The sequence below is a fragment of the Xanthobacter pollutisoli genome (assembly GCF_040044995.1).
Lineage (GTDB): Bacteria > Pseudomonadota > Alphaproteobacteria > Rhizobiales > Xanthobacteraceae > Xanthobacter.
This window is the reverse complement of record NZ_JBDZDP010000002.1, coordinates 556,946-669,719: the sequence shown is the minus strand read 5'-3', so window position 1 is coordinate 669,719 and position 112,774 is coordinate 556,946. Positions and strand designations below refer to the sequence as shown.

Below are 112,774 nucleotides of genomic sequence, written 5' to 3'. Positions count from 1 at the left end.
CTCGCAGCGGTCGCGGATGAACGGGTCGTCGGCGAATTCCAGCAGCTGATGCTCGACGAAGTCGTAGCGGCCGAACAGTGGGATCAGCAGCGACACCTCGGGCTCGGCCGGCACCCGGCCGGCGCGGCGCACCATGGGCGGGGGGGAGCCGTGCTCGTGGGCGCGGGTGATGAGGGTGCGCAGAACCGCGCCGTCATGGCGGCTGAAGCGCTCCACCATCTGCTCCGCCGGCACCGGCAGGCCGAAGGACCAGCGGGCATAGCCCACGGGATCGAGCGGCGCGGCCTCCACCACCCGCTCGTGCAGCAGCACCAGGTCGTCGCCGTCACGGGCGAGGAGGCGCACCATGTGGCCGGGCCCGAGCGGAGTGGGCAGCGCCTGGAGAAAGCCGGCGTCAGCGCAGGCTGCGCCGTAATCGCCGGCGAAGCCGTCGAAGATGTCGCCGCGGTTCCAGCGCATGGCGGAGGCGAGGGACTGCCAGTTGCCCGCCTCGTCCACGAGGTGGAGGTCGGCCTGCCCGAGACTCCAGCCGATGCACAAACCGCCGGCCCCGGGCACGGCCTTCACGATGTCCATGTGCCCGAGCGGTGCCCCGGGGCGCGACGCGGGCGCGGCGGCCCGCGCCACGGCGGCGAGATAGGCGGGGGTGCTGCGCAGGGCATCGAACAGCGGACCGCGGGCGGCGGCATATTCGGCGAGGATGCGGCCGAGGTCCGGCTCAAGCCGGTCCGCCGGGAACTGGGCGATCTCGCTCCGGCGCATCCGCTCCGCCCCGGCGCGGGCGACGAGACAGGCGCTCGCAGGCGGGTCGCGGAAGGCGAGGAGGAAGCCGTGGACCGGCCCGGCGAAGGCATAGGCGGCGCTGACGTCGGGCCGCGGCACGTTCACCCGCACGTCCGGCGCGATGGGGCCAACTGGCCCCTCAAGCGCCAGCGTGGCTGCACCGGCGGACCAGCCCGTCACCACGACCAGGTCGGGGGCGTAGAAAATCCGGTCGAGGCCGAGTCCGCTGAGAAAACGTCCGGCAGCATCGGGTTCGACCAAGGGGAGCCAGACCGGACCGCCTAGGGGACCATCGGAGGCAGGGGTGTCGAATGCCTGGGCGGTAGCGGGAGCTTGGCCGGACAAGGCGGGGCTCGTCTCGGGCGCAAGCCGGGCCTGACCGTCTGGTCGCAGCAGATTCGTGAGCCAGCTCATGCCCTTACCAGTCAATCCCCGATTCTGCGGACGCACGCCCTAGTGTACCTTCCCCAAACATTCAATTAAAGGATCAGCAAGTTTGATGTCAAACGCTTCGCTGCGGTGCAACTATCGGATGGGATGTAGGTTGTTACCACTGTTCGAGGGGATTGCAATTGACTCCCGGTGCTTGTCCGAGCGTAAGGCAGCGCGCATGCGGCACTTTTGCCGCACCCGTTCTAACAAGAGAAAACAGGCCGACCCGGTTCCCGGCGCCAGACAGGATGGCCGCCCGGAGGATCGTGGGCCAGCGCGTCGCGCAAAATGCATGGAGCCAGATTGCCCGAATGGCTCCAATGCCGAACCTAGGCGAGCGAGCCGAGCGTCACCGGCGAAGGGTCGTAAGGTTCGAGCGAGCCGGCCTCTACGGCACGCTCCAGGGCGTCGAGGCATTCGGGCAGCGCGGTGACTGGAAAGCGGGCAAGGTCCACCAGCGCAAACCGCCACCACGCGAGGCGCTCGAGGCGAATGATCGTCTCATGGTCGAACCGGTAGCGGATGAGCCGCGCGGGATTTCCTGCGACGATGGCGTAGGGGGGCACGTCGCGCGTGACGCACGAAAGGGCGCCGACGACCGCCCCGTTTCCGATGGTGACACCCGATGCCACAAAGGCCCCTTGCCCGATCCACACATCGTTGCCGATCCGCACCGGGGCGACGCTCTTCTCGAAGGGGTGGAAATCCTGCGAGGCGGCACCCGAGGTCAGCACGTCCCAGCCGTACAGCCCCGGATTCTCGAAGCTCGAACTGGTGGAGAGGCGCCGCATGTCGTGCTCGTTGGCGCCCAACGTGACGAAGGGCGCAAAGGAGCCGTAGCGCCCGATTTCCACCCAGGTGACGTGGCCGGGGCCGTGGATTTTCGTGAACGCGCCGAAGCGGGAGGGAAATTCGAGGCGAATCTCCTTGGTGACGAGCGTCGGGGGCTCAAACGAGAGCTCAGGGTGCGCCGCGGGCGAGAGATTGTGACCAACATCGATGCCGCGCTGCCGCAAGGTTTCTGAGACGTAAGTGGACAAAGAAGCCGACATGGAGAAGTACCGGTTGAGTCGCTAGGCGACCGATGCGCTGGTCCCTATTTGGGCGAGGCGAGATACGGATCGTGGCGGTTGTTCTAAGCGCGAGCCAGCTCGCGGATATAAGCCTCGATCTCGGGGACCCCTACAGGCACTTTTCGCAGCATCGGCGCACCGTGGGTTTCGGCGGCCGCTATTTCTGCGACCGACTGAAAGACATAGGGCTGCGGATACCGCCCAAAATCAGTGTAAACCAGCGGGCGCGCGTCAGGGAGATTGCCGAGAACCGTATGTAAATACTGCTCCTCAGGGATGGCGCTAAACTCGAAGCTCTCGCGAAGATGCTCATCCTGCTCGTAGCGCGAGATGAATTTATCGATGGAGGCTCGTGTTAAGCCCCACCATGTACCTCCGGTAAACATCTGATGGATTGGGGCTTTGCCGCGCTTCATCAATGAGTCCAGCCGCCCAACTGCGGTCACCATGTCGGGCGTCCACTCGCGTTGATTGATTTCACAGTGACGGGGGGTAGTAGCGAAGGAGTCGTAGAAAAAATACCGGGTATACCTGGTGAGGCACTCGATCCGGTCCGACGGATAGATTTGGATCCATTCGGTAGAGCTACTCATCCTCTCGCAGAACGTGCTGCGCCCCAGTAGGGGAATGGTATCCTCCGTTATGAACAGGATCCGCTCATAATCTTTTGTTGCCACAGCCTGTTTGATCGTCGAGACGCAGGCCTTGACCGTGTTGAAGCCACCCCAAAAGATTGGATGGCGCTCTGCTGCAAGCACAACATTCGGATGCAGAGATTGGACATCCACGTAGGGAGAAATGTCTGATTTTGCATCGACATGCAGATACAGATCGGCCGCGTCCCGAAAATATTCCGCCAGAACAGCTGCCCCTGCTGGGTTCTTCATGTACGCAAGACATGCAACCGCGATTTTCATCTCCACCCTTCCTTATTCTTTTGATTCACACCACTTTTCGCACAATGGGGATGAATATCATACCTACGGCCAGCAGGACTAAAATAGAAACATACAGAATATACGGATCGAAAAACGAGCTAGAATATTCAGAGTAATACGCAACGCGTAGACAGTCGATTATCTGACATAATGGGTTATAAGAAAGTATCGTTCTGACAACGTCGGGCAGGCTATCGGGAAGAAAAAATATACCTGAAATTGCCCAAAGTAGAGGGCCGATTATATTTCCAAACAAAAAGGCAACCGGTGCGAACGCTCCGAGGGCGCCGAATGCCAGTCCCGTCGCAATTCCCAAAATCCAGGATAGAATGAGGGCGAAGACGAAGCCACGCCAGCTATAAATCAATAGGTCATGGCCGAGAATGGAAAGCGTAGCCAGAACGATAATGACGACTAGAGTTCCTGTCACGACCTCAAGAATTATTCGAGCTGCGAAAAGGTCGAATACATCCACGCCCGGAAAGTAGAGCAGAGGCCTATTTTGTGCGAGGGTGAGCATAATCTGACGATGGCTGTAGAGCCAGAGGATAAAAGGCAGGACGCCGGTCATGAGGAACACGGCATTGTCTGACCCGAGAGGCGCTGGGCGCCCCAGGAGGAGGGTGACTCCGATCGCTACAGTCAAATGCCCTAGCGGCATCACCAGCCCCAGCAGGAACCCGAAATAGCCGGTGCCGAATCGGGTCTGGAGGTCGCGCATGATGACGGCGCCCACCACCCGCGCATGCATGGATGAGGCGGCGGACCAGCTTTCGGCGGCGTGGCGCGAGGGGCGGTCGGCGGGGCGCACGTGCGACATGGGGCGGGACATGGCTCAGGCCTCCATCATCTGGCGGTGGACCTCGATGGCGTCGTTGATGTCCTCGAACACCATCAGCCGGCCTTTCTGCAGCACCATCCCGGCCGTGCAGTAGTCCTTGATCGTCCCGGTGGAATGCGACGCCATGATGAGCCCGGCGCGCGCCCGCCGCTCGGCGAAGGCGCGGGCGCACTTCAGCTGGAAGCGCGAGTCGCCCACGGCGGTGATCTCGTCCACCAGGTAGAAATCGAACTCGATGGCCATGGACACCGCGAAGGCGAGGCGCGAGGTCATGCCCGAGGAATAGGTCTTCACCGGCATGTCGAGGTCGCGCCCGAGCTCCGAGAAGTCTTCCACGAACTCGGTCACCTCGGCGATGTCGGCATCATAGACGCGGGCGAGGAAGCGCACGTTCTCGCGCCCCGTCATCAGCGGATGGAAGCCGCCGGCGAAGCCCAGCGGCCACGACAGGCGCACCGAGCGGTAGATGCGGCCGGAGGTCGGCGCCTCGGTGCCGGCGATGAGCTTGAGGAAGGTGGACTTGCCGGCGCCGTTCTGCCCCAGAAGGCCGTAGCTGGTGCGCGGGTCGAGGTTCACCGACACGTTGGAGAGCACCACCTTGCGCCGGAAATGGGTCCAGTAGGTCTTGGTGAGGTGGTCGATGACGATCATGCGCTCACGCCTTCAGGTGCCGCATGAGTTCGAAGGCCGACACCAGAAGCAGCCAGGCGAGGGCGAACACCAGCGCCGCCGCCATGGGCATCCAGAAGCGGTGGGGCCAGTCCGCCTCCTGCGCCAGCACCGGCTTCACGAAGGTCGCGAGATACATGCCCTGCCGCTCGGCGGCGATGCGCGCCTGCTCCAGCGCGGCGGCAGCGGCAGTGTACTGGCGCTCGGCGATCTGGCGTTCCAGGTCCAGCGTGTCGTAGCGCGTCATCACCGCCGAGAGGGTGTCCTTGTCGGAACCCGGCCCGGTGGTGAGGCGGGCCTTGAGGATGGCGATGTTCTCGCGGATCGCCTGCCGCCGCGCCTCCAGCAGGGCGAATTGCGGGGCGTCCGGGCTCAGCATGCGGCGGGCGGTGGACAGCTCCTGGTCGATCAGCACCTGGTCGCTCTCCAGCTCGCCGATGAGCTTGCCGATGCCCTCGTTGGTGCGGGAGGGGTCGATGACGCCCACCTCGTTGCGCAGGTCGCGCACCGCGGACCGCGCCTTGCGCAGGCGCTCCTCGGCCCGCGCCACCTCCTTCTCGCTCTGGGCGATGGCGTCGGTGCGGGTGCGCTCGCCGAGGCGGTTCACCATGTCCTCCGACAGGCCGACGATGGCCTGCGCGATCTTCAGCGAATCCTGCGGCGAGAAGGCCCAGACCCGCACCGTGATGATGCCCGACGGCGCCTCGATGGCGGTCTCGATCTGCTGGCGCCAGCTCTTCTCCAGCCGCTCGATGGGCTTGTTGGGGTTGAAACGGGAGAAGAAGTCGATGTCCGGCCGCGAGAACAGCTCGCGCAGGTGGATCCGCTCGTCGAGCGCCGACACCACGGCAAGGCTCTTGACGTAATTGGCGATGATGAGGCTGTCCTGCACCTCGGCGAGGCCCTGGAGCCCGGCGGCGCCGGCGAGGCCCTCCAGTCCGGCATGCTCGGAGGCGCGCACCGCGAACCGCGCCTCGGAGAGATACTGGCTGGACGCGAAGAAGACGAAATAGATCGCCACCAGCAGCGAGGGCACCACCGCCACGGCGATGAAGCTCGCCATCAAAGGCAGGCGGAACTCGGCGATGGCGCGGACCTCGGCGCCCCAGAAGGCGGCGGCGGAAGGCCGCACCACCGACTGGCGCATGCGCGCCGCGCGCGCCTGCCGGCGCAGCTCCTCGCGCAGCCGCGCGTTCCGGCGGATAAGGCCGTCGCGGGAGCCATCATGCGCCGGCAGCCGCCGGGCCGATGACGCGACCTCCTGATTCACCTTCAAATCCTCCCGCCGCCAAGCTGTCCCCGATCGCCGGCGCGCCTTCAACCCATGGACGCAAGTCCATGGCGGTACTAGCAGCCGGCGACGTTGTGTGTCTATCCTAGCCCATGGCCGCGCCGGACGCCGCCGGCCCGCGCCGGGGCCGTCCGGTCGTCGGCCGCCGCATCGTCCGCGACGAATCCGTCCGAACCGAGACGCCTTGACCGAGACGCCCGCGCCCACCCATGAGTTTCACCCCATGAGTTTCGCGCCAACCCCCGCGCCGGGCCTGCCTGTTGCCGCGCCGGCCCCTCAGGCGGCGCCCGAATCCCCCGTGTCCGCATCGCTTGAGCCGGCGGCCGAGCGCGGCCTTGCGGAAGGCGAGGGGCATGCCCTGCGCGAACAGCTTGACCGCATGGAAGCCCTGCTCGCCGCGCTCGTCGCCCGGCAGGACGACCTCGCCGCCCGGCTCGAGGCCCTGCAGGACCATGCCAACCTCGTCGGCTACAAGGTGGAGCAGCTCGCCGCCGGGCCCCCGCCGCGTCCGCCCCTCGCCTTGCCGCTGCCGCTGTCCCGCCTGCGCGATCTCGTGGTGAGTCCCGGCCCAGCGCTGGCCCATCTGCGCGCTATGGCGGAAGCCGCCGTCCTCACTGGCACCGCCAGCGTGCGCGACGCCTCCGGCGCGCTGCATGCCCGGGTGCGGCCGGGGCGGGTGGCGCGGGTCTTCGGGCGGGACTTCGCGACCTTGATGTTCGGCACGAGGGGGGTGGTCTACCGCGTCCGTCCCCATCATCCGCCGGTGCCGGCGCGGCCGAGGGTGCTGCACGTCATCCCCAACGTTTTCGTCGGCGGGTCGACGCAATTGGTGGTGGACCTGCACGAGCGCCTCGGCCACCGCTACGACATGCAGGTGGTCACCGCCGCCTTGCCGCCGGGCGGGCGCCATGAGGGCATGGTGATCCACCAACTGCCCCTCGGCAGCCCGGCCTCGGCGTTCGCGCTGGTGCTCGCCGCCGTCGCACCCGATCTCATCCACTTCCATTACTGGGGCGGCAGCGACCGGCCGTGGTACGAGGCGGCGCTCGAGGCCGCGCGGGCCAGCCCCGCCACGCTGGTGGAGAATGTAAACACGCCGGTGGAGCCGCTGCGTGACGCGCGGCTGCACACCTACGTCTTCGTTTCCGACCACATCCGGCAGGTCTTCGCGCCGGACGTGACCAACGGCCGGGTGATCCACCCCGGCATCGACCTCGACCTGTTCGCGCCGCGTCCGTTCGCCGCAGATTCCGGCGACACCATCGGGATGGTCTACCGCCTCGATCGCGACAAGCTGGACGATGCCTCCATCGAGCCGCTGATCGCCGTGGCCCGGCGGCGGCCGAAAACGCGGGTGCTCGTGGTCGGCGACGGCGACTTGCGGCCGGTCTTCCTCGCCCGCACCGTCGCGGCGGGCGTGCGGGACAATTTCGAGTTCACCGGCACCGTGCCCTTCGCGGCTCTGCCCGAGCTCTACAGCCGTTTCCGCCTGTTCGCGGCGCCGGTGGTGCAAGAGAGCTTCGGCCAGGTGACGCCCTTTGCCATGGCCATGGGGCAGGCGGTGGCGGGCTATCGCGTGGGTGCCTTGCCGGAGATCCTCGGGGGCAGCGAGACGCTGGCGGACAACGCCGATGGCCTCGCAACCCTCATCACCGACCTGCTGGATGCGCCGGACCGGCTGGACGAACTCGGCGCCGCCAACCGCGCCCGTGCCCGCCTCTTCGGGCTCGAGGGGATGATCGCCGGCTATGCCGACGTGTACGCCCAAGCTCTCGGTCGTCCGTGCGATCTGATGCCGGGATTCCCCCCGGCCGAGCTGTACGCCGAAGTGTGACCCGCAAGACACGAGGCCGATTTTCCCCGCAGCTTGGCAATGCCGCAGTGCAAAATGTCGTATGGCGGTTGTAGGCGTTTCTCGCTACGGTAGCAGGGAAGGGCAGGAAAATCGGCCGCACCGCCGCCTCTTGAGGGCGTCCTGGGGGCTTTTGGATCTGCTGTTCGCGGGGCTTCACCCGGTGGCGGATTCATACCCCGTCGCCTCAGAGGAGAGGTGCGGGGGCGGCCCCGTATCTCCGGGTTCTGAATGACTTCACTGGTAGTTGGCGGCAGCGGCGTCATCGGCCGTCGCCTGTGCGAGCGCCTGTCGCGCAGCGCGGTCGGAACCATCGCGACGGCCCGGACCCTCGTGGACCTGCCGGCCGTGCCCGGCCTGCGGTGGCGCAGCGTCGACCTCGCGACCTTCGAGGACTGGGACGAACTCCTCGACGGCGTCGACACCATCTACCATCTCGCGTGGTCCAGCATCCCCTCCAGCGCCAGCCTCGATCCCTCCCGCGATATCCTGGAGAATGTGGTCGGCAGCGTGCGGATGATGGAAGCTGCCCGGCGCGCGCCGGGCGTGCGCATCGTGTTCGCGTCGTCCGGCGGCAGCGTCTACGGCCCGGCGGATCATTTGCCCGTCAGCGAGCTGCATCCCACGCGTCCACTCAGCGCCTACGGCATCTCCAAGCTCACGGTGGAGCACTATCTGGAGAAGTTCCGCCTGCTGTACGGCGTGGACGGCATTGCTCTTCGCGTCGGCAATTGCTACGGCGCCCGCCAGCACGAAACGCGCGGCCTCGGCGCCGTGACCCTGTTCGCCCGTGCCGCACTGAGGGGCGAGCCGCTCAAGGTGTTCGGCAGCGGCGCGGTGGTGCGCGACTTCGTGCATGTGGACGACGTGGTCTCGGCCATGATCGCCGCCGGCACCCGCCACAATGTCGCCGGCCCCATCAATATAGGGTCAGGCGTGGGCCATTCGCTCATGGACGTGATCGCAAAGCTTGAGCGCGTCGTGGGCCGTCGCCTGCCCATCGAGCGGGTCGCGCCGCGCCAGTTCGACGTCTCGGCTTCGGTGCTGGACATTCGGCGCGCCGACGAACGCCTCGGGTGGACGCCGGCCATCGACCTCGATCTCGGAATCGAGATGCTGCTCAGCGAGCTGAGGACCGAGCTGGACGTGCAATGCGGATCGCTCTTTTCGTCCACTGCTATTATCCCGAGCACTTCTACGGCACTGAAAGTTACACAAGAACCCTAGCGCGCGAGCTGGCCGCGCTGGGTCACGAGCCGGTGGTGGTGGCGGCGACCTTTCCCGGCGAGCCAGCCCAAGACAGCCTCGTCGAGCGCTACAGCTTCGATGGCGTGCCGGTGATCCGCATCGACCGCAACGTCCATCCCAATACCGGCGTGCGCGATACCTACGACCTGCCGGCGCTGCGCTTCGTGCACGAGCGGATCCTGCGCCATATCCAGCCGGACATGGTCCATGTCTGCCACCTCATCAACCACACCACGGCCCTGCTGGAGGTCACGCAGCGGCTCGGCCTCACCACGGTCGCGTCGTTCACCGACTTCTTCGGCTTTTGCTACAACAACAAGCTGAACGCCGCCGATGGCAGCCTCTGCCGCGGCCCGGACCGGTTGCGCGCCAATTGCGTCGCCTGCGCCTTCTATCCGGCCGAGACGAGGGGGGCCTCCAGTGCGCTGATGCGCGCCGTCGTGCCTCGCGTCGTCGCGCGGGCGCCGGGTCTCGCGCCGGCCGAATGGCGTCCCACCATCGCCGCCCTCGCCGCGCGCCCCGGCCACCTCGCCGCGGCCTATGGGGCGTATGCGGGCGCGCTGGTGCCCACCCGCTTCATGCGGGAGAGCTATGCCCGCAGCGGCATCGACGTGCCCACGGAGCTGTGCCGCTTCGGCATCGACATCGACCGCGCGGCGAAGCCCGTGCGGGACGGCGGGCCGATCCGCCTCGGCTTCATCGGCCAGCTGGCGCCCCACAAGGGCCTCCACCTCCTGCTCGATGCCCTGCGGCAGGCGCAGGCGGGCGCCTTCGCCCTCGACGTCTATGGCGACGAGCGCATGGACCCCGTCTATGCGGCGCGGGTGCGCGGGCTTGCCTCCGGGCTAGACGTAACGTTCCGCGGCACCTTCGCTATCGAGCGCATTGCCGAGGTTCTGGCCGGGCTCGACGTGCTGGTCATTCCCTCCACATGGGTGGAGAACAGCCCGCTGATCCTGCTCCAGGCGCTTGCGACCCACACACCCGTTCTGGTGGCCGACGTGGAGGGCATGAGCGAGTTCGTGGAAGAGGGGCGCAACGGCTTCACCTTCGAGAAGGGGTCGGTGCCGGCCCTTGCGGCACGCCTGGCGCGCCTTGCTGCCGAGCCGCAGCTGGCCGGCGCATTGGCGGCCACGACGTCCTATGAGCGTACATCGCGTCATATGGTCGACGATGTGGTCGCCTTCTATGATCGCGCCCGCGCCGGCGGAGCCGGGCGGGACCATGCAACGCAGACAAGGTGAGCAGATGGCGGATGCGGCGGGAAGCGACGACGTGCTGGCACGGGCGCCCATCGGCATTGCCGGGGATTTCGACGGCTGGCTGGCGCTGAACCTTGCTGCCGAAGCGCCCGAAGGCGCCCTCGCGCCGTTCCCGCCGGTGGAGCTGATGCACAACACCACCGGGCTGACCGAGCCGCGCGACTTCGCCAGCCATGGCGTCGATTTCATGCGCGCCCTCCAGGCCCTGAGCCCGGCCCCGCTGCGCGACTATGCCGCCGTGCTGGACTTCGGCGTGGGCGTCGGGCGCGTGGCGCGCCTGTTCCACGGCTTTCGCGGGCGCTACGTGGGAATGGACGTGGACACCCGCCATATCGCCTGGGTGGGGGAGAACCTGGACCATGTGGAGGCGGTGGCCAACACCCCCCGCGCGCCGCTTCCCGCCCCGGCGGCGAGCTTCGATGCGGTCATCTCCATTTCGGTCTTCAGCCATCTCAATGAAGAGGATCAGCTGTTCTATCTCGCCGAGCTCAAGCGCGTGACGCGGCCGGGGGCGCATCTCTTCCTCTCGATCCACGGGGACCGCGCCTTCGAGCGGGCCTGCGGCGAGCCGCGCATCTTCGACATGCTGGCCATTCCGCAGGACCGGCTCGACGCCGCCGCCCGCGAGATGACCGAGGGCCGGGGCTACGCCTTCATCCGCCAGGACGGCCATCTCACCAGCGACGCTTACGAATACGGCATCACCTTCATCTCGAGCGCTTATGTGCGCGCGGTGTGGAGCGGCTTCTTCGAAGTGGTGGGCATCGGCGCGGGGGCGCTGCACGATTTCCAGGACGTCGTGGTCCTGAAGGCGAGGTGAGGATGGCCCTGCCCACGGCGCCGCCGATCCGGGTCCTGATCGAGCGCAGCCGCGCCCTCGCCGTGCTGCCGTTCGTTCGCCCCGCATTGCGCTGGCGGCGCCTGCCGCGCACGCGGGAGGAGGCGGCGACCAGCTCGGCGCGCTGGTTCGCAATGCTGCGGCTCAGCTTCGTGATCGTGGTCCTGCTGCCGGCGGCGGTGTGCGCCTTCTATGCGGGGGTTGTGGCAAGTCCCGTCTATGTTTCCGAGGCGCGCCTCGCGGTGCGCGAATCCCTCGGCGAGCGGGCCAGTCCCGATGGCGACGAAGAGGGCGGCACGCGCGGCGTCGTCTCCGGCGTGGTGCGCGGCCTGTCCAGCCTGTTCGGCGGGCTCGGCGGCGCCAACCAGAGCCAGGCGCCATTCGTCCTGACCAACTACATCGCCAGCCGCTCCTATGTGGCGAAGCTGGATGCCGACGGCTGGCTGCGCGCCTTCTTCTTCCGCCCCGGCCTCGACCCGCTGTCGCGCCTCAGCCCGGATGCGAGCCAGGAGGCGCTCTGGCGCTACTGGAACAGCCACGTCACCGCCGCAGTGGACCGCCGGTCGGAGATCGTGCTGCTCCGGGTGCGGGCCTTCTCGCCGCAGGATGCGCGCATCCTCGCCGAGCGGGTCGTGCGCGACGGCGAGGTGCTGCTGAACGACATCGTCGCGCGCTCCCGCGCCGACAGCGTCGGCCGCGCGGCGGAGCAGCTCGACCGCGCCCGCGCCCGCTACATGCAGGCCCTGATCCGCCAGCAGGAGTGGCGTGCGCGCCAGCGCGCGGTGGATCCGGTGCAGGCCGCCGAGGCGCTCGGCGCCAGCCTCATGCGGCTGGAGCAGGAGCGCATCACCGCCGACCGCGAGATGCGCGCGCTGGAGAAGCTCTCCGCCCCCGACGGGCCCATGCTCGGCGTGCTGCGCGACCGGGTGGCCGCCATCGATTCCGAGATGGCGGCGTTCCGCAAGCGCTTCGGCAGTACCGGGGGTGCTGGCACCACCGCCGTCGCGGGCCTCGCGGCCTATGAGGAATCCGAGCTGGAGGTGCGCTTCGCCGAGACCATGCAGTCCATTGCCGTCTCCGGCCTGCAGGAAGCGGAGCGGCGGGCGCGGGCGCAGAGCGCCTTCGTCAACGTGTTCGTGCCGCCGAGCCTGCCCACCACCGCCGCCGAGCCGGTGTGGTGGCAGACCGGCCTGTTCGTGCTGGTGCTCGCCGGCATCTTCTGGGTCAACGCCATGGTGCTGGTGGCGGTGATCCGCGACCATCGCCGCTGAGGAGCCTCATGATCGCGATCGTCCGGGCGGCAGGCGGAAGGGAGGGCGGGCGTGCTCTTTAGCATCGACGAGGATGCCGGCGCGCGCATCGTCGGCTGGATCATGCCGGACAATCCGGCGGCGACGCCCCACGTGTCCATCCTGATCGGCGGCGAATTGCGCAAGGTCATTCCGGCCACGGTGCTGCGGCCCCTGCTGCGCGAGCAGGGTCTGCACGAGACCGGCATCTGCGGCTTCGTGGTGGACGAGCACGTGGTGCCCGGCCTGCCCGAGGTGCGCGACATCGAGCTCTACGACGAGACCACCAACATCCGCATCTACCGCCGCCGCCCGGATACGGCGCGGGCGGACCAGAAGCTGTTCCGGCTGGAGACGCGGGTGGTGGCGCAGGCGGCGCTGAACCTGCCGATCCAGGACCTCTTCCACATGACCTTCACCCGGCTGGAGCGCATCCCCGAGGAGGCGGTGAAGTCCATCCTCGGCATCGCCTTCACCCCCTCCATCTACTGCACCGGCCGGATCTTCTTCCGCACCTACGAGCCGCTGCTGCAGGACCGCGGGTTCAAGTCCACCGTCCTGCTGCGCGATCCGCTGGAGGAACTGGCCGAGCAGCTGCTGGTGCTGCGCTGGGCGGTGAAGACGCCCAACCTCGCCTATTCGGTGCTGAACGAGACGTTCCGCCCGCTGGTGGACAGCCTCGGCAAGGCAGAGCTGGCCGAGATGGCGGACCTCGAGGCGTGGCTCGCCGGCCTGCCGCCGTTCGAGCGCAGCCTTTTGGCCGACCCGCTTTCCCGGCTGCTCACCTGCCGCGGCTCCGACGATGCGCTGGAGGCGACGGCGGTGGAGAACGCCCTCGACACCCTCTCGGAGATGGACGTGCTGGGCCTCGCCGGCGCCGAGGACGATTATTGGGCAACCCTGCGCGCCGTGCTGGAGCTGGACCTGCCGCCGCTTCCCGACCTGTCGTGGTCCCGCCAGGTGGGCGAACTGCGTGACCAGGTGGCTGAGTGGCCGGCGGTGCAGGACCTGCTGGCGGCGGACCTCCAGGTCTTTGCCGACGTGACGGCGGTGTTCTCCCGCGTCGACGAGGCGACCGAGGAGGCGGTGGAACCGCCCGCCCAGCCGGCGCCTGCGGGCTGATCCTACCGGTTCGGCCGGGTGGCGATGAACACCGCGAGCAGGATGAAGACCACACCGAGCAGCGCCAGCACCGGCGTCGGCGCGCCGAAATACCAGCTGCCGGTGAAGGTGCCGACGAAGCTCGACAAGGCGAACAGCTTCACCAGCGGCGGGATGGCGCCGGTGGCGCGCCAGCGGGCGACGCCCGGTCCGAGATAGCGATGGGTCAGGAGCCACGTCTCGAACCGCGGCGAGGAGCGGGCGAAGCACCAGGCGGCGAGGATGAGGAACACCGTGCCCGGCAGCATGGGCACCACCATGCCGATGGCGCCGATGACGAGGAAGACCATGCCGGCCGCGAACAGCAGCCTGCGGTAGATAGCGGCCCGGCTCCAGCGCGCCGACGCCATCCGCTCGCTGGGCGCCGGCGGCGCGGCGGGCGGGGGAGGCGCGGGGGCTGGAGGCGGGACGGGCGACGGGCTGGCGGCGTCGGGGCCGGGACCGGAACCGGGACTCATAGGGCGACGATGGCCCCTCACCCGGCGGAGAGCAAGCGCACCGCCGCATCGCGCTCATGCAGGTGCAGCAGGACATGGAGCGGCTGCGCCTCGGGTGCCGCTAGGTCAGGATCAGTGCGCACGCGGGCTGCGGCCGCGCTGCGCGCCGCCTCCACCTCGCCGGCGTGCCATTCCATGCGGGCGAGGCGGAAGCCGGGCAGGCCGCTCTGGCGGGTGCCGAGCACGTCGCCCTCGCCGCGCAGCCTCAGGTCCTCCTCGGCGAGGCGGAAGCCGTCCTGGCTTTCGCGCAGGATGGCGAGGCGCGCCTTGGCGGTTTCGCCCAGCGGTGCGCGATAGAGCAGGAGGCAGGTGGACGGCTTGTCGCCGCGCCCCACCCGCCCCCTCAGTTGGTGCAACTGGGCGAGCCCGAAGCGCTCGGCGTGCTCGATGACCATCACCGTGGCCTCGGGCACGTTCACCCCGACCTCCACCACGGTGGTGGCGACGAGGAGGCGGGTGTCGCCGCGGGCGAAGCGCGCCATGGCCTCGTCCTTGGCGCTGCCGGACATGCGGCCGTGAATGAGCCCCACGGTCTCGCCGAAGACGGATTTCAGCGCCTCGAACCGTTCGGTGGCCGCGGCAAGGTCCGAGGTGTCGGTCTCCTCCACCAATGGACAGATCCAATAGGCGCGCGCACCGGCTGCCAAAGCGCGGCCGACGCCCGCCACCACCTCGTCCAGCCGGTCGAGGGGGAGGGCACGGGTATCGATGGCCTGCCGGCCCGGCGGCTTCTCGCGCAGCTCGCTGGCGTCCATGTCGCCGAACAGGGTGAGCACCAGGGTGCGCGGAATGGGGGTCGCGGTCATCACCAGCATGTCCACCGCTTCCCCCTTGCGGGCGAGGGCGAGACGCTGCTCGACGCCGAACCGGTGCTGCTCGTCCACCACGGCGAGCGCCAGATCGCGAAAGGCCACGTCGTCCTGAATCAGCGCATGGGTGCCGACGACGAGGTCGGTCGTGCCGCCCGCCAGCCCGCCGAGCACCGCCTCGCGAGCGCGGCCTTTCTCCCGGCCGGTGAGCACGGCGGTGGAAAGCCCCGCCGCCGCGGCAAGCGGGGCGATGGTCTCATGATGCTGGCGGGCGAGGATCTCGGTGGGCGCCATCAGGGCCGTCTGCCGCCCGGCCTCGGCGGCGATGGCGGCGGCCATGAGCGCCACCACGGTCTTGCCCGAGCCCACGTCGCCCTGCAGCAGGCGGAGCATGCGCGTCTCGGCGGCAAGGTCGGCACGGATGGCGACGAGCGCCGTCTCCTGCGCCCCGGTCAGGCGGAAGGGCAGGGCGGCCATCAGGCGCTCGATGACCCGCCCGTCGCCCCGCGTGGCGCGGCCGCCGGCCTTCTCCTCCTGCGCCCGCACCAGCGCGAGGGTGATCTGGTGGGCCAGCAGCTCGTCGAAGGCGAGCCGCCGCCAGGGCGCTCCGGCCGGCGTCGCCTCGTGCGGCGAGGAGGGTCGGTGGAGCCGCGCCAGCGCCTCGCGGAAGGAGGGCCAGCCGCGCGCCGCCCTGAGATCCGCGGCGATCCACTCGGGCAGTTCCGGCACCCGCTGGAGCGCTGCCTCCATGGCCCGCCTGAGGTGGCCGGAGGCGAGCCCTTCCACCAGCGGATAGGTCTGCTCCACCGCCGGCAGCCGCTCGACGCCGGCCGCGTCGAGGATGCGGTCGGGATGGGTCATCTGGCGCATGCCGTCGTAGAGCGAGATGCGCCCGCACAGCCAGCGCCGCGCGCCCACCGGCAGCATGTGCTCGATGCGGGCCGGCTCGATCTTGAAATGCACTACCACGAGGTCGCCGCTGGCGTCGGACAGGAAGGTGCGGTGCGGCGCGCGGCTCCCGGGGGGCGGCGGCTGGTGGCCGTCCACCTGGACCTCGATTGTCACGTCGGTCTCGGGCACCGCCTCGGCGATGAGCGGGCGGGCGCGGCGGTCGACGAAGCCGGACGGCATGTGGAACAGCAGGTTGATCACCCGCGGCATCTCGCGGCCGAGCAGCCGCGCATAGGGCTTCATCAGCTTGGGACCGATGCCGGGGAGGCTGTCGAGGGGCGCAAAAAGCGGGAGAAGGGCGTCCGGGCGCATGGCGGCGCGAGGGTGTCCGATCGGCCGTCGCCGCGCAAGCCGCCGGCCGTGCTCCCCCGCGGGAGACCGGCTGGAGGTGCCTTTCGTTCTGCTATAGGTTTCAAGGGCCAGAGGGTGCGGGCCACAGGTTTCAGGGAACTGGGGGCGGACGGCGGCATGACCACCGGGGACAGCGACGGCGAACAGGCAGAACGCGCAGCCTTCATCCTCGGCCTGCGCCAGCGCGGCATCCGCGACGTCGCCGTGCTGCGGGCCATGGAACTGGTGCCCCGGCCGCTCTTCGTCGATCCCATGCTGCGGCGCCATGCCTATGACGACGTGGCGCTGCCCATCGCCTGCGGCCAGACCATGTCCCAGCCGAGCCTCGTCGCCGCCATGACGGAAGCCCTCGGCGTGACCGCAGACCATACGGTGCTGGAGGTGGGCACCGGCTCCGGCTATCAGGCCGCGGTGCTGTCGCATCTCGCCGCGCGGGTGGTGACGGTGGATCGCTATCGCTCGCTGGTGGGCGAGGCGCAGACCCGCTTCGAGGTGCTGGGCCTGCGCAACTGCACGGCTTATGTGGGCGACGGCACCTTGGGCATGCCCGCCCGCGCGCCCTTCGACCGCATCCTCGTGACGGCGGCCGCGCCGGACATCCCCATGGCGCTGGTGGACCAGCTGAAGTTCGGCGGCGTCATCGTCATGCCCGTGGGCGCGCCGGAGGAGGTCCAGACCCTGGTGCGCTACGTCAAGGAACAGTCCGGGCGCACCCGCACCGACCTGATGAAGGTGAGGTTCGTTCCCCTGGTGCCGGGCGCCGCTGCCACACTGTGAACCAAACCGGAAAGCGCTTGGTATCTTGGTAGCGCCCAAGGTTGCGGCCCTCCATGGGGTCGGCTATCGCATGGATCCAGCTTCATGCGGGGAACGTGAATTGCAGTCGGTTTTCGGCCGGGGACAGCGGATCGTCGCGTGCGCGCTGCTTTTCGGCGCGCTGGCCGGCTGCGCCGGGCGTCCGCCGGGTGCGCTCATTCCTGTTGCCGACACCGTTCCCGGGACCTCGCGCGTGAACATGGTGGTGGCGACGGTGCGCGAGCGCACCGACGGGCCGGACGTGTTCAACGGCGAGCGCGCCCGCACCCCGAGCTATGCGGAGATCGAGGTCTCGATCCCGCCCGACGGCGCCCGCAAGGCCGGCGACGTGCAATGGCCGCGCAGCATTCCCGGCAATCCCGCGACGGACTTCGTCACCACGAAGCTCGATGCCATGACCCAGGAGCAGGCGGTCAGCTGGTTCCACGATCGCATCCGGCGCACCCCCGGCCGGCAGGCGCTGGTGTTCGTGCACGGCTACAATCAGCGCTTCGACGACGCGGTGTTCCGCTTCGCCCAGATCATCCACGATTCCGGCGCGCCGGTGACGCCCGTGCTCTTCACCTGGCCGTCGCGCGGCAGCCTGCTGGCCTATGGCTATGACCGGGAGAGCACGTCCTTCTCGCGCGACTCGCTGGAGCGGCTGCTCACCTTCATGGCGAAGGATCCCAATGTGGGGGAGATCTCCATCCTCGCCCATTCCATGGGCAATGTGGTGACGCTGGAAGCGCTGCGGCAGATGGCGATCCGCAACGGCCGCATCCTGCCCAAGATCAAATATGTGATGCTGGCCGCACCGGACGTGGACGTGGACGTGTTCTACACCTTCTTCCACGAGATCGGGAAACCGCAGGACCGCCCCGCCTTCACCCTGTTCGTGTCGCAGGACGACCGGGCCCTCGCGGTGTCCAAGCGGGTGTGGGGCGACGTTCCGCGCGTCGGCATGGTGAACCCGGAGCAGGAGCCGTTCCGCACCGAGTTCGAGAAGAACCAGATCAACGTCATCGACCTGACCAAGCTCCGGACCAACGATCCCCTCGCCCACGGCAAGTTCGCCGCAAGCCCGCAGGTGGTTCAGGCCATCGGCGCCCGCCTCGCCGAGGGCCAGACCATGACGGACTCCCGCGTGGGCGTGGGCGAGCACATCATCAAGATGACCACCGACGCCGCTTCCACCGTGGGCACGGCCGCGGGTCTCGTCATCGCCGCGCCGGTCGCGGTGGTCGACGAGAATACGCGGGCCCACTACGGGCAGCACGTGAACCAGCTGGGCCATGCGGTGACGGATACCGCCGAAAGCGGTGCCGCCGCGGTCAAGCCGCCGCCTGCGAACTGACGATTTGTCAACAGGTTGGGTGGATCTGTTGCCATCCTGCCACGGGTGGGGCGAAAGTTGGTCCCACGCGTGCCAAGGCCGGGCGACTTAAGCCGCCGTTTACGCATCGGACGCTTAACTGCCAGCCGTACTTTTGTTGCGTGCGAGTTGGGCCACATGCGTAATTCCAGCGAGACTCACGGGCGTAACGTCTTCGCGCGACTGGCGCTGATCGGGCTCGTGTCCGGGGCGGTGGCGGGCTGCAGCTCGGATACCACGCGCTTTGTGGCCGACTCTCCCGTGCCGCCTCCCGCAGGCGGCGCTTATGCCGGCGGATACCAGGGCCAGGGCCAGGTCGGCTATGGCGGAGGCGGCGACGTCACCGGATCGCTCGGCGCTGCGCCGTCGAGCCGGGTGGAGTCCGCACCCTTGCCGCCGCCCGGCCAGGCGCCCGGCTCGGCGCCGGGATACGGCGCTGCGCCCGCCTATGGCGCCCCGCGGGCGTCCGCGCCGCCCAGCGGCTCGTCCGGCCCCGGCTTCCAGCCGTCCTCTTATGCCTCGGCCGGCGGCACCCAGCCGCTCTATGGCGCGCCGGGCTATGCCGCCGCCACTCCCGCCGGCCGCCCCGCCGCTGCCGGCACCCATGTGGTGGTGGAAGGCGAGACGCTGGGCTCCATCTCGCGCATGTACAATGTGTCGGTGGCCTCGCTGACCATCGCCAACAACATTCCCGCCGGCGGCACGGTGCGCACCGGCCAGAGCCTCATCATTCCTCCCGGCGGCAATGGCACGAGCCAGGCCCGCGCCGCCCAGGCCGCTCCGGCGGCCAAGCCGCCCCAGGCCGCCGCCGCCCAGCAGACCCTCGCGCCCCCCGCTGCTGGCAAGCCGGCCCCCGCGCCGGCCGCGACCGCCGCCGCCAAGCCCGCGCCCACCGCGCCGGTGACCGCCCAGGCCGCGCCCCCTGTGGCTCCGGCCTCCGGCAAGACCGTTGCCGCCGCTCCCACCCAGGCGGTGGCGAAGTCCAACGCGCCGGAGCCGAAGGTGGAGACGGCCGCCAAGGTCACCCCCGCCGACGATGCCGACGATGCCCCCCGCGCCTCCGGCTCGGGTCCCCAGTTCCGGGCGCCGGTGCGCGGCCGCGTCATCGCCTCCTTCGGCCCGAAGCCGGGCGGCACCCACAACGACGGCGTGAACTTCGCCGTGCCGGAGGGCACCGCCGTCCGCGCCGCCGAAGATGGCACCGTCGCCTATGCCGGCAACGAGCTGAAGGGGTACGGAAACCTGGTGCTCATCAAGCATGCCGACGGTTATGTCACCGCTTATGCCCACAACAGCGAGCTGAGCGTGAAGCGCGGCGACACCGTGCGGCGCGGTCAGATCGTGGCCAAGGCCGGCCAGAGCGGAAACGTCAACTCGCCCCAGCTGCACTTCGAAATCCGCAAGGGCTCCACCGCCGTCGACCCGAGCAGCTATGTGGCCGGTCTCTGAGACCGTCGCCAATCTGCTTGCATTCCCAACCCCTTGCAGGCCCGCGCGAATCCCTCGCGCGGGCCTGCTGCTTTAGAGCGGGCGCCCTTTCGCCCGGACGGCGAAGGGCGTAAACCCGAGCGCGGGGATTGCAGCGCGATACCGCACGGGGCCTGCGGCCTTGCTTCGGCCGCCTGCCTCGTGTATGTGCCCCACCCATTCCGCACGCGGACACAAGGCCCTTTCGGCCATCCGGTGCCCCCTCCAATCGGCGGGGGTACGTCCGCGGAGGCTCAACCGGAGAATACCAAAGTGGCGCTTCCCGACTATTCCATGCGTCAGCTTCTCGAAGCTGGCGTGCACTTCGGACATCAGTCCCACCGTTGGAACCCCAAGATGGCTCCGTACATCTTCGGCGTTCGCAACAACATCCATATTCTCGACCTGTCGCAGACCGTGCCGGCGCTGCATCGCGCGCTGCAGGCGGTGTCCGACACCGTGGCCCAGGGCGGCCGCGTGCTGTTCGTCGGCACCAAGCGTCAGGCCCAGGAGCAGGTGGCGGACGCCGCCCGCCGCTCGGCCCAGTATTATGTGAACTCCCGCTGGCTCGGCGGCATGCTCACCAACTGGAAGACCATCTCCAACTCCATCGCCCGGCTGAAGAAGCTGGAGGAGATGCTGGCCGCCCCCGAGGCGTCGTCCGGCTACACCAAGAAGGAGCGCCTGACGCTCTCCCGTGAAAAGGAGAAGCTGGACAAGGCCCTCGGCGGCATCCGCGACATGGGCGGCCTGCCGGACCTGCTGTTCGTGATCGACACGAACAAGGAAGACATCGCCGTGAAGGAGGCGCAGCGCCTCGGCATCCCGGTGGCGGCCATCCTCGACACCAATTGCGATCCCGACGGCATCGCCTTCCCGGTGCCGGGCAACGATGACGCCGGCCGCGCCATCCAGCTCTATTGCGACCTCGTCGCCCGCGCCGCCATCGACGGTATCGGCCGCGGCCACACCGACCTCGGCATCGACGTCGGCGCCGAGGAGGCCCCGCTGGTGGAGGATCTGCCGGCCGAGACCAGCGCCTGGTCGACCTTCGAGCCCCTGTCGGGTCCGCGCGGCGTCGCCGACGACCTGAAGAAGCTCACCGGCGTCAGCCCCGAGATCGAGCAGAAGCTCAACGACCTCGGCGTGTTCCACTTCGGCCAGATCGCCGGGCTCGACGCGGTCGACGCCCACCGCATCGGCGAGGAAGTGGGCCTGCCCGGCCGCGTCGACGGCTGGATCGCCCAGGCCAAGGAAATGTCTGCCGAGGTGGAGTGACCGCGCGTCACCCGGACCTGTCGCAGATCTGATAGCGAATCGAGAGTAATGGGGCGCCCGGGGCGCCCCCACGGCCGGCTCGGGCGAACCGTGGCCGGCCGTGGCGCGAGAAGAAGGGATTTAACATGGCAGCGATCACCGCCGGGCTCGTGAAGGAACTGCGCGACAAGACCGGCGCAGGCATGATGGACTGCAAGTCCGCGCTCACCGAGACGAACGGCGACATCGAGGCCGCGATCGACTGGCTGCGCAAGAAGGGCCTCGCCAAGGCCGCTAAGAAGGCCGGCCGCGTGGCCGCCGAGGGCCTCGTCGCGGTCGAATCGTCGGGCCACTACGCCGCCGCGGTGGAAGTGAATGCGGAGACCGACTTCGTCGCCCGCAACCCCGATTTCCAGGCCTTCGTGCGCGAGGTGGCCAAGGTCGCCCTGATGACGGACGGCTCCACCGAGGCCGTCGCCGCCGCCCACTTCCCAGGCGAGAGCGTGACCGTGGCAGAGCGCCTGACCGCGCTCATCGCCACCATCGGCGAGAACATGACCCTGCGCCGCTCGGTCAAGCTCACCGTCTCCAAGGGCGTCATCGCCAGCTACGTGCACGGCGCCGTGGTCGAGGGCCAGGGCCGCATCGGCGTGCTGGTGGCGCTGGAATCCGAGGGCGACGTGGAGAAGCTCTCCACCCTCGGCCGCCAGATCGCCATGCACGTCGCGGCGCTCAACCCGCTCGCCCTCGATTCCTCCGGCATCTCCGAGGAGACCATCGCCCGCGAGAAGGCGATCCTGCTGGAGAAGCACCAGGGCAAGCCGGCCAACGTGCAGGACAAGATCGCCGAGAGCGGCATGAAGAGCTTCTTCAAGGAGAACACCCTCCTCGACCAGGCTTTCGTGCACGATGGCTCCAAGTCGGTCTCGCAGGTGCTGAAGGAGGCCGAAGGCCAGGTCGGCGCTCCGGTCAAGCTCACCGGCTTCGTGCGCTATGCGCTCGGCGAAGGCATCGAGAAGGAAGAGACCGACTTCGCGGCCGAGGTGGCCGCCGCCGCCGGCCAGTCCTGATCGCAGCGGGGAGGGGGCTCCCATGACCGCTGCCGTCAGCGACGATTCGGACTATCCAGAGCCCCCGGCGCCGTTCGCGGCGCCGGGCCTGCCCTATCCCCGCATTCTGGTGAAGGTCTCCGGCGAGGCCCTGATGGGCGCCGAGCCGTTCGGCCTTCACCCGCCTACCGTCGCCCGCATCGCCCGCGACCTCGTGGCCGCGCGCGCCGCGGGGTGCGAAGTGGCGGTGGTGGTGGGGGGCGGCAACATCCTGCGCGGTGCGCGGGTGGCGGACGAAAATCTCGATCGCGCCACTGCCGACCACATGGGAATGCTCGCCACGGTGATGAACGGCCTCGCCCTCGAGCGGGCCATCGAGGCGGCCGGCGCCCCGGCACGCACGCTCTCCGCCATTCCCATGCCCACGGTATGCGAGCCCTACGCCCGCCAGCCGGCCATGCGACATCTGCGGCGCGGGCGCATCGTCGTCCTGACCGGCGGGACCGGCAATCCCTACTTCACCACGGATACGGGTGCGGTTCTGCGCGCCGCGGAGCTCGATTGCGACGCGGTGCTGAAGGCCACCAATGTGGACGGCGTCTACACCGCCGATCCCAAGCTGGATCCCTCTGCTACCCGCTATGAGCGCATCACCCACGACGAGGCGCTGGCCCGCGATCTCAAGGTGATGGATGCGGCAGCGTTCGCGCTTGCCCGCGAGGCGGCGTTGCCGATAATCGTGTTCTCCATTCGCGAGCCGGGTGCCATCGCCACGGCGGCCAAGGGTGAAGGCCGCGTCACCGTGGTGGCTCCGTAAGGCAGGCGCGCAGGGTCCTCGCCGGCCCCTCCCGCAAGGGATGGGATGGGGGAGGGCCGCATGCCCCTGGGGCGGGGCACGGCAGCGACGGCATCTTCCGTCGGGCACGGGTGAGGGGCGATGGGGCAGGGGCGTTTCCGCTTGAGCCGGGAGAGGGCGCGCGGCCATGGCCGCGGTCGGTATCCTGTCCGCGAACCGATTTCCGGTGTGCCGGCATGGAACCCCTGCGCCGATGCAGCCGCGCCCGTCTCTCCCGCCACCGAAAAGCCGCGCCGCCTTGCCATTGCGGAAGCTGCGGCGCAGCGCGCGATCCCCGAAGCCGGCCGCGCCCGCGCATGGAATCTGAAACGTTTCCGTGCGAAGGAAGCGTGCCCGAGATCTGAAGACAGAGGATAGCCATGACCACCGGGACCTTCGACATGGCCGATATCAAGCGCCGCATGCAGGGCGCCATCGGCGTGCTCGGAAACGAGCTGGGCGGACTGCGCACCGGTCGTGCCTCCGCGAGCCTGCTCGACCCCATCACCGTCGAGGCCTATGGCGCGCGCATGCCGCTGAACCAGGTGGCCACCGTCTCGGTGCCCGAGGCCCGGCTGCTCTCGGTGCAGGTGTGGGACCGCGGCATGGTTGGCGCCGTCGAGAAGGCGATCCGCGACTCGAACCTCGGACTCAATCCGGCGACGGAAGGTCAGGTCCTGCGCCTTCGCATTCCCGAGCTCAACCAGGAGCGGCGCCAGGAGCTGGTGAAGGTCGCGCACAAATATGCCGAGGCGGCCCGGGTTGCCGTTCGTCACGTCCGCCGCGACGGAATGGACCTTCTGAAGAAGCTGGAAAAGGACAGCGAGATGGGTTCCGATGAACTCGATCGCCTGTCCAAGGATGTCCAGAAGGCGACCGACGAGGCCATCGCCGAGATCGACCAGACGCTGGCCCACAAGGAAAAGGAAATCATGGCGGTCTGAGCGCAGCGGCGGGCGGCGACCTGCGAGACGAGGCCGGTACGCGCTTCTCCAACGAGTTCAGGACGCGGTTGAGGAACAAGGTGTGAGCCCCGAGCAAGCCATGACCCTGCGCGCCGCGAGCGAGGCCGCCGTCCCTGATCGGACGGTCGCGCCTGCCGTGGCGCCGCGCGTTCCCGTGCACGTGGGCGTCATCATGGACGGAAACGGGCGCTGGGCCACCTCGCGCAAGCTGCCGCGGGTGGAGGGCCACCGCCGCGGGGTCGAGGCCCTGCGCCGCTGCGTTCGTGCGGCCCGCGAGATCGGCATCCGCTTCCTCACCATCTACAGCTTCTCCTCGGAAAACTGGTCCCGCCCCCCGGGCGAGGTCACCGAGCTGATGCGCCTCCTCAAGCTGTTCCTGCGCCACGACCTCGCCGAGCTCAACAGTGCCCATGTGCGGGTGAAGGTGATCGGCGAGCGGCAAGGGCTTGCCCCCGACATCCGCGCCCTGCTCGACGATGCGGAGGCCCTCACCTGCGGCAACGGAGGCCTGACCCTGGTGGTCGCCTTCAACTACGGTTCGCGCCAGGAGATCGCCGCCGCCGTGTCGCGCATCGCGGCGGATGTGGCCGCCGGCCGGCTCAAGCCGCAGGACGTGGACGTGGAGATGATCTCCCAGCGGCTCGAGACGGCGGGCATCCCCGATCCCGACCTCATCGTGCGCACCTCCGGCGAGCAGCGCCTGTCCAATTTCCTGCTGTGGCAGGCAGCGTATTCGGAATTCGTCTTCCTGCCCATCTATTGGCCCGACTTCGACAAGGCGGCCCTGCTCTCCGCCATCGACGAATATGCCCGGCGGGACCGAAGGTTCGGCGGCGTGACCGCCCGCCCCGGACCCTGATGCCCGTGCATTTCGGCGCCGATCTCAAGTCCCGCACCCTCTCCGCCCTCGTCCTGGTGCCGGTGGTGCTGGCCGCCGCGTGGCTCGGTGGTATCGCCTTCGCCATCCTGTGGGTCGTGGCCGGCGGGCTCATCCTCAACGAATGGGCGGGGCTCGCCCGGCTGGACAATCACGCGGTCTACGTGGGCATCGGCGGCGCGGTGCTGGCCGGCGCGGGTCTGCTCGCGGTGCTGGCGGAGCCGTCCTGGGCCTTCAGCCTCGCGGCGCTGGGCGCTGCGGCCTGCACCCTCGCCGTGCCGCGCCAGAGCGTTTGGGCCATGACCGGCATGCTGGTGGCGGCGAGCGCGGCTTTGCCGGTGGTGGTGCTGCGGGGCACGTCCTCCCTCGGCCTCGTGGCGGTGCTCTTCCTGTGCGCCATCGTGTGGGCCACGGACATCTTCGCCTATTTTACCGGCCGCGCGCTGGGCGGACACAAGCTCTGGCCCCGCGTTTCCCCCAACAAGACCTGGTCGGGCGCGGCCGGTGGAACGCTCGCCGGCACCCTCGCCGGCGTGCTGGTTGGCCTCGCCGCCGGGCTGCCGGCGCTCTTGCCCCTCGCGGGGCTGGCTCTGGTGCTCAGCGTCGTCAGCCAGGGGGGCGACCTGGCCGAATCCGCCGCGAAGCGGCTGTTCGGCGTGAAGGACGCGAGCCAGCTCATTCCCGGCCACGGTGGCCTGCTCGACCGTCTGGATGGATTTGCCGCCGCCGCCGCCGCCGCCGCCGTGGTGGCGGTGCTGCGGGGGCCGAGCGATCCGGCGGCGGCGCTGCTTTTGTGGTAGGACGCTTTTCATGAAACGTCTCTCCGTGCTCGGGGCCACCGGCTCCATCGGCCACAGCGTCCGCAAGGTTCTGGCGGATGCGCCCGAGCTCTATCAGGTGGAGGCGGTGGCCGGCGGTCGCGATGCGGCGGCGCTCGCCGAGACCGCGCGGGCGCTGGGCGCGCGCTTCGCCGCACTCTCGGATCCGGCCGGGGGCGCCGCGCTGAAGGCGGCGCTGGAGGGCTCCGGCATCGCCAGCGGCGCCGGGCCCGAGGCGGTGATGGAGGCGGCGCGGCGCGACGCCGACATGGTGGTCAGCGCCATCGTCGGTTGCGCCGGCCTCGCCCCGACCGTTGCGGCCTTCGCGCCGGGACGCCGGGTAGCCCTCGCCAACAAGGAGTGCCTGGTCGCCGCCGGCGCATTCTTCATGGCCGAGGCGGCGCGGCTCGGCACCGAGATCCTGCCGGTGGACAGCGAGCACAACGCCATCTTCCAGGCGCTCGCCTCGGGCCCCGCCAAGGCGGTGGAGAAGATCACGCTGACCGCCTCGGGCGGTCCCTTCCGCCAGAAGAGCCGCGACGAGATCGCCCGGGCGAAACCCCAGGACGCGCTGAAGCATCCCAACTGGTCGATGGGCGCGAAGATCACCATCGATTCCGCGACGCTGATGAACAAGGGGCTGGAGCTCATCGAGGCCCAGCACCTGTTCGCCGTGCCGGCGGAGAGGCTGGAGGCGGTGGTGCATCCCGAATCGGTGGTGCACGGCCTCGTTTCCTTCATCGACGGGTCGGTCGCCGCGGGCCTTGCCCTGCCGGATATGTGCGTGCCCATCGCCCATTGCCTCGCGTGGCCGGACCGCGTTGCCACGTCCTGCCGCCGTCTGGATCTGGTGGCCCTCGGCCGCCTGACCTTCGAGGCGCCGGACGAGGCGCGGTTCCCCGCGCTGTCGCTCGCGCGCTCTGTGCTGGGGCAGGGTGGCGTCTGTGCCACCATCCTCAACGCGGCCAACGAAATCGCCGTAGCCGCCTTCCTCGAAGGGCGGATCGGCTTTTATGGAATCACTGAGATCGTGGAGGCGACGCTGGACCGCATCAACGGCGGCCCGGCGCCGGCCAGCGTCGGCGAGGCGCTGGAGGCGGACCAGCTGGCGCGTCGCACTGCCGCCGCGCTCTTGCCTAAGTTTGCCGCAAAGGCATCCTAAGAGCAGCATACCCCTCAACCCCGGAGCAAGCTTCGGGAAGTGCTGGCGAGCCAGAATGGCTTTCGGGGCGGTGGGGCAGGACGAGTGAGGACGTGGGCCGGCATCGCCGGATGTGAAACGTGCCCGCGGTGAATGAAGTGCGTGAGGGCGCCGAAGCGCGGGGGATCGCCCCGTCACGGCCGACCCGCAGATGAGGAACGAAAGATGGATGTGATTTCCGGTCTCGGCGCGCACCTGGGTTCACTTTCATCCTCGCTTCTCGGTTATGTCATCCCCTTCCTGTTCGTCCTGACGCTGGTGGTGTTCTTCCACGAGCTCGGGCATTTCTGGGTCGCCCGGCGGGCGGGCGTCCGGGTGCTGACCTTCTCGCTGGGCTTCGGGCCCGAGATCGTCGGCTTCACCGACCGCCACGGCACCCGCTGGCGCCTCGCCGCAGTGCCCCTCGGGGGCTACGTACGCTTCTTCGGCGACGAGGACGCCGCCTCCACGCCCGACGCGACGCGACTCGCTCAGATGACGCCGGCCGAGCGGCGCGAGAGCTTCTTCTTTCAGCCTGTGGGCTGGCGCGCCGCCATCGTCGCCGCCGGGCCGATCGCCAACTTCCTTCTTGCCATCGTGATCTTCGCCTTCGTCTTCATGGCGTTCGGCAAGCAGGTGACCGCCCCCCGGGTCGATCAGGTCGCCCCGGGCAGCGCCGCCGAGATCGCGGGCTTCAAGCCGGGCGACCTGGTGCTTGAGATCGACGGCGCGAAGGTGGAGAGCTTCTCCGACATGCAGCGCATCGTCGGCGGCCATGCCGGCCAGCCTCTGGCCTTCACCGTGTCGCGCGCCGACAGCCAGCTCACCCTTACTGCCACGCCCGAGCTGAAGGAGGTTAAGGACCCCTTCGGCAACACCCACCGGACCGGCCTGCTCGGAATCTCCCGCTCGCTCGCCTCCGGCGACGTGACGACCCAGCGCTATGGGCCGGTCGAGGCGCTCGGCATGGGCGTCAAGGAAACCTGGTTCGTGGTGGCCCGCACCTTCGATTACCTTGGCGGTCTCGTGGCCGGGCGCGAATCCGCCGACCAGCTCGGCGGGCCCATCCGCATCGCCCAGGTTTCGGGTCAGGTCGCGACATTTGGTATCGGGGCACTCCTATCTCTGGCAGCAGTGCTGTCCGTTTCTATCGGACTGCTTAACCTCTTTCCCATCCCGTTGTTGGATGGCGGCCACCTTCTGTTCTACGCTTTCGAGGCGATCCGCGGCCGTCCGCTGAGCGCCCGCACGCAGGACATCGGCTTTCGTATCGGCCTCGCGCTGGTGTTGATGCTGATGATCTTCGCCACCTGGAATGATGTCCTGCATATTGCTGCGATGTAAGGGTTTTTGATTTGCCGCCCCGGGGTCGTGTCGAGCGGGCAACGGTCTCCGGAAAAGGGCAGGCTTCGGCCGCGGTTCGGTTTGCACCTGCGGTAAAAGCCTGTACAAGCGGCATCGCAGGGTGAGAATCCGTCCCTGTGCCCGGGCAGTTGTCCGGCAAGGGCGACGGGTTCGAGAACAACGAAATTTCAAGGTTGCGCACCATATGACTGCTCCGCTTCGAGTGCTGAGAAATCTGGCCGCCGCCCTGGGTCTCGCCGTGTGCGTCACCGGCGCGACGGTGGCCGGGTCCCTCATTGTGGCGGCTCCGGCCGCGGCGCAGTCCAGTTCCATCGTGGTGGAAGGCAACCGTCGCGTGGATTCGGATACCATCCGGTCCTATTTCGGCTCCGGTCCCTACACGCCCGGCAAGATCGACGAAGCCTGGAAGGCGCTCTACGGCACCGGTCTCTTCTCCGACGTGCAGATCTCCCAGTCCGGCGGCCGCATCGTGGTGCGCGTGGCCGAGAATGAGGTCATCACCCGCGTCGTCTTCGAGGGCAATCGCAAGCTCAAGGACGAGGTGCTGGAGGGCGAGGTTCAGTCCAAGCCGCGCGCCCCGCTCAACAGGTCTACCGTTCAGGCCGACACCCAGCGCATCATCGAGGTCTACCGGCGCTCCGGCCGCAGTGACGTGCGGGTCAATCCGGTCACCATCGACCGTGGCAATGGCCGCGTGGATCTGGTGTTCGAGATCACCGAGGGCGACAAGACCGGCATCAAGGACATCAAGTTCGTCGGCAACAAGGCCTTCGGCGACTGGAAGCTGCGCGATGTCATTTCGACCACGCAGACCAACTGGCTGTCGTTCCTCAAGTCCACGGACGTCTATGACCCGGACCGGGTCAATTCGGACCAGGAATTGCTGCGCCGCTTCTATCTGAAGAACGGCTACGCCGACTTCCGCATCATCGCGGCCACAGCAGAGGTGGATCCGGCGGGCGGCGGCTACATCCTAACCTTCACTCTGGATGAGGGCGAGCAGTACCGCTTCGGCAAGGTCGACGTGGTGTCCAACATCCGCGACGTGTCGGGTGACTCCCTGCGGCGCGGATTGCGGGCCCAGGAAGGCCAGATCTACAACGCCGAGCTCGTGGAGAAGTCGGTCGAGAACCTCACCATCGAGGTGTCGAAGAGCGGCTATGCCTTCGCTCAGGTCCGTCCCCGCGGTGACCGCGACTTCGAGCAGAAGCGCATCAACGTGGTGTTCATGGTCGAAGAAGGCCCGCGGGTTTACATCGAGCGCATCGACATCCGTGGCAACACCCGCACCCGCGACTTCGTCATCCGCCGTGAGTTCGATATCGGCGAAGGCGATGCCTACAACCGCGTGCTGGTGGACCGCGCCGAGCGCCGTCTGCGCAATCTCGGCTACTTCAAGACCGTCAAGATTGCCACCGAGCCGGGCTCCGCTCCGGATCGCGTGATCCTGGTGGTGGACGTGGAAGATCAGCCCACGGGCGAGTTCGCCGTCTCCGGCGGCTACTCGACCTCGGACGGCGTCATCGGTGAAATCTCGCTGGGTGAGAAGAACTTCTTGGGCCGCGGCCAGTATGTGAAGGTCTCCGGCACCCTCGGCCAGAACTCGCAGGGCGCGGAATTCTCCTTCACCGAGCCCTACTTCCTCGGCTATCGCCTCGCGGCCGGCTTCGACCTGTACTGGAAGGAGACGCAGACCACGAGCTACACGCCCTACGGCACCAACACGATTGGCGGTGGCCTGCGCTTCGGCCTGCCCATCACCGACGAGGTGACGCTGGCGCTGCGCTACAACCTCTACCAGCGCGAAATTGAGCTGTGTGACGACTACACCGCCACGGCGGCTTATTACTCCTACTGCCTCGACTCCATCTCTTGGGCTATCCGCGACGCTGCTTTCCAGGGCGCGACGGTGACCTCGGCGCTTGGTTACACGTTGTCGTTCAACTCGCTCGACAACAACCTGAACCCCACCCAGGGCTTCTATGCTGAGCTGAAGCAGGACTTCGCGGGCGTAGGCGGTGACGTCAACTTCATTCGCACCACCGGTGACATCCGCCACTACACGCCCCTCTACGGCGACAGCGTCCTCATCCTGCGCGGCCAAGCCGGCTACGTGTCCTCATGGGGCGGCGATCAACTGGACGTGCTCGACAATTTCTATATGGGCCCGAACCTCGTGCGCGGCTTCGCCCCGTCCGGTATTGGCCCTCGCGACATTGCCCCTTGCGCAGCGTCGAACAAGGGCACGCCGATCTGGTACAATTGCGTTGAAGGCGAGACCAACGCGCTCGGTGGCACCACCTACTGGGGCGTCTCGGCCGAAATCCAGTTCCCCTTCACCTTCCTGCCCAAGGACATCGGCATGAAGGGCGCGATCTTTGCGGACGCCGGCTCGCTGTTCGATTACGGCGGACCGACGAAGTTTCCGGCCGTGCCCAAGTGGGACAAGGACAACTATTATGGCAATCCGAACCTGGTAAATTGCTCGGGTGTCCAATCGTCCAAGACGTGGGGTTACAACAACGTCTGCGTCTTTGACGACAACGCCATCCGCTCCTCGGTCGGCGTCAGCCTGATCTGGCAGTCGCCCTTCGGTCCTCTGCGGTTCGACTACGCGTGGGTCCTCTCGCAGGCGACCTACGACCAGACCCAGGCGTTCCGCTTCTCCGGCGGCACCCGCTTCTGATCCTGCGCGGGCATTAGTCCGCGGCCGCGACCTTCCGAATGCCTTCCCGGCGCATTGCGTCGGGAAGGCATTCTGGTTAATGGCTGGGGTGCGTTTCACGCCGCGAGCCGGCTTTCCCCTCGCTCGAAAGCGCTCCTGCTGACCCCTCCGGCGCCCGAGCATCGTCTTCCATGAGCCACGACCTCTTCTTTCCGCTGCCCGAGCCGATGACCCTCGCGGAAATCGCCAGCGTTTCCGGCGCGCGGATCGCCGCGGCCTCCGCCGAGGAGGAGGCGCTTTTCGGTGCCCGACGCATCCGCGGCCTCGGAACGCTCGAGACCGCCGGTCCGGACGAGCTCGCCTTCTGCGACACCTTTCTCTTCGCCGAAAAGCTCGGCTCGGTCCGAGCCGGCGCGGTCATCACCTCGGAGCGCTTCGCCGCCAAGGCGCCCGCCGGGCTGCCGCTGCTCATCGCTGGCCGTCCGGCCGCGGCCTTCCTCGCCGTGTCCCGGCGCATGTTCCCGGCGGCGCTCCGGCCCCTCCCCATCTTCGGCCATGAGGGCGTCGCGCCGGGTGCGCAGGTCCATCCCAAGGCGCGGCTGGAGGATGGGGTGACGGTGGATCCCGGCGCGGTCATCGGTCCGGGTGCGGAGATCGGCGCGGGTAGCGTCATCTGTGCCGGCGCCATCATCGGTCCCCATGTGCGCATCGGGCGCGGGTCGACGGTTGGTCCCGGCGCCAGCATCGTGCACGCTTATGTCGGGAACGGCGTCATCATCCACGCCGGCACGCGCATCGGGTGCGACGGCTTCGGCTATCAGCCAAGCCCGGCGGGTCATGTGAAGGTGCCGCAGCTCGGTCGCGTCGTGATCCAGGATCAGGTCGAGATCGGCGCGAATACCACCATCGACCGGGGCGCACTCACGGATACGGTGATCGGCGAAGGGACCAAGATCGACAATCTGGTGCAGATCGCCCACAACGTCGTGCTCGGGCGCCATTGCATCATCGTTTCCCAGACTGGAATCTCCGGCTCCACCACGCTCGGCGACTTCGTGATGCTTGGCGGGCAGGTGGGCGTGGTGGGCCACGTCACCATCGGCGCCGGCACGCAGATTGCCGCGTCGAGCAACGTGAAGGGTGACGTTCCTCCCGGCGTGCGCTGGGGCGGATCGCCGGCGAAGCCGGTGCGCGAGTGGTTCCGCGAGGTGACGACGCTGAAGCGCCTCGCCGCCGCCAGCGCCCGCCGCGGCAGGGATGACGACGAGGAAGGGGAAGGATCGCAGGAATGACGCAAACCACGCTCGAGGGTGGGGCCGCAACCATCGCGGCCGGTGACGCCGAGACGCCCAAGGCGCTCGGTAGCGCGGACATCCTGAAGGTGCTCGCCTGCCTGCCCCACCGCTATCCGATGCTGATGGTCGACCGGGTCGAGCAGATCGACGCCGACCTCTCCTGCGTCGGCATCAAGAACGTCACGGCCAATGAGCCCCACTTCCTCGGCCACTTCCCGGGCAATCCGGTGATGCCGGGCGTCCTCATCATCGAGGGCATGGCGCAGACCGCGGGCGTGGTCTGCGTGCTGGGCAAGGAAAACAAGGAGAAGCCGTCGCTGGTCTATTTCATGACCATCGACGAGGCCAAGTTCCGCCGCCCGGTGATGCCCGGCGATGTGCTCGAATACCATATGACCCGCATCAGCCGCCGCCGCAACATGTGGTGGTATCGCGGCGAGGCCAAGGTGCGCGGCGAATTGGTGGCCGAGGCCAAGGTCGGCGCCATGATCGTGGAGAACAGCTAGTGGCGAAGATCGACCCCACCGCCCGGGTGGAGAACCCGGCGGGGCTCGCGGATGATGTGGAGATCGGTCCCTACGCCATCATCGGTCCGGACGTGGTGCTCGAAGGCGGGGTGAAGATCCACGGTCTGGTCAACATCCAGGGTGCCACCACCATCGGTGCGCGCACGGAAGTGTTTTCCTTCGCCTCCCTCGGCACGCCGCCCCAGTCGGTGCATTACAAGGGCGAGCGCACGGAGCTGAAGATCGGCGCCGGATGTGTCATCCGGGAACACGCCACGGCGAGCACGGGCACGGCGGGCGGCGGCGGCATCACCCGCATCGGCAACGGTGTGATGATGATGACCGGATCCCACGTGGGCCACGACTGCACCGTGGGCGACCAGGTGGTGTTCGCCAACAATGCCGTGCTTGGCGGGCATGTGAGCGTGGGGGACTTCACCTTCCTCGGCGGCCAATGCGCCGTGCATCAGTTCACCCGCATCGGCGCCCAATGCATGATCTCCGGCCTCACCGGCGTGCGCGAGGACGTGATCCCCTTCGCCAACGTGCTTGGCCAGGCCGGCAAGCTTGTGGGCCTCAATGTGGTGGGCATGAAGCGGCGCGGCTACAGCAAGTCGGACCTGCACGCCGCCCGCGCCGTCTATCGCGACCTGTTCTTCGGCGAGGGCACGTTTGACGCGCGGCTCGACAAGGTTCGGGACATGGCCGGCCAGTCTTCCTTCGCTGCCGCCGTGATCGACTTCATCGACGCCGACCGCAAGCGCCCGATCTGCCAGCCGGCGCGAGGCGTCATCAAGGAGGATTGAGCCTTGGGCCTTCCGGGGGATGACGGGCAAGGGCGGACGAAGGGTCCGGTCCCCAGTCCGTGCGACGCCCCGGCCGCCCGTGGTCCGCGGGGACCGCTCGGCATCGTCGCCGGCAGCGGCGCGTTTCCTGCGGCCGTGGCCGAGGCCGCAGCGGCCGAGGGGCGGGAGGTGATCTTCTTCCTGATCCGAGGCTTCGCTGATCCGGCGCTGGAGCGCTTTCCCCACCAGTGGTTTCGCCTCGGCTCGCTCGGGCGGGTTACCAGCTGGGCGCGGGCGCTCGGTGTGCGCGAGGTGGTGATGGTTGGCGGCCTCACGCGGCCACGGCTGTCCGACCTTGGTCTCGACTGGACCATGCTGCGCCTGCTGCCGCGTATCGCGCGGCTGTTCCGTGGCGGCGACAATCATCTGCTTTCTGGCGTTCTGGGGCTCGTGGCCGAACAGGGGTTTACCCTCGTTGGCGCCCACGAAGTGGCGCCCCGTCTGCTGCTGCCCGAGGGGGTGCTCGGCGCCCGGCTCCCATCGGCCCAGGACCGCGTCGACCTGGCGCGGGGGCTCGATCTGATCCGGACGCTCGGTCCATTCGACGTGGGGCAGGGGGTGATCGTGGTGGACGGCCTCGTCGCCGCGGTGGAGGCGGCGGAGGGCACCGACCAGATGCTCGCCCGATACGGCGAGATGCGCCGTTCCGGCCGGCTGCGGTTCCCGGCGCGCCGCGGCGTGCTGGTGAAGGCGCCGAAGCCCGGCCAGGATCGGCGGGTGGATTTGCCGTCCCTCGGTCCGAAGACCGTGGAGCGAGCGGCCGAGGTAGGGCTCGCCGGTATCGCCTTCGAGGCGGGCGGCGCGATCGTGCCGGATGCGCAGGCCCTTGTGGCCGCTGCGGATGCCGCCGGCCTGTTCGTTATCGGCATCGCGGAGACGACAGCGTGAGCGACGTGGCAGCCACGCACCCGCCGCGGGTGTTCATCGTCGCGGGCGAGGAATCCGGCGATCAGCTGGGCGGAGCCTTGATGGAAGCGCTCGCGGCCAGGGCGCCGGGCGCGACCTTCCGCGGGGTCGGGGGCGGTCGCATGGCGGGTGCGGGGCTGCACAGCCTCTATCCCATGGAGGACCTCACCGCCATCGGCATCGCCGCCGTACTCGGAAAGCTGCCCACCATCCTGCGCCGTCTGCGGGAGACGGTGGAGGCGGTGCTGGCCGACCCGCCAGACGTACTGGTGCTGGTGGATGCGCCGGATTTCACTCACCGGGTGGCGGCGCGGGTACGGGCGCGCAACCGCGACATTCCCATCGTGAAATACGTCTCGCCCACCGTTTGGGTATGGCGGCCGGGCCGTGCGCCGGCCATGCGGCCTTATGTGGATGCGCTTTTGGCGCTGCTGCCGTTCGAGCCCGAGGTGCACCGTCGGCTGGGAGGTCCGCCGACCTTCTATGTGGGCCATCCCCTGCTGGAGCGCCTCGACGCGTTGCGGCCTGATGCCAATGAGGCGGCGCGACGGCGGGCAGATCCGCCGCTGGTTCTGGTGCTGCCCGGCAGCAGGCGGCGCGAGATCGTGCGTCTCGGGGTGGACTTCGGCGCCGCCCTCGCCGCCGTGGGCCGCCGTCACGAAATGGAACTGGTGCTGCCCACGCTGCCCCGGCTGGAGGGGCTGGTGCGCGAGACCATCGCCGATTGGCCGCTGAAGCCGCGTGTCGTTACCTCGGAGCGCGAGAAGCTCGCCGCCTTCCGCTCTGCGCGCGCGGCGCTGGCTGCATCCGGCACCGTGACGCTTGAACTTGCCCTTGCGGGCATTCCCCATGTGGCCGCCTATCGCATCGGCTGGCTTGAGGCGCAGATCGGGCGGCGGGTGCTGAAGGGGACCACGGTGATCCTCGCCAATCTGGTGGCGGGGGAGAATGTGGTGCCGGAGTTCCTGCAGGAATACTGCACTGTGCCGGCGCTGACCGACGCCCTCGGCAAGCTCCTGTCGGATACGCCTGAGCGGGCGCGGCAGGAGGCAGCCTTTGCCAGCTTCGATGGCATCTTCGGGATCGCGGGGCCAAGCCCGAGCGAGCGGGCAGCCGAGGTCGTGCTGCGCCTTGCCCGGGACGGCCGCGCCGCCGCCCTGCCGCCGCCCGTCTGAGCGTACCGCCTCTTCTGAACGACGCCGAAACGAAAAACGCGGCCCGAAGGCCGCGTTCTCGTCAATCGTCTTTGGTGGTCAGACGCTCACTTGCGCTTGGACATGGCGATGTAGTCGCGCTGGGCGGCGCCGGTGTAGAGCTGGCGGGGACGGCCAATGCGCTGGCCCGGATCCTCGATCATTTCCTTCCACTGGCCGATCCAGCCCACGGTGCGGGCGAGGGCGAACAGCACGGTGAACATGGTGGTGGGGAAGCCCATCGCCTTCAGCGTGATGCCCGAGTAGAAGTCGATGTTGGGATAGAGCTTCTTCTCGATGAAATAGTCGTCCGAGAGGGCGATGCGCTCCAGCTCCACGGCGACGTCGAGCAGCGGATCGTCCTTGATGCCGAGCTCGTTGAGAACCTCGTGGCAGGTCTGCTGCATGATCTTGGCGCGCGGATCGTAATTCTTGTAGACCCGGTGGCCGAAGCCCATGAGGCGGAACGGATCGTTCTTGTCCTTGGAGCGCTTGATGTACTCCGGGATGCGATCCACCGAGCCGATCTCGGCCAGCATCTTGAGGGCCGCCTCGTTGGCGCCGCCATGGGCGGGGCCCCACAGGCAGGCAATGCCGGCGGCGATGCAGGCGAAGGGATTGGCGCCGGAGGAGCCGGCGAGGCGCACCGTGGAGGTGGACGCATTCTGCTCGTGGTCGGCATGGAGGATGAAGATCCGGTCCATCGCCTTCGAGAGGATCGGATTGACCTTGTATTCCTCGCACGGCACCGCAAAGCACATGCGCAGGAAGTTCGACGTATAGTCGATATCGTTCTTGGGATAAACGAACGGCTGGCCGATCGAATACTTATAGGCCATTGCCGCCAGCGTCGGCATCTTCGCGATCATGCGGATGGATGCGATCAGGCGCTGGGTCGGGTCAGAAATATCGGTCGAGTCGTGATAGAAGGCGCTGAGCGCTCCCACCGACGCAACCATGATGGCCATGGGATGAGCGTCACGGCGGAAACCCTGGAAGAACCGGGTCATCTGCTCGTGAACCATCGTATGGCGGGTGACGGAATCGTCGAACTCCGCCTTCTGCGCGGCGGTCGGCAGCTCGCCGTACAGCAGCAGATAGCAGGTCTCGAGGAAGTCGCCGTGCTCGGCCAGCTGCTCGATGGGATAGCCGCGATAGAGCAGGACGCCTTCGTCACCGTCGATATAGGTGATCTTGCTCTCGCAGGAGGCCGTGGAAGTGAAGCCGGGGTCGAAGGTGAACATCCCGGTCTGGCCATAGAGCTTGGAGATGTCGACCACGTCGGGGCCAATGCTGCCCTCGTGGATCGGCAGATCCCAGCTCTTCTCCCCCAAGCTAAGCTTGGCGGCTTTCGCGCCGGTGTTGGTGGTGGCGTCCATGGATCCCTCATCCTTGTGCGCGGACAGACCCGGATGTCGGCGGGTGCCCGGAGGTGGCGGTCCGGTTGCCCGAGCGGCAAGTCTCCGAGCGGCAAGTCCGTCTCCGCTCCGGCATCTTCGCGAATGCGAAGCCGCCGTCGTGCAGTCCTAAACCCTCCCCATTCCTGCCGCAAGCATGACCATGCTTCATTGCCGGGCAGAGAGGCGAATCTCTGCAATGGCAAGGTCTTCCGGCGTGTTCACGTTAAAGAACGGGTCGTTTAGGTTACTGTCCCAGACCACTGTTACGGCGTTTAGGGCGTCGAGGAAAAGCCCGACTTTAAGCCGTCCCTCCTTCAGGCTCTCTTGCAGCGCGGCGAGAACCGTGGCCGGCCAGACGGCGATGACCGGATGGCGCTGGCCGCCGGATCCGGCGCAGACCACGCCGCCCGTCTCGCTGTGTCTGTCGGCCAGCCGCCGCACGAGGTCCATGGGGAGGAAGGGTGTATCGGCGGCGACGCTGACGAGGAAGGCGGCAGGGGCTGTGCGCGCCAGATACTCCAGCCCCGCGGCGACCCCGGCGAGCGGTCCCGGATGGCCGGGAACGGGATCGGGGATCAAAGGGAGTCCAAAGGCGGCGTAGTCATCGGATGGGCCGTTGACGTTGAGCAGGAGCTGGCCCGCCTGCGGCCGCATGCGGTCGATCACATGGGAGAGCAGCGGCTGGCCGCCGAGATGAACCAGCGGCTTCTGAGGCGCGCCCTGGGCGGGGGAGTCCATGCGCCGGCCGAGACCGCCGGCAAGGATGAGGACGGGGGGCGGAGCAGGGATGATCATGCCCCTGTTTTAGGTCGGCGCAGCCGGCGGGGAAATCTCCGTCTGAGACGTCAGAGGCCGCGAGGGAGCGGACAAGAAAACGCCCGGCACGGGCCGGGCGCTTTTATCGGGATGGGTTTGGTTCAGTCGGCCACGGCCGGGGGAGGGCTGAGGCCGAGCCGGCGGGGCAACGCGGCGAGCCGGGCGCTGACCGCCCGCCACAGGGCGAAGTCATTGAAGCGTGAGGGCTCGAAGGCGCCGATCAGGGCTGCCGCCACGAACGGCAGGCTCTGCACCATCAGCGCAACGCCATAGAGGTTGATCTCGCGGATGTGGCGCCAGTCGTTCTTGGTCAGCGCCACGCCGGGCATATTATTCAGCACCAGCAGTCCAATGCCGGCGAGCAGCAACAGGATGCCGATGCTGGCTTCCGGCAGCGCCGGGAAGGAGCGCGCCGCGCCGGCGAGCCAGTTGTTGCCCTTGGCCGTGCGGGCGAAGGCGAGATCCTTGTAGCGGAAGCCGTCAAGCACCGCCTTCGCCACCGTGAACTGTACCGCGCTCGCCGCCACCGCAGCTCCCACCATGCGCATGGGCGTGGTGGCCACTCGCAGACGGTAGAGGCTGATGAAATGCAGCACGTAGACGACGAAGGTGGCGATGATCGGCAACGTCAGCACGTGCGCCGGAACGGACACGCCGAACAGAAGCACGAAGGGCACGAAGGCGAGGGAGGCCGCCGCAACCAATGCGCCCACCGATTCCGACCCGAGCCATGAGATCCAGCCGAGCACGAAATGGCGCTTCTGGGCGGTGGTCAGGCGCGAGCGGCCGGGCAGAAAGCGGCGCCAGTGCTTCTTGATGATCTGGAACCCGCCGTAGGCCCACCGATGGCGCTGCTTCTTGAACGCCTCGAACGAGTCGGGCAGCAGGCCATAGCCGTAGCGCTTGCGGGTGTAATGGGTCTTCCAGCCGTTCTCGGCGATGGAGAGGCCGAGGTCGGTATCCTCGCAGATGGTGTCGGACGACCAGTTTCCGGCCTCCATCATCGCCGCGCGGCGGATGAGGCACATGGTGCCGTGCACGACGATCGCGTCGTCCTCATTGCGCTGCACCATGCCGATGTCGAAGAAGCCGGCATATTCGGCGTTCATGGCTTCGTGCAGCGGGCTGCGGACGGCGTCGCGATGGTCCTGCGGTGCCTGGACGAGGCCGACGGTCGGGTCTTCGAACACCGGCACGAGATCCTTCAGCCAGTCGGGCGTGACCACATAGTCGGCGTCGATCACGCCAATGATCTCGGCGTCGGGGGCGGTCGCCTCAAGCGCGATGCGCAGGGCGCCGGCCTTGAAGCCCGAGACCTTCTCCGCATTGATGAACTTGAAGCGCTCGCCCAAGAGCTCGCAATGGGCGCGCACCGGCTCCACCATCGCCGGGTCCGGCGTGTTGTTGACGATGATGATGGCCTCGAAGTTCGGATACTCAAGGCGCGCCAGGGCATCGATGGTCTGCTTCAGCATCTCCGGCGGCTCGCGATAGGCGGGCACGTGGATGGACACCTTGGGGAAGCGCGAGGGTGCAGCGGGCTTCTGCGCCTCCACCAGACGGCGCGGGCCGCGGCCGAACGCGACCGCCGCCAGCTCCTCGATGCGGTAGAGCAGCACGAAGACGAGGGGCACGAGCATGACCACGCTCAACGTGAGGGTGACATAGTCGCCGCCCGTGACGTAGTGGTTGAGCCAGTAGTCGACAACCAGAGCGAGCCACGCGGCAACCCCGCTCGCGGAGGCGGCGAGCACGAAGCCCTGCGAAACCGAGAGGTCGCGCATGCGCAGCAGCGGCAGGGTCAGTAATACGCCGAGCAGGAGCGCGAGAGTGGCGGTCTGGTTGTAGGTCTTCTCGAAGATCGGTCCGGTCAGGGGGAATTTCAGCGTACGGTCGGCGTCGAACATGCCCCAATACTGGCCGACCGAGCCTTCGTTCTGCTTCTTCGGCAGGTCGAAAGCTTCGATGATATTGTACTCAATTCCAAGAGCGTCGGCGCGGGCGACGAAGTCGCGGATGATCTTCGCCTGCTCCATCGGTCCGGGGACGGCGGCGCCGCGGTTATATCCGTGCGAGGGCCAGCCGAACTCGCCGATCACGATGCGCTTGCCGGGGTAGGCGGCGCGCAAGCGGTTGTAGGCATTGATGGTGTAGTCCACCACCTGGTCGGCCGGCACGTCCTCCCAGTAGGGCAGGATATGAGCGAGGATGAAGTCCACCGACGAGGCAAGCTCGGGGGTGGCGAGCCAGGTGTTCCAGATTTCACCCGTGGTTACCGGCACGTTCACCTGCCGCTTCACCTTCCGGATCAGCGCTGCCAGTTCGGATTCCTGCATGTCGCCGCGCAACATGGTCTCGTTGCCGACCACCACGGCCTCGACGTTGCGGTTCTGCTTGGCAACCTGCACCACGTTCTCGAGCTCGCGCTCATTGCCGGCCTTCGCCTTCGGGATCACGACGCCCGAGGAATCGGTTTCCTTGTTCAGCCAGGCGCCGGCGGTGACGCGGATGCCCTGCTCGCCCGCGATGGGGGCGATCAGCTCCTTGCCGTTGGTCGAAGAGTAGGTGCGCACGCCGCGGGTGTAGGGGGCGACGGTTGCCATGTCCGAGCGCACCTGCGCCGCATTGGTCGGGGCTTCGCCCTCGGGGCTCATGTGCCGGCCGAAGGGGGCGAAGGACAGGCTCTGGAAGCGGTCCGTGATGTTCGGAGCGCTGGCCTCGGGACGCAAGGATAGCCACATCGCGGCGTGGAACGAGGTCACAACCGCAATGACCGCTGCCGCAGCAGCAAGACCGGGACGCATGGCGATGCCCACCCAATGAGGGGAAGTCGAAACTCGAACGCTGGCTTAGGGCGAGGAGTTCCAGAAGACTTTACGAGGGCACGCTTTCGACCTGCCCCAAGGTCGGCACCGCGGCGTTAACCATATGTTTACGCTGCAATGCATCGAGAGACTAACACTCTCGGGAACGGAGATAAATCCCGATCGTGGCGCCTCTTCGACGCCGCTGCGTCATGCCCGTGTTCCGGCCATGATCTTATTGTTGCGCTGCGCCCTGGGCGGCCGGCTGGGCCGGCGCGAGAACGTAGTCGGGATTGACCCAGCACTGCTGAACGCGCCCGCCCAGACGCTCCTGGGTCTTGGGGTCGATGTTGCCCTGCCGGACGAGGCAGCGGAAAGCCAGCTTCAGATGCTCAGTCGGGCAGCCGAACCGCTCGTACATGTCGAGGTGCCGGCGGGCGGTGTCGATGTCGTCGCGCCACAGGAGTGCGGCGATCCGCCGCCCGGTCCATACGCATTCGGGCAGACCGGCGGTGCCGGGCAGCTTCGCCGCCTCGTTGAACTCCTCCACCGACCGACGCTGCGCCTCCTGCGCGGCCTTCTGCTCCGGGGTCAGCTGCTCCGCCGGCGGGGTCTGACCCTGCGGCTGGGATTGGGCTGCAGCCGGCGCGGCGCAGGCGAGGGCGATGGCGGCCGCGAGGAGCGGAAGTCGGAAGCGTTTCATGAGGGTCATGATCTCGAGAGTGGGCGGCGGGCGACGCGGCGACACGTTAGGAGAAGGCAGCGAATTTGTCAGCATGACGGCACCGGCGCGCCGTAAAAGACGTGACGGCATGATCCGATAGCGCGGCGCGCGAATGCCGTCCACACTCCCTCGCGGCCGCGCGCTTCCCCTGATGCGCCGAGGCTTCACACCGCCCGTCCAAGGCTCTATGTGGCGCGGGGGTTCTCTTCTGGCATCTGGAGCTTCGATGTCTTCCTTCGTGCGGCTGCCGCTGCTGCTCGCGATCCTGGTCTGCGGTCTCATCGCCGCCTTGTGGACCGTCGTCGGGCAACCGGTGGCCATGCCGCCCTCGCCGCTCGCGCCGGGGGAGAAGCTGCCCTGTGTGTCCTATGCGCCGTTCCGCGACGGGCAGTCCCCGTTCCAGAAGGGACTGACGATTCCGCCGGCGCAGATCGAGGAGGATTTCGCCCGCCTCGCCCCTCTCACGGCCTGCGTGCGCACCTATTCCATCGAGATGGGGCTCGACAAGGCGCCCGAGATCGCCCGCCGCCATGGCCTCTCCATGTTGCTCGGCATTTGGCTCGGTCCGGATGCCGATCGCAACCGCGTGGAGCTGGAGACCGGCATCCGCCTCGCGCGGGAAAATCCGGACGTGGTTAAGGCGGTGGTGGTGGGCAACGAGGTGCTGCTGCGGGGCGAGATGTCCGCCGCCGAGCTGGCCGGGGTCCTCGCTTCCGTGAAGCGTCAGGTGGGCGCGGTGCCCGTCACCTATGCCGACGTGTGGGAGTTCTGGGAGCGCAACAAGGGCCTCACCGAGAACGTGGACTTCGTCACCATCCACATCCTGCCTTATTGGGAGGACCTGCCGGTCTCGGCCGAAAAGGCCGGTCCCCACGTGGATGAGATCCGCCAGCGCATGGCCGAGGCCTTTCCCGGCAAGGAAATCCTGATCGGCGAGACCGGCTGGCCCAGCGCCGGCCGCATGCGCGAGGAAGCGCTGCCCTCGCCCTCCAACCAGGCGCTGGTGATGCACGACGTGGTCGCGCTGGCCAAGCGGCAGGGCTATCGCGTCAATGTCATCGAGGCCTTCGATCAGTCGTGGAAGCGGCGCAGCGAGGGCACGGTGGGCGGCCACTGGGGCCTGATCGATTCCGGCGACCGGGCGCCCAAGTTCGCCTGGGGCCAGCCGGTGGCCGACTATCCCCACTGGCTCATGCATATCGCGATGGGCATCGTAACCGTCGCAGTCGCCTTCGGCGCGGCCTTCGCGGCGGGACGCGGACGCGAGGGCGGGGTGACGCCCCGCGACTGGTATGCGGTCGCCGCCATCGCCCTGTTCGGAGGAGCGACCCTCGGCGCGGCCCTGTCGGCGCTGCCGCTGGAGAGCCTCGGTCCCGTGGGATGGTTGCGCAACGGCCTCATCTTCGCCGCCGCCGCCGCCAGCATGGTGGTGATGCCGGCGGTGATCGCCCGCGGGCAGGGCCTCGCGCCGGTGTCGGTGGCGCTCGATGCCCGGCGCTGGCCGGTGGCGACCCCCGCTGCCATTGCCGCCGCCGCGATGCTCGCCCTTGCCACGGCCGCGGTGGGCGCCGTGGCATTCGAGCTGGTGTTCGACCCGCGCTACAAGGATTTCCCGGTGTTCCCGCTCACGGCTCTCGTGGCGGCGGTGGCCGCGCCACTCCTGGTGCGGCGTGCCGACCGGGACGGCGCGAGCCTCGCCGAGCTCATCGCCATGTGGGGCTTGCTGGTGGCTGGAATTTACGTGCCGCTCAACGAGACGCTGGCCAATTGGCAGGCGGGGTGGTTCGGCGCGCTTTGCCTCGTGCTGGCCTTTACGCTGTGGCGGGTCCAGGCCGTGCAAAGGAGAGGATGAGCATCATCGCCGCCAGCGCACCGGCGATCTCGTTGTGGAACACCAGCGCGAAGCCGGCAAATACCGTTCCGACCGCGAAGGTCGCGACGCCCGGCGCCAGCAGCTGGATGAGCGCCACAACGAGGGCGACAGCGCCGAACACGTTCCACAGCGAGAGCGCGAGCACCGCCGCCCGTCCGTAGCAGCCGGCGCTCTCCAGCCCGGCCTCGCAGGCGAGCGCCACAAGGGTCGGCTCCACCACCATGTAACGCATGTAGAGCGCCCAACCCACGGCGCCCATGCCGAGGGGTATGAGCCAGTTGAGCGTGCGCGGGCCGGGACGGAAGAGCGGGCGCTCGGAATAGGGCAGGTTCGGCATCTGGCGTCGGTCTCCGGCGTCTCGGCACTGGCTCCTTAGGAGATGGCGCCGGCCGGGTCCAGAGGCAAGGCCGGGACCGGGCGGGGGAGGGGCAGCCGGGTCGACCCCCCTTCTTTTGTCGGGACCCCCATGCCTGCCCCCCAGCCGGGAAAAGACTCGGTCGCCGACGGCGAGGCTATTCCTCGGCGCCGAGGCCGCGCCGGGCTTTGTCCAGCTCCTCGGCATAGCGCTTCAGCGCATGCGCCTCGCCGAGCAGCCCGACGAACCGGCGGGTCGCGCGGTCCTCGACAACGGCAAGGTCCTCGGCGCGGGCGGCATCGAAGGCACCGGCCGCATCCTTCACCGTCATGGCGGGCAGGAGCATGTCGTCGGCGTGCGATGCGAGGTCGCCGGCCGGGGCGTCCGGCGGGGCTTCGGTGGCGTAGGCCTCGGCGAGCCGCACGAGCCCGCGATAGCCGCCTCCGTCATCCACCAGCACGATAATGCGTCGCGCGCCCAGAGGAAAAGCGGAGCGCAGCGCTCTCAGCGAGCCGGCGCTGGGAAAGGTCGCCGCGTCGGTGCGCATCATGGCGGCGACGGTGAGGTCGCGCATCCAGCCCACATCCTGCGCGCTACGGATGGTCTCGCCGCGCAGGTGCAACCTCCAGGTGGAGAAGGAATAGCCGAAGGTCTCGCGCACCGTGAGCGAGGTGACCACCGCCGCGGCCAGGACGTAGCCGGAGAGGGAGAGGTCGCGGGTCATCTCCAGCACCAGGAAGCTCATGGTCAGCGGCCCGCCGATGACTCCCACCGCCAGCGCGCCCATGCCCACCACCGCTACGACGGCGGGATCGAGATCGAGGGCGGGAAATGCGAAGGCGAGGGCGCCGCCATAGAGCTTGCCCATGAGCGCGCCGAGAAAGAGCGAGGCGAAGAACAGGCCGCCGCGGAAGCCCGAGCCGATGGAGAGGGCGGAGGCGAGGATTTTCAACACGAAGACGATGGCGACGGAAAGCGTCACCGCGCTTCCCACCTGCGCATGCAGGGCGCCGTGGCCGTCGGAGAGCACTTGCGGGCTGTAGAGCGCCAGTGCGCCGACGCCGAGGCCCGCCACCACCGGCCGGAGCGGGCCGGGGATGCCGCTCTTGCCGAACGCCCACTCCACCGACGTGACCAGCCGCATGATGACGATGGCAACGGCCGCCGCCACGAGGCCGAGGCCGAGCACGGGGAGGATGTCGAGCGGCGCGAGGTCGGCATGGAGGGGGAGGTGCAGCGGCTCCACGTGGGCGCCGAGGAGGCGGGCCGTCATGACCGCCGCCACCGTCGCGGCAAGCACCGGCGCCGCGGCGGGGATGGAATAGGTGCCGATGACGATCTCGAAGCCGTAGAAGGCGCCCATCAGCGGCGCGTCAAAGGCCGCCCCGATGCCCGCCGCTGCGCCGGCACCCACGAGGATGCGCAGGTCGTTGCGCCGCAGCTCAAACATGCGGCCGAGCCGCGAGCCGATGCCGGAGCCAATCTGGGAATAGCCGGCCTCGAGCCCCAGCGAGGCGCCGAAGCCGTTGGAGACCATGGTCTGGCCGGCAACGATGATGCTGTCGGTGAGCGACATGCGGCCGCCGTGCAGCGCATTGGCCTCGATGGGATCAACGAAGGCCCGCCGCCGCCAGCGGCGCAACGCCAGCGCGATCAGCCCCATCGCTGCGCCACCCGCCGCCGGCACCAGAATCAGCCAGGGGGAGGCGAGGGCGGCCGAGGAGGACAGGCGTTGGCCCTCCGGCAGTCCGAACAGCACCTCGTGCATCCATTGGGTGGTGAGGCTCATGACGCTCGCCGCGAGGCCCGCGAGGACGCCCATGACGGCGGCGATGAGCACGAGGCCGGTCTCACGCGTGCGCAGCGCGTCCCGCACCCGCGTCGCCAGGCTCACCCGCGCCGGCCCTGCGGGCGGCGGCCCGCCTCCGTCATTTGCGGTGGCGGGCATCGCCATAGCTCAGCCGAACGTGTTGGTCCGCGGGAACCCCTTGGGGGGCAGACGGCCCGCCGAGGCGCGCTCGCCCTGCCACTCCAGAAGGTCGGTGACTGTCCAGGTGCGGCCGGAGGTGTCCTCCCACGTCAGGCCCGAGGCCATGGGGAAGACCTTGAGGTCGGACAGGCCGCCCTCCTTGTAGCGCTGGAGGCGCACGCCGCGCCCGCGCGACATTTCCGGGACCTGATTGAGCGGGAACAGCAGGAGCTTGCGATTCTCGCCGATCACCGCCACCCAGTCGCCGTCCACGAAGCGCACCGCCAGGGCCGCGTCCGGCGGATCGGTGACGAGCACCTGCTTGCCCTTGCGGGTGTTGGCGAGGCATTCGTCCTCCGGCACCACGAAGCCGCGCGCCTGCTTCGACGCCACCAGCAGCTTGCGCCCGGCCTGATAGGCGAAGACGGAGACGATCTCCGCCTCCTGCTCCACGTCGATCATCAGGCGAAGCGGCTCGCCATGGCCGCGCCCGCCGGGGAGCTTGGCCGCATCCAGCGTGTAGAATCGCCCATTGGAGGCGAACACCATGACCTTGGAGGTGGTCTCGGCGAAGAAGGCGTGGCCGTGGCTGTCGTCGCCCTTGAACTGCAGGTTCGAGACATCCGCCACATGGCCCTTCAGCGTGCGGATCCAGCCCTTGGCGGAGACAACGACGGTGATGGGCTCGCGCTCCACCAGGGCCTCGGTGAAGGCGTCCTCGTGCACGGTGGGGGCGGCCGCGAAGGTGGTCCGGCGGCGGCCAAGGGCGGTGTCGGGGCCGTAGGTCTTGCGGGTGTCGCGGATTTCCTTGGCGATGGCCTTCCACTGTGCCGTCTCGGAGGCGACGAGGCGGTTGAGGCCGTCCTGTTCCTTGGTGAGGGCATCGTGCTCCTTGCGGATCTCCATCTCCTCAAGCCGGCGCAACGAGCGCAGCCGCATGTTGAGGATGGCTTCCGCCTGCACGTCGGTGAGCTCGAAGGTCGCCATGAGCGACACCTTCGGCTCGTCCTCCTCGCGGATGATGCGGATCACCTCGTCGAGGTTGAGATAGGCGACGAGGTAGCCGCCGAGCACCTCCAGCCGGTGGGCGATCTGGCTCAGCCGGTAGCGTGAGCGGCGCAGCAGCACGTCGCGGCGGTGGTCGAGCCATTCGCGCAGCGCCTCGGCCAGCGACAGCACCTTGGGGATCTGGCCCTTGACCAGCACGTTCAGGTTGAGCGGGATGCGCGCCTCAAGCTCGGTGAGCTTGAAGAGGCTCTCCATGAGCACCTCGGCATCCACCGTGCGGGCGCGCGGCTCCAGCACCAGGCGGATGTCCTCGGCGCTCTCGTCGCGGACGTCGGCGAGGAGCGGCAGCTTCTTGTCGGTGAGCAGCTCGGCGATCTTCTCCACGAGGCGCGATTTCGCGACGCCGTAGGGGATCTCGGTGACGACCACCACATAGGTGCCGCGCCCGGTCTCCTCCTTCTCCCAGCGCGCCCGCACGCGGAACGATCCGCGGCCGGTGGCATAGGCCTCCGCGACGCCGACCGGGTCCTCCACCAGCACGCCGCCGGTGGGGAAGTCTGGGCCGGGGACGAATTTCAGGAGGTCGAAGGCGAGGGCGTCCGGATGGTCGATGAGGTGGAGGGCGGCGTCGAGCAGCTCCGCCGCATTGTGAGGCGGGATGGAGGTGGCCATGCCCACCGCGATGCCCTGCGAGCCGTTGGCCAGCAGGTTGGGGAAGGCGGCCGGCAGCACCGCCGGCTCCTCCTCCGACCCGTCATAGGTCGGGCGGAAGTCCACCGCGTCCTCGTCGATACCGTCGAGCAGCAGGCGCGCCGTCTCGGTGAGGCGGGCCTCGGTATATCGCATGGCGGCGGCGTTATCGCCGTCCACATTGCCGAAATTGCCCTGGCCGTCGACGAGGGGATAGCGCTGGGCGAAATCCTGGGCGAGGCGCACCAGCGCGTCATAGACCGACTGGTCGCCGTGCGGGTGGAACTTGCCGATCACGTCGCCCACCACGCGCGCCGACTTCTTGAAGCCCTGGCCGGGATCGAGCCGCAGCTGGCGCATGGCGTGGAGGATGCGCCGATGCACCGGCTTCAGCCCGTCGCGGGCGTCCGGCAGGGCGCGGTGCATGATGGTCGAGAGGGCGTAGGCGAGGTAGCGCTCTTCCAGCGCATCCTTCAGCGTGACTTTCTCGATATGCCCGTCGCCGGGCGGCAAGGTGCGGGTCGCCATGCCCCCGCAGTAGCGCGCGCGTGGCCGGGCCACAAGTCGGAACGACGCCGCCCCGCCGGCTGCCCGCGCGGACGAGGCATTCATCAACCGGCCCGCAATAAGTCATGCCAATGCCGCGCGCATGAATGAACTGTTAACTGTGGAGCATTTCCTAGCGGAAATGCGGGTATCAATACCAGAATAAGCCACAATCTATGGTCGCAAAAGCACGCAGAATTTCCTCCGTGGAACAAAATCCCGCCCTGTCACCGTTTAAGCATCACAAGGCGGGGCGTGATTACGTTCACGTCAAGAGGAGAGGCAGCATGACGACGTTGGGTATTACGAAAGGCCTTGCGGCAGGTGGTATCATTGCAGTGGCGCTTCTTGGCGCCGTGCCGTCCGCTTCGGCCGGCTCGCTCGCCGGCTCCGCCGCCACCTTCGCCGGGCAGGCCCATGAGCAGGCCAAGGTGGAAGACGTGCGGTGGATCCGCCGCTGCGTGCAGGTGCGCCGCTGGTGGAACGGTCGCCCCCATTGGGTGACCCGGTGCAATCGGGTGTGGGTCGGTCCGCGCCGCTGGTGATCAGGCGCTTCTTCGGCGCCAGCTGGATAGAAACGCCGCGCGGGCTTCGGAAAATCCGAGCCCGCGCGGTTCCAGTGCACGGGTCAACAGGAAATGCCCCGTCATGGTGAGCGCGGCCTCCACGTCGGCGTCGCTCGATTCGCCGTACCCGACGAGGAAGGCGGGCAGCACGAAGAGCCTGTCGGCATAGGGCAGGCCCGCCTCGCGCGAGACCGCACGGCCGCTGCGCGGCGAGACATAGGCGAGATCGTCCCGCCGACCGGTGGCGGCACAGCTTTCCAGCTCCAGGCGAAATCCCAGCTCGGACAACACGGCGAGTTCGAACCGCGCCAGCAGCATGCCGGCTGTGGCCGGCGCCTCGAACGCGTCCAGGATCGCGCCCAGCGTCTCGAACAGGCCTTCGTGGGGATCGCGCTCGGGCAGGAGGTGCAGCAGTTGCGCCATGTGGGTGAAGCCGAAGGCGGCGTGGGGCGCGCGCATGAGTATGTCGGTGCGCACGACGGCCGGCTCCAGGGCATAATTGCCCATGTGCTCGTCGAGCCGTGCGCGCCACGTGGCGCTCACCGTGTTGCCGGGCTGGATCAACGGCGCCTGACGCCGCGAGGCACCGCCCCGCACCATGCCGAGATGGCGGCCACGGTGCCGCGTGAGCAGCTCGACGATGGCGTTGCCCTCGCCGTGGCGGCGGACGCCCAGCACGATTCCCTCGTCGGTCCACTCCACCTGCCGTTCACCCTCGTCTTCCCGCCGGACAGTTGAAGCCCGCGCGCCAAGCGATGGCAACCGCTTCCGGTCCGCGCTTTAAGATGGCGGAAACCGAAACCGGCGAGGATGCGGCGCATGCAAAGCCGCTCGCGCCTCCAGACCATCCTTGCCACCCTCGCCCTGCATGTGGGGGCGGCCGCGCTCATCGGCTACTTCGCCTATCACGCCTACAATGGCGACCATGGGCTGCTCGCCAAACGCAACTACGAGCAGGAGATGACGGCGCTGGAAGCGGAACTCGCGTCGCTCAAGGCGCAGCGCCAGGCGATCCAGAACAAGGTGTCGCTCCTCGCGCCCACGCAGCTCGATCCCGACATGCTGGACGAGGAGGGCCGGCGGCAGCTCAACTTCATCAATGCGAAGGATCTCGTGCTGCTTCGCACCAAATGAACTCATGTGCAGTTCATGACACTCTTGAACCATAATTGAGTTCAATTCAACGGAATCAAGCGTTTGCAACGTGTTGCGGTGCAGCACGGCGAATTTCCTGCTTTGAGGTGGCCTGCGGCTGCGCTAGAGAGGCGCAGTTCCAGAGCTTCCTGAGGACGCCGATGGCCGCCAAGAAAACCTCCCCCCGCGCCGCCGAGCCGGCCGGCCCGGTACCCTTCACCAAGGAACAGGACCTCCTCGCCTATCGCGAGATGCTGCTGATCCGCCGCTTCGAGGAGAAGGCGGGCCAGATGTACGGCATGGGCCTCATCGGCGGCTTCTGCCACCTCTACATCGGCCAGGAGGCCGTGGTGGTGGGCATGCAGATGGCCATGAAGCCCGGTGACCAGGTCATCACCGGCTACCGCGACCATGGCCACATGCTGTCCACCGGCATGGAAGCCCGGGGCGTGATGGCCGAGCTCACCGGCCGACGCGGCGGCCTATCCAAGGGCAAGGGCGGCTCGATGCACATGTTCAGCATCGAGAAGCAGTTCTTCGGCGGCCACGGCATCGTCGGCGCTCAGGTGTCGCTGGGCACCGGCCTCGCCTTCGCCGACCGCTACCGGGAGAACGGCAATGTCTCCGTCACCTATTTCGGCGACGGCGCGGCCAACCAGGGCCAGGTCTACGAGAGCTTCAACATGGCCGAGCTGTGGAAGCTGCCGGTCGTGTACGTGATCGAGAACAACAAGTACGCCATGGGCACGTCGGTCTCGCGCGCCTCGGCCCAGCAGGATTTCTCCAAGCGCGGCACCTCCTTCAACATCCCCGGCGAGCAGGTGGACGGCATGGACGTGCAGGCGGTGAAGGCCGCCGGCGAGCGCGCCCTCGCCTTCGCCCGCGAGGGCAACGGGCCCTATATCCTGGAGATGCAGACCTACCGCTATCGCGGCCACTCCATGTCGGATCCGGCGAAATACCGGTCCAAGGAGGAGGTGCAGAAGATGCGGACCGAGCACGATCCCATCGAGCAGGTGCGCACCCGCCTCCTCGAAGGCCACAAGGTCTCGGAGGACGAGCTGAAGAAGATCGACGCCGAGGTCCGCGAGATCGTCAACGAGGCGGCGGAGTTCGCCAGCCACGATCCCGAACCCGACGTCGCCGAGCTGTACACGGACGTGCTGCGCTGAAGGCGCCGGCTGTGGCCGACCTCTTCCACATTCTGGCGGGCATCGCCATTTTCGCCGCCATCGGCGCCTGGGCCGTCGCCGTGCGCGGCGGCCGCGCCGCCCTCGCCGCCGAACGGGCGGCGGGACGCAGCGTCGGCCCCGGGCGCATTGCTCTGCTTGTGCTGTGGCCCTTCGCCGTGCGGCGCACCGGACCCGAGCGCGATCTCGATGCCGTGCGCACCGGCAAGGCGGCCATCGCCTTCTTCGTTTCCGTCACCGTCGCGATCGCGGCCATCTCCGCCTACACCAACCTCACCTTCCAGCGCGACCATGCGGCCCCGGGCGGCGCCCCGCCGTCCGCCCCCGCTGGCGCCTCGAACAAGAGCTGACAGCCATGGCCATCGAGATCCTCATGCCGGCCCTGTCTCCCACCATGGAGAAGGGCAACCTCACCAAATGGGTGAAGAAGGAAGGCGACACGGTCAAATCCGGCGACGTGCTCGCCGAGATCGAGACCGACAAGGCCACCATGGAGGTGGAAGCCGTCGACGAGGGCATCCTCGGCAAGATCCTGGTGCCGGAAGGTTCGCAGGACGTGGCGGTCAACACCCCCATCGCCACCATCCTCGCCGACGGTGAGGATGCGAGCGCGGCGCCCGCCCCGGCCCCCGCTCCCAAGGCCGCCGAGAGCGCGCCGTCTCCGGTCGCCGATGCCGCGCCCGCCGCCGCCGCGACCCCCGCGCCGTCCGCCGTCGCGGCCCCGCCGCAGGTGGCGAGCCAGCCCGACCCGGAGGTACCGGCCGGCACCGAGTTCGTCACCCAGACCGTGCGCGAGGCCCTGCGCGATGCCATGGCCGAAGAGATGCGCCGCGACGGCGACGTCTTCGTCATGGGCGAGGAAGTGGCCGAGTATCAGGGCGCCTACAAGATCACCCAGGGCCTGCTGCAGGAGTTCGGCGCCCGCCGGGTCATCGACACTCCCATCACCGAGCACGGCTTCGCCGGCGTCGGGGTTGGCGCGGCCATGGCGGGGCTGAAGCCCATCGTCGAGTTCATGACGTTCAACTTCGCCATGCAGGCCATCGACCAGATCATCAATTCCGCGGCCAAGACGCTCTATATGTCGGGCGGGCAGGTGCACTGCTCCATCGTGTTCCGCGGCCCCAACGGCGCCGCCGCCCGCGTCGCCGCCCAGCACAGCCAGGATTACACCGCCTGGTACAGCCAGATCCCCGGCCTGAAGGTGATCGCGCCGTATACGGCGGCCGACGCCAAGGGCTTGCTGAAGGCCGCCATCCGCGATCCCAACCCCATCATCTTCCTGGAAAACGAGATCCTCTACGGCCACTCCTTCGAGGTGCCGAAGCTGGACGACTACGTGCTGCCCATCGGCAAGGCGCGGATCGCCCGCCCGGGCAAGGACGTGACCCTCGTCTCCTTCTCCATCGGCATGACCTATGCGCTCAAGGCCGCGGAAGAGCTGGCGAAGCAGGGCATCGAGGCGGAGGTCATCGACCTGCGCACTATCCGCCCCATGGACGTGGACGCCATTGTCGCCTCGGTGAAGAAGACCGGCCTCTGCGTGACGGTGGAAGAGGGTTGGCCGCAGTCCGGCATCGGCGCCGAGATCGCCGCCCAGCTGATGGACAAGGCGTTCGACTATCTCGACGCCCCGGTGCTGCGCGTCACCGGCAAGGACGTCCCCATGCCCTACGCCGCCAATCTCGAAAAGCTTGCCCTGCCGTCGGTCGCCGAGGTGATCGAGGCCGTGCGCGCCGTGACCTACAAGTGAGGAGCGGGAAAGATGCCCATCGAGATCCTGATGCCGGCCCTGTCTCCCACCATGGAGAAGGGCAACCTCGCCAAGTGGCTCAAGAAGGAAGGCGACACCGTCAAGTCCGGTGACGTGCTCGCCGAGATCGAGACCGACAAGGCAACCATGGAAGTGGAGGCGGTGGACGAGGGCGTCCTCGCCAAGATCCTGGTGCCCGAGGGCTCGCAGGACGTGCCGGTGAACCAGCTCATCGCCGTGCTCGCCGGCGAGGGGGAGGATGTGGCCGCCGCGGCTTCCGGCGCGGGGAAGGGCGGTGCCGCACCGGCGCCCGCCGCCGCTGCGCCCGCTGCGGCCCCGGCCGCTCCCGCTGCTCCTGCTGCTCCTGCTCCTGCTCCTGCGACTGCGGCCGCCGCGCCGAGCCCGGCCCCGGCCGCGGCACCGGTGTCCAATGGCCAGGCGGGCCGCGTCTTCGCCTCGCCTTTGGCGCGCCGCCTCGCCAAGGAGAAGGGCATCGAGCTCGGGGCGCTGTCGGGCTCCGGCCCGCACGGCCGCATCGTCGCCCGCGACCTGGAAGGCGCGCAGCCTGGCGCCAAGCCGGCGGCGGCGCCCGCGCCCGCGCCCGCGGCGGCGGCTCCGGCTCCTGCGACTGCGGCGGCGGCTCCCGCGCCCAAGGTGGCGGCGGCGCTCTCCGGTCCCACCGCGGACCAGGTGAAGGCCATGTTCGAGGCCGGCACCTACGAGGAAGTGCAGCTCGACGGCATGCGCAAGACCATCGCGCGCCGCCTGGTGGAGAGCGAGCAGCTCACCCCGCACTTCTATCTCACGGTGGATTGCGACCTCGACGACCTCATGGCCCTGCGCGAGCAGGTGAATGCCAACGCGTCGAAGGACAAGGACGGCAAGCCGGTCTACCGGGTGTCGGTCAACGACTTCATCATCAAGGCGCTGGCGCTGGCCCTGCAGAAGGTGCCCGCCGCCAACGCCGTGTGGGCCGAGGATCGCATCCTGCGCATGAAGCATTCCGACGTGGGCGTGGCGGTGGCCATCGACGGCGGCCTCTATGCGCCCATCGTGAAGAAGGCGGAGCAGAAGACCCTCTCCGCCATCTCCAACGAGATGCGCGACCTTGCCGCCCGCGCCCGCACCAAGAAGCTGAAGCCGGAGGAATATTCCGGCGGCTCCACCTCCGTCTCCAACCTCGGGATGATGGGGATGCGCAACTTCACCGCCATCATCAACGCGCCCCAGTCCTCCATCCTCGCGGTGGGCGCCTCGGAGCAGCGCGCGGTGGTGAAGGGCGGCGAGATCAAGATCGCCACCCAGATGACCGTCACCATGACCTGTGACCACCGGGTGATGGACGGCGCGCTGGGCGCCGAGCTGCTGAGCGCGTTCAAGGGCTTCATCGAGAAGCCCATGTCCATGCTGGTGTGAGCGGGCGGGCCTGAGCGCGAGGGCGTCGCGGCGCAGGTCTCGCGACCTCGCGCTGCGGCAGATCAAATCGCGCCGGGCTCTGCCGGTGTAGCAGCGGGGGCAGCGGCGCATCGCGCCGTCCGTCCCCGACGAGGAAGATAAAGATGAGCCACACGCCCCACGAGCTTGCCGCCGACTTCCCGGAATATGCCGAGAAGATCCAGGCGCTCAAAACCTCCGACGCCCATTTCGCCAAGCTGTTCGAGGCCTATCACGAGGTGAACCGGCAGGTGCACCGCGCCGAGACCGACGTGGAGCCCACCGGCGACGAGGAAATGGAAGCCATGCGCCGCGAGCGCATCAAGCTGAAGGACGAGCTCTACGCCATCCTCACCAAGTGAGCGGCTGAGGGGCCGGTTCTCGGCTCCCCGGACCGATCCACCCTCTCCCCGGTGGGGAGAGGGCAGGGTGAGGGGGGAGGGACGCCGGGTCGCGGCACGGTCTCCGACCCGGTCGGCGACACCCTCACTTGGCCTTCGCCCTGAGGGAGAGGGGGCGCAAATCGCGACAGGGGCCCGCTTCTTCTTGGGGCACCCACGAGGCACGGAAGGACAGGCCGACCCGATGAATCTCTATCTCGCCGGCCCGGAGGTGTTCCTCGACGATGCGCGCGAGATCGGCCGGCGCAAGGTGGAGCTGTGTGCCCGCCATGGCTTCACGGGCCTCTTCCCCCTCGACGGCGACATCGCCCTCGATCCGGCCGGCATGTCCGCCGCCGCGATCTTCGCCGCCAATCTCGACCTGATGCGCAGCGCCGATGCGCTCGTCGCCAATCTGACGCCGTTCCGCGGCATCAGCGCCGATCCCGGCACGGCCTTCGAGGTGGGCTTCGCCTTCGCCCTCGGAAAGCCGGTGGCCGCCTACACCAACGTGCCGCTGGAGCTGAAGCACCGGGCCCGCGACGCCATCGGCCAGGCGGCGGACGGCCCCGAGAGCCTTCTGGCGGACGGCCTCCACGTGGAGGACTTCGGCCATTTCGACAATCTCATGCTGGCCGAGGCGCTCCATGCCTCGCATTTGCCGGTCATCCAGGCCCGGACACCGGCGGCCGACCCCTTCCGCGACCTGACCCTGTTCGAGGCGGCGCTCACCCAGCTGGCGGAAGCCCGCGCCGGCGGCCGCCTCGGGATGCGCGGTTCCCCCTCCCTTCCAGAACCCGCCGGACAAGCCCGCGGCGAGGAGACCCTCCATGGCTGACACCTACGACATCATCGTCATCGGCGGCGGGCCGGGCGGCTATGTGGCCGCCATCCGCGCCGCGCAGCTCGGCTTCAAGACCGCAGTGGTGGAAAAGAGCCACCTCGGCGGCATCTGCCTGAACTGGGGCTGCATCCCCACCAAGGCGCTGCTGCGCTCTGCCGAGATCTACCATTACATGGAGCATGCCAAGGACTACGGCCTCTCCGCCGAGAAGATCGGCTTCGACGCCGCGGCGGTGGTGAAGCGCTCGCGCGGCGTCTCGGCCCAGCTCGCCACGGGGGTGGGCTTCCTGCTCAACAAGAACAAGGTGGACGTGATCTGGGGCAAGGCCACCTTCACCGCCCCCGGCAAGCTGAAGGTGGAGGCGGCGCAGAACCCGCCGAAGAATGCCAAGGGCGGCGGCGACTACACGGCGAAGCACATCATCGTCGCCACCGGCGCCCGCCCGCGCGCGCTGCCCGGCCTTGAGCCCGACAAGAAGCTGATCTGGACCTATTTCGAGGCCATGGTGCCGGAAAAGATGCCCAAGAGCCTGCTGGTGATGGGCTCGGGCGCCATCGGCATCGAGTTCGCCTCCTTCTACCGCACCATGGGCGTGGACGTGACCGTGGTGGAGGTGCTGCCGCAGATCCTGCCCGTGGAGGACGAGGAAATCGCCGCCATCGCGCGCAAGCGCTTCGAGAAGCTGGGCATGAAGATCCTGTCCGGCGCCAAGGTGACGGGCGTGACCAAGCATGCCGACAGCATCACCGCCCATGTGGAAGACGCCAAGGGCGCCAAGCACGACATCACCGTGGACCGCATGATCTCGGCCGTGGGCGTGGTGGGCAATGTGGAGGGCCTGGGCCTCGAGGCCATGGGCGTGAAGATCGAGCGCGGCATCGTGGTGACGGACGGCTTCGGCCGTACCAATGTGCCCGGCGTCTACGCCATCGGCGACATCGCCGGCCCGCCCATGCTGGCCCACAAGGCGGAGCATGAGGGCGTGATCTGCGTCGAGACCATCAAGGGCCTCCACACCCACCCCATGGACAAGGCCAAGATCCCCGGCTGCACCTATTGCACGCCGCAGATCGCTTCCGTCGGCCTCACCGAGAAGAAGGCCAAGGAGGCCGGGCGCGAGATCAAGGTCGGCCGCTTCCCGTTCATCGGCAACGGCAAGGCCATCGCGCTCGGCGAGCCCGACGGCCTAGTGAAGACCATCTTCGACGCCAAGACCGGCGAGCTCCTCGGTGCGCACATGGTGGGCGCGGAAGTGACCGAGCTGATCCAGGGCTTCGTGGTGGCCATGAATCTGGAAACCACCGAGGAAGAGCTGATCCACGCGGTATTCCCGCACCCGACCCTCTCCGAAATGATGCATGAGAGCGTCATGGCCGCCTATGGGCGGGCGATCCACGTGTGAGAGGAGTGGAGTTGCATGTCGGCCGTATCCCGGACCAGCGACGGCGCAGCCGGAGCGCCGAGCCGGGATCGCGGGGAGACTCCTGCGCAGCAGGCCCGTCGTCCAACGGCACTTCCGGTCTGGAAGCGCCTGCGGCGAACCCTTGCGCTGGGCCACGGCTCTCCTTCCGCTTTCGCTCCAGTCGGCCGAGGCACGAGATCGGCCGAGCGCGGAATCCGGCGGGCGGGAAATCAGGGCCGGTTGACAGCCGCGCCCGAGGGGGACGATCTGTTGAACGGCTCCGCGCGAGCCTGACACGGGGACCATCATGGACCAGCAGACCTACGCGTTCCTGAGCCAGCCGGGCGTCGGCTTCTTCTCCCTCGTCATCATCGGCATCCTCGCCGGCTGGATCGCCGAACGGATCACGGCGAGCAACCACGGCCTGCTCACCAACCTTCTGGTGGGCGTCGCCGGCGCCTTCATCGGCGACAAGCTGGCCTCGGTGCTGAACGTGCCGGTGTTCGGCTTCTTCCGCACGCTGATCGCCGCCATCGTCGGCGCGGTCATCCTGCTCTGGGTGTGGCGCGCCATTCGCTCGCGCTGAGCGGACCAGCCCTGCACCGCGCCGCCTTCCGGCCAGGGCTTGCACGCATTATGTTTCAGTGGCGCCCGCATCCGCCGGATGCGGGCGGACGGTCATGAAAGTCAGCCGATGGTCACGGTCATCAACACCCTTGCCCGCCCCCGTCATCCGGAGAAGGCGCACCGCCCGGAAACCGAGGTGCTGCGCAAGCCGGAATGGATCCGGGTGAAGGCCCCGGGTTCGGCGGCGTTTTCACAGACCGCCGGGATCGTGCGGGCCAACGGCCTTGTCACCGTCTGCGAGGAGGCGGGCTGCCCCAACATCGGCGAGTGCTGGGAGAAGAAGCACGCCACCTTCATGATCATGGGCGACACCTGCACCCGCGCCTGCGCCTTCTGCAACGTGCGCACCGGCCTGCCCGAGGCGCTGGACGGCGGCGAGCCGCAGAAGGTGGCGGATGCCGTGGCCAAGCTCGGCCTCTCCCATGTGGTTATCACCTCGGTGGACCGGGACGACCTCGCCGACGGCGGGGCGGAGCATTTCGCCCGGACCATCGGCGCCATCCGCCACGCGAGTCCGGCCACCACCATCGAGATCCTCACCCCCGACTTCCTGCGCAAGGACGGCGCCCTGGAGGTCGTGGTCGAAGCACGGCCGGACGTGTTCAACCACAATCTGGAGACCGTGCCCGCCAAGTATCTCTCGGTGCGGCCGGGGGCGCGCTATTTCCATTCCCTGCGCCTGCTGCAGAAGGTGAAGGAGCTCGATCCCACCATCTTCACCAAGTCCGGCATTATGGTCGGGCTCGGCGAGGAGCGGCCCGAGGTGCTCCAGCTCATGGATGACCTGCGCTCGGCGGACGTGGACTTCATGACCATCGGCCAGTATCTCCAGCCCACCCGCAAGCACCACAAGGTGGAGCGCTTCGTGACGCCGGACGAGTTCAAGGCCTATGAGACGGTGGCCTATGCCAAGGGCTTCCTGATGGTTTCGGCGAGCCCGCTCACCCGCTCGTCCCACCATGCGGGGGACGATTTCGAGAAGCTGCGCGCCAACCGCGCCGCGCGGCTCGGCCGGGCCTGAGACGTGCCGTCCTTCTCCAACAGCCGGCGGGTGCGGCACGGCGCGCCGCAGATGTTCGATCTCGTCGCCGACGTGGAGCGCTATCCCGAGTTCGTTCCGCTTTGCCAGTCCCTGCGGGTGAAGCGGCGGACCAAGTCGGACGAGGGGGTGGAGATCCTGGTGGCGGACATGACCGTCGCCTACAAGCTGATCCGCGAGACCTTCACCTCGCGCGTGACGCTGGACCGGCCGCGCCTCACCATCCATGTGGAATATCTCGACGGGCCCTTCAGCCGCCTCGACAACCGCTGGGAATTCATTCCCGCGGGCGAGGCCGCCTGCGAGGTGAAGTTCTTCATCTCCTACGAATTCCGCTCCCGCACCCTGGGCATGCTCATGGGCGCCATGTTCGACGCCGCCTTCCGCCGCTTCGCCGATGCCTTCGAGAAGCGGGCGGACGAGGTCTATGGAACGGTGGGATAGCGCGTTCAGCTTCCCGGTTTCGGCTCGACGCCCTCGACCGGGCCGCCGGCCTCCTTCCAGGCCTTGAAGCCGCCCTCCACATGGGCGACGGGCTTGAGGCCCATGTCCTGCGCCGTCGCCGCCGAAAGGGCCGAGCGCCAGCCGCCGGCGCAGAAGAAGATGAAGGCGCGGTCCTCGCCGAACACCGGCTTGAAATAGGGGCTATCAGGGTCGATCCAGAATTCCAGCATGCCGCGTGGGCAGTGGAAGGCGCCGGGCACCTTGCCTTCGCGCTCCAGTTCCCGCGGGTCGCGCAGGTCCACCAGCAGCGCGCCATCGCCGGCCCGGCGCAGCGCCTCCTGCGGCGTCACCGTCTCGACCTTCGCATTGGCTTCGGCGACGAGGGTCTTGAAGCCGCGGGTGATGGACTGGGGCATTTTCATCCTCCCGTTGCGCAGGAGGAGAGGCGGGGCGGGCCGCCCTGTCAAGCCGCGCCGCCCGCACCACGCCCCCCTCGCCGAACGCCGGGAGGGGAGGCGCGGTTCTTGGGGCTCAAAGCTCGGTGTAGCCGCCGTCCTTCCAGACATAGACCACGTAGTCGAGCTTGGTGATGTCACCCTTCTTGTCGAAGGAGAGCGGGCCGAGCACGGTGTCGAAGGTCATGCCGGAGTGCATCTTCTCGGCCACCTTCTTGGGGTCGAGGGATTTCGCCGCCTCGGCCGCCTGCTTGATGACCTGCACGGCGGCGTAGGAATAGAGCACGTAGCCCTCGGGATCGATGCCCTTGGCCTTGAGCTTCTCCACGATGTCCTTGGCGGCGGGGTTCTTGCGCGGGTCCGGCCCGAAGGTCATCAGAGTGCCCTCGGCGCCGGGGCCGGCGATGGTCCAGAACTCCTTGTCGGTGATGCCGTCGCCGGAGAAGAGCACGCTCTTCATGCCCTGGTCGCGCATCTGGCGCACGATCAGGCCGGCCTCGGGGTGCAGGCCGCCGTAATAGACGAGGTCGACGTTGAGCGCCTTCAGCTTGGAGACGAGGGCGGAATAGTCCTTGTCGCCGGGATTGATGCCCTCATAGGCGACTTCCTTGAGGCCGCCGGCATTGATGGTCTTCATGGTCTCGTCGGCGAGGCCCTTGCCGTAGGGCGTCTTGTCGTGGACGATCGCGACCTTCTTGTCCTTGAAATTCTTCAGCATGTAGGCGCCCGCCACCGCGCCCTGCTGGTCGTCGCGGCCGCAGGTGCGGAAGGTGTTCCACAGCTTGCGCTCGGTGAAGGCCGGGTTGGTGGAGGCGGGGCTGATCTGCAGCACGCCGCCCTCGGCATAATTGGTGGACGCCGGGATGGAGATGCCCGAATTGAAGTGGCCCACCACGAACTGGACGCCGTCCGACACCAGCTTGTTGGAAGCCGCGATGCCCTGTTCCGGCTTGCCGCCGTCGTCGCCCACGACGAACTCGACCTTCTGGCCCAGGATGCCGCCCGCCGCATTCACGTCCGCCACCGCCTGCTCGGTGCCGGTCTTGAGCTGGGCGCCGAAGGCGGCGATGGAGCCGGTGAGCGGGCCAGCCGCGGCGAGCTTCACGTTGGCCAGAACGGGCGTCGACAAGGCGAGCCCTGCAGCTACGCCGGCAGTGATGGCGAATGCGGTGAACGAGAGCCTCTTCATCGCTGTCCCCTCTTTGCTCCAGTCAGGTGTCGCGGGCCCGCAACGGCCCGATCTTCGGCAGGCAAGTGTCATGCCTGAACGGGAGGTAAAACGAAAAAGCCTGCGCACGAGGCGCAGGCTTTCTGTAGCATCAGGCGGTCAGGTGCCTCACAGCTCGGTGTAGGTGCCGTCCTTCCAGACGTAGACCACATAGTCGAGCTTGGTGATGTCACCCTTCTTGTCGAAGGAGAGCGGGCCGAGCACGGTGTCGAACTTCATGCCCGAATGGATCTTCTCGGCCACCTTCTTGGTGTCGAGAGACTTGGCCGCCTCGGCGGCCTGCTTGATGACCTGCACCGCGGCGTAGGAATAGAGAACGTAGCCTTCCGGATCGATGCCCTTGGCCTTGAACTTCTCGACCAGCGCCTTCGCCGCCGGGTTCTTGCGCGGGTCGGGACCGAAGGTGGTCAGCGAGCCGGTGGCGCCGTCGCCGGCGATGGCCCAGAACTCCTTGTCGATCATGCCGTCGCCGCCCATCAGCACGGTCTTCATGCCCTGGTCGCGCATCTGCCGCACGATGAGGCCGGCTTCCGGATAGAGGCCGCCGAAATAGACAAGGTCGGCGCCGGTCGACTTGATCTTGGAGACGAGGGCCGAATAGTCCTTCTCCTTCGGGTTGATGCCCTCGAACATGACCTCCTTCAGGCCGCCCTTGCTGAGCGCCTTCTGGGTCTCGTCGGCGAGACCCTTGCCGTAAGGGGTCTTGTCGTGGACGATGGCGACCTTCTTGCCCTTGTAATTCTTCAGGATGTAGGCGCCGGCGACGGCGCCCTGCTGGTCGTCGCGACCGCAGGTGCGGAAGGTGTTCCACATCTTGCGCTCGGTGAAGGTCGGGTTGGTGGAGGCGGGGCTGATCTGCAGCACGCCGGCCTCTTCATAATCCTGCGAGGTGGGGATGGAGACGCCCGAATTGTAGTGCCCCACCACGAACTTGGCGCCATCGGTGATGAGCTTGTTGGCGGCCGACTTGCCCTGCTCCGGCTTGCCGCCGTCGTCGCCGACGAGGAATTCGATCTTCTGGCCGAGGATGCCGCCGGACGCGTTGAGGTCGGCGATGGCCTGCTCGGTGCCGTTCTTCAGCTGGGCACCCACCGCGGCGAGATCACCGGTGATGGGTCCGGCGACGGCGATCTTCACCTGCGCCTGAGCCTGGGCCGCAAAGACGAGGCCGGCGCCGAGGGCCAGCGACGCCATCAATAGCTTCTTCATCCCATGTCTCCCGTTATATGCCGGTCCGGCTGGTTGTCCGCCCCGGGTGAATGCTCTGGCGGCGCGCATTGTGCCGCAATCGTCACGCAAGTCGATGCCCCTTCGCGCGGGCGCCGCGCACCGGTCAGTTGCCGTCCGCCTGCCGCGGCTGCCAGGACATGCGCCCGGTCCGCTCGTACATCCAGCCGTATTGCACCGTCATCTGGCGTTGGCGCATGGCGCGGAAGCCCAGCGTCGCGATGGAGGCGAGCAGGACGAATTCCACCGCCAGGGGCTCGGGGTCGAACAGCTCCGCCTCGAACAGCGCGAAATGGCAGAAGCGCACCGCGCAGGCGAGCAGCAGGCAGTAGACCAGCATATGCGTGTAGGGCGCCCACCCCCGCGCCACCGCTTTGCCGGTGAGCCAGGCCGCCCCACCGCCGAGGAACAGCGTCACCAGGAGGAAATCCCCGAGCGAGGCGCCGATGAGCTCCTTCGGCCACACGAACAGCGTCGCCACCAGTACCACCAACGCCACCAGCGGCCCCACCAGCATGGGCGAGGAGGCAAGGCCGGGATCGCGCGTCGTCGCCATCAGCGGCCTCCCTCGAGATAGGCGGCGCGCACCTCCGGCCGGGCGAGCAGCTCCGCCCCGGTGCCGGACATGGTGACGAGCCCGTTGACCATCACATAGCCGCGATGGGCAAGCTTGAGGGCGTGGTAGGCATTCTGCTCCACCAGGAAGACGGTGAGGCCCTCGGTGGCATTGAGGGTGCGGATGGCGTCGAAGATCTGGCGCACCACCAGCGGCGCGAGGCCGAGGGACGGCTCGTCCAGAAGCAGGAGACGCGGGCGGCTCATGAGGGCACGGGCGATGGCGAGCATCTGCTGCTCGCCGCCGGAGAGGGTGCCGCCGCGCTGGTCGATGCGCTCCTTCAGCCGGGGGAACATGGCGAACATGCGCTCGAGGTCCTCCGCGAAATGGGCGTTGCCGTCGATGGCGGCGCCCATCTGCAGATTCTCGTACACCGTCATGCGCGGGAAGATGCGCCGGCCCTCGGGCGACTGGGCGATCTTGAGCCGCATGATCTCGTGGGTCGGCAGGGCGGTGATGTCGCGGCCGGCGTACTCGATGCGGCCGTCGCGGGCGCGCGGGCTGCCGCAGATGGTCATCATGAGGGTCGACTTGCCGGCACCGTTGGCACCGATGAGGGTGACGATCTCGCCCTCGTTGACCTCGATGTCCACGCCCTTCAGCGCAATGATGTTGCCGTAATAGGCCGTGACCCCGCGCACGGCGAGCAGCGGCGTCGCGCGGGCGGCGGCGGCCGGGGTGGGGGAGGCGTCGTGCGCGGCGCTCATGCCTGCACCTCCGCCTCGACGGAAGCGGCTTCCTCCTCCTCGACGCCGAGATAGGAGGCGATCACGCGGGGATCGTTGCGCACCTCGTCGGGCGTGCCGTCGGCGATCTTGGAGCCGTATTCCAGGACGACCACGTGGTCCGAAATCTCCATCACCACCGACATGTCGTGCTCGATGAGCAGGATGGAGGTCTGGTGCTCCCGCCGGATGGACAGGAGCAGCTCGTTGAGCGCCGCGGATTCGCGCGGGTTGAGGCCGGCGGCGGGCTCGTCGAGGCATAGCAGCACCGGCTCGGTGCACATGGCGCGGGCGATCTCCAGCCGGCGCTGGTCGCCGTAGGGCAGGTCGCCTGCCGGGTCGTCGGCGCGGCCCATGAGTCCGATCTTGTGGAGCCAGTAGAGCGCGCGGTCCACCGCGCCCTTCTGCCGGCGTTGCCAGGACGGCAGGTTGAGGATGGCGGCGGGGCTGAGCAGGCCCGAGGTGGTCAGCGACATGTGCTGGGCCACCAGCAGATTCTCCAGCACGGTCATGCCCGAGAACAGGCGGATGTTCTGGAAGGTGCGGGCCACCCGCGCCCAGGACGCGACCTTGTGGTCGGGCAGCCGCTCCAGAAGATAGAGCGCTCCCGCCCGGGTCTTGCCCCAGGAGAGGCCGGAGGCGGTCACCGCGTCGATCTCGTCGCTGCCCGCCGCGCCGCCGTGGAACAGGCCGAGGCGGCCGGTGGTGGGCTTGTAGAAACCGGTGATGCAGTTGAACACGGTGGTCTTGCCGGCGCCGTTGGGGCCGATCACCGCCGTGACCTCGCCGCGACCGGCGACGAAGGACACATCGTTGACGGCAACGAGGCCGCCGAAGCGCATGGAGAGGTGATCCGCCTGCAGGATCGGGTCGCTCTGCCACGCCCGTGTGGGCGGGGCGGGATCGAGGGTCGCCGCGTCGGCCGCCATCAGCCGTGGCCCTCCTTCACCAGGGCGCCGGACACCGCCTTGCGCTCCTTGAGGAAGATGGTGGGCATGCGGCTGGAGACGAGGCCGCGCGGACGCCACACCATCACCGCCACCATGGCGAAGCCGAAGATGAGCATGCGGTAGAGCGAGGGGTCGAAATCCGGGCCGAACAGGAAGTCGGCCTTGAGGAAGGAGAGGTTGCGCAGCAGCTCCATGCCGCCGATGAGCAGGACCGCGGCGGCCGCGACGCCCATCTGCGAGCCCATGCCGCCCAGGACGACGATGGCGAGAATCACCGCCGATTCCATGAAGGTGAAGCTCTCCGGCGACACGAAGCGGATGCGCACGGCGAAGAAGGCGCCGGCGAATCCGCCGAACAGGGCGCCGGTGGCGAAGGCGGTGAGCTTGGTGAGCGTCGTGTTGATGCCGAGCGACCGGCAGGCGATCTCGTCCTCGCGCAGCGCCTCCCAGGCGCGGCCCACCGGCATCTTGCGCAGCCGGATGGTGGCAAGCGCGGTGAGCGCGGCAAGGCCGAGGATGACGAAATAAAGGAAGATCATCCGGTGCATCGAATTGAATTCGAGCCCGAACAGGGCGGCGAAGCCGGTGTCGGACGAATCGAACGGGATGCCGAAGAAGGAGATGGGCGGGATGGAGGAAATGCCGGCGCCGCCATTGGTCAGCGACACCCAGTTGATGAGCACGAGGCGGATGATCTCGCCGAACGCCAGCGTGACGATGGCGAGGTAGTCACCGCGCAGGCGCAGCACCGGAAAGCCGAGAATGACGCCCCAGAAGGCGGCCAGCAGGCCGGACAGCGGCAGGCAGATCCAGAACGACCAGGCGGTCCAGAAGTTCTCCCCCAGATGCCCGGCGAAGAAATCGTTCAGCGGCACGCTGGTGGAGAGCAAAGCGAAGGTGTAGGCGCCCACCGCGTAGAACGCCACATAGCCAAGGTCCAGCAGGCCGGCGAGGCCCACCACGATGTTGAGGCCCCAGCCGAGCATCACGTAGGTCAACACATAGATGCCGAGGTCCACCCAGTAGCGGCTTGAGCTGAGCCCGCCGGCCATGAGGATCGACAGGAACGGATAGGCGATGGCGAAGCCGAAGAACACCGGCTTCACCGCCGGCGCGGCCAGTGTGCCGAGCCGGGCCGCGGCGGTCGGTCCCTCCGTGCGGGCGCGCGGCTTGCGATCCCGACGCCACACCGTGAGCGTGAGCACGAAGCGCAGGATGGCGACGATGGCCGCGAATACCGCGACGAGGCCGAAGCGATAGGTCAGCGTGAGGGGGCCGCTGCCCGATTCGGTGGCGCGGAAGCCCACCAGCGGCAGCAGGACGAGGGCAGTGATGAGGCCGCTCACGACGGCGTCGTTCAGCGCGGCCACCACGGCCGAGCCGCGCGCCCCGCGGGCGGGCGCGGCCGGTACGGGCGGCGGGGCCGACGGCGCGGGCACATCCACCGACGGCAACGCCATCAGACCTTCTCCACTTCCGGCCGGCCGAGCAGGCCCTGGGGCAGGAAGATGAGCGTGACCACGAGGATGGAGAAGGCCGCCACATCCTTGTATTCAATGGAGAAATAGGCGGACCAGAAGGTTTCGATGAGGCCGATGAGCAGCCCGCCGAGCACCGCCCCGGGGAGCGAGCCGATGCCGCCCAGCACGGCGGCGGTGAACGCCTTCACGCCCGGCACGAAGCCGTCGGAGAAGTTCACCACGCCATAATACATCATGTACATGACGCCCGCGACGGCGGCCAAGGCGGCGCCGATGACGAAGGTGAGGGAGATGGTCTGGTCCACGTTGACGCCCAGGAGCGCCGCCATCTTGCGGTCCTGCTCGCAGGCCCGCTGCGCGCGGCCGAGCGGCGTCTTCTGCACCAGCCACCAGAAGCCGGCGAGCAGCACGGCGGTCACCACCATGATGATGATCTGCTTGTAGGCGAGGGTGACCTGATAGCCGTCGCGCTCCATCAGCACGATCACGTCCGGCACCATGGGCGGCAGCGGCTTGTTGCGCGGGCCCTGGGCCACCTGAACGAAATTGGAGAGCAGGATGGACATGCCGATGGCCGAGATCATCGGCGCCAGGCGAAACGAGCCTCGCAGGGGCCGGTAGGCCACCCGCTCGATGGTCCAGCTGACGAGGCCGGTGAACACCATCGCCACCACGAGGGTGATGGCCAGGATGAGGAAGATGGAGCTCATCCCGATCACGGTGGTGAGCAGAAGGATGCAGATGAGGCCGATGAAGGCGCTCACCATGAACACGTCGCCATGGGCGAAGTTCACCATGCCGATGATGCCGAAGACCATCGTGTAGCCGATGGCGATCAGTCCGTAGATCGACCCGAGGGTCAATCCGTTAATGAGCTGCTGGAGGAAGATATCCATCCGCCGCTTGAACCCCTCTGTCCTGTCCGGCGCGCCTCTTATCTCATCATGCCTGATGATTGTGCGCTGCCACCAGACTCATAACCCGGCACTTCCACAGAGACAATTGCGCGGAGCCGGCGTCGGGTCCAGTTTTACGAGCGGCGTCGGACGGGCACCTGCGTCCGCGCAAACGGCCCGCCTTCCCGGGGACGCTCGCGCTTGACGCCGCCGTCCCCCGCTTATAGGCCCAGCACATGACCTCGCGCGCCTTCATCGCCGGCTGTGCCGGTCCCGAGCTGACGCTCTCCGAGCGGGCCTTCTTCCGGGATTCTGAGCCCTGGGGGTTCATCCTGTTCGCCCGCAACATCGCCGACCCGGAGCAGGTGCGCGCCCTCGTGGCCGATCTGCGCACCTGCGTCGGCTGGCAGGCGCCGGTGCTGATCGACCAGGAGGGCGGCCGGGTCCAGCGCCTGCGCCCGCCGCACTGGACCGACGATCCCCCGGCCGAGCGGTTCGGCGCGCTCTATCTGTCCGATCCGGCGGCGGCGCTGGAGGCGGTGCGGCTCAATTCGCGCGCCATCGCCGCCGATCTTTATGCCCTGGGCATCGACGTGGACTGCCTGCCGGTGGCGGACCTGCGCCATCCCGACGGCCACGGCATCATCGGCAACCGCGCCTATGGCACGGAGCCGGGCCCCGTGGCGGCGCTCGCCCGCGCGGCAGCGGTGGGGCTGATGGAGGGCGGCGTCCTGCCGGTGGTGAAGCACATTCCCGGCCACGGCCGCGCTCCGGCGGACAGCCACGAGAAACTGCCCGTCGTCACCGCCTCCCGCGCCGAGCTGGAGCCGGCCGACTTCGAGGCCTTCCGCGCCCTCGCCGACCTGCCCCTCGGCATGACGGCCCATGTGGTCTATGCCGACATCGACCCCGAGCGCCCCGCCACCACCTCGCCGGTGGTGATCGCCGACATCGTGCGCGGCTCCATCGGCTTCGACGGCCTGCTGATGAGCGACGATCTCTCCATGGGCGCCCTCGCCGGGACCATGGAGGCGCGCGGCCGCGATGCCCTTGCCGCCGGCTGCGACCTGCTGCTTCACTGCAACGGCCGCCTCGACGAGATGGAGAAGGTGGCCGCCACCGCCCCGGTGCTGGCCGGCGAGGCCTATGCCAGGGCCGGGCGGGCGCTCGCGCTGCGGGTCGAGCCCGATCCGGTGGATGCCGCGGCGTTGCGGGCGGCAGTGTCCGACCAGCTCGGAGCTCTGGCCTGACATGGCGCGCGAGGCCGGTCCCGACCCTTTCGAGATGGGCCCGGACACCGTCCCGCCGGCGCCGGACGAAACCTTCGTGGTGGATGTGGACGGCTTCGAGGGTCCCCTCGACCTGCTCCTCGCTCTGGCGCGCACCCAGAAGGTGGACCTCTCGCGCATCTCCATCCTGGCCCTCGCCGACCAGTATCTCGCCTTCATCGAGGAGGCGCGGCGCGGGCGGCTGGAGCTGGCGGCCGACTATCTCGTCATGGCGGCGTGGCTCGCCTATCTGAAGTCGCGGCTGCTGCTGCCCGCGCCGCCGCAGGAGGAGGGGCCGAGCGCCGAGGAGCTGGCCGCGGCCTTCGCCCGGCGCCTGCGGCACCTGGAGCGCATCCGCCGGGCGGCGGCGCAGCTCATGGCGCGGCCGCAGATGGGGCGCGACACCTTCGCCCGCGTGGTGCCGCCGGTGGCCAAGGAGCCGCTCTACACGGTCTACACCGCCACCATCTACGACCTGCTGACCGCCTACGCCCGCCAGCGCCAGACCAAGGCCCTGTCCCACGTCACCCTCAAGACGCGGACCGTGTGGTCGCTGGCCGAGGCGCGGGCGCGGCTGGAGCGGCTGCTGGGCGCCGACGTGGTGGGTGAGTGGATGCGGCTCGACCAGTTTCTCATCGACTGGACCGCCGAGCCCGCCGAACGGGCCACCGCCCTCGCATCCAGCTTCTCGGCGAGCCTCGAAATGGTGCGGGAGGGCATGCTGGACATCCGCCAGGATGCGCCGTTCGCGCCGCTGTGGCTTCGCTCGCGACCCGGCGAGCCGCTGCTGCCGCTGGCGCCGCCTGAGGACGCGAGGGGTGGCGAAGAGCCGGGGGAGGCGCCATGACCCGCTCCGCCCCGCGCATCGACCTGTTCGACGTGCGTCCCGAGGACGAGCGCGCCTACGCCTTCGCCCGTGACCTGCGCGCCATCGAGGCGCTGCTGTTCACCTCGCCGACCCCGCTCGACGCGAAGGCCATGAAGCCGCACCTCTCCAAGGACGCCGACATCGATGCGCTGATGGAGGCGCTGACGGCGGATTATGCCCGGCGCGGCGTCAACATCGTGCGGGCGGCGGGCGGCTTCATGCTGCGCACCGCGCCCGATCTCGCCGGCGTGGTGGCGGGGCCGGCGCCCGAGGCGCGCAAGCTGTCGCGCGCCGCCATCGAGGTGCTGGCCATTGTCGCCTATCACCAGCCGGTGACGCGGGCGGAGATCGAGGAAATCCGCGGTGTCTCCACCTCGAAGGGCACGCTGGACGTGCTTCTGGAGAGCGGCTGGGTGCGCCTGCGTGGCCGGCGCAAGGCGCCGGGGCGGCCGGTGACCTACGGCACGACGCCCGCTTTCCTCATCCAGTTCGGGCTCGACGCCATCCAGGATCTGCCGGGCCTCGACGAACTGAAGGGCGCCGGACTCATCGACGGTCGGGTGCCCGCCGGCTTCGCCATCCCGCTGCCCTCGGACGATCCGTCGCTGCGCGAGGACGAGGAGGAGCTGGACCCCGAGGCGCTCGACTTCCACCTTTCGCCGCCACCCGAGGACGAGCCGGCCCCGGCTGCGGACGGCGGCGCCGACGAGGACGACGGACACGGATGACGGATGTGGCATCGGCCGGGGAGCGGGAGGAGATCACCAAGGTGCGCAGCCGCACGCCCGCTTCCATCGCCAAGGGATTGACCTTCGACGCCGTGGAGCTCTCCTATGCCGGGGTGCCCGCCGTGCGCGGCGTAAGCCTCGATGTGAAACCGGGGGAGGTGCTCTGCCTTCTCGGCCAGTCGGGCTGCGGCAAGACCTCGCTGCTGCGCCTCGCCGCGGGCATCGAGCGGCCCGACCGCGGGCGCATCCTGATCGACGGTGCGCCGGTGGCGGGTGGCGGGGCATTCGTTCCGCCGGAGCGGCGGGGCGTCGGCCTGGTGTTCCAGGACTATGCGCTGTTTCCCCACCTCACCAATCTGGAGAACGTCACCTTCGGCCTCGGCGGGCTGAAGCGGGCGGACGCCGAGCGCGAGGCGCGACTCGCATTGGCGCGGGTGGATCTCGCCGATTATGCCGAGGCCTATCCCCATGAGCTCTCGGGCGGCCAGCAGCAGCGCGTCGCGCTTGCCCGCGCCATGGCGCCGCGGCCCGGCATCCTGCTGCTGGACGAACCGTTTTCCGGCCTCGACAAGCGGCTGCGCGACCAGGTGCGCGCCGACACCCTCGCGGTGCTGCGCGAGGCGAAGGCCACCGCCATCATCGTCACCCACGATCCCGAGGAGGCCATGCGCCTCGCCGACCGCATCGCCCTCCTGCGCCGGGGCGAGCTGGTGCAGCTCGGTCCGCCGGAGGAGCTCTACCGCAGGCCGGCGGACCTCGGCGTCGCGCGCTTCTTCTGCGAGCTGAACGAGATGGAGGCGGCGGCCATCGACGGCGTGGTGGACACCCCTGTCGGCCGCTTCACCGCGCCGGCCGACATGCCCTACGGACCCGTTTCCGTTGCGGTGCGCCCCCAGGGCATGACCCTCGCCCCGGCCGGGCGCGGGGTGCCGGGGCGCGTGCTCGACCGCCGCTTTCTGGGCGAGCTCGATCTCGTGGAAGTGATCGTGGACGGCCTGGAGCGCCCGCTGGTGGTGCGCCTGCGGGACGCTGGGACCATCGCCAAAGGCGACGAGGTCGCCCTTGTGGTCGATCCCGGTGAAGTCCTTGTTTTCGCCGCGGGTGGGGCCTAGTGTCGCCGTCCGACATGTCCGGGGGTGCGCCCCGCGGGCAATTTATCCTTCTGGAGGATGGTTAAATGGGTTCGTTGAGCATCTGGCACTGGATCGTGGTGCTGGCCGTGGTGCTCCTCCTGTTCGGTCGCGGCAAGATCTCCGATCTGATGGGTGACGTGGCGAAGGGCATCAAGTCCTTCAAGAAGGGCATGGCCGAGGACGACGAGCCCGCGAAGGCGCCGCCTCCCGCGCCCGAGGTGCCGCGCCCCCTGCCGCACCAGACCTCGAGCGCCGCCGAGGCCGAGAAGAAGGCCGTCTGAGGCCTTCTTCCTGTCCTTTGTTTCGCCGCGTTTTCTTCACGCGAACCGGCATTCTTTTCGCTTGAAAACGCTCTAACCCCAACGAGGGCGGCGGCGCGGCCGCCGGGTTCAGGCGCTCATGTTCGAGATCGGCTGGTCCGAGCTGATGCTGATCGGCATTGTCGCGCTGATCGTCATCGGTCCCAAGGAGCTGCCTTCGGTGCTGCGCACCGTGGGCCGCACCGTCACGAAGCTGCGCCGCATGGCCGGCGAGTTCCAGGGCCAGTTCCAGGAGGCGCTGCGCGAGGCGGACCTCGCGGACATGCGCAAGGAAATCAGCGACGTGACCGAGAGCGCCCGCTCCACGCTCGCCACCTCGCAAATGTTCGATCCGCTGCGCTCCATCCGCGACGAGATCCGCAGCACCGTGGAGGGCGGCAACCCGCCGGCGCTTCCGGCCGCCGAGAGCAGCTCCGTCCCGGCGCCCGAGGCCGAGGTCACGCCCGTGCCGGACCTGCCGCCGCCGGTTGAGCTTCCCGATCCCATGGCCGCCATCCGGGCCGAGATCCGCCGCACGGTGGAGAGCGCCGCGCCCGCCGAAACGCCCCCGCCCATCCCCGCCGCGCCCGTCCCGGCTTCAAGCGAGACCAAGAGCGCGTCATGAGCGACGAGGACGAGATCGACGCCTCCAAGGCCCCGCTGATCGAGCATCTGATCGAGCTCAGGTCGCGGCTCATCAAGTCGGTGATCGCCTTCCTGCTGGCGTTCTTCATCTGCTTCATGTTCGCCAAGCAGATCTACAACATCCTGCTGTGGCCCTATGAGTTCGCCTCCGGCTTCGCGCCGGGCGTGAAGCTCATCTATACGGCGCCGCAGGAATTCCTGTTCACCCAGATCAAGCTGGGCATGTTCGGCGCGGCCTTCATCTCCTTCCCGGTCGTGGCGACGCAGATCTACATGTTCGTGGCGCCGGGCCTCTACCGGCACGAAAAGGCGGCGTTCCGGCCCTATCTGGTGGCGACGCCCATCTGCTTCCTCATCGGCGCGGCCTTCGTCTATTTCGTCGCCATGCCGCTGGCCATGACCTACTTCCTCGGCATGCAGCAGGCGGGCGGAGAAGGGCAGGCCGAGATCTCGCTGCTGCCGAAGGTCTCGGAATACCTGTCGCTCATCACCACGCTGATCCTCGCCTTCGGCATCTGCTTCCAGCTTCCCGTCATCCTCACGCTGCTCGGGCAGATCGGGGTGGTGACGCGGGACATGCTGGTGAAGGCGCGGCGCTACGCCATCGTGGGCGTGTTCGTCGCGGCGGCGGTGCTCACGCCCCCGGACGTCATCAGCCATCTCTCCCTTGCCCTGCCGACGCTGCTTCTCTACGAGGTGTCCGTCTATCTGGTGGGCATCGTCGAGAAGCGGCGGATGGTGGCCGAGGCGGCCCGCAATGCGGCGGACGCCGCAACCGCCGACTGACGCGGACGGCGGGGCCTCTCCGGATCTCTTGAATTTCGGGCGCGCCGTCTCCTTCCGCCCGTCATCCCCCGGCTTGACCGGGGGATCCACGCATCCGCGCGTGCCGGCGCTCGACGGCACGATGGATGCCCCGGTCAAGCCGGGGCATGACGGTGGCGAGGGGCACGATGTGCCGCCCACACAGGCCCTGCGGGGCCACGGCGGAGCTTGCCATGCACGACATCAAATGGATCCGGGACGAGCCGGCTGACCTGATCGACGCTCTCGCCCGGCGCGGCAACAACTCGGATGACGCGAGGAGGGCGGCGGAAGATCTCGTCGGCAAGCTCCTCGACCTCGACACCCGGCGCCGCGAGACGCTGACCAAGCTCGAAACCCTGCTCGCCCGCCGCAACGCTGCCTCCAAGGAGATCGGGCAGGCGAAGGCGAAGAAGGACGAGGCCACCGCGCAGGCCCTCATGGCCGAGGTGGCGAAGCTGAAGGAAGACGTGCCGGCGCTGGAGGCGGAGGCCAAGCGCATCGAGGCCGAGCTGAACGGCGAACTCGCGGCCATCCCCAACGCCCCCCTCGCCGAGGTGCCGCAGGGCGCCGACGAGCACGACAATGTGGAAAAGAGCCGGTTCGGCGCGCCCCGCACCTACAGCTTCACCCCGAAGCAGCATTTCGAGGTGGGCGAAGCCCTCGGCCAGATGGATTTCGAAACCGCCGCCAAACTCTCCGGCGCGCGCTTCGTGGTGAACAAGGGCCCTCTAGCGCGGCTTGAGCGGGCGCTGGGGCAGTTCTTCCTCGATGTGCATACGGGTGAGCACGGGTACATGGAGGTCAACCCGCCGATCTTGGTGCGGGATGACGCCATGTTCGGGACGGCGCAGCTGCCGAAGTTTCGAGATGATCAATTCTCAGCTATCAATCAAGATCAGTTTTTGACGAAATTTGGCGACTTTATATTCGAGTCTCGCGACGACCTCGATAGTCCCATTATGAAATACTATAGTGAAGGCGGAGATCGTGCTGGTGCCGAGGCTACGCGCGAATCTTTGACTTATTTCCTGAAGGAAAAAGCCGCCGCAGCCGCGTCGCTCTGGCTCATCCCCACCGCCGAAGTCCCGCTGACCAATCTCGTGCGCGAGTCCACCCTCTCCGAGGAAGAGCTCCCCATGCGCCTCACCGCCTGCACGCCCTGCTTCCGGGCCGAGGCCGGCGCGGCGGGGCGGGATACGCGGGGGATGATCCGCCAGCACCAGTTCACCAAGGTGGAGCTGGTCTCCATCACCACGCCGGAAAAATCCGCCGAGGAGCACGAGCGCATGCTCGCTTGCGCCGAGGCGGTGCTGAAGAAGCTGGACCTCGCCTATCGCGTGGTCACGCTGTGCACCGGCGACATGGGCTTCGCCTCGCAGAAGACCTACGACATCGAGGTCTGGCTGCCCGGGCAGAACGCCTATCGCGAAATCTCCTCCTGCTCGGTCTGCGGCGATTTCCAGGCGCGGCGTATGAATGCGCGCTATCGCCCGGCTGAAGGGAAGGGGCCACGCTACGTGCACACCCTCAACGGCTCGGGCGTGGCGGTGGGCCGGGCGCTGGTGGCGGTTCTGGAGACCTACCAGCAGGAGAACGGCGCCGTGACGGTGCCCGACGCGCTGCTGCCCTACATGGGCGGGCTGCGGACCATCGAGAAGCTGAGATAGGCCGTCGCCCCCGGCCGCCGTCATGCTCCGGCCCGATCGGAGCATCCACGGCGCGGCCGGGGAAGCGGCGTGAATGGCCCTCCGGTCAAGCGGAGGGCGATGGCTCCTGCCGGCGGGGCAGGGGCAGAACGAGGACACCCCATGCGCATTCTGGTCACCAATGATGACGGCATCCACGCCCCCGGTCTCGATGCCTGCGTGCGCATCGCCCAGAGCTTCACCGACGACGTGTGGGTGGTGGCGCCGGAGTTCGACCAGTCGGGCGTCGCCCATTCGCTGTCCCTGTCCGATCCCCTGCGCCTGCGGCAGGTGGAGGAGCGACGGTTCGCGGTGAAGGGCACGCCCACCGACTGCGTCATCATGGCGGTGCGGCACCTGCTCGCGGAAAACCCGCCGGATCTCGTCCTGTCCGGCATCAACCGCGGCCAGAACATCGCCGAGGACGTGAGCTATTCCGGCACCGTCGCCGGCGCCATCGAGGGCACCATCCTCGGCATTCCCTCCGTCGCCCTGTCGCAGGCGTTCGGCATGAAGACGCGGGACAATCCGAGCTACATCACCGCCGAGACCCACGGCCCGCGCATCATCCGCATGCTGCTGGACGCGGGCATTCCCCCCGGCATCGTGATGAACGTGAACTTCCCGGACCGCCCGCCCGACGAGATCACCGGCATCGCCGCCACCGCCCAGGGCAAGCGCGACCAGCGCCTGATGCGCATCGACGAGCGCCGCGACGGCCGGAACAACCCCTATTTCTGGATCGCCTTCGAGCGGCGCGTCTTCGACACCGCGCCGGGCTCGGACCTGCGGGCGCTGGACGAAGGCCGCATCTCCGTCACCCCGCTGCGCCTCGACCAGACCGACGAGCCGATGATGACCAGCCTCGCCCTCCTGTTCGAGGGAAAGTAGGAGCCGCCTCCCGGGACGGGTCGCGCCGCGGACGCATGGAGCCGTGCGGAATGCGATCCGGCACCCGCCGCACGACGTCGCCGAAGGCGGCTTTATCCAAACCGTCGTCGGGCTTTGCCCGCTGCGCGGGAGTCCTTCGCTAGGCCCCGGCTCGGCGCTCCGGCTGCGCCGTCGCTTGTCCCGGGACCAGTCTCGCGTCCCGGACGCATGCAGCTGCGCGGAATGCGATCCGGGACCCAGCGCAGGACGTCGCCGAAGGCGGCTTTATCCAAACCGTCCTCAGGCTTTGCCCGCTGCGCGGGAGTCCTGCGCTAGGCCCCGGCTCGGCGCTCCGGCTGTGGCGTCACTTGTCCGGGGCGCACCCTTTCTTTTCAACAGCTCCGTGATCGGGGCGGCCCCGCGTTTGCATTCGACGGGGCGGCGGCTATAGTCCCGCCGCTTCGCCGGACCCCGGCGGGCAGGGATTCCCTTTTACAGCCCAACGAGGACGCAAATGTTCATTACGCCCGCATTCGCCCAAGGCGCCACGGGAGCCGGCGGCGGGGCCGACATGCTCATTCAGCTCGCCCCGTTCCTGCTGATCTTCGTGGTGATGTACTTCCTCATCCTGCGCCCGCAGCAGAAGCGCGCCAAGGCCCACCAGGAGATGGTGAACGCGCTGCGCCGCGGCGATGTCATCGTCACCGCCGGCGGCCTCGTGGGCAAGGTGACCAAGGTGGTGGACGAGCACGAGATCGAGCTGCAGATCGCCGACAATGTCCGCGTCCGCCAGCTGCGCTCGCAGATCGCCTCGGTCCGCGCCAAGGGCGAGCCCGCCCGGGACGAGGCGCCCGCCGCCTGATCCGGCCGCCCGATTTTTGTGAAAGACCGCGCGCGACATGCTGCACTTCTCCCGCCTCAAGACCGCGGCGATCCTCATCACCATCGCCGTCGGGCTGCTGTTCGCGCTGCCCAACGTCCTGCCTGCGAACGTCCTGACGCACCTGCCCACGTGGCTCGCATCGAGCCGCGTGACGCTGGGCCTCGACCTTCAGGGCGGTTCGCACATCCTGCTGGAAGTGGATGGGCCGGCGCTCCGCCGCGAGCGCACCGAGCAGGTGCGCGACGAGGTGCGCCGCGTGCTCCGCGACCAGAAGATCGGCTATTCCAACCTCGCCGTGCGTGACACCGCGGTGAGTCTGCGCCTGCGCGATCCCAACGACACGCAGAAGGCGGTCGCCGAGCTGCGCAAGCTCGCCGCCCCGGTCACCGACGCCCTGTTCGGCAATTCCTCGGGCGAGATGGACATGACCGTGTCCTCCAGCTCGGACGGCGCCGTGACGATCCAGCTGACCGACGCCGGGCTCAACGCCCGCATGCGCTCGGCGGTGGACCAGTCCATCGAGATCATCCGCCGCCGTATCGACCAGCTCGGCACGGTGGAGCCCAACATCCAGCGCCAGGGCCTCGACCGTATCCTGGTGCAGGTGCCCGGCCTGCAGGACCCGCAGCGGCTGAAGAACCTGCTGGGCCAGACGGCCAAGCTCTCGTTCCGCATGGTCGACCAGTCCATGTCGCCCCAGCAGGCGCTGGAGGGCCGCGCGCCGCCGGAATCCGAGGTGCTCCAGGGCCAGGACGGCCAGCCCTATTTGGTGGAAAAGCAGGTCCGCGTCTCCGGCGAGGATCTCGTGGACGCCCAGCCGGGCTTCGACCAGAACACCCGCGAGCCCATCGTCTCCTTCCGCTTCAACAACAATGGCGCCCGGCGCTTCGCGACGGTGTCGCAGGAAGCGGTGGGGCGGCCCTTCGCCATCGTCCTCGACAATCAGGTGATCTCGGCGCCGGTCATCCGCGAGCCCATCCTCGGCGGCGCGGGCCAGATCTCCGGCTCCTTCACGGTTCAGCAGGCCAACGACCTCGCCATCCTCCTGCGCGCTGGCGCGCTGCCGGCCCCGCTCAAGGTGGTGGAGGAGCGCACGGTGGGCCCGAGCCTCGGCGCCGATTCCATCCAGGCCGGCAAGGTCGCCGCCTATGTGGCGACGGCGCTGGTTGCGGTGTTCATGATCGCGGTCTACGGCCTGTTCGGCCTGTTCGCCCTGGTGGCGCTCGCCGTCCACATCATGCTGATGTTCGCGCTCCAGTCGGTTCTCGGGGCGACGCTGACGCTTCCCGGCATCGCCGGCGTCGTGCTCACCATTGGCATGGCGGTGGATTCCAACGTGGTGATCTTCGAGCGCATGCGCGACGAGGCGCGCGAGGGACGATCCGCCATCTCGGCCATCGACAAGGGGTTTGTGAACGCGCTGGGCACCATCCTCGATGCCAACATCACCTCGCTCGCCACGGCGGTCATCCTGTTCCTCATGGGCGGGTCGGGTCCGGTGCGCGGCTTCGCCGTCACCTACATCCTCGGCCTTCTGACCACCATGTTCACCGCCTACACCCTGACGCGGCTCATGATCGCCTATTGGGTGAAGTGGCGGCGGCCGGCGAAGCTGCCCATCTGAAGGTCCGCCGCACATGCCTTTGATCGACTACATTCCGGCGCAGACCAACATCCACTTCATGCGCCTGCGCCACTGGACGTTCCCGTTCTCGGCGGCAATCTCCATTTTCGCGGTGGTGCTGTTCGCCACCGTGGGCTTCAACCTCGGCATCGATTTCCGCGGCGGCACCCTCATCGAGGCGCAGACCAGCCAGCAGCAGGCGGACGTGGGCGCCCTGCGCGAGCATCTCACCGACCTCGACGTGGGCGACGTGCAGATTCAGGAGTTCGGCTCGCCCCGCGACGTGCTGATCCGCGTCGGCGCCTTCGGCACCACCGATGAGGCGCAGCAGGCCATCCTGACCAAGGTGAGGGACGTGCTGGGTGCGGAATATTCCATCCGCCGCGTGGAAACGGTGGGCCCGAGCGTGTCGGGTGAACTGGTGCGCCAGTCCATCCTCGCGCTGGTTCTGGGCGCGGTGGCTGTGCTCGCCTATCTCTGGTTCCGCTTCGAGTGGCAGTTCGCGGTGGGCGCCATCGTCACGACGATGCACGACATCTTCGTCACGCTGATGATCTATTCGGCGTTCGGGATCGACTTCGATCTTACCTCCATCGCCGCCATCCTCACCATCATGGGCTATTCGCTCAACGACACGGTGGTGGTGTACGACCGCATCCGAGAGATGCTGCGCCGCTACAAGAAGATGCCGCTCCCCGAGCTGCTCGACATCGCGGTGAATGCCACCTTCTCGCGCACCATCATCGTCTCCACCACCACCTTCTTCGCCACTCTCGCGCTGTATTTCTTCGGCGGCGAGGTGTTGAAGGGCTTCTCCCTGGCGATGACCGTGGGCGTGGTGATCGGCACCTATTCCACCATCTTCGTCGCGGCGCCCATCCTCATCCATCTGGGCCTGCGCTCCTCCACCGTCGCACCGCCGGCCCGCGAGGTCGATCCCGAGGTGAGCGAGCTCGACGCTCTGGTGAAGATGGAGGCCGCGGCGGTCCCCGCGCCGCCCGCCGAAGGCGTTCCCGCCACCAGCCCCGTGCCGGCCAATCCTCCGGCGAAGGCCGGCAGGCCGGGTGCCAAGACCTCTGGCGGACCCTCCGGCGGACGGCCGGGCAAGGGCGGCGGCGGCAAGGGCGGCAATTCGGGGCCTGCCCGTCCCGCCAAGGCGTGATCCGGTGGCCGCCGGAGACGCCTTCCTGCCGCGGCAGGTCGCCATCGACGGCTACGGCGACAGCTTCTTCCACTTCGCCGGCATGTCCCACCCCGGCTCCATCCTCGCCTTGCCGTCGGGTATCCGCGGCTGGGCGCCAGCGCGCATGGCGGACATCGATGCCGCCGCGCTCGCGCCGGTGTTGGCGGAGGCCGACGCCTTCGAGCTTCTTTTCATCGGCACCGGCAAGGATCCGGCGCACCTCAAGGAGCCGCTGAAGCAGCTGCTGCGCGGACGGGGCCTGCGGTTCGAACTGATGCCGACACCCTCCGCCGCTGCGACCTATAATGTGCTGCTCGCCGAGGGACGGCGCGTCGGCGCCGCCCTCATCGCCTTCTGAGCGGGACCGCGGCCATGGACTCCTCCGACCCGTCGCCTGCCGCCGCTTCCCCCCTCGACGCGGCCTACGACCATTGCGCCGAGCTGGTGCGGGCGCACGACCGCGATCGGTTTCTCTCGGCGCTCTTCGCGCCGCCCGACCGGCGGCGGCACCTGCTCGCGCTTTATGCCTTCAATCTGGACGTGGCGCGGGTGCGCGAAGTGGTGCGCGAGCCCCTGCCGGGCGAGGTGCGGCTGGCGTGGTGGCGCGAGGTGATCGAGGGGGAGGGCAGGGGCGAGGTGGCCGGCCATCCGGTCGCCGCGGCGCTGCTCGATACCATCGCCCGCTTCCGCCTGCCGCGGGCGGCCTTCGTCGCCCTCACCGACGCGCGCATCTTCGATCTGTATGACGACCCCATGCCGACGCTGGGCGACCTCGAAGGCTATGCGGGCGAGACGGCCTCCGCACTGCTCCAGCTCTCGGCGCTGATCGTGCTGCCGGACGTGGGCCGCTCCGGCGACCTCTCGGGCCATGCGGGCGTCGCCATCGCCCTCACCGGATTGATGCGTGCCTTCCCCATCCATGCGGCGCGCGGGCAGTGCTTCCTGCCGCTGGATATCCTGTCCCGCCACGGCGTGGGACGGGAGGAGGCGGTGTCGGGGACGGTGACGCCGGGACTTCTCGCGGCGCTCGCGGAGTTGCGCGCCATTGCGGGCCGCCATCTTGGCCAGGCGCGCGATGCCGCCGGGCAGGTCTATGCGGCGACGTCCATCGCCGCGCCCTTCCTGCCGCTGGCGCTGGTGAAGGGCGATCTCTCCTCCCTCGCCCGGGTGCGCGATCCCTTTCACCAGAGCGCCGGCCTCTCGCCGTTCCGCCGCCAGCTGGCGCTGTGGTGGGCCTCCAAGCAGGCGGCGCGGGGGCGCATCTGGTTCTGAGCAGGGCGAAAGGACGCCCTCTTCAGCCGTCCCACACGGGCAGGTCGCCCTGGGCCCAGCCGGCCTTCGTCTCGGCCACGTAGTCCCCATAGCGGCCGGCAGCGATGGCGGCGCGGGCGCCGGCCATGAGCTGCTGGTAGTAATGCGTGTTGGCCCAGGAAATCAGCATCGCTCCCAGCATCTCCTCGCACCGCACCAGGTGATGAAGATAGGCGCGGGAATAGTCGCGCAGGGCCGGGCAGTCGCTCTCCTCGTCCAGCGGCCGGGGATCCTCGGCGTGGCGGGCGTTCTTCAGATTGATCCGGCCGAAGCGGGTGAAGGCCAAAGCGTGCCGGCCGGAGCGGGTGGGCATCACGCAATCGAACATGTCGATGCCCCGGGCGACGCTTTCCAGCAGGTCGTCCGGCGTGCCCACACCCATGAGGTAGCGCGGCTTCGACACGGGAAGGTGCGGCTCTACCGTCTCGATCATGGCCAGCATGACCGCCTGCGGCTCACCCACGGCAAGGCCGCCGATGGAATAGCCCGGGAAGTCCATGTCCGCGAGCGCGCGCGCCGATTCCACCCGGAGCGCCTGCACCGCGCCGCCCTGCACGATGCCGAACAGCGCCCGGCCTTTCGGCTGCGCCTCGAACGCCCGCTTCGAGCGCTCCGCCCAGCGCAAGGAGAGGCGCATGGCCCGCTCCGCCTCCTCGTCCGTGCAGGGCAGGCGCACGCACTCGTCGAGCTGCATCTGGATGTCGGCGCCCAGCAGGCCCTGGATCTCCACGGAGCGCTCAGGACTCATCTCGTGATAGGCGCCGTCCACGTGGGAGCGGAAGGTCACGCCCTGCTCGCTCATCTTCCTGAGGCTCGACAGGCTCATCACCTGGAAGCCGCCGGAATCGGTGAGGATCGGCCCCTCCCAGCCCATGAAGCGATGCAGTCCGCCGAGCTTCGCCACCCGCTCGGCGCCGGGGCGCAGCATGAGGTGATAGGTGTTGCCGAGCACGATGTCGGCGCCCGCGGCCTTCACCTGGTCGAAATAGAGCCCCTTCACCGTCGCCGCCGTGCCCACCGGCATGAAGGCGGGCGTGCGGACGACGCCGCGCGGCGTCGTCACGAAGCCGGCGCGGGCGCCGCCGCTGGTGGCGGTGAGGGTGAAGGCGAACGTGTCGGCGGAAGGCGAAGCGGTCATGCGCCGCCTTCTGGCAGAAGCAGGCACGCATCGCCATAGGAATAGAAGCGATACCCGGCCGCGATGGCATGGGCATAGGCGCGCTTCTGCGTGTCATGGCCGATGAAGGCGGCCACCAGCATCACCAGCGTCGAGCGCGGCAAATGGAAGTTGGTGAGCATGGCGTCCACCGCCTTGAAGCGGTAGCCGGGGGTGATGAAGATGTCGGTCTCGCCGACGAAGGGGCGGATGAGGCCGTCCTCCCCCGCCGCGCTCTCGATCAGCCGGGTGGACGTGGAGCCGACGGTGAGGATGCGCCCACCCTTCGCCTTCACGGCATTGAGGGCGTCCGCGGTCTCCCGCGTCACCTCGCCCCATTCCGCATGCATGCGATGGCCGGACGTGTCGTCGGCCTTCACCGGCAGGAAGGTGCCGGGTCCCACGTGCAGCGTCACGCAGTGCCGCTCGGCTCCGGAGGCGGCGATGCGGGCCATGAGATCGGGCGTGAAATGCAGGCTGGCGGTGGGCGCCGCCACCGAGCCCGAGACGCGGGCGAACAGGGTCTGGTAGTCGGCCCGGTCGCGGTCGTCCTCGTGCCGGCGGGCGGCGATATAGGGTGGGATCGGCATGTGGCCCACCGCCGCCACCGCCTCGTCGAGGGCGGGGCCGGAGAGGTCGAAGGCGAGCGCCACGGTCCCGTCCTCGTCCTTGGCGGCGACGGTGGCATCGAGCGCGCCCAGAAGGCAGGTGCTGCCTTCCGCACCGAAACGGATCCTGTCGCCCACCTTCAGCCGCTTGCCCGGCTTGGCGAAGGCGCGCCAGCGGTCGGGCGCGAGGCGCTTGACCAGCGTCGCTTCCATCCGCACCTCGGCTCCGCCGGCGCGGGTGCGGATGCCTTCGAGGGCCGCGGGGATCACGCGCGTGTCGTTGACCACCAGCGCATCGCCCGGCGCGAGGAAGGCCGGCAGGTCGCGGACGCTGCCGTCCTGCAGTTGCGGTTCGCAGCCGGCGCGCACCACCAGCATGCGCGCGCTGTCGCGCGGCTCGGCAGGGCGCAAGGCGATGTGCTGCTCGGGAAGCTCGAAATCGAAGGCGTCGACGCGCATGGAGGGAGGGGGCGACCGTTAGAAGATGGCGATAGCGCCCTGCCAGATGGCCCAGGTCATAAGCGCCGTGATCAGCAGCCCAAGCAGGGTCGCGGCGAAGCCGGCGAGGATGACGAGGCCGTCCCGTTCCACGAGGCCCAGGCCGAAGATGCATACGGCGAAGCCGGGGGGAAGATTGCCGAGGAAGGGAATCGGCAGCAGCAGGATAAAGCCCAGCAGGACCACCGTGGCGCCCACCACGCGGCGGGCGGTGGGACCGGCGAACTGCTCGTATCGGGGGCGCGAGATCTTCTCGAATCGCTCGATCCACGGTCGCGAGCGGTTGACAATGCTCTCCAGCATGGAGCGGGAGAAGGTGCGACGGGCGATGTACTGCGGCAGCCACAATTCCTGCCGACCCAGCGCCATCTGGAGGCCGATGAGCCCGAGGATGGTGCCGCAGACCACGGGAATGCCGGGCGGCATGGGAATGCAGTTGGGAATGCCGAAGATCAGGAAGAGAATGCCGAAGGCCCGGTTCCGCAAGGCGTTCACGAGATCGCCGATGGCCACCTGATCCTCTTCCTGGGCGGCGAGGACGGCGGCGAGCAATTCGGACGTGCGGGGTGTGCGGTGATCCAAAAGGCGCCCTCGTGTAATGGTCGCCTTTATTAGCATCGCGAAAGCGGCGACCTCAGGGCACGACGCCCATTGCGCCGCGAGTCCCGTTTGCGCGGCGTGTCGGACATGCACGCCCCACCCCCGCGCGGGGCGCACATGTCCGTGCCGCCAGGCGCAACCATAGGACGCCCATCCAGTTGCGAAAAGCCCTCAGCGCGAGGTGGGCGGATGGTCGGGTCAATTCAGCAGGAAAAGCCCGTCCACCGGGCGCAGCTCCGCCGGCTTGATGAGACTGCTGTGCGCCACCCGCACCGAATGCAGTCGCCCCTCGATCTCGCGCTGCCAGAACTCCAGGAACTTGTTGAGCTCCGGAAAGCGGGGGCAGAGGTCATATTCCTGCCAGAGAAAGGTCTGAAGGAGCCTCGGGTGGTCCGGCAGGCGGTAAAGGATCTCGGCCGTGGCGAGGCCGTAGCCTTCCATCTGTAGGGCGAAGTCGCGCGATACCTTGGACGATGGGGACATGGGACGACACCTCCGATCCGCTCGTCCCCGGCGGCGCGTCTCCTGCGTCGACGCCGGGACCAGACAATGAATTGTCGGCTCCAGAGTTTCCCGCGGCCAAGTCTAAATTTTAGTTAGTCCTGCAAAAACAACGCTCTAGCAGCATGTCGGGTGGACTGCTGACAGCGAGTATGGATAGCCCCGCTTCCATGAGACGCTCGGGAAGGTGCCCGGAAATATAGCTGAGGCAAGGGTTTGCAGCCGTGCTAGCACTCGTTCCATTCGAGTGCTAAATTTTTTACGGACCCCCTTGCGGGAGGAAATTGGCGCCCTTAGATCGCGGGCGGGCCGTGTCCGACCCGGACCGGCGCCGCGAAAACAAGCAGTCCAAGCCAAACGAACCGGAGGTTTCCCGATGGGTTTCCGTCCCCTGCACGACCGAGTGGTCGTCAAGCGCATCGAGGCCGAGCAGAAGTCGGCCGGCGGCATCATCATCCCCGACACCGCCAAGGAGAAGCCGCAGCAGGGCGAGGTCGTCGCGGTCGGTCCCGGCGCCCGTAACGAGAAGGGCGAGCTGGTGGCTCTCGACGTCAAGGCCGGCGACACCGTGCTGTTCGGCAAGTGGTCCGGCACCGAGGTCAAGATCGACGGCCAGGATCTCCTCATCATGAAGGAGAGCGACATCCTCGGCGTCATCGAGAACGCGGCCGGCGCCAAGAAGGCGGCCTGACGCCGTCTCCCGACCCGCTGCAATCCGAAATTCAATGGCGTCGTCCCGGTGACGTCGCCTCTCATCTCAAGGAGCAGGCCCCATGGCTGCCAAGGACGTAAAATTCTCCATCGATGCGCGCGACAAGGTTCTGCGCGGCGTCGACATCCTCGCCAATGCGGTGAAGGTCACGCTCGGCCCCAAGGGCCGCAACGTCGTCATCGAGAAGAGCTTCGGCGCCCCCCGCATCACCAAGGACGGTGTGTCGGTGGCCAAGGAGATCGAGCTCGAGGACAAGTTCGAGAACCTCGGCGCACAGCTGGTGCGTGAGGTGGCCTCCAAGACCAACGATCTCGCCGGCGACGGCACCACCACCGCCACCGTGCTCGCCCAGGCCATCGTCCGCGAGGGCGCCAAGGCGGTTGCCGCCGGTATGAACCCGATGGACCTGAAGCGCGGCATCGACCTCGCGGTGGACGCCATCGTCAAGGATCTCGCCGCCAACTCCAAGCGCGTGACCTCCAACGACGAGATCGCCCAGGTTGGCACCATCTCCGCCAACGGCGACGCCGAGGTCGGCAAGTTCCTCGCCGAGGCCATGAAGAAGGTCGGCAACGAGGGCGTCATCACCGTCGAGGAAGCCAAGTCCTTCGAGACCGAGCTCGACGTGGTCGAGGGCATGCAGTTCGATCGCGGCTACCTCTCGCCCTACTTCATCACCAATGCCGAGAAGATGCGCGTTGAGTTCGAGGAGCCCTACATCCTCATCAACGAGAAGAAGCTCGCCAACCTGCAGGAGCTGCTGCCGGTGCTCGAGGCGGTGGTGCAGTCGGCCCGTCCGCTGCTGATCATCGCCGAGGACGTGGAAGGCGAGGCGCTCGCCACCCTCGTGGTGAACAAGCTGCGCGGCGGCCTCAAGGTTGCCGCAGTGAAGGCCCCCGGCTTCGGCGATCGCCGCAAGGCCATGCTGCAGGACATCGCGATCCTGACCGGCGGCACCGTGATCTCCGACGACCTCGGCATCAAGCTCGAGAGCGTCAACCTCTCCATGCTCGGCCGCGCCAAGAAGGTGGTGATCGAGAAGGAGAACACCACCATCGTCGACGGCGCCGGTGAGAAGGCCGAGATCGAAGCCCGCATCGCCCAGATCCGCGCCCAGATCGAGACCACCACCTCCGACTACGATCGTGAGAAGGCGCAGGAGCGCCTCGCCAAGCTCGCCGGCGGCGTCGCCGTGGTGCGCGTGGGCGGCTCGACCGAGGTCGAGGTGAAGGAGAAGAAGGATCGCGTGGACGACGCCCTGCACGCCACCCGCGCTGCGGTGGAAGAGGGCATCGTGCCCGGCGGCGGCGTGGCCCTGCTGCGCTCCATCAAGGCGCTGGAAGGCCTGAAGGTCGACAACCCCGACCAGAAGACCGGCATCGAGATCGTCCGCCGCGCCATCCAGGCGCCCGCCCGCCAGATCGTGCAGAACGCTGGCGAGGATGGCTCCGTGGTGGTGGGCAAGATCCTCGAGTCGTCCGACTACACCTTCGGCTACAACGCCCAGACCGGCGCATATGTGGACATGGTGAAGGACGGCATCATCGACCCCACCAAGGTGGTGCGCACCGCGCTCCAGGATGCGGCGTCCGTGTCCGGCCTGCTCATCACCACCGAGGCGCTCATCGCCGAGCTGCCGAAGAAGAATGCCCCCGCGGCCCCGGCCATGCCGGGCGGCGGCATGGACTTCTGAGGTAGAAGCAGCCTCTGACGCCGCCCGGCGTCTTCGCGAGGGAGCAAACCGGCAAGCCGGTTTGCTCGGGCGGCGGCATGGACTTCTGAGGTAGAAGCAGCCTCTGACGCCGCCCGGCGTCTTCGCGAGGGACGCAAACCGGCAAGCCGGTTTGCTCGGGCGGCGGCATGGACTTCTGAGGTAGAAGCAGCCTCTGACGCCGCCCGGCGTCTTCGCGAGGGAGCAAACCGGCAAGCCGGTTTGCTCGGGCTGCGGCATGGACTTCTGAGGTAGGCGCACCTCTGAGGAAGAGTCTTCGAGTTTCACAGGCCCCGGACGCACCCGGCGAGTATCGCGTACCGCAAACCGACGGAAGGCGGTTTGCCCGGGTGGCGGACCAAAGTGAAAACGGCCGGGCCTCAAGCCCGGCCGTTTGCTTTTTGGCTCACCACGTATAGCGGATGCCGGCATAGACGGCCCGGCCGGAGCCCGGCTCGAACAGGGCGGAGTTCTGTGCCGCCCGCGCGGTGACGCTGACCGTCGCGATATAGGCCGTGTCGAACAGGTTCCGCGCGTCCACATAGGCCGAGAACGGGCCGCCATCGTCGTAGCCGAGGCGGAAGTTCAACAGGGCATAGGCCGCGGTGTTCAGGGTGTTGGCATCGTCCACATAATAGGGCGTCGGCACCCATTCCACGTTCGGACCGGCATAAAAGCCGCTCGGATGCTTGTAGAGGAGCTCGGCGCGGATGTAGTGGCGCGGAATGCCCGGCAGCTGGTTGTTGCCCCACACCGGGTCATTGTCGAAGAAGAAATCCGAATAGGTGTAGGCGAGGTTGAACCACAGCTTGTCCGCCGCCGCACCCTTCTCCCACAGGCCCTTGAGCAGCGTGCCGCCGAAGCCGGCCTCCACGCCCTGGTGCACCGTGTAGCCGAGATTCACCACGGTGCAGACACCGGAGACGGTGGTGGCGTTGCATTGCAGCTCGTTCTTCACGCTGGATCGGTAGAGCGACACGTCCCAGGTGAAATCCTCGCCGCGCCCGCGGCTGCCGATCTCGTAGGTGGTGGCGGTCTGCGCCTCCAGATTTGAGAGGAGGGGGCTGGCGAAATTGGTGAGCTCGGAAAAGGTCGGCACCTCGGCGGAATTGGAGACGTTGGCGAACACCTGCGCCCCCGGCCCGATGTCCCAGACGATGCCGCCCTTCGGCAGGAACAGGCCATAGTCCTTCGATCCGGTCGCCGCGTTGTAGAAGCCGTCCCGGTCGCGCGTGGCGGTCAGGTACTGGAACGCGCCCACCAAAGCAAAGCTCTTGGCGAGGTAGAAATTGTCCTCGGCGTAATAGGTTGTGGTGGTCGCATCCTCGTTGGCGAAGAAGGTGAGGGCGCCCTCGTGGCCTTGGATGTTGGCGAAGCGCTTCGCGTCGGTTGAGCCGATGGAGGTGGTGATGCCGGCGGTCAGACGATTGGCGAAGCCGGCGATCTCTCGCTCGTCCACCAGGCGGGCAAAGCCGCCCCAAGTGAAATAGTCATAGTCCAGCACCTGGAAGATGGGGTGGTTCAGGTCCTTGTCGGAGACGAAGCCGCCGAATTCGAGCTTGCTGTTCTCGCTCATCACCCAGGTGGTCTTGTTGGCGAAGCGCAGCGACTGGATGTTGCGCTGGTAGTCGAGCTTGAGATTGGTGGGGTTGGCGGCCTCGGGATCGGTGAGCGCCGCCGCCTTGCTCACTGCGCCGGGGATCTGCTGCTCGATATCGTTGGCGTTGAAGAAGAACCGGGTCTCGAAGGCGTCCGTGGGCCGCCAGCCGGCATTGCCGGAGGCGCGCAGCGACTGGCCGGCGGAATGCTCGCGGAACCCCTGCGCCGTCTGTGCCGATGCCGTGACGAAGGCATCGAAGGCGCCCTGCGCCCCGCCGGCGCTGCTCTGGAGGCGGAAGAAATCCCAGCTGCCGGCATCGAGCCGAACGGTGACGCTCGGCGCGTCGCGGCCCGTGGGGGTTACGAAATTGATGGCGCCGCCCAAGGCGTTGGCGCCGAGCTGGTAGCCGTTCGCGCCCTTGAACACCTCGACATATCGGTAGGCGGTGGGGTCGATCTCCTGAAAGTCGCCGCCGCCGTCCGCCGTGTTGAGCGGGATGACGCCGTCCTGGAACAGCTGGACGCCGCGCAGATGCGCGTTGCGCGACAGGCCGGAGCCCCGGATGGAGAGACGGGTGTCCTCGCCCCATTTGGTCTGCGCGAAGACGCCGGGGACGAAATCCAGCATGTCCTTGATGGTGACGGCGCGGGTGTCCTGCCACGCCTCGTCGCTCACCACCTCGGCGCCGCCGGGTGTGCGCGCGATGGCGGCGCGCGCCTCGTCCATGCTGGGGACGGTGAGCGAAGCGGCGGTGCCGCCGTCGACCACCACGTCGGGCAGGGTGGCCTCCTGCGCGGCGGCCGCGCCGGCGAACACGAGGGCGAACAAAGATACCGACGCGCAAAGGCGGCGACCTGCTGCGCCGGAAACGGCGCGGGTCGGAAGACGTGAATGGGGCATGGCTGGGCCTTTTCGCCGGCGCACGCGCGCAGCGAAGGGAAGAGGGGACGGGTCGGAGGGCGAGCGCCGTTTGCCCTGGTCGTCGCGACTGGCGCACGGCGATCCGGCGGCAGGCGCTGAAAGCGCCTGCGCTCGGCCCGCTCAGGCAGGCCCTCCGGCGGGGATGGCGAGGAGGCTGGAAAGCCGGCTCAGATGGCCGGGGGCGCGCGCGGCTGGGCGTGCTCGCGAACGGGCGGTGCCACAGCCACCAGCGCGGCGCGGGGCGCGATGGCGGCGCTTGCCCCATAGGCGGCGGGCAGGGGCAGGGCAGGGGGAGCGGCGAGAACCGGAACGCCGCCCATGATGGGGCATAAGATGCAGTGGACGCCGCCCGCCTTGTCAGGACCGGACGTCCCTTCATCCGTCTGGGTGCCGTGGGTCGAGGGCAGGCAGAGGAAGACGCCGGCATCGCCGGATGCCGCGGCGCCCGCCATGGCACCGGCCGCGAGCGCACCCGCGACGGACTGGAGCAGGACGACGTAGCTGAGCGCAAAGGCGAACAGCAGGCGCAGTCCGCCGCCGGCCGCATGCCGCCGCCGCAACGCCCGCGCTGATCCGCCCGAAGTCGCCACTGCCAGCCCTTGTTCGCCCGTTTGTCCCTGATTGCCCGCCGCCTGAGCGATGCCAAATGCGCGACACCGCGCCTGGCTCAGCGCCGTCGCGCAGGCCGCCGATAAGCCCCGGATTTCCCCTGCGGGAAGGTAGGCACGTCCCTCCAGCATTGAGAAGGACACACTCCTGCGGCATGCCGCCGCTTCCCGAAAGCGCCGGCCCGGGGTTAGCGTCAGGGCCGTTTGGGGGTATAAGAAGGGGCGCCAGCCAATCCCGCATTCGGGATCGCCAGCCTTTCCAGATTCGATGATTGGTGACGCGCGATGCCCGTTCGCATGTTTTCGCGCATGCCTTTTCGGCGTGCTTTCTTGCTGGTGCCCACGGGCGCTGCCGCTGTTTTCCTCACCGCGACTCTTTTGTCGGACATCGTCGCCGCGCAGCAGACCGCCCCGGCCGAAGCCCCCCGCGCCGCACCGGCTCAGCCTCCTGCGGAGGCCCCGCTCGCCGCCTCTCCGGCGCCTGGAGCGCCAGTGGCTTCACCCGCCCCCGCCGCTGCGCCTGCCCCCGCCGCCGCTGCGGCCCAGGGCGCGCCCGCATCCACGGTAACGCCGGCCGACGCTGTCCATGTCGCCGAGCCCCACCCGGTGGCGGTGCCCGAGGTGGGCGCCGACGGACGGCTGCCGCATGATCTCTCCCCGTGGGGCATGTTCATGGCCGCGGACCTTGTGGTCAAAGCGGTCATGGTGGGCCTCGCCTTCGCCTCCGTCGTCACCTGGACCGTCTGGTTCGCCAAGACATTCGAACTGCTGCTGGCGCGTCGCAAGGTGTCGCGCACGCTGCGCGTCCTGCGGGAGTCGGCGACGCTCGCCAACGCCGCCGAGGGCATTCCCCAGGGGCGCGGGCCGGCGCAGTCCACGCTTCGGGCGGCACTGGCCGAATGGCGCGCCTCCGAAGGTCTGCCGGTGGAAGGCATCAAGGAGCGCGTCGCCGTCGCGCTCTCGCGCATCGAGGCCAAGGCCGGCCGCCGCATGACGAGCGGGACCGGCGTGCTCGCCACCATCGGCGCCACTGCCCCCTTCGTCGGCCTGTTCGGCACGGTCTGGGGCATCATGAACTCGTTCATCGGCATCTCGAAGGCGCAGACCACCAATCTCGCGGTGGTGGCGCCCGGCATTGCCGAGGCGCTGCTCGCCACCGCCATTGGCCTCGTCGCGGCGATTCCGGCGGTGGTGATCTACAACGTGTTCGCTCGCGCCATCACGGCCTACAGGGCGCAGCTCTCCGACGTTTCGGCCGAGGTGATGCGCCATCTGTCCCGCGATCTCGACCGCGCAGCGGTCGAAGCGGAGGCCCCGCGCCTGCGCGCAGCCGCGGAGTAGGGCGATGGCCGCCAAGCTCGATCAGGGCGGGGACGAACTCGCCGAGAATCACGAGATCAACGTTACGCCCTTCATCGACGTGATCCTCGTCCTGCTCATCATCTTCATGGTGGCGGCGCCGCTCGCGACCGTGGATGTGAAGGTGGACCTGCCCGCCTCCAACGCCCAGCCCCAGCCGCGGCCCGACAAGCCGCTGTTCCTGTCGGTGAAGAAGGACCTCACCCTCGCGCTGGGCGACGACCCGGTCGGGCGCACGGCGCTCGGCTCCATGCTCGACGGGAAGACCGGCGCCGACCGGCAGCAGCGGGTCTTCGTGCGCGCCGACAAGTCCGTGCCCTATGGTGACGTGATGGAGGTGATGAACCTTCTGCGCGTGGCAGGCTATCTGAAGATCGCGCTCGTCGGTCTGGAGTCGGAAGGCGTCGCACCGCCGCCCGATCCCTCCCTCATCGGCTCCGCCGCTGCAGCCCCGGCTGCGCCGCCCGCTGCGCCCGCCCCGGGGGCCGGTCGGTGAGCGCGGTTCATCACTGGCACGACTTCGACCGCTACCATTGGCGCGACACGGTGCTGCGCCTCGCGGCGGGGGTGCTGTTCATCGTCCTTGTTCATGCGGTGGCGGTCTACGCGGCGCTGTTCTGGCGCAAGGTCGAGGCCGGCGACCAGTCGCCGCCCGCAGCCGTGATGATCGAGCTCGCCCCCATGGCGGTGAGCGAGGCCTCGCAGGAGGACCTCACCCCCGCGCCGCCGATGGTGCAGAGCCCCGAATCCGTGCCGGACGCGCCCGATATCCCGGAAGAGGCCGCCCCGCCGCCCGAGCCCGAGGTGGTTGAGCAGGTGGTCGAGAAGATGCCGGAGCTGGAGCCCGCCCCGGTCCAGGCCGAGGTGGTGCTGCCCAAGCCGCAGCCGGAGACCAAGCCGGAGCCCAAGCCGCGGCCCAAGGTGGTCGAGCGGCCGAAGAAGGACGCCAAGCCCACCCGGCGCCAGGCCGCGCCGGTGAATGCCGCCGCACCGCGATCCGACGCGCCGGAGGCCAACACCACCGCCGCCCCTTCGCCGGGCGCGGCGGCGGCCCGCTCGGCCTCGATCGCTGACTGGCGCTCACGGGCGTTCGCCCACCTCAGCCGCTTCAAGCGGTCCCAGCGCGGCATCATCGGCCGGCCCGGCATCACCATCTCCATCACCGCGGCGGGCAGCGTCACGTCGGTGTCGCTCGCGCGCTCGTCGGGTAACCCGGTGCTGGACGAGGAGGCCGTGGCCATGGCGCGGCGCGCCTCGCCCTTCCCGCCCCACCCGGACGGTCGGCCCTTCACCTTCGGCGTGTCGGTGGACTTCACGCGATAGGCATCTTCCCGGCCCGCGCCCCGACAAGCGCGGCCGCAGGGCGGGACGAACCGCTGGCCTCAGCGTTGCGGACGGTGCAGGGCAGCGCCGTCCGTGTCGCAGGCCCGCCTTTTGGACTTCACCGCCACGCTGTGATAAGCGCAGGGCTCGCTGCGACAGGCAGGCCGACGCCTGCGGTCGCAGTGCCCCGACATCACCGGAGACCGCTCATGGCCTCGCAGGACGCGAACCGATCCTCCATCGTGGAGGAGATCAACCGCTTCTTCACCGCCCCTCTCGCCGAGACCGATCCCGAGATCGCCGGTGCGGTGAAAGCGGAACTCGGTCGCCAGCGGGACGAGATCGAGCTGATCGCCTCCGAGAACATCGTCTCGCGCGCCGTGCTCGAGGCCCAGGGCACCGTCCTCACCAACAAATATGCCGAAGGCTATCCGGGCAAGCGCTACTACGGCGGCTGCCAGTTCGTGGACGTGGCCGAGACTCTCGCCATCGAGCGCGCCAAGAAGCTGTTCGGCTGCGCCTTCGCCAACGTGCAGCCCAATTCCGGCAGCCAGGCCAACCAGGGCGTGTTCTTCGCCACCCTTCAGCCGGGCGACACCTTCCTCGGCCTCAATCTGGCTGCGGGCGGCCACCTGACCCACGGCTCGCCGGTGAACATGTCCGGCAAGTGGTTCAAGCCGGTGCCCTACACCGTGCGCGAGGACGACCAGCGCATCGACTACGAGGCGGTGGCGCAGCTCGCCGACCAGCACAAGCCCAAGCTGATCGTCGCCGGCGGCTCGGCCTATCCGCGCATCATCGACTTCCCCAAGATGCGCGCCATCGCGGATTCCGTGGGCGCGCTGCTGATGGTGGACATGGCGCATTTCGCCGGCCTCGTCGCGGGCGGCGCCCATCCGAGCCCGTTTCCGCACGCCCATGTGGTCACCACCACCACCCACAAGACCCTGCGCGGGCCGCGTGGCGGCATGATCCTCACCAATGACGAGGACCTCGCCAAGAAGATCAACTCGGCGATCTTCCCCGGGATCCAGGGCGGGCCGCTGATGCACGTCATCGCCGCCAAGGCGGTGGCCTTCGGCGAGGCGCTGCGCCCCGAGTTCAAGACCTATGCGGCGAACGTGGTGGAGAATGCCAAGGCGCTCGCCGAGACCCTGAAGGGCCACGGCTTCGCCATCGTCTCCGGCGGCACGGACACCCACCTCATGCTGGTGGACCTGCGCCCCAAGCGGCTCACCGGCAAGACCTCCGAGGCCGCCCTCGGCCGCGCCCACATCACCACCAACAAGAACGGCATCCCGTTCGATCCCGAGAAGCCGTTCGTCACCTCCGGCATCCGCCTCGGCACGCCGGCCTGCACCACGCGCGGCTTCGGCGTGGGCGAGTTCCAGCAGGTGGGCGACCTGATCGCCGAGGTGCTCGACGTGCTCTCCCAGAAGGGCACGGATGAGGACAGCCTGGTGGAGGGCGCGGTGCGCGAGAAGGTCTCGGCGCTGCTCGCCCGCTTCCCCATCTACCCCTGAGGGGAATTGGCGAAGGGGTGAAGCATGCGGTGTCCCTACTGCGGCGGCCTCGACACGCAGGTGCGCGATTCCCGGCCGACGGAGGACAACACCGCCATCCGTCGCCGCCGCATCTGTCCCGATTGCGGCGGCCGTTTCACCACCTTCGAGCGCGTGCAATTGCGCGAGCTGATGGTGCTGAAGCGCTCGGGACGGCGCGTGCCGTTCGAGCGCGAGAAGCTGGAAAAATCGGTCTCCGTCGCCCTGCGCAAGCGCACGGTGGATCATGAGCGCGTGGAGCGCATGATCAACGGCATCGTGCGCCAGCTGGAAAACGTGGGCGACGGCGACATCACTTCCGAGACCATCGGCGAGATGGTGATGGAAGGGCTGAAGCAGCTCGACGACGTGGCCTATGTGCGGTTCGCCTCGGTCTACCGCAATTTCCGCGAGGCCAAGGACTTCGAGAACGCCCTCGCCGAACTGTCCCACGACGGCGAGACGCGGCCCGACGCGGCGTCCGAGGCCGCCAAGGACAAGCCCAAGGGGCCCCGCCCGCCGCGAGGCGGGGAATGAGCGGGCGGCCCATGCCGTTGCGGGGCGTCGTCTCCCCGCGAGAGGACGAGCTGTTCATGGCCGAGGCGCTCCGGGTCGGCAAGACCGGGCTCGGCCGCACCTGGCCCAATCCCTCGGTGGGAGCGGTCGTGGTGCAGCATGTGGACGGCGTGCCGCGCATCGTCGGCAGCGCCGCCACGGCACCCACCGGCCGGCCCCATGCCGAACCGCTGGCGCTGGCCCAGGCCGGCGCTCTGGCGAAGGGCGCGACCCTCTATGTGACGCTGGAGCCCTGCTCCCACCACGGCCGCACGCCGCCCTGCGCGGATGCGGTGATCGCCTCCGGCGTCAGCCGGGTCGTCGCCGCCATCGAGGACCCGGACCACCGGGTGAAGGGCAGGGGCGTCGCCCGCCTGCGGGCGGCTGGCATCTGGGTGACTGTGGGGGTCGGTGCCGAGCCGGCGCTGTTCGATCACGCCGGGCACATCCGCAGGGTCACGCAGGGGCGGCCCCACGTGCTGGTGAAGATGGCGGTCTCCGCCGACGGCAAGGCCGCCCATCCCGGCCCGAAGCCCGCCGAGGTGACCGGTTCCGAGGCGCGGGCGCGGGCGCATCTGATGCGCGCGCATGCGGACGCCATCCTGGTGGGTCTCGGCACGGTGCTGGCCGACGATCCCATGCTCACCTGTCGGCTGGAAGGCTATGAGGACCGCTCGCCCGTGCGCCTGGTGCTCGACAGCGAGCTGGACATTCCGCTGAGCTCGGCTTTGGTGCGCACGGCCTGCGACGTGCCGCTGTGGATCATCGCGGCCGAGGACGCGCCGGCCGACCGCGCCGCGTTGCTCAACGAGAAGGGCGTGGAGGTGCTGCGCGCCCCGCGCGCCGTCGACGGCCGCCCCAACTTGGCTGCCGTGCTGAAGCTGCTGGCCCTGCTGGGCCTCACGCGGGTGATGGTGGAGGGCGGACCCCATACCGCTGCGGCCTTCCTTGAGGCCGGACTGGTGGACGAGGTGGCGGTGTTCCGCAGCCCCGTCATCCTCGGCCCGGACGCCTATGACGCCCTCGCCGGCCGCCCGCTGGACCGCCTGACCGCCCCCGTGGGCTTCGCCGAGGTGGAGCGCGCCGAACTGGGCGCCGACCATCTCGTGCGCTTGTGGAGACGCTGAAATGTTCACCGGCATCGTCACCGACATGGGCGACCTCGTGAAGGTGGAGCCGCGCGGCGAGGTGAAGACCCTCACCATCGCCACCGCCTTCGATGCGACAGGCATCGACATCGGCGCCTCTATCGCCCATGCGGGCGTGTGCCTGACCGTCACGTCGGTGACGCCGGGCGGGCCGCGCGGCACCCTCTTCACCGTCGATGCGGCGCCGGAGACCCTCGCGGTCACCACGGTGGGCCGCTGGGCCGAGGGCGCGCGCATCAATCTGGAGCGTTCGCTCAAGATGGGCGACGAACTGGGCGGGCACATGGTGTCCGGTCACGTGGACGGCCTCGCCAAAGTGGTGTCGCGGGAAGACCTCGGCACCACCACCCGTTTCGTCTTCGAGGTGCCGGAGCATCTGGCGCGCTTCGTCGCGGCCAAGGGGTCGGTGGCGCTCGACGGCACCTCGCTCACGGTCAACAGCGTGGAGGGCAACACCTTCTCCTGCCTGCTTATTCCCCACACCCTGGCGGTCACCACCTGGGGCGGCGTGAAGGCCGGAGACGCGGTCAATTTCGAGGTAGACCTGATGGCGCGCTATGCGGCGCGGCTTGCGGAGTTCCCCCGGGCCGGGTAGGCCTGCGGGCAATTCCGGCGCAGGCGCGACAGCGCCGCGCCTCACGGTTTCTGGAGATAGACCCATGGTCACGACGCGCAGGCAAGCCGCCGTCGAGGGCGACACGTCGCTGGAGGGCGCGCGCGTCCTCATCATCGAAGGCCGCTATTACGACGCGCTCGCCGACGAGCTTCTGGCCGGCGCCCGCGCCGCGCTCAAGGCGGCGGGCGTGGAAGCCGAGGTCATCACCGTGCCCGGCGCGCTGGAGATCCCCATCGCCGCCGAGATCGCCATCGAGGCCTCCGAGGTCAGCGGCGAGGCGGTGGACGCGGTGGTGGGGCTCGGCGTGGTGATCCGCGGGGAGACCTTCCATTTCGACATCGTCGCCGGCGAATCCGCCCGCGGCCTCATGGAGCTGGGCATGGCCCACGCGCTTCCGGTGGGCAACGGCATCCTCACCGTGGATACCGAGGCGCAGGCCTGGGAGCGCGCCCGGGTCTCCGAGGGCAACAAGGGCGGCGGCGCGGCCGAGGCGGCGCTGAACCTGCTGCGCCTCAAGCGGCGGCTGGAAGCATGAAGGACCAGGACACCCAGAAGGCGCCTGCGCCCTCCAAGCCCATGAAGAAGAGCGCGGCCCGCCTCGGCGCGGTGCAGGCGCTCTACCAGATGGATCTCGCCGGCACGCCGCTCAACCACGTGCTCGCCGAGTTCGAGAGCCACTGGCTGGGTCAGGAAGTGGAAGGCGTGGAGATGCCCGACGCCGACCGCCGGCTGTTCCGCAGCGTGGTGGAGGGCGTGCTGGCCGAGCAGCGGCGCATCGACCCGCTGCTGGACAATGCGCTGTCCAACGGCTGGCCGCTGAAGCGGGTGGAGGCGGTGCTGCGCGCCGTGCTGCGGGCCGGTGCCTTCGAGCTGATGGCGAAGCCCGACGTGCCCGTGCGCGTGGTCATCGCCGAATATGTGAACGTCGCCGCGGCCTTCCTCGACCGGGACGAGACCGGCATGGTGAATGCGGTGCTCGATGCCCTCGCCCGCGAGCTGCGCGCCGCCGAATTCGCCGGGGACTGAGATGGACGGCGGCGGGTCCGGCGAGGATCGCTTCATCGCCCGCTTCTTCCGTCCCATCGCGGGCTCGCCCGCGGCGCTCGGCCTGATGGACGACGCCGCACTTCTCACTCCGCCTGACGGCTGCGACCTTGTGCTGACCAAGGATGCGGTGGTGGCCGGGGTGCATTTCTTCCCGGACGATCCGCCTGCTGCCGTGGCCCGCAAGGCGCTGCGCGTGAATCTCTCCGACCTCGCCGCCAAGGGCGCTGCCCCGCTGGGCGCGCTGCTGGCGCTGGCGTTGCCCAAGGGCACACCCGACGCCTGGATGGAAGGCTTCGCCACCGGCCTCGGCGCCGATACCATGCTCTACGGCTGCCCCATCCTCGGCGGCGACACGGTTTCGACGCCGGGACCGGTCACCATCACCCTCACGGCGCTCGGCGCGGTGCCCAAGGGCGGCTTCGTGCCGCGCACCGGCGCGCGGCCGGGCCAAGCGATCTTCGTGACCGGTACCATCGGCGATGCCGCGCTCGGTCTCAGGCTGCGCCAGAACGGCGATCTGCCCGCCTTCGCCGGGCTAAGCGAAGAGCGGCGCGCCCATCTCCTCGATCGCTACCTCCATCCGCAGCCTCGGCTCGCCCTCGCGCCCGTGCTGCGCCGCTTCGCCGCCGCCGCCATGGATGTGTCGGACGGCCTCGCCGGAGACCTCGCCAAGATGCTCGCGGCGTCCGGCTGCGGCGGGCGGATGGAGGCGCGGCGGGTGCCGCTCTCGGGCGCCGCTGCTGCGGCGGTGGAGGCGGATGGCGGCCTGCTGAAGACCGCGCTCACCGGCGGCGACGATTACGAGATCCTCGCCTGCGTCCCCCACGACGCCGTTTCGGCCTTCACCGTGGCAGCCGCCGAGGCGGGCGTCCCCGTGGCCCTGATCGGCGAGACGCGGGAGGCGCACGGCCTGGACGTGACCGACGCGGGCGGGCATCCGCTTGACCTCGGCAGCGGCAGCTTCAGCCACTTCTGAGGGGCGGGCCGGGTGTCACTTTTCGGTCCAAGCCGCGGGATGACGATCAGGCGCCGCTGCGGCCGAAGCGTCGGTTGCCTCAGCCCAGAGCCACCAGCACCGCGCCCGCCGCGATGAGGCCGACGCCGAGGCCGGCGGTGGTGCTCAGCCTCTCGCCGAGGAAGACCACGCCGAACACCGCCACCAGCACCACACTCAGTTTGTCCACGGGAGCGACGCGCGCGGCGTCGCCGATCTTCAAGGCGCGGAAGTAGCACAGCCAGGAGGCGCCGGTGGCCAGCCCCGACAGGACGATGAACAGCCACGAGCGCCCGGGCACGCTGGAGAGCGGCTGCCAGCTTCCGCCTCCGACGGCGATGGCGGCGACCAATGCGAGGATCACCATTGTGCGCAGCAGCGTCGCGAGGTCGGCATTGATCTGGGCGACGCCGATCTTGGCGAAGATGGCGGTGAGGGCGGCAAAGGCGGCGGAGAGCACCGCCCAGAACAGCCAGGATTGGGCGACGGAGGAGGGGGACATGGCGCAGCTTCCCGAAAGGCGCCGCGACTATGGCCGAGCCGGCCGGCCGAGAACAGCGGGGACGAACGGCGGTCGACCCCGCGGGCGCGGCCGAATCTGGTAGCCTTCCGCTCCCCGTCCTGAGCCCCCATCTGATGCCCATGTCCGGTCCCGGCTTCATCCACCTCCACGTCCATTCCTCCTTCTCGCTGCTGGAGGGCGCGCTCTCCATCGGCAAGCTGGCGGACCTCGCGAAGGCGGACTATCAGCCGGCCATCGCGCTGACGGACACCGGCAATCTGTTTGGGGCGCTGGAGTTTTCCGAGAAGATGTCGGGCGCGGGCATCCAGCCCATCGCCGGCGTGTCGCTCGCCCTCGACCTGCCGGAGCCGGCGGGCCCGCGCGGGGCGATCCGTCCGAAGAAGCCGCGCATCGTGCTGCTCGCCAAGGACGAGACCGGCTGGCGCAATCTTATGCGCCTCGTGTCGCGCTCCTTCCTCGAGACGGCGAGCGAGGACGAGCCGCGCATCCTGACGGAGTGGCTGGCCGAGGCGAATTCCGGCCTCATCGCTTTGACCGGCGGTCCCGCTGGCCCCCTCGACCGGGCGCTGGTGGCCGGCCATGCGGACCTTGCCGCCGAGCGGCTGGACCGCCTCGCCTCCCTCTTCGGCGATCGCCTCTATGTGGAGGTGCAGCGCCACGGCGCCGATGCCGAGCGCCTCGCCGAGCCGATCCTGCTCGATCTCGCCTACGCCAAGGGCATTCCGCTGGTCGCCACCAACGAACCCTTCTTCGCCGCCAAATCGGACTATGAGGCCCATGACGGGCTCCTCGCCATCGCCGAGGGCCGGTTGCTGTCGGAGGGCGACCGCCGCCGGCTTACCGCCGAGCACCGGTTCAAGACCCGCGCGGAGATGCTGGAGCTGTTCGCCGATTTGCCGGAGGCGACGGCCAATACGGTGGAAATCGCCCGGCGCTGCGCCTACCGGGTGCGCACCGCCAAGCCCATCCTGCCGCGCTTCACCTCCGGCGGCGGCGGTGATGCCCTTGCCGAAGAGGCTGCAGAGCTGGAGCGGCAGGCGCAGCAGGGCCTCGCAGAGCGCCTCGCCAAGCACGGCCCGGCGCCGGGCCTCGACGTGGCCGCCTATGAGGAGCGCCTCGCCTACGAGATCTCCGTCATCACCAAGATGAAGTTTCCCGGCTACTTCCTCATCGTGTCGGACTTCATCAAATGGGCCAAGGCGCACGACATTCCGGTCGGTCCGGGGCGCGGCTCGGGCGCCGGCTCGCTGGTGGCCTATTCGCTCCAGATCACCGACCTCGACCCGATCCGGTTCGGCCTGCTCTTCGAGCGCTTCCTGAACCCGGACCGCGTGTCCATGCCCGACTTCGACGTGGACTTCTGCCAGGAGCGCCGCGACGAGGTCATCCAGTACGTCCAGCAGCGCTACGGGCGCTCGCAGGTGGCGCAGATCATCACCTTCGGCACCCTTCAGGCGCGCGGCGTGCTCCGCGACGTGGGGCGCGTGCTGGAGATGCCCTATGGCCAGGTGGACAAGCTGTGCAAGCTGGTGCCGCAGAACCCGGCCAATCCCGTCACCTTGAAGCAGGCCATCGAGGACGAGCCGCGCCTCCAGGCGGCGCGCGACCAGGAGGAGGTGGTCAAGCGCGCCTTCGACATCGCGGTGAAGCTGGAGGGGCTGAACCGCCACGCCTCCACCCACGCCGCGGGCATCGTGATCGGCGACCGCAAGCTCGACGAGCTGGTGCCGCTCTATCGCGATCCCAAGTCCGACATGCCGGTCACCCAGTACAACATGAAATGGGTGGAGCAGGCGGGGCTGGTGAAGTTCGACTTCCTCGGCCTGAAGACCCTGACCGTCATCGAGAAGGCGGTGAAGCTCATCCGCCAGCGCGGCATCGACCTCGACATCTCCCAAATCCCGCTGGATGACCCCAAGACCTACGCCATGCTGGCCAAGGGCGAAACGGTGGGCGTGTTCCAGGTGGAAAGCGCCGGCATGCGCCGGGCGCTGGTGGACATGAAGGCCGACCGCATCGAGGACATCGTCGCCCTCGTCGCCCTCTATCGGCCCGGCCCCATGGCCAACATCCCGGTCTATTGCGACTGCAAGCACGGGCGGGCGCAGCCGGACTACCTCCACCCCATGCTGGAGCCGTACCTGAAGGAGACGTTCGGCGTCATCATCTATCAGGAACAGGTGATGCAGATCGCCCAGGCCATGGCCGGCTATTCGCTGGGCGAAGCCGACCTGCTGCGCCGCGCCATGGGCAAGAAGATCCGTGCCGAAATGGAGAAGCAGCGCGAGCGCTTCGTGTCCGGCTCAGCGGGGCGCGGCATCGAGAAGGCGCAGGCAGATACCATCTTCGACCTGCTGGCGAAGTTCGCCGATTACGGCTTCAACAAGTCCCACGCGGCGGCCTACGCCCTCGTCGCCTACCAGACGGCGTGGCTGAAGGCCAATTACGCCACCGAATTCCTCGCCGCCTCCATGACGCTCGACATGGGGAACACCGACAAACTCGCCGAATTCCGCCAGGAGGCCCAGCGCCTCGGCATCGAGGTTGTGCCGCCGAACATCAATCTGTCGGCCCGCGAGTTCGCGGTGAAGGACGGGCGGATCATCTATGCCATGGCGGCCATCAAGGGCGTGGGCGGCGCCGCGGTGGATGCGCTGGTGGCGGCGCGGGGCGACAGACCCTTCAAGGGGTTCGCCGACTTCGCCGCGCGCCTGCCGGTGAAGCTCGTCAACAAGCGCACGCTCGAAAGCCTGATGGCCGCCGGCTGCTTCGACGTGATGGAGAAGAACCGCGCCCGCGCCTTCGCCGCCATCGACTCCATCGTCGCCGAGGCCCAGCGGGTCGAGGCGAATGCGGTGTCCGGGCAGAACGACATGTTCGGCTCCGGCCCCTCCGCCGCGGCCGCGCTGCCGATCCCGGATGCTGCCCCCTGGCTGCCCTCCGAACGGCTGCAGAAGGAATATGATGCCATCGGCTTCTTCCTTACCGGCCACCCGCTGGACGATTATGCCGAGGCGCTGAAGCGCATGCGGGTTCAGTCCTTCGCCGATTTCGCCCGTGCCGTGCGCTCCGGGGCGGCGGCCGGACGGCTGGCGGCGACGGTGGTGTCGCGGCAGGAGCGGCGCACGAAATCCGGCACGCGCATGGGCATCGTCGGCCTCTCCGACCCGTCCGGCCACTATGAGGCGGTGATCTTCTCGGAAGGCCTCGCCCATTACCGCGACCTGCTGGAGCCGGGCACGCCGCTGCTGATGATGGTGGCCGCCGAGCTCAACGGCGAGGATGTGCGGGTGCGCATCAATTCCTGCGAGAAGCTCGACCCGGTCACGGCCCGGCACCAGAAGGGCCTGCGCATCTTCCTGCGCTCCCCCGATCCCATCGAGGGCATTGCCCGCCGCCTTGCCGATGGCAAGCCCGGGGAGAGCGGGGCGGGGGAGGTGAGCCTCATCCTGCTGGTGGATGATGCCCAGGCGGAGGTAGAGGTCAGCCTTCCGGGCAAATATGCCGTGTCGCCGCAGATCGCAGGCGCCATCAAGGCCATTCCGGGCGTGGTCTCGGTTGAAGCCGCCTGACACAATGTTTAAGGGACGGAGCTGAAAGCCGTGAGGCGGGGCCTGTGCAGCCCCGTCGCTTGGGGGAAAGTTCCGTGACTTTGGACAAGCGCGCCGTACTCGTGCTCGGCATGCATCGCAGCGGCACTTCGGCGCTGACGCGCATCATCAATCTCATGGGCTATTCCGCCCCCCGCACCCTCATGGCTCCGACCGAGGCCAACGAAGCCGGATTCTGGGAATCCGAGGTCTTCATGAACCTCGACGAGCGCATCCTGAAGGCGTGCGGACACAAATGGTCCTCGCGCAAGCGCATGCGCGTCGCACCCCTGGACGCGGCGCGCCGCTCCGGCCTGCTTGATGAGGTGCGTACCGCCCTCGCGGAGGAATATGGCGACGCCCCCGCCATCGTCCTCAAGGATCCGCGCATCTCCCGCCTGATGGACATCTACGGACCCGCCCTGGCGGAGGCGGGATATCGGGTGGTCCCGGTGCTGGCGCTGCGCAATCCGGTGGAGGTGGCGGCATCCGTCACCAAGCGCGACGGCTTCACCGCGGGCAAGGGCCTCGGCATCTGGCTGCGTTACACCCTGGACGCGGAGCTTGCCACCCGCGGAACGCCCCGCACGGTGATCGCATTCGACGGGCTGATGGCGGACTGGCGCGGCACCATGGACCGCGCCGCCCGTCAACTGGGCGAGCCGTGGCCCGCGCTCGGCCCCGAGGCCCTGGCCGAGATCGACGGCGCCCTGAAGCCAAGTCTCCGCCACCACGCCCTGCCACCGCCCGCCCTGACCACCTGGCGCGGTTTCCTGGCCGCGCAGACCTATGCCGCCATGCGCGCCCTCGTCGATGATCCGGCGGATGCCGCCGCCTGCCGGACCCTCGACCGGGTCCGGGCGCTGTTCCGGCCGTTCTGAGGCTGGAGCCGAAGCGCCCCGCGCGGATTCGGTCTATACAGGCGAGACGGCGGCTTCAGCGCGAGAGAGGGACCATGGCTTCGGACCGGCAGGTGGCACGGCGCGTCGCCATCGCGTGCATCGTCATCGCGCTCGCCTATCTCTCCTACAAGATCTACGACGTCATCCTGCAAGTCTTCGCCGCGATCCTGGTGTCGCTGGCGCTCCACGCCCTTGCCGAGCCGTTTGCCCGGCTCACGCGGTTTCCCGAGCGCTATGCGGTGTTTCCGGTGGCGCTGCTGGTGTTCGGCGGGCTGGGGCTCGCGCTCTATCTCTTCGGCGCCACCATCCAGGTGCAGGTGGCCCAGCTGCTGGACGAGTTGCCGGCCGCCTGGGGCGCCTTCGAGCAGCGCTTCCATCTGGAGGGGCTCGGTGACGACCTCCTGAAGCGCGCGGAAGCGGCGGCACCCTCCAGCGATACGCTGCTGTCAGCGGTGCAGGGGCTGACCTCCAACGTGTTCCAGGTGGTCCTGGGGGTGTTCCTCGTGGTGGTGGGCGGCATCTATTTCGCGGTCTCGCCCGACCTCTACCGGCGCATGTTCCTGTCGTTGTGGCCCAGCTCCGAGCGGGAATCCGTGGACCACCGCCTCGCTACGGTGTCGGAGGATCTGCGCCATTTTCTCAAGGCCCAGCTGATCGCCATGGTGGTCGTGGGCGTGCTGACCTTCGTCGGCCTCACCATCGTCGGGGTGCCGTCGGCCCTGGCGCTGGCGCTGTTCGCGGGGCTCGCGGAATTCGTGCCCATGATCGGCCCGGTGATGGCTGCCGCTCCCGCGGTGCTCATCGCCCTGACCATGGGGATGGATACAGGCCTGTGGACCCTGCTGGTGTTCGTGGTGGTGCAGCAGGCGGAGAGCAACATCATCACCCCGCTGCTGCAGCAGCGCATGGTGTCGCTGCCGCCGGCGGTGACGTTGTTCGCGGTGGTGGCGTTCGGCAACATCTTCGGCGCGCTGGGCGTGGTGCTGGCCACGCCACTCACCGTGCTCGCGTTCGCCGCCTTCAAGGGAAGCCGACCGGGCGCCGGCGAGTCCTGAGCCGTGCGCCACCTGCCGAGGACGCTCAGGGCTTCGCCCGGGCCCTCTTTGTGGTCCCCTTCGTGCCGTCCATGGCCGTTCCCTCTGCCGGAGCGGGGACTGCTTTCTTGGACGGCACTTTGCGCGGGGCTTTCGCCGGCTCTGCGGGGAGCTCGAATTCGTGCAGGAAGGAGCGGATGATCCGCGCCACCATGGTGGCTTTATCCTCCATGGCGGGAAGCCGATGGATGTATTTGCGAACCAGGTAATAGATAAACGTTGAATGAAGGTGCCACGCAAGCTCGTGTTCAAGCGGCTCGATGGTGCCCTTGACCACCAGGCCGCGGTAGTCATGCAGCTCGCGCAGGATCACTTCAAGCAGCCGGTTCACATGGTGCTGGACATAGCGGTTGGTGATGTCGTGGCCGGCAAGGCTGGCGTAGAGCGACACCCTGATCCAATGATACTCGTCCACCGCGTCGAAATAGGCGAGGTAGAAGCGTTCGAGGCGCTCGGGGAAGGGGACTGAGCGATCCTTGAGGTCCTGTTCCCACTGGGGCGACCAGCGCTGCAGGAACACGTTCTGATACACCCGCTCCACCAGATTCTGCTTGGTGCCGAAATAGCGGAATATGAGGCCCTGCGAGACGCCGATGCGCTCGGCAAGCTCCTTGGTCTGCGCCTCGAACCCGTGTTCAGCGAAGAACTCCACAGCCGCGTCGAGGATCATCCGCTCCCGCACTGCGGGATCGAGCCGCGTGCGCGCAGAAGGGCGCTTGGCGACGCCCGTGCGGGCCGCTGTGGAGCTGCGCCGGGGCTCCGGCTTCTCCTTGATGGCAATCGGTTTTTTCACCCTTAACTCCGATCGGCTGGGCACGTCCTTCCGCCCACCCTTCAGCCAACTCCTGTAGCGCTTCGGTAGTCTATTGACAATCGGCTCAATATGTAATGAGTCTTTAGTCAATAAGGCGGCGGGATCAGCTGCCATTTGAGGGAGAGGACGTTGGCAAGATCGAACAAGGTGATCATCACCTGTGCCGTTACGGGCGCCATCCACACGCCCACCATGTCGCCCCATCTGCCCATCACGCCCGACGAGATCGTCGCCGATGCGTTGAAGGCTGCCGAGGCCGGTGCGGCCATCCTGCACCTGCACGCCCGCAATCCCGAGACCGGCCAGCCGGACCAGCGTCCGGAGGCGTTCGCCCCGTTCCTGCCGCGCATCAAGCAGGCGACCGCGGCGGTCATCAACATCACCTCGGGCGGCAGCCCTTACATGAAGGTGGAGGAGCGCGTGCTTCCCGCCGCCACCTTCAAGCCGGAGGTGGCTTCCCTCAACATGGGCTCAATGAACTTCGGGCTGTTCCACCTGCTCGACAAGTACAAGGAGTTCAAGTTCGACTGGGAGCGCACGCATCTCGAGAACACGCGCGATCTCGTGTTCCGCAACACCTTCAAGGATATCGAATATATCCTCACCACCTGCTACGACAACGGCACGCGTTTCGAGTTCGAGTGCTACGACATCGGCCATCTCTACAATCTGGCGCACTTCCTCGACCGCGGCCTGGTGAAGCCGCCGCTGTTCGTGCAGTCGGTGTTCGGGCTTTTGGGCGGCATCGGTCCCCACCCGGAGGACGTGATGCACATGAAGCGCACCTGCGATCGCCTGTTCGGCGACAAATATCGCTGGTCCGTGTTGGGCGCCGGGCGCAACCAGCTGCCCATCGCCGCCATGGCCGCTTCCATGGGCGGCAACATCCGGGTGGGTCTCGAAGATTCCCTCTGGGCCGGGCGCGGCAAGCTTGCCACCTCGAACGCCGATCAGGTGACGCTCGCCCGCAAGATCATCGAAGGTCTCGGCCTTGAGATCGCGAGCCCGGACGAAGCCCGCGAGATCCTGGAACTCAAAGGCGCAGACAAGACCAATATCTGAGTGTGCGTTCATGCGAGCAAGCTGCCGGGCGGGCGCCAAACTGTCCGGCAGTTCCGGTCAATAAACACGGCCGGCCATCGAGCTGGTCGAGCGTTATCCGTGTTCCCTGAAAATATGACTGCGGAAAGACCCTGATCCCGGAGGGAATAATCCCGCGGGGCAGTCTTCTCGCAGAAAACAAGTCCACAGAGTGGCCGAAAACAAGGCCGCCTTAGAGGAGGAAACCATGGATCCGCAGAACAAGATTTCTCGCCGAACAGCCGTTGCCGGGATCGCTGCCGGCCTCGCCATCGCCAGCCTGCCGGCTGTGGCCCAGACGGCCGGCCCGCCGATCCGCATCGGCATGGGCATCGCCCTGTCGGGCGGCCTTGCCGCCTTCGGCAAGTCGGCGCTCCTCGCCATGCAGCTTTGGGCCGCGGACGTGAACGCCAAGGGCGGCCTGCTGGGCCGCAAGGTCGAGCTCGTCTACTATGATGACCAAAGCAACCCCGCCACGGTTCCGGGCATCTATGCCAAGCTGATCGACGTGGACAAGGTGGATCTCGTGGTCTCCGGCTATGCGAGCAGCCAGATCGTCGCCGCCATGCCGACAGTGATGCAGAAGAAGAAGGTCTTCATGACCTTGTTCGGCCTCGCGGCGAACGACAAGTTCAACTATGATCGCTATTTCCAGATGCAGCCGAACGGGCCGGTGGCACGCACCGAGTTCTCGAAGGGCTTCCTCAACGTCGCCATGACCATGGACCCGAAGCCCACCACCATCGCTCTGGTGGGCGGCGATGCCGAATTCCCTTCGATCGCCCTCGACGGCGCGCGGGAAAACGCCAAGGCCATGGGCCTCAAGATTGTCTACGACCGGACCTATCCGCCGAACACCATCGAATTCGCCTCGGTGGTTCGCGCGATCAAGTCCACCAACCCGGATCTTGTGTTCGTCGCCTCTTATCCCCCGGATTCCGCCGGCATGGTGCGGGCGGTGCGAGAAGTCGGCATCGACGCCAAGATGTTCGGCGGCGGCATGATCGGGCTGCAATCTGCGGCGCTGAAGACCCAGCTCGGACCCATGCTGAACGGCGTGGTCGCCTATGATCTCTACGCCCCCGAATCCACCATGAAGTTTCAGGGCGTCGAGGATTTTCTCACCCGCTACCGGCTCGATGCAGCCAAGCAGGGCGTTGACCCCCTCGGCTTCTACATCGCGCCGCTGGCCTATGCCGAGTTGCAGATCCTTGGCCAGGCCGTGGAGGCGACCAAGTCGCTCGACGATGCGAAGCTCGCCAAGTACATCCACGACACCACGTTCCAGACCATCGCCGGCGAGATCCGCTTCCAGGAGCGCGGCGAGTGGGCGGAGCCCCGCATCCTGCTCGTCCAGTTCCAGGGCATCGCCGGCAACGACGTCGCCCAGTTCATGGAAGCGGGACGGCAGGTGATCGTCTATCCGAGCAAGTTCAAGTCCGGAACCTTCAAGTATCCCTTCAGCGCCGCCTCGAAGTGAGGACGGCCTGAGCCGGCGGCGGCGGGCTCCCCTTCGAGGGCCCGCCGTGGCGTTCGCTTCGGAAGCGCAGCCGCGGGCCAATGCCCGCCGGCGACAGCTGCCGCATGCGACGCCGGAAGATCGCATCACGGCCGCGCCTCGCCGCCGTGACACCGGCAACACGATGCCCGCCATCCACCCTCCGCAGGGGGCGATGGACTGGAGAAGGACATGGATTTCAGCTGGGACCTGCTGCTGAACGCGGTGGCCTCCGGAATCATGCTCGGCGGCTTCTATGCCGCCGTCGCGGTCGGAGTGACCATCGCCTTCGGCATGCTCGACATCGTCAACATCGCCCACCCGGCCTTCATCGTGCTGGGATCGTTCCTCGCCTATCTCAGCATCAACGGGCTCGGGATCGATCCTTTCCTGTCGGTGGGTGTCTTCGCCGTGGCGGGCTTCCTGTTCGGGCGCGTCTTCTACCGGGCCTATTACTACTTCTTTGAAAGGCGCGGAGACGATTCCCTCCAGGGATTGGCGTTCTTCTTCGGCATCATGTTCATCGTCGAGATCAGCTTGGTGCTCATCTTCGGCGTGGACTACCGGCTGATCGATCTGCCCTATCTCGCCAAGACCTACGAGATGGGCGTGGTGCAGATCCCGCTTCGGCTCGCCGCGCCCTGCGTGGCCGGCATCGCCATGCTGGTGGCGATCCAGCTCTACCTGTCGCGTACCTTCACCGGGCGCGCCATTCTCGCTGTCGCTCAAGATCTTGAGGCGGTGCGCTTCGTGGGGGCGGACCCCATCCGCGCCAAGGAGATCGCCTTCGGCATCGCGGTGGGCTCGGCCATCATCGCCGGCGTGCTGCTCATCATCATCCAGTCGGTAGAGCCCTCCATCGGCCGGGAGTTCATCGGCCGGGCGTTCGCCATCTGTGTCCTCGGCGGAATGACGAGCCTGCCCGGCACGCTCATCGCCGCCATGATCCTCGGCATCGCCGAGACAATCACCTCCACCTTCTTCGGACCCTCCTGGTCGCCTGCGGTCGCCTTCGGACTGCTGCTTGCGACTCTCGCCTTCCGTCCCGCGGGGATCCTCGGCCGATGACCGTCGCCTCCTCCCATCTCATCGCGCCCTCCGCCCGGCGGACACCGCGCGCCTTCAGCCTGCCGGTGCTCCTCGTGGGCGTGGCGATCGTCGCCCTCGAACTCTTCGTCGGCGGCAGTGTCGGCGAATACTATCTGCTGCTCGCCTACGTGATCCTTCAGTATCTCGTCGTCGCCACGGGCTGGAACATCCTCGGCGGCTATGCGGGCTACGTGAACTTCGGCACCGCAGCCTTCTTTGCCGTCGGCTGCTACACCACGATCGCGCTGCAGAAGCTCGCCAACGTCCCGCTGCCGATCAGCATCCTCGCAGCCGGCGTGGTGGCGGGATTACTCGGGCTCGCCACCGGCTATCTCACACTGAGGCTGCGCGGCGTGTTCTTCTCCATCGCCACGCTGGCGCTCGCCGTGGTGCTCCAGACGCTGATCATCAACTGGAGCTTCGTCGGCGGCGCTCGCGGTACCTACGTGCTGCGGCCAGATCCGATCGCCCCGTTCACCACCTATGTGCAGTACCTGCTGGTGCTGATGACGGTCCTCGCCGTCGCGTCCGTGCTCATCGCCATCGCGGTGGAGCGGTCGTGGATCGGCATGGGTCTCGCCGCCATCCGCGACGACGAGCTCGCGGCGGAGGCCAGCGGCGTGCCTGGGCTCCGGCTCAAGCTCATCGCCACCACCCTCTGCGGTGCGCTTATGGGCATGGCGGGCGCGCCCTTCCCCTACTTCATCACCTATGTGGAGCCGGCCTCCGCCTTCAGTCTCGCCATCGCGGTGAACGCCATCGCCATGCCGCTGATCGGCGGGACCGCCACCTGGTGGGGGCCCGTGGTGGGAACGGTGCTGCTGGGCACCACCCAGCAGGTGCTGACCGTCACCATCTCGTCGGCGGCGAACCTGCTCATCGTCGGCATCCTGCTGGTGGTGTTCGTCACGGCGGCACCGACCGGCGTCGTCGGCCTCGTGCGCGGCATGCGGGGAGGGCGGCGATGATCATTCAGCGCCACGTCTCTTCCAGCCGCGCGCCTGCCGGCAGCCCTCCGGTCCTCGAAGCCATCGGCGTCACCAAGCGCTTCGGCGGCTTCGTCGCCCTCGACGGCGTGGATTTCTCCATGGCGCCGGGCGAGCGGGTCGCGCTCATCGGTCCCAACGGATCCGGCAAGAGCACGTTCGTGAACTGCCTGAGCGGCGCGCTGACCCCGGAGGCCGGCAGCGTCCGCTTCGAGGGCAAGCTCGTCACAGGCATGCCGCCCTGGCAGCGGGCGCGGGCGGGTCTGGTGCGCAGCTTCCAGATCCCGCGGCCGTTCCGCCGCCTTTCGGTCATCGAGAACATCGAGGTGCCGCTCAACTTCGCGCTCGCCGAGCCGCCGCCGGGCGGCAACGCCCGGCGGGCTCTGGACATCCTGGAAAGCATCGGCCTCGGGGCCAAGGCCTATGGCAGCCCGAAGGACCTGAGCCAGGTGGAACTGCGCAAGCTGGAGCTCGGGCGTGCGCTGGCCGCCAATCCGCGCCTGCTCATCGCCGACGAGGCCATGGCCGGCCTGTCCGACAGCGAGGTGGACGAGATCGTCGACCTGCTGGAACGGCTCAACGCGCAGGGCATCGCCATCATCCTCATCGAGCACATCATGCGCGCGGTGATGCGGTTCTCCGAGCGGATCATCGTGCTGGTGGCCGGGCGCAAGATCGCCGACGGCCTGCCCGGCGAGGTGATGCGCCAGGAAGAGGTGGAAAGGGCATACCTTGGCCAATAGCATCACCATCGAAAGCCTCAGCGCCGGCTATGGCTCGGTGCGCGTGCTCTCCGGCATCGACATGCACGTGGGCTCCGGCGAGACGGTGGCCCTGCTCGGCACCAACGGCAACGGCAAGAGCACGCTCATCAAGTGCATCACCGGGCAGGTCCAGCCCACGGCGGGCCGGGTCAGCGCCACCATCGACGGGGTCGTGCACGACCTCGCCGGCCGCTCCACGCAGGACATCATCAACCTCGGGATCGCCATCGTCCCGGAGGGCCGGCGGCTGTTCCCCAAGCTGACGGTGGAGGAGAACCTGCTGCTCGGCGCCTTCCGCGCCGCGGCGCGCTCGCGGCGGGAGGAGAGCCTCGCCTTCTGCTACGAGGCCTTCCCCCGCCTGAAGGAGCGCCGCACCCAGCTCGCCGGCTCCATGAGCGGCGGCGAGCAGCAAATGCTCGCCATCGCCCGGGCGCTGATGACGCTGCCCAAGATCCTGCTGGTGGACGAGCCCTCGGTGGGCCTCGCCCCGATCCTGGTGGCGCGGACCATCGACACCATCGCCGATCTCAAGCAGCGCCTCGGCCTCACCGTGCTGATGGCAGAGCAGAACTTCCCGCAGGCGATCCGCATCGCCGATCGCGGCTATGTCCTCGTCCACGGGCGCATCGCGCTCACCGCGGACGATCCCCAGGCCCTGCGCGACAGCGACATCGTGCGCCAGCTCTATCTCGGCGGCGCCTGAGACCCGTCTTTCACCACCCTCATGGGGCAACCCTGAGGATCTACCCCAAGGACCAGACCATGGACATCAAAGTCGGAAAAGACGCCATCCTGGAAGCCAGCCAGAAGCTCTCCAACTGGGGACGCTGGGGCAAGGACGACGAGATCGGCACCCTCAACAACATCACCCCCGAGAACGTCGTCGATGCGGCCGGACTGGTGAAGAAGGGCAAGATCTTCGCCCTCGGCATCCCGCTCGACAGCAAGGGACCTCAGAACGGCATGTTCGGCGGCCGCTGGAACCCGATCCACACCATGCTCGCCACCGGCACCGATGCCATCGCCGGCCGGTTCGACCTGACCAATAAGATCCGCTACGCCGACGACGCCCTGCACATGCCGGTGCAGGCCGCAACCCATTGGGATTCGCTCGGCCACGTCTTCTACGAAGACAAGATGTACAACGGCTACGAGGCGAAGCTGGTGGATTCCGGCGGCGTGCACAAGAACGGCATCGAGCACACCCGCAACAAGATGATCGGCCGTGGCGTGCTGCTGGATGTGGCCCGCTACAAGAAGGTCGATTTCCTCGAGGACGGCTACGGCATCTCCAACGACGAGCTCGACGCGGTGGCGAAGGCCGAGGGTGTCGAGATCCGCAAGGGCGACTTCGTCATCATCCGCACCGGCCAGATGGAAGAACGCCTCAGGACCGGCCAGTGGGGCGGCTATGCGGGCGGCGACGCGCCGGGCGTGAAGTTCGAGAACTGCTATTGGAGCCAGGACAAGCAGATCGCCGCCATCTGCTCCGACACCTGGGGCGTCGAGGTGCGGCCGAACGAGACCGACGAGGTGTTCCAGCCCTGGCACTGGGTCGTCATTCCCTCCATGGGCCTCACCATGGGCGAGATCTTCTATCTCAAGGAGCTGGCCGAGGACTGCGCGGCGGACGGTGTCTACGAGTTCATGTTCTGCGCCCCGCCGCTGGTCATCACCGGGGGAACCGGCTCGCCGATCAATCCGCAGGCCATCAAATGAGTGACGGCGCTCTGGCGGGTCAGACCGCCATCGTCACCGGCGCCGGCAAGGGCATCGGGCGCGCCTGCGCCCTCGCCCTCGCCGGGGCGGGCGCCCACGTGATCGCGGTCGCGCGCACCGCTGCCGATCTCGAAAGCCTCGAGAAGGCGGCGCCGGGGCGGATCGAGGCTTGGGTCGAGGACGTGCGGGGAGATGCCCTGCCCGCACGCATCCGTGGCCTGAAGCGGCTCGACGTCCTGGTGAACAATGCCGGCACGAACAAGCTCCAGTTCGTGCTCGACGTGGACGACGAGACGCTCGACATGCTCATCGCCCTCAACATCCGCGCGGCCTTCAAGGTGGCGCAGGCGGCTGCGGCGGTGATGGTGGCGCAGGGGGGAGGGGGCTCCATCGTCAACATCTCCTCCCAGGTGGGCCATGTGGGCGGGCCGCGGCGTACGGTCTATTCCATGACCAAGCACGCGGTTGAAGGCATGACCAAGTCCATGGCCATCGACCTCGCCCCGCACAAGATCCGCGTCAATGCGGTGGCGCCGACCGTGGTGGAGACGCCGATGACGGCGCCCTTCTTCAAAGACCCCGCCTATCGCGAGGCGGCCATGGCCTCGATCCCGCTGAAGGAGGTGCTCCAGCCGGAGGATGTGGCCGGGGCGGTGCTCTATCTCGCCTCACCGGTCTCGCGCCTCGTCACCGGCTCTAGCCTCAGGGTGGACGGCGGGGCGACCGCCATGTGACCTCGGCCCGCGGTGACCTCGGCCCGCCCGGCCGATCGCCGCGCGGACGTCCAACCTCCGGGAGAACCGCGTTCCGCCGGCTCGTGTCCTCGCCGGAACGCGCCTCCCCCACTGCACGCACCGGCCGATCCCTTTCCTCCTTTCGGCCGGTGCGTGCTTTCTTTTTTCATGACCATGCCCGGACCTTGCCTCCACGCCGTCAATGCGCGCCGCGCCGGCCGCTGCGGTGCGCATTGACGGCGCACGAGAGGCGCGTCATAAATTATCGAACGATCAATAATGCAACGCCGGCTCGCGACGCGCGGGCACGAAGCGGATGCGGGCCAGCAATGCGGCCCAAGGGAGGGTGGTATGGCGCACAATCCTGGGGCGGGACCGCCGCGGGCGCTCGTCATCGGCGGCTCCATGGCGGGGCTCTTCACCGCTTTGCTTCTGCGAAAGGCCGGCTGGCGGGCGGAGATATTCGAGCGCATCGGCTCCGAACTCGCCGGCCGTGGAGCGGGGATCGTCACGCACCATCAGTTGCTGGAGATCATGCGGCGGTGCGGCGTAGACACCGCGGCCGCCCGCGTGGGAGTGCCGGTCCAGGGGCGCCGCGTCTTCTCTCGCAGTGGCGAGCTCGTCGCCGAGATGCCGCTGCAACAGATCGTCACCTCGTGGGGACATCTGCACGGTCTTCTGCGCAAGGCCTTCCCCGATGACCACTTCCACCACGGCCGGGCCCTCGTGCGCGTGGAGGAGCGCGGCGCGCGGGTCGCCGCCCATTTCGCCGACGGCAGCGTGGAGGAGGGCGACCTGCTGGTGGGCGCCGACGGCATCGCATCCACCGTCCGCGCCCAGCTCGCACCCAACGTTACCCCTTCCTTCGTGGGCTACATCGCCTGGCGCGGCCTGGTGGATGAGGCAGCGCTATCGGAAAGCACCC

The 112,774-nt window shown here is 68.3% G+C and carries 106 protein-coding genes (2 of these 106 cut by a window edge); 74 read left to right on the top strand and 32 right to left on the bottom strand.

The annotated features are described in order from the left end of the window. The 6 genes from ABLE93_RS08550 to ABLE93_RS08525 form a co-directional block, all read right to left on the bottom strand. Window positions 1-1,044: the 5' portion of a glycosyltransferase family 2 protein gene (locus ABLE93_RS08550; RefSeq protein WP_348839269.1), read on the bottom strand. 720 nt of this gene lie to the left of the window's left edge; the window shows 1,044 of its 1,764 coding nt (coding positions 1-1,044); its start codon is at window positions 1,042-1,044; the stop codon falls past the left edge of the window. A 500-nt stretch (window positions 1,045-1,544) separates the two neighbouring features. Then, entirely contained in the window at window positions 1,545-2,267 is a 723-nt protein-coding gene (locus ABLE93_RS08545) for a CatB-related O-acetyltransferase (RefSeq protein ID WP_348839268.1), read from the bottom strand. Between the two features lie 83 nt (window positions 2,268-2,350). Next, entirely contained in the window at window positions 2,351-3,205 is an 855-nt protein-coding gene (locus ABLE93_RS08540) for a beta-1,6-N-acetylglucosaminyltransferase (protein WP_348839267.1), read from the bottom strand. 25 nt (window positions 3,206-3,230) lie between these two features. Then, window positions 3,231-4,058: an ABC transporter permease gene (locus ABLE93_RS08535; RefSeq protein WP_348839266.1), complete on the bottom strand. Its 828-nt coding sequence runs from the start codon at window positions 4,056-4,058 to the stop codon at window positions 3,231-3,233. A 3-nt stretch (window positions 4,059-4,061) separates the two neighbouring features. Further along, window positions 4,062-4,718: an ABC transporter ATP-binding protein gene (locus tag ABLE93_RS08530; protein WP_348839264.1), complete on the bottom strand. Its 657-nt coding sequence runs from the start codon at window positions 4,716-4,718 to the stop codon at window positions 4,062-4,064. Window positions 4,719-4,722: 4 nt separating this feature from the next. Continuing rightward, window positions 4,723-6,006, bottom strand: coding sequence for a KpsE/RkpR family capsule polysaccharide export protein (locus ABLE93_RS08525; protein ID WP_348839263.1), 1,284 nt, complete (start codon window positions 6,004-6,006; stop codon window positions 4,723-4,725). Between the two features lie 244 nt (window positions 6,007-6,250). On the opposite strand from ABLE93_RS08525, the gene ABLE93_RS08520 reads away from it, so the two are divergent. The 6 genes from ABLE93_RS08520 (at window position 6,251) to ABLE93_RS08495 (ending at window position 13,638) form a co-directional block, all read left to right on the top strand. Continuing rightward, window positions 6,251-7,861: a glycosyltransferase family 4 protein gene (locus tag ABLE93_RS08520; protein WP_348839262.1), complete on the top strand. Its 1,611-nt coding sequence runs from the start codon at window positions 6,251-6,253 to the stop codon at window positions 7,859-7,861. A 249-nt stretch (window positions 7,862-8,110) separates the two neighbouring features. Beyond that, window positions 8,111-9,106, top strand: coding sequence for an NAD-dependent epimerase/dehydratase family protein (locus ABLE93_RS08515; protein WP_348839261.1), 996 nt, complete (start codon window positions 8,111-8,113; stop codon window positions 9,104-9,106). Next, window positions 9,031-10,371, top strand: a complete 1,341-nt coding sequence (locus ABLE93_RS08510; RefSeq protein WP_348839260.1) for a glycosyltransferase — start codon at window positions 9,031-9,033, stop codon at window positions 10,369-10,371. Before ABLE93_RS08515 ends, ABLE93_RS08510 begins: the two co-directional genes overlap by 76 nt. Then, window positions 10,352-11,209: a class I SAM-dependent methyltransferase gene (locus ABLE93_RS08505; RefSeq protein WP_348839259.1), complete on the top strand. Its 858-nt coding sequence runs from the start codon at window positions 10,352-10,354 to the stop codon at window positions 11,207-11,209. The genes ABLE93_RS08510 and ABLE93_RS08505 overlap by 20 nt, the downstream gene beginning before the upstream one ends. Window positions 11,210-11,211: 2 nt before the next feature. Further along, the gene (locus ABLE93_RS08500) at window positions 11,212-12,498 is read left to right on the top strand and encodes a KpsE/RkpR family capsule polysaccharide export protein (RefSeq protein WP_348839258.1); all 1,287 of its coding nucleotides are present in this window, start codon (window positions 11,212-11,214) and stop codon (window positions 12,496-12,498) included. A gap of 51 nt (window positions 12,499-12,549) precedes the next feature. Then, window positions 12,550-13,638, top strand: coding sequence for a hypothetical protein (locus ABLE93_RS08495; protein ID WP_348839257.1), 1,089 nt, complete (start codon window positions 12,550-12,552; stop codon window positions 13,636-13,638). A 2-nt stretch (window positions 13,639-13,640) separates the two neighbouring features. Here the strand turns inward: ABLE93_RS08495 and ABLE93_RS08490 are convergent, their stop codons facing one another. Both ABLE93_RS08490 and recG read right to left on the bottom strand, forming a co-directional pair. Continuing rightward, window positions 13,641-14,027: a YbaN family protein gene (locus tag ABLE93_RS08490; protein WP_348839256.1), complete on the bottom strand. Its 387-nt coding sequence runs from the start codon at window positions 14,025-14,027 to the stop codon at window positions 13,641-13,643. Between the two features lie 125 nt (window positions 14,028-14,152). After that, window positions 14,153-16,246: an ATP-dependent DNA helicase RecG gene (recG, locus tag ABLE93_RS08485; protein WP_348839255.1), complete on the bottom strand. Its 2,094-nt coding sequence runs from the start codon at window positions 16,244-16,246 to the stop codon at window positions 14,153-14,155. A gap of 156 nt (window positions 16,247-16,402) precedes the next feature. Here recG and ABLE93_RS08480 point away from each other — a divergent pair, with 156 nt between their 5' ends. The 17 genes from ABLE93_RS08480 (at window position 16,403) to lpxB (ending at window position 35,660) form a co-directional block, all read left to right on the top strand. Continuing rightward, window positions 16,403-17,062 carry a protein-L-isoaspartate(D-aspartate) O-methyltransferase gene (locus ABLE93_RS08480; protein ID WP_348839254.1) on the top strand — a complete coding sequence of 220 codons (660 nt, stop codon included), beginning with the start codon at window positions 16,403-16,405 and terminating at the stop codon, window positions 17,060-17,062. A gap of 100 nt (window positions 17,063-17,162) precedes the next feature. Further along, window positions 17,163-18,437 carry an alpha/beta hydrolase gene (locus ABLE93_RS08475; RefSeq protein ID WP_348839253.1) on the top strand — a complete coding sequence of 425 codons (1,275 nt, stop codon included), beginning with the start codon at window positions 17,163-17,165 and terminating at the stop codon, window positions 18,435-18,437. A 156-nt stretch (window positions 18,438-18,593) separates the two neighbouring features. Beyond that, the gene (locus ABLE93_RS08470; protein WP_348839252.1) at window positions 18,594-19,904 is read left to right on the top strand and encodes a peptidoglycan DD-metalloendopeptidase family protein; all 1,311 of its coding nucleotides are present in this window, start codon (window positions 18,594-18,596) and stop codon (window positions 19,902-19,904) included. A 291-nt stretch (window positions 19,905-20,195) separates the two neighbouring features. Next, a complete protein-coding gene (locus ABLE93_RS08465; protein WP_348839251.1) occupies window positions 20,196-21,200 on the top strand; it encodes a 30S ribosomal protein S2 in 1,005 nt (334 codons plus the stop codon). 125 nt (window positions 21,201-21,325) lie between these two features. Beyond that, window positions 21,326-22,249, top strand: a complete 924-nt coding sequence (gene tsf / locus ABLE93_RS08460) for a translation elongation factor Ts (RefSeq protein WP_348839250.1) — start codon at window positions 21,326-21,328, stop codon at window positions 22,247-22,249. 22 nt (window positions 22,250-22,271) lie between these two features. Next, window positions 22,272-23,045, top strand: coding sequence for a UMP kinase (pyrH, locus tag ABLE93_RS08455; RefSeq protein ID WP_348839249.1), 774 nt, complete (start codon window positions 22,272-22,274; stop codon window positions 23,043-23,045). A gap of 398 nt (window positions 23,046-23,443) precedes the next feature. Continuing rightward, on the top strand, window positions 23,444-24,007 hold the full coding sequence (frr, locus tag ABLE93_RS08450) for a ribosome recycling factor (protein ID WP_348839248.1): 564 nt from the start codon (window positions 23,444-23,446) through the stop codon (window positions 24,005-24,007). Window positions 24,008-24,107: 100 nt separating this feature from the next. After that, window positions 24,108-24,887: an isoprenyl transferase gene (locus tag ABLE93_RS08445; protein ID WP_348839365.1), complete on the top strand. Its 780-nt coding sequence runs from the start codon at window positions 24,108-24,110 to the stop codon at window positions 24,885-24,887. Further along, window positions 24,887-25,705, top strand: coding sequence for a phosphatidate cytidylyltransferase (locus ABLE93_RS08440; RefSeq protein ID WP_348839247.1), 819 nt, complete (start codon window positions 24,887-24,889; stop codon window positions 25,703-25,705). Before ABLE93_RS08445 ends, ABLE93_RS08440 begins: the two co-directional genes overlap by 1 nt. Before the next feature lie 10 nt (window positions 25,706-25,715). After that, window positions 25,716-26,885, top strand: coding sequence for a 1-deoxy-D-xylulose-5-phosphate reductoisomerase (dxr, locus tag ABLE93_RS08435; RefSeq protein WP_348839246.1), 1,170 nt, complete (start codon window positions 25,716-25,718; stop codon window positions 26,883-26,885). Between the two features lie 204 nt (window positions 26,886-27,089). After that, window positions 27,090-28,247 carry an RIP metalloprotease RseP gene (gene rseP, locus ABLE93_RS08430; protein ID WP_348839244.1) on the top strand — a complete coding sequence of 386 codons (1,158 nt, stop codon included), beginning with the start codon at window positions 27,090-27,092 and terminating at the stop codon, window positions 28,245-28,247. Between the two features lie 205 nt (window positions 28,248-28,452). Then, window positions 28,453-30,954, top strand: coding sequence for an outer membrane protein assembly factor BamA (gene bamA / locus ABLE93_RS08425; protein WP_348839243.1), 2,502 nt, complete (start codon window positions 28,453-28,455; stop codon window positions 30,952-30,954). 170 nt (window positions 30,955-31,124) lie between these two features. Next, window positions 31,125-32,225, top strand: a complete 1,101-nt coding sequence (lpxD, locus tag ABLE93_RS08420) for a UDP-3-O-(3-hydroxymyristoyl)glucosamine N-acyltransferase (RefSeq protein ID WP_348839242.1) — start codon at window positions 31,125-31,127, stop codon at window positions 32,223-32,225. Further along, window positions 32,222-32,734: a 3-hydroxyacyl-ACP dehydratase FabZ gene (gene fabZ, locus ABLE93_RS08415; protein ID WP_348839241.1), complete on the top strand. Its 513-nt coding sequence runs from the start codon at window positions 32,222-32,224 to the stop codon at window positions 32,732-32,734. The genes lpxD and fabZ overlap by 4 nt, the downstream gene beginning before the upstream one ends. Further along, entirely contained in the window at window positions 32,734-33,540 is an 807-nt protein-coding gene (gene lpxA / locus ABLE93_RS08410) for an acyl-ACP--UDP-N-acetylglucosamine O-acyltransferase (RefSeq protein WP_348839240.1), read from the top strand. Before fabZ ends, lpxA begins: the two co-directional genes overlap by 1 nt. A gap of 3 nt (window positions 33,541-33,543) precedes the next feature. Beyond that, window positions 33,544-34,467 carry an LpxI family protein gene (locus tag ABLE93_RS08405; protein ID WP_348839238.1) on the top strand — a complete coding sequence of 308 codons (924 nt, stop codon included), beginning with the start codon at window positions 33,544-33,546 and terminating at the stop codon, window positions 34,465-34,467. Beyond that, entirely contained in the window at window positions 34,464-35,660 is a 1,197-nt protein-coding gene (gene lpxB / locus ABLE93_RS08400) for a lipid-A-disaccharide synthase (RefSeq protein WP_348839237.1), read from the top strand. The genes ABLE93_RS08405 and lpxB overlap by 4 nt, the downstream gene beginning before the upstream one ends. Before the next feature lie 86 nt (window positions 35,661-35,746). On the opposite strand, the gene gltA is transcribed toward lpxB, so the two are convergent. The 4 genes from gltA to ABLE93_RS08380 form a co-directional block, all read right to left on the bottom strand. Beyond that, a complete protein-coding gene (gene gltA / locus ABLE93_RS08395) occupies window positions 35,747-37,057 on the bottom strand; it encodes a citrate synthase (RefSeq protein WP_348839235.1) in 1,311 nt (436 codons plus the stop codon). A 186-nt stretch (window positions 37,058-37,243) separates the two neighbouring features. Continuing rightward, the gene (gene mobA, locus ABLE93_RS08390) at window positions 37,244-37,873 is read right to left on the bottom strand and encodes a molybdenum cofactor guanylyltransferase MobA (protein ID WP_348839234.1); all 630 of its coding nucleotides are present in this window, start codon (window positions 37,871-37,873) and stop codon (window positions 37,244-37,246) included. A gap of 122 nt (window positions 37,874-37,995) precedes the next feature. After that, window positions 37,996-40,698: a glycosyltransferase gene (locus ABLE93_RS08385; RefSeq protein ID WP_348839233.1), complete on the bottom strand. Its 2,703-nt coding sequence runs from the start codon at window positions 40,696-40,698 to the stop codon at window positions 37,996-37,998. Window positions 40,699-40,933: 235 nt separating this feature from the next. Beyond that, window positions 40,934-41,410 carry a hypothetical protein gene (locus tag ABLE93_RS08380; protein ID WP_348839231.1) on the bottom strand — a complete coding sequence of 159 codons (477 nt, stop codon included), beginning with the start codon at window positions 41,408-41,410 and terminating at the stop codon, window positions 40,934-40,936. Window positions 41,411-41,648: 238 nt separating this feature from the next. On the opposite strand from ABLE93_RS08380, the gene ABLE93_RS08375 reads away from it, so the two are divergent. Beyond that, the gene (locus tag ABLE93_RS08375) at window positions 41,649-43,274 is read left to right on the top strand and encodes a glycoside hydrolase family 17 protein (RefSeq protein ID WP_348839229.1); all 1,626 of its coding nucleotides are present in this window, start codon (window positions 41,649-41,651) and stop codon (window positions 43,272-43,274) included. On the opposite strand, the gene ABLE93_RS08370 is transcribed toward ABLE93_RS08375, so the two are convergent. The 3 genes from ABLE93_RS08370 to parC all read right to left on the bottom strand — a co-directional run bounded on the left by ABLE93_RS08370 (window position 43,234) and on the right by parC (window position 47,845). Beyond that, window positions 43,234-43,632, bottom strand: coding sequence for a hypothetical protein (locus ABLE93_RS08370; protein ID WP_348839227.1), 399 nt, complete (start codon window positions 43,630-43,632; stop codon window positions 43,234-43,236). The two genes, ABLE93_RS08375 and ABLE93_RS08370, sit on opposite strands and share 41 nt — an antisense overlap. A gap of 175 nt (window positions 43,633-43,807) precedes the next feature. Then, window positions 43,808-45,598, bottom strand: coding sequence for a chloride channel protein (locus tag ABLE93_RS08365; protein ID WP_348839225.1), 1,791 nt, complete (start codon window positions 45,596-45,598; stop codon window positions 43,808-43,810). A gap of 9 nt (window positions 45,599-45,607) precedes the next feature. Then, on the bottom strand, window positions 45,608-47,845 hold the full coding sequence (gene parC / locus ABLE93_RS08360; protein WP_348839223.1) for a DNA topoisomerase IV subunit A: 2,238 nt from the start codon (window positions 47,843-47,845) through the stop codon (window positions 45,608-45,610). Between the two features lie 305 nt (window positions 47,846-48,150). On the opposite strand from parC, the gene ABLE93_RS08355 reads away from it, so the two are divergent. Beyond that, the gene (locus tag ABLE93_RS08355) at window positions 48,151-48,408 is read left to right on the top strand and encodes a hypothetical protein (RefSeq protein WP_348839221.1); all 258 of its coding nucleotides are present in this window, start codon (window positions 48,151-48,153) and stop codon (window positions 48,406-48,408) included. Here the strand turns inward: ABLE93_RS08355 and recO are convergent, their stop codons facing one another. After that, the gene (gene recO, locus ABLE93_RS08350) at window positions 48,409-49,131 is read right to left on the bottom strand and encodes a DNA repair protein RecO (protein ID WP_348839219.1); all 723 of its coding nucleotides are present in this window, start codon (window positions 49,129-49,131) and stop codon (window positions 48,409-48,411) included. 117 nt (window positions 49,132-49,248) lie between these two features. Between recO and ABLE93_RS08345 the strand changes: the two genes are divergently transcribed. The 11 genes from ABLE93_RS08345 (at window position 49,249) to ABLE93_RS08295 (ending at window position 58,676) form a co-directional block, all read left to right on the top strand. Further along, entirely contained in the window at window positions 49,249-49,563 is a 315-nt protein-coding gene (locus tag ABLE93_RS08345) for an FtsB family cell division protein (RefSeq protein WP_348839217.1), read from the top strand. A 161-nt stretch (window positions 49,564-49,724) separates the two neighbouring features. Next, entirely contained in the window at window positions 49,725-50,735 is a 1,011-nt protein-coding gene (pdhA, locus tag ABLE93_RS08340) for a pyruvate dehydrogenase (acetyl-transferring) E1 component subunit alpha (RefSeq protein ID WP_348839215.1), read from the top strand. A gap of 11 nt (window positions 50,736-50,746) precedes the next feature. After that, window positions 50,747-51,103, top strand: a complete 357-nt coding sequence (locus tag ABLE93_RS08335) for a hypothetical protein (RefSeq protein ID WP_348839214.1) — start codon at window positions 50,747-50,749, stop codon at window positions 51,101-51,103. A gap of 5 nt (window positions 51,104-51,108) precedes the next feature. Continuing rightward, the gene (locus ABLE93_RS08330) at window positions 51,109-52,506 is read left to right on the top strand and encodes a pyruvate dehydrogenase complex E1 component subunit beta (protein WP_348839212.1); all 1,398 of its coding nucleotides are present in this window, start codon (window positions 51,109-51,111) and stop codon (window positions 52,504-52,506) included. A gap of 12 nt (window positions 52,507-52,518) precedes the next feature. Continuing rightward, window positions 52,519-53,922 (top strand): pyruvate dehydrogenase complex dihydrolipoamide acetyltransferase, encoded by a 1,404-nt coding sequence (locus ABLE93_RS08325; RefSeq protein ID WP_348839210.1) that lies wholly within the window; start codon window positions 52,519-52,521, stop codon window positions 53,920-53,922. 143 nt (window positions 53,923-54,065) lie between these two features. After that, a complete protein-coding gene (locus ABLE93_RS08320; protein ID WP_348839209.1) occupies window positions 54,066-54,302 on the top strand; it encodes an HP1242/YdcH family protein in 237 nt (78 codons plus the stop codon). Between the two features lie 223 nt (window positions 54,303-54,525). Continuing rightward, window positions 54,526-55,158 carry a nucleoside 2-deoxyribosyltransferase gene (locus ABLE93_RS08315; RefSeq protein ID WP_348839207.1) on the top strand — a complete coding sequence of 211 codons (633 nt, stop codon included), beginning with the start codon at window positions 54,526-54,528 and terminating at the stop codon, window positions 55,156-55,158. After that, complete coding sequence (gene lpdA / locus ABLE93_RS08310; RefSeq protein WP_348839205.1) at window positions 55,151-56,566, top strand: dihydrolipoyl dehydrogenase; 1,416 nt, start codon at window positions 55,151-55,153, stop codon at window positions 56,564-56,566. The genes ABLE93_RS08315 and lpdA overlap by 8 nt, the downstream gene beginning before the upstream one ends. A gap of 307 nt (window positions 56,567-56,873) precedes the next feature. Continuing rightward, a complete protein-coding gene (locus ABLE93_RS08305; protein ID WP_348839203.1) occupies window positions 56,874-57,152 on the top strand; it encodes a GlsB/YeaQ/YmgE family stress response membrane protein in 279 nt (92 codons plus the stop codon). Between the two features lie 108 nt (window positions 57,153-57,260). Beyond that, entirely contained in the window at window positions 57,261-58,214 is a 954-nt protein-coding gene (gene lipA / locus ABLE93_RS08300) for a lipoyl synthase (protein ID WP_348839201.1), read from the top strand. 3 nt (window positions 58,215-58,217) lie between these two features. Continuing rightward, entirely contained in the window at window positions 58,218-58,676 is a 459-nt protein-coding gene (locus ABLE93_RS08295; RefSeq protein WP_348839199.1) for a type II toxin-antitoxin system RatA family toxin, read from the top strand. A gap of 5 nt (window positions 58,677-58,681) precedes the next feature. On the opposite strand, the gene ABLE93_RS08290 is transcribed toward ABLE93_RS08295, so the two are convergent. The 8 genes from ABLE93_RS08290 to ABLE93_RS08255 form a co-directional block, all read right to left on the bottom strand. Then, window positions 58,682-59,092, bottom strand: coding sequence for a rhodanese-like domain-containing protein (locus ABLE93_RS08290; RefSeq protein WP_348839197.1), 411 nt, complete (start codon window positions 59,090-59,092; stop codon window positions 58,682-58,684). 115 nt (window positions 59,093-59,207) lie between these two features. Beyond that, complete coding sequence (locus tag ABLE93_RS08285; protein ID WP_348839196.1) at window positions 59,208-60,320, bottom strand: branched-chain amino acid ABC transporter substrate-binding protein; 1,113 nt, start codon at window positions 60,318-60,320, stop codon at window positions 59,208-59,210. A gap of 147 nt (window positions 60,321-60,467) precedes the next feature. Continuing rightward, window positions 60,468-61,568 carry a branched-chain amino acid ABC transporter substrate-binding protein gene (locus ABLE93_RS08280; protein ID WP_348839195.1) on the bottom strand — a complete coding sequence of 367 codons (1,101 nt, stop codon included), beginning with the start codon at window positions 61,566-61,568 and terminating at the stop codon, window positions 60,468-60,470. 124 nt (window positions 61,569-61,692) lie between these two features. Beyond that, window positions 61,693-62,142: a DUF6867 family protein gene (locus ABLE93_RS08275; RefSeq protein ID WP_348839194.1), complete on the bottom strand. Its 450-nt coding sequence runs from the start codon at window positions 62,140-62,142 to the stop codon at window positions 61,693-61,695. After that, complete coding sequence (locus tag ABLE93_RS08270) at window positions 62,142-62,909, bottom strand: ABC transporter ATP-binding protein (protein ID WP_348839193.1); 768 nt, start codon at window positions 62,907-62,909, stop codon at window positions 62,142-62,144. Before ABLE93_RS08270 ends, ABLE93_RS08275 begins: the two co-directional genes overlap by 1 nt. Further along, entirely contained in the window at window positions 62,906-63,856 is a 951-nt protein-coding gene (locus ABLE93_RS08265) for an ABC transporter ATP-binding protein (RefSeq protein ID WP_348839192.1), read from the bottom strand. The genes ABLE93_RS08270 and ABLE93_RS08265 overlap by 4 nt, the downstream gene beginning before the upstream one ends. Next, window positions 63,856-65,337, bottom strand: a complete 1,482-nt coding sequence (livM, locus tag ABLE93_RS08260) for a high-affinity branched-chain amino acid ABC transporter permease LivM (RefSeq protein WP_348839191.1) — start codon at window positions 65,335-65,337, stop codon at window positions 63,856-63,858. The genes ABLE93_RS08265 and livM overlap by 1 nt, the downstream gene beginning before the upstream one ends. Continuing rightward, window positions 65,337-66,254: a branched-chain amino acid ABC transporter permease gene (locus tag ABLE93_RS08255; protein ID WP_348839190.1), complete on the bottom strand. Its 918-nt coding sequence runs from the start codon at window positions 66,252-66,254 to the stop codon at window positions 65,337-65,339. Before ABLE93_RS08255 ends, livM begins: the two co-directional genes overlap by 1 nt. A 236-nt stretch (window positions 66,255-66,490) precedes the next feature. On the opposite strand from ABLE93_RS08255, the gene nagZ reads away from it, so the two are divergent. The 14 genes from nagZ to ABLE93_RS08185 all read left to right on the top strand — a co-directional run bounded on the left by nagZ (window position 66,491) and on the right by ABLE93_RS08185 (window position 79,519). Then, on the top strand, window positions 66,491-67,504 hold the full coding sequence (gene nagZ, locus ABLE93_RS08250) for a beta-N-acetylhexosaminidase (RefSeq protein WP_348839189.1): 1,014 nt from the start codon (window positions 66,491-66,493) through the stop codon (window positions 67,502-67,504). Window position 67,505: 1 nt separating this feature from the next. Further along, window positions 67,506-68,369, top strand: coding sequence for a segregation and condensation protein A (locus tag ABLE93_RS08245; RefSeq protein WP_510182990.1), 864 nt, complete (start codon window positions 67,506-67,508; stop codon window positions 68,367-68,369). After that, on the top strand, window positions 68,366-69,118 hold the full coding sequence (scpB, locus tag ABLE93_RS08240; protein ID WP_348839188.1) for an SMC-Scp complex subunit ScpB: 753 nt from the start codon (window positions 68,366-68,368) through the stop codon (window positions 69,116-69,118). The genes ABLE93_RS08245 and scpB overlap by 4 nt, the downstream gene beginning before the upstream one ends. Further along, window positions 69,115-70,230, top strand: a complete 1,116-nt coding sequence (locus ABLE93_RS08235; protein ID WP_348839187.1) for an ABC transporter ATP-binding protein — start codon at window positions 69,115-69,117, stop codon at window positions 70,228-70,230. The genes scpB and ABLE93_RS08235 overlap by 4 nt, the downstream gene beginning before the upstream one ends. Window positions 70,231-70,295: 65 nt before the next feature. Further along, a complete protein-coding gene (locus tag ABLE93_RS08230) occupies window positions 70,296-70,532 on the top strand; it encodes a twin-arginine translocase TatA/TatE family subunit (protein ID WP_348839186.1) in 237 nt (78 codons plus the stop codon). 118 nt (window positions 70,533-70,650) lie between these two features. Further along, entirely contained in the window at window positions 70,651-71,175 is a 525-nt protein-coding gene (tatB, locus tag ABLE93_RS08225) for a Sec-independent protein translocase protein TatB (protein ID WP_348839184.1), read from the top strand. Then, window positions 71,172-71,981 carry a twin-arginine translocase subunit TatC gene (gene tatC / locus ABLE93_RS08220; protein ID WP_348839183.1) on the top strand — a complete coding sequence of 270 codons (810 nt, stop codon included), beginning with the start codon at window positions 71,172-71,174 and terminating at the stop codon, window positions 71,979-71,981. Before tatB ends, tatC begins: the two co-directional genes overlap by 4 nt. Window positions 71,982-72,193: 212 nt before the next feature. Further along, entirely contained in the window at window positions 72,194-73,669 is a 1,476-nt protein-coding gene (serS, locus tag ABLE93_RS08215; RefSeq protein WP_348839182.1) for a serine--tRNA ligase, read from the top strand. A gap of 141 nt (window positions 73,670-73,810) precedes the next feature. Next, window positions 73,811-74,578: a 5'/3'-nucleotidase SurE gene (gene surE / locus ABLE93_RS08210; protein ID WP_348839181.1), complete on the top strand. Its 768-nt coding sequence runs from the start codon at window positions 73,811-73,813 to the stop codon at window positions 74,576-74,578. 493 nt (window positions 74,579-75,071) lie between these two features. Next, the gene (yajC, locus tag ABLE93_RS08205) at window positions 75,072-75,419 is read left to right on the top strand and encodes a preprotein translocase subunit YajC (protein WP_348839179.1); all 348 of its coding nucleotides are present in this window, start codon (window positions 75,072-75,074) and stop codon (window positions 75,417-75,419) included. A gap of 37 nt (window positions 75,420-75,456) precedes the next feature. Beyond that, the gene (secD, locus tag ABLE93_RS08200; protein ID WP_348839178.1) at window positions 75,457-77,064 is read left to right on the top strand and encodes a protein translocase subunit SecD; all 1,608 of its coding nucleotides are present in this window, start codon (window positions 75,457-75,459) and stop codon (window positions 77,062-77,064) included. 13 nt (window positions 77,065-77,077) lie between these two features. Beyond that, window positions 77,078-78,226 carry a protein translocase subunit SecF gene (gene secF, locus ABLE93_RS08195; protein WP_348839177.1) on the top strand — a complete coding sequence of 383 codons (1,149 nt, stop codon included), beginning with the start codon at window positions 77,078-77,080 and terminating at the stop codon, window positions 78,224-78,226. Between the two features lie 4 nt (window positions 78,227-78,230). Continuing rightward, window positions 78,231-78,605 carry an Mth938-like domain-containing protein gene (locus ABLE93_RS08190; RefSeq protein WP_348839176.1) on the top strand — a complete coding sequence of 125 codons (375 nt, stop codon included), beginning with the start codon at window positions 78,231-78,233 and terminating at the stop codon, window positions 78,603-78,605. 14 nt (window positions 78,606-78,619) lie between these two features. Beyond that, window positions 78,620-79,519, top strand: a complete 900-nt coding sequence (locus tag ABLE93_RS08185) for a phytoene/squalene synthase family protein (RefSeq protein ID WP_348839175.1) — start codon at window positions 78,620-78,622, stop codon at window positions 79,517-79,519. A 22-nt stretch (window positions 79,520-79,541) separates the two neighbouring features. Here ABLE93_RS08185 and tgt read toward each other — a convergent pair whose 3' ends face one another. The 4 genes from tgt to ABLE93_RS08165 all read right to left on the bottom strand — a co-directional run bounded on the left by tgt (window position 79,542) and on the right by ABLE93_RS08165 (window position 82,903). Next, a complete protein-coding gene (tgt, locus tag ABLE93_RS08180; protein WP_348839174.1) occupies window positions 79,542-80,696 on the bottom strand; it encodes a tRNA guanosine(34) transglycosylase Tgt in 1,155 nt (384 codons plus the stop codon). Continuing rightward, window positions 80,693-81,781, bottom strand: a complete 1,089-nt coding sequence (gene queA / locus ABLE93_RS08175) for a tRNA preQ1(34) S-adenosylmethionine ribosyltransferase-isomerase QueA (protein WP_348839173.1) — start codon at window positions 81,779-81,781, stop codon at window positions 80,693-80,695. The genes tgt and queA overlap by 4 nt, the downstream gene beginning before the upstream one ends. Window positions 81,782-81,799: 18 nt before the next feature. Next, window positions 81,800-82,402 (bottom strand): exopolysaccharide biosynthesis protein, encoded by a 603-nt coding sequence (locus tag ABLE93_RS08170; protein ID WP_348839172.1) that lies wholly within the window; start codon window positions 82,400-82,402, stop codon window positions 81,800-81,802. Window positions 82,403-82,618: 216 nt separating this feature from the next. Beyond that, window positions 82,619-82,903 (bottom strand): usg protein, encoded by a 285-nt coding sequence (locus ABLE93_RS08165; RefSeq protein ID WP_348839170.1) that lies wholly within the window; start codon window positions 82,901-82,903, stop codon window positions 82,619-82,621. Window positions 82,904-83,297: 394 nt separating this feature from the next. On the opposite strand from ABLE93_RS08165, the gene groES reads away from it, so the two are divergent. Continuing rightward, window positions 83,298-83,612 carry a co-chaperone GroES gene (gene groES, locus ABLE93_RS08160; protein WP_348839169.1) on the top strand — a complete coding sequence of 105 codons (315 nt, stop codon included), beginning with the start codon at window positions 83,298-83,300 and terminating at the stop codon, window positions 83,610-83,612. A gap of 82 nt (window positions 83,613-83,694) precedes the next feature. Continuing rightward, window positions 83,695-85,326, top strand: a complete 1,632-nt coding sequence (groL, locus tag ABLE93_RS08155) for a chaperonin GroEL (protein ID WP_348839168.1) — start codon at window positions 83,695-83,697, stop codon at window positions 85,324-85,326. A 424-nt stretch (window positions 85,327-85,750) separates the two neighbouring features. Here the strand turns inward: groL and ABLE93_RS08150 are convergent, their stop codons facing one another. Further along, a complete protein-coding gene (locus ABLE93_RS08150; protein WP_348839167.1) occupies window positions 85,751-87,844 on the bottom strand; it encodes a TonB-dependent receptor family protein in 2,094 nt (697 codons plus the stop codon). Between the two features lie 188 nt (window positions 87,845-88,032). After that, window positions 88,033-88,455: a DUF2946 family protein gene (locus ABLE93_RS08145; protein ID WP_348839166.1), complete on the bottom strand. Its 423-nt coding sequence runs from the start codon at window positions 88,453-88,455 to the stop codon at window positions 88,033-88,035. 303 nt (window positions 88,456-88,758) lie between these two features. Between ABLE93_RS08145 and exbB the strand changes: the two genes are divergently transcribed. From exbB to thiL, 10 genes are all read left to right on the top strand, one after another. Then, the gene (gene exbB / locus ABLE93_RS08140; protein ID WP_348839164.1) at window positions 88,759-89,814 is read left to right on the top strand and encodes a tonB-system energizer ExbB; all 1,056 of its coding nucleotides are present in this window, start codon (window positions 88,759-88,761) and stop codon (window positions 89,812-89,814) included. A gap of 4 nt (window positions 89,815-89,818) precedes the next feature. Further along, on the top strand, window positions 89,819-90,328 hold the full coding sequence (gene exbD, locus ABLE93_RS08135) for a TonB system transport protein ExbD (RefSeq protein WP_348839163.1): 510 nt from the start codon (window positions 89,819-89,821) through the stop codon (window positions 90,326-90,328). Beyond that, a complete protein-coding gene (locus tag ABLE93_RS08130) occupies window positions 90,325-91,155 on the top strand; it encodes a TonB family protein (protein ID WP_348839161.1) in 831 nt (276 codons plus the stop codon). The genes exbD and ABLE93_RS08130 overlap by 4 nt, the downstream gene beginning before the upstream one ends. Window positions 91,156-91,364: 209 nt before the next feature. Further along, complete coding sequence (gene glyA, locus ABLE93_RS08125; RefSeq protein ID WP_348839160.1) at window positions 91,365-92,678, top strand: serine hydroxymethyltransferase; 1,314 nt, start codon at window positions 91,365-91,367, stop codon at window positions 92,676-92,678. Window positions 92,679-92,702: 24 nt separating this feature from the next. Then, window positions 92,703-93,233 carry a transcriptional regulator NrdR gene (nrdR, locus tag ABLE93_RS08120; RefSeq protein ID WP_348839159.1) on the top strand — a complete coding sequence of 177 codons (531 nt, stop codon included), beginning with the start codon at window positions 92,703-92,705 and terminating at the stop codon, window positions 93,231-93,233. Next, entirely contained in the window at window positions 93,230-94,378 is a 1,149-nt protein-coding gene (ribD, locus tag ABLE93_RS08115) for a bifunctional diaminohydroxyphosphoribosylaminopyrimidine deaminase/5-amino-6-(5-phosphoribosylamino)uracil reductase RibD (protein ID WP_348839157.1), read from the top strand. The genes nrdR and ribD overlap by 4 nt, the downstream gene beginning before the upstream one ends. A gap of 1 nt (window position 94,379) precedes the next feature. After that, window positions 94,380-94,994: a riboflavin synthase gene (locus ABLE93_RS08110; RefSeq protein WP_348839156.1), complete on the top strand. Its 615-nt coding sequence runs from the start codon at window positions 94,380-94,382 to the stop codon at window positions 94,992-94,994. 64 nt (window positions 94,995-95,058) lie between these two features. After that, on the top strand, window positions 95,059-95,550 hold the full coding sequence (gene ribH, locus ABLE93_RS08105) for a 6,7-dimethyl-8-ribityllumazine synthase (protein WP_348839155.1): 492 nt from the start codon (window positions 95,059-95,061) through the stop codon (window positions 95,548-95,550). Beyond that, window positions 95,547-96,041, top strand: coding sequence for a transcription antitermination factor NusB (gene nusB, locus ABLE93_RS08100; RefSeq protein WP_348839154.1), 495 nt, complete (start codon window positions 95,547-95,549; stop codon window positions 96,039-96,041). The genes ribH and nusB overlap by 4 nt, the downstream gene beginning before the upstream one ends. A 1-nt stretch (window position 96,042) precedes the next feature. Then, window positions 96,043-97,038 (top strand): thiamine-phosphate kinase, encoded by a 996-nt coding sequence (gene thiL / locus ABLE93_RS08095; protein WP_348839153.1) that lies wholly within the window; start codon window positions 96,043-96,045, stop codon window positions 97,036-97,038. Window positions 97,039-97,117: 79 nt separating this feature from the next. Here the strand turns inward: thiL and ABLE93_RS08090 are convergent, their stop codons facing one another. Further along, entirely contained in the window at window positions 97,118-97,558 is a 441-nt protein-coding gene (locus ABLE93_RS08090; protein ID WP_348839152.1) for an EamA family transporter, read from the bottom strand. Between the two features lie 140 nt (window positions 97,559-97,698). On the opposite strand from ABLE93_RS08090, the gene dnaE reads away from it, so the two are divergent. From dnaE to ABLE93_RS08075, 3 genes are all read left to right on the top strand, one after another. Continuing rightward, entirely contained in the window at window positions 97,699-101,151 is a 3,453-nt protein-coding gene (dnaE, locus tag ABLE93_RS08085) for a DNA polymerase III subunit alpha (protein WP_348839361.1), read from the top strand. A gap of 74 nt (window positions 101,152-101,225) precedes the next feature. Continuing rightward, entirely contained in the window at window positions 101,226-102,050 is an 825-nt protein-coding gene (locus ABLE93_RS08080; protein ID WP_348839151.1) for a sulfotransferase family protein, read from the top strand. Window positions 102,051-102,124: 74 nt separating this feature from the next. Next, on the top strand, window positions 102,125-103,126 hold the full coding sequence (locus ABLE93_RS08075) for an AI-2E family transporter (RefSeq protein ID WP_348839149.1): 1,002 nt from the start codon (window positions 102,125-102,127) through the stop codon (window positions 103,124-103,126). Between the two features lie 25 nt (window positions 103,127-103,151). Here ABLE93_RS08075 and ABLE93_RS08070 read toward each other — a convergent pair whose 3' ends face one another. Next, complete coding sequence (locus tag ABLE93_RS08070; RefSeq protein ID WP_348839148.1) at window positions 103,152-103,958, bottom strand: TetR/AcrR family transcriptional regulator; 807 nt, start codon at window positions 103,956-103,958, stop codon at window positions 103,152-103,154. Between the two features lie 150 nt (window positions 103,959-104,108). Here ABLE93_RS08070 and kce point away from each other — a divergent pair, with 150 nt between their 5' ends. From kce to ABLE93_RS08025, 9 genes are all read left to right on the top strand, one after another. After that, on the top strand, window positions 104,109-105,041 hold the full coding sequence (gene kce / locus ABLE93_RS08065) for a 3,5-dioxohexanoate:acetyl-CoA acetone transferase (protein WP_348839147.1): 933 nt from the start codon (window positions 104,109-104,111) through the stop codon (window positions 105,039-105,041). A 226-nt stretch (window positions 105,042-105,267) separates the two neighbouring features. Further along, complete coding sequence (locus ABLE93_RS08060; protein WP_348839146.1) at window positions 105,268-106,539, top strand: amino acid ABC transporter substrate-binding protein; 1,272 nt, start codon at window positions 105,268-105,270, stop codon at window positions 106,537-106,539. Between the two features lie 210 nt (window positions 106,540-106,749). Continuing rightward, window positions 106,750-107,625 (top strand): branched-chain amino acid ABC transporter permease, encoded by an 876-nt coding sequence (locus tag ABLE93_RS08055; protein ID WP_348839145.1) that lies wholly within the window; start codon window positions 106,750-106,752, stop codon window positions 107,623-107,625. Continuing rightward, window positions 107,622-108,614, top strand: a complete 993-nt coding sequence (locus ABLE93_RS08050) for a branched-chain amino acid ABC transporter permease (RefSeq protein ID WP_348839144.1) — start codon at window positions 107,622-107,624, stop codon at window positions 108,612-108,614. Before ABLE93_RS08055 ends, ABLE93_RS08050 begins: the two co-directional genes overlap by 4 nt. Continuing rightward, the gene (locus tag ABLE93_RS08045) at window positions 108,611-109,375 is read left to right on the top strand and encodes an ABC transporter ATP-binding protein (RefSeq protein ID WP_348839143.1); all 765 of its coding nucleotides are present in this window, start codon (window positions 108,611-108,613) and stop codon (window positions 109,373-109,375) included. Before ABLE93_RS08050 ends, ABLE93_RS08045 begins: the two co-directional genes overlap by 4 nt. After that, window positions 109,365-110,099: an ABC transporter ATP-binding protein gene (locus tag ABLE93_RS08040; RefSeq protein WP_348839142.1), complete on the top strand. Its 735-nt coding sequence runs from the start codon at window positions 109,365-109,367 to the stop codon at window positions 110,097-110,099. Before ABLE93_RS08045 ends, ABLE93_RS08040 begins: the two co-directional genes overlap by 11 nt. Window positions 110,100-110,158: 59 nt before the next feature. Further along, window positions 110,159-111,115 carry a cyclase family protein gene (locus ABLE93_RS08035; RefSeq protein WP_348839141.1) on the top strand — a complete coding sequence of 319 codons (957 nt, stop codon included), beginning with the start codon at window positions 110,159-110,161 and terminating at the stop codon, window positions 111,113-111,115. Next, window positions 111,112-111,849 (top strand): SDR family NAD(P)-dependent oxidoreductase, encoded by a 738-nt coding sequence (locus tag ABLE93_RS08030; RefSeq protein ID WP_348839140.1) that lies wholly within the window; start codon window positions 111,112-111,114, stop codon window positions 111,847-111,849. Before ABLE93_RS08035 ends, ABLE93_RS08030 begins: the two co-directional genes overlap by 4 nt. 351 nt (window positions 111,850-112,200) lie before the next feature. Then, window positions 112,201-112,774, top strand: partial view of an FAD binding domain-containing protein gene (locus tag ABLE93_RS08025; RefSeq protein WP_348839139.1) — the 5' end (the start) only. It continues 671 nt past the right edge of the window; only the first 574 of its 1,245 coding nucleotides appear in the window; the start codon lies at window positions 112,201-112,203; its stop codon lies beyond the right edge, outside the window.

Coding starts and splice junctions, on each gene's coding strand:
- ABLE93_RS08545 (WP_348839268.1), bottom strand. CDS start 2,267: ATGTCGGCTTCTTTGTCCACTTACGTCTCAGAAACCTTGCGGCAGCGC.
- ABLE93_RS08540 (WP_348839267.1), bottom strand. CDS start 3,205: ATGAAAATCGCGGTTGCATGTCTTGCGTACATGAAGAACCCAGCAGGG.
- ABLE93_RS08535 (WP_348839266.1), bottom strand. CDS start 4,058: ATGTCCCGCCCCATGTCGCACGTGCGCCCCGCCGACCGCCCCTCGCGC.
- ABLE93_RS08530 (WP_348839264.1), bottom strand. CDS start 4,718: ATGATCGTCATCGACCACCTCACCAAGACCTACTGGACCCATTTCCGG.
- ABLE93_RS08520 (WP_348839262.1), top strand. CDS start 6,251: ATGAGTTTCGCGCCAACCCCCGCGCCGGGCCTGCCTGTTGCCGCGCCG.
- ABLE93_RS08515 (WP_348839261.1), top strand. CDS start 8,111: ATGACTTCACTGGTAGTTGGCGGCAGCGGCGTCATCGGCCGTCGCCTG.
- ABLE93_RS08510 (WP_348839260.1), top strand. CDS start 9,031: ATGCGGATCGCTCTTTTCGTCCACTGCTATTATCCCGAGCACTTCTAC.
- ABLE93_RS08505 (WP_348839259.1), top strand. CDS start 10,352: ATGCAACGCAGACAAGGTGAGCAGATGGCGGATGCGGCGGGAAGCGAC.
- ABLE93_RS08500 (WP_348839258.1), top strand. CDS start 11,212: ATGGCCCTGCCCACGGCGCCGCCGATCCGGGTCCTGATCGAGCGCAGC.
- ABLE93_RS08490 (WP_348839256.1), bottom strand. CDS start 14,027: ATGGCGTCGGCGCGCTGGAGCCGGGCCGCTATCTACCGCAGGCTGCTG.
- recG (WP_348839255.1), bottom strand. CDS start 16,246: ATGCGCCCGGACGCCCTTCTCCCGCTTTTTGCGCCCCTCGACAGCCTC.
- ABLE93_RS08480 (WP_348839254.1), top strand. CDS start 16,403: ATGACCACCGGGGACAGCGACGGCGAACAGGCAGAACGCGCAGCCTTC.
- ABLE93_RS08470 (WP_348839252.1), top strand. CDS start 18,594: ATGCGTAATTCCAGCGAGACTCACGGGCGTAACGTCTTCGCGCGACTG.
- tsf (WP_348839250.1), top strand. CDS start 21,326: ATGGCAGCGATCACCGCCGGGCTCGTGAAGGAACTGCGCGACAAGACC.
- pyrH (WP_348839249.1), top strand. CDS start 22,272: ATGACCGCTGCCGTCAGCGACGATTCGGACTATCCAGAGCCCCCGGCG.
- frr (WP_348839248.1), top strand. CDS start 23,444: ATGACCACCGGGACCTTCGACATGGCCGATATCAAGCGCCGCATGCAG.
- ABLE93_RS08445 (WP_348839365.1), top strand. CDS start 24,108: ATGACCCTGCGCGCCGCGAGCGAGGCCGCCGTCCCTGATCGGACGGTC.
- ABLE93_RS08440 (WP_348839247.1), top strand. CDS start 24,887: ATGCCCGTGCATTTCGGCGCCGATCTCAAGTCCCGCACCCTCTCCGCC.
- dxr (WP_348839246.1), top strand. CDS start 25,716: ATGAAACGTCTCTCCGTGCTCGGGGCCACCGGCTCCATCGGCCACAGC.
- rseP (WP_348839244.1), top strand. CDS start 27,090: ATGGATGTGATTTCCGGTCTCGGCGCGCACCTGGGTTCACTTTCATCC.
- bamA (WP_348839243.1), top strand. CDS start 28,453: ATGACTGCTCCGCTTCGAGTGCTGAGAAATCTGGCCGCCGCCCTGGGT.
- lpxD (WP_348839242.1), top strand. CDS start 31,125: ATGAGCCACGACCTCTTCTTTCCGCTGCCCGAGCCGATGACCCTCGCG.
- fabZ (WP_348839241.1), top strand. CDS start 32,222: ATGACGCAAACCACGCTCGAGGGTGGGGCCGCAACCATCGCGGCCGGT.
- gltA (WP_348839235.1), bottom strand. CDS start 37,057: ATGGACGCCACCACCAACACCGGCGCGAAAGCCGCCAAGCTTAGCTTG.
- mobA (WP_348839234.1), bottom strand. CDS start 37,873: ATGATCATCCCTGCTCCGCCCCCCGTCCTCATCCTTGCCGGCGGTCTC.
- ABLE93_RS08385 (WP_348839233.1), bottom strand. CDS start 40,698: ATGCGTCCCGGTCTTGCTGCTGCGGCAGCGGTCATTGCGGTTGTGACC.
- ABLE93_RS08380 (WP_348839231.1), bottom strand. CDS start 41,410: ATGACCCTCATGAAACGCTTCCGACTTCCGCTCCTCGCGGCCGCCATC.
- ABLE93_RS08375 (WP_348839229.1), top strand. CDS start 41,649: ATGTCTTCCTTCGTGCGGCTGCCGCTGCTGCTCGCGATCCTGGTCTGC.
- ABLE93_RS08370 (WP_348839227.1), bottom strand. CDS start 43,632: ATGCCGAACCTGCCCTATTCCGAGCGCCCGCTCTTCCGTCCCGGCCCG.
- ABLE93_RS08365 (WP_348839225.1), bottom strand. CDS start 45,598: ATGCCCGCCACCGCAAATGACGGAGGCGGGCCGCCGCCCGCAGGGCCG.
- parC (WP_348839223.1), bottom strand. CDS start 47,845: ATGGCGACCCGCACCTTGCCGCCCGGCGACGGGCATATCGAGAAAGTC.
- ABLE93_RS08355 (WP_348839221.1), top strand. CDS start 48,151: ATGACGACGTTGGGTATTACGAAAGGCCTTGCGGCAGGTGGTATCATT.
- ABLE93_RS08345 (WP_348839217.1), top strand. CDS start 49,249: ATGCAAAGCCGCTCGCGCCTCCAGACCATCCTTGCCACCCTCGCCCTG.
- pdhA (WP_348839215.1), top strand. CDS start 49,725: ATGGCCGCCAAGAAAACCTCCCCCCGCGCCGCCGAGCCGGCCGGCCCG.
- ABLE93_RS08330 (WP_348839212.1), top strand. CDS start 51,109: ATGGCCATCGAGATCCTCATGCCGGCCCTGTCTCCCACCATGGAGAAG.
- ABLE93_RS08325 (WP_348839210.1), top strand. CDS start 52,519: ATGCCCATCGAGATCCTGATGCCGGCCCTGTCTCCCACCATGGAGAAG.
- ABLE93_RS08320 (WP_348839209.1), top strand. CDS start 54,066: ATGAGCCACACGCCCCACGAGCTTGCCGCCGACTTCCCGGAATATGCC.
- ABLE93_RS08315 (WP_348839207.1), top strand. CDS start 54,526: ATGAATCTCTATCTCGCCGGCCCGGAGGTGTTCCTCGACGATGCGCGC.
- lpdA (WP_348839205.1), top strand. CDS start 55,151: ATGGCTGACACCTACGACATCATCGTCATCGGCGGCGGGCCGGGCGGC.
- ABLE93_RS08305 (WP_348839203.1), top strand. CDS start 56,874: ATGGACCAGCAGACCTACGCGTTCCTGAGCCAGCCGGGCGTCGGCTTC.
- lipA (WP_348839201.1), top strand. CDS start 57,261: ATGGTCACGGTCATCAACACCCTTGCCCGCCCCCGTCATCCGGAGAAG.
- ABLE93_RS08290 (WP_348839197.1), bottom strand. CDS start 59,092: ATGCCCCAGTCCATCACCCGCGGCTTCAAGACCCTCGTCGCCGAAGCC.
- ABLE93_RS08285 (WP_348839196.1), bottom strand. CDS start 60,320: ATGAAGAGGCTCTCGTTCACCGCATTCGCCATCACTGCCGGCGTAGCT.
- ABLE93_RS08280 (WP_348839195.1), bottom strand. CDS start 61,568: ATGAAGAAGCTATTGATGGCGTCGCTGGCCCTCGGCGCCGGCCTCGTC.
- ABLE93_RS08275 (WP_348839194.1), bottom strand. CDS start 62,142: ATGGCGACGACGCGCGATCCCGGCCTTGCCTCCTCGCCCATGCTGGTG.
- ABLE93_RS08270 (WP_348839193.1), bottom strand. CDS start 62,909: ATGAGCGCCGCGCACGACGCCTCCCCCACCCCGGCCGCCGCCGCCCGC.
- ABLE93_RS08265 (WP_348839192.1), bottom strand. CDS start 63,856: ATGGCGGCCGACGCGGCGACCCTCGATCCCGCCCCGCCCACACGGGCG.
- livM (WP_348839191.1), bottom strand. CDS start 65,337: ATGGCGTTGCCGTCGGTGGATGTGCCCGCGCCGTCGGCCCCGCCGCCC.
- ABLE93_RS08255 (WP_348839190.1), bottom strand. CDS start 66,254: ATGGATATCTTCCTCCAGCAGCTCATTAACGGATTGACCCTCGGGTCG.
- nagZ (WP_348839189.1), top strand. CDS start 66,491: ATGACCTCGCGCGCCTTCATCGCCGGCTGTGCCGGTCCCGAGCTGACG.
- ABLE93_RS08245 (WP_510182990.1), top strand. CDS start 67,506: ATGGCGCGCGAGGCCGGTCCCGACCCTTTCGAGATGGGCCCGGACACC.
- scpB (WP_348839188.1), top strand. CDS start 68,366: ATGACCCGCTCCGCCCCGCGCATCGACCTGTTCGACGTGCGTCCCGAG.
- ABLE93_RS08235 (WP_348839187.1), top strand. CDS start 69,115: ATGACGGATGTGGCATCGGCCGGGGAGCGGGAGGAGATCACCAAGGTG.
- ABLE93_RS08230 (WP_348839186.1), top strand. CDS start 70,296: ATGGGTTCGTTGAGCATCTGGCACTGGATCGTGGTGCTGGCCGTGGTG.
- tatB (WP_348839184.1), top strand. CDS start 70,651: ATGTTCGAGATCGGCTGGTCCGAGCTGATGCTGATCGGCATTGTCGCG.
- tatC (WP_348839183.1), top strand. CDS start 71,172: ATGAGCGACGAGGACGAGATCGACGCCTCCAAGGCCCCGCTGATCGAG.
- serS (WP_348839182.1), top strand. CDS start 72,194: ATGCACGACATCAAATGGATCCGGGACGAGCCGGCTGACCTGATCGAC.
- surE (WP_348839181.1), top strand. CDS start 73,811: ATGCGCATTCTGGTCACCAATGATGACGGCATCCACGCCCCCGGTCTC.
- yajC (WP_348839179.1), top strand. CDS start 75,072: ATGTTCATTACGCCCGCATTCGCCCAAGGCGCCACGGGAGCCGGCGGC.
- secD (WP_348839178.1), top strand. CDS start 75,457: ATGCTGCACTTCTCCCGCCTCAAGACCGCGGCGATCCTCATCACCATC.
- secF (WP_348839177.1), top strand. CDS start 77,078: ATGCCTTTGATCGACTACATTCCGGCGCAGACCAACATCCACTTCATG.
- ABLE93_RS08185 (WP_348839175.1), top strand. CDS start 78,620: ATGGACTCCTCCGACCCGTCGCCTGCCGCCGCTTCCCCCCTCGACGCG.
- tgt (WP_348839174.1), bottom strand. CDS start 80,696: ATGACCGCTTCGCCTTCCGCCGACACGTTCGCCTTCACCCTCACCGCC.
- queA (WP_348839173.1), bottom strand. CDS start 81,781: ATGCGCGTCGACGCCTTCGATTTCGAGCTTCCCGAGCAGCACATCGCC.
- ABLE93_RS08165 (WP_348839170.1), bottom strand. CDS start 82,903: ATGTCCCCATCGTCCAAGGTATCGCGCGACTTCGCCCTACAGATGGAA.
- groES (WP_348839169.1), top strand. CDS start 83,298: ATGGGTTTCCGTCCCCTGCACGACCGAGTGGTCGTCAAGCGCATCGAG.
- groL (WP_348839168.1), top strand. CDS start 83,695: ATGGCTGCCAAGGACGTAAAATTCTCCATCGATGCGCGCGACAAGGTT.
- ABLE93_RS08150 (WP_348839167.1), bottom strand. CDS start 87,844: ATGCCCCATTCACGTCTTCCGACCCGCGCCGTTTCCGGCGCAGCAGGT.
- exbB (WP_348839164.1), top strand. CDS start 88,759: ATGCCCGTTCGCATGTTTTCGCGCATGCCTTTTCGGCGTGCTTTCTTG.
- exbD (WP_348839163.1), top strand. CDS start 89,819: ATGGCCGCCAAGCTCGATCAGGGCGGGGACGAACTCGCCGAGAATCAC.
- glyA (WP_348839160.1), top strand. CDS start 91,365: ATGGCCTCGCAGGACGCGAACCGATCCTCCATCGTGGAGGAGATCAAC.
- nrdR (WP_348839159.1), top strand. CDS start 92,703: ATGCGGTGTCCCTACTGCGGCGGCCTCGACACGCAGGTGCGCGATTCC.
- ribD (WP_348839157.1), top strand. CDS start 93,230: ATGAGCGGGCGGCCCATGCCGTTGCGGGGCGTCGTCTCCCCGCGAGAG.
- ABLE93_RS08110 (WP_348839156.1), top strand. CDS start 94,380: ATGTTCACCGGCATCGTCACCGACATGGGCGACCTCGTGAAGGTGGAG.
- ribH (WP_348839155.1), top strand. CDS start 95,059: ATGGTCACGACGCGCAGGCAAGCCGCCGTCGAGGGCGACACGTCGCTG.
- nusB (WP_348839154.1), top strand. CDS start 95,547: ATGAAGGACCAGGACACCCAGAAGGCGCCTGCGCCCTCCAAGCCCATG.
- thiL (WP_348839153.1), top strand. CDS start 96,043: ATGGACGGCGGCGGGTCCGGCGAGGATCGCTTCATCGCCCGCTTCTTC.
- ABLE93_RS08090 (WP_348839152.1), bottom strand. CDS start 97,558: ATGTCCCCCTCCTCCGTCGCCCAATCCTGGCTGTTCTGGGCGGTGCTC.
- dnaE (WP_348839361.1), top strand. CDS start 97,699: ATGTCCGGTCCCGGCTTCATCCACCTCCACGTCCATTCCTCCTTCTCG.
- ABLE93_RS08075 (WP_348839149.1), top strand. CDS start 102,125: ATGGCTTCGGACCGGCAGGTGGCACGGCGCGTCGCCATCGCGTGCATC.
- ABLE93_RS08060 (WP_348839146.1), top strand. CDS start 105,268: ATGGATCCGCAGAACAAGATTTCTCGCCGAACAGCCGTTGCCGGGATC.
- ABLE93_RS08055 (WP_348839145.1), top strand. CDS start 106,750: ATGGATTTCAGCTGGGACCTGCTGCTGAACGCGGTGGCCTCCGGAATC.
- ABLE93_RS08050 (WP_348839144.1), top strand. CDS start 107,622: ATGACCGTCGCCTCCTCCCATCTCATCGCGCCCTCCGCCCGGCGGACA.
- ABLE93_RS08045 (WP_348839143.1), top strand. CDS start 108,611: ATGATCATTCAGCGCCACGTCTCTTCCAGCCGCGCGCCTGCCGGCAGC.
- ABLE93_RS08035 (WP_348839141.1), top strand. CDS start 110,159: ATGGACATCAAAGTCGGAAAAGACGCCATCCTGGAAGCCAGCCAGAAG.
- ABLE93_RS08030 (WP_348839140.1), top strand. CDS start 111,112: ATGAGTGACGGCGCTCTGGCGGGTCAGACCGCCATCGTCACCGGCGCC.